Annotated in this window: 112 protein-coding genes and 2 pseudogenes (2 of these 114 cut by a window edge); 47 read left to right on the top strand and 67 right to left on the bottom strand. The window is 64.2% G+C overall.

The genetic code is table 11. From position 1 onward, the window contains the following. Positions 1-316: the 3' portion of a siderophore-interacting protein gene (locus FJ956_RS02170; RefSeq protein ID WP_246672049.1), read on the top strand. Its footprint begins 833 nt before the window's first position; 316 of the gene's 1149 nt are visible here — the last part of the coding sequence; its start codon lies off the left edge, out of view; its stop codon occupies positions 314-316. Here the strand turns inward: FJ956_RS02170 and FJ956_RS02165 are convergent. The 3 genes from FJ956_RS02165 to FJ956_RS02155 form a co-directional block, all read right to left on the bottom strand. After that, complete coding sequence (locus tag FJ956_RS02165; RefSeq protein WP_140676479.1) at positions 261-1568, bottom strand: MFS transporter; 1308 nt, start codon at positions 1566-1568, stop codon at positions 261-263. The genes FJ956_RS02170 and FJ956_RS02165 overlap by 56 nt on opposite strands. Then, positions 1568-3679 (bottom strand): TonB-dependent siderophore receptor, encoded by a 2112-nt coding sequence (locus tag FJ956_RS02160; protein ID WP_140676476.1) that lies wholly within the window; start codon positions 3677-3679, stop codon positions 1568-1570. The genes FJ956_RS02165 and FJ956_RS02160 overlap by 1 nt, the downstream gene beginning before the upstream one ends. A 109-nt stretch (positions 3680-3788) precedes the next feature. Beyond that, positions 3789-5324 carry an MFS transporter gene (locus tag FJ956_RS02155; RefSeq protein WP_140676474.1) on the bottom strand — a complete coding sequence of 512 codons (1536 nt, stop codon included), beginning with the start codon at positions 5322-5324 and terminating at the stop codon, positions 3789-3791. Positions 5325-5469: 145 nt separating this feature from the next. Between FJ956_RS02155 and FJ956_RS02150 the strand changes: the two genes are divergently transcribed. Further along, a complete protein-coding gene (locus FJ956_RS02150; RefSeq protein WP_140676471.1) occupies positions 5470-6375 on the top strand; it encodes a LysR family transcriptional regulator in 906 nt (301 codons plus the stop codon). On the opposite strand, the pseudogene FJ956_RS02145 reads toward FJ956_RS02150, so the two are convergent. The 7 genes and pseudogenes from FJ956_RS02145 to FJ956_RS02115 all read right to left on the bottom strand — a co-directional run. Further along, positions 6376-6807, bottom strand: a pseudogene (locus FJ956_RS02145) (SDR family oxidoreductase); the annotation flags it as partial. It abuts the gene before it with no gap. A gap of 35 nt (positions 6808-6842) precedes the next feature. After that, positions 6843-7231: pseudogene (locus FJ956_RS02140) on the bottom strand (AbrB family transcriptional regulator); the annotation flags it as partial. 81 nt (positions 7232-7312) lie between these two features. Next, positions 7313-7699, bottom strand: coding sequence for a type II toxin-antitoxin system VapC family toxin (locus FJ956_RS02135; protein ID WP_140676465.1), 387 nt, complete (start codon positions 7697-7699; stop codon positions 7313-7315). Next, a complete protein-coding gene (locus FJ956_RS02130; RefSeq protein WP_140676462.1) occupies positions 7696-7941 on the bottom strand; it encodes a type II toxin-antitoxin system prevent-host-death family antitoxin in 246 nt (81 codons plus the stop codon). The genes FJ956_RS02135 and FJ956_RS02130 overlap by 4 nt, the downstream gene beginning before the upstream one ends. A gap of 99 nt (positions 7942-8040) precedes the next feature. After that, positions 8041-8352, bottom strand: a complete 312-nt coding sequence (locus tag FJ956_RS02125; RefSeq protein ID WP_140676459.1) for a putative quinol monooxygenase — start codon at positions 8350-8352, stop codon at positions 8041-8043. 52 nt (positions 8353-8404) lie between these two features. Then, a complete protein-coding gene (locus FJ956_RS02120; protein ID WP_181170179.1) occupies positions 8405-9178 on the bottom strand; it encodes an SDR family oxidoreductase in 774 nt (257 codons plus the stop codon). 81 nt (positions 9179-9259) lie between these two features. Further along, positions 9260-9694, bottom strand: a complete 435-nt coding sequence (locus tag FJ956_RS02115) for a DsrE family protein (RefSeq protein WP_140676453.1) — start codon at positions 9692-9694, stop codon at positions 9260-9262. Between the two features lie 96 nt (positions 9695-9790). Here FJ956_RS02115 and FJ956_RS02110 point away from each other — a divergent pair, with 96 nt between their 5' ends. Then, positions 9791-10888, top strand: a complete 1098-nt coding sequence (locus FJ956_RS02110) for a hypothetical protein (protein WP_140676449.1) — start codon at positions 9791-9793, stop codon at positions 10886-10888. Between the two features lie 241 nt (positions 10889-11129). Here FJ956_RS02110 and FJ956_RS02105 read toward each other — a convergent pair whose 3' ends face one another. Together FJ956_RS02105 and FJ956_RS02100 are read right to left on the bottom strand one after the other, a co-directional pair. Then, positions 11130-12077 carry a cation diffusion facilitator family transporter gene (locus tag FJ956_RS02105; protein WP_140676446.1) on the bottom strand — a complete coding sequence of 316 codons (948 nt, stop codon included), beginning with the start codon at positions 12075-12077 and terminating at the stop codon, positions 11130-11132. Between the two features lie 5 nt (positions 12078-12082). Continuing rightward, positions 12083-14272, bottom strand: a complete 2190-nt coding sequence (locus tag FJ956_RS02100; RefSeq protein ID WP_140676443.1) for an anthranilate synthase — start codon at positions 14270-14272, stop codon at positions 12083-12085. A 474-nt stretch (positions 14273-14746) separates the two neighbouring features. Here FJ956_RS02100 and FJ956_RS02095 point away from each other — a divergent pair, with 474 nt between their 5' ends. Then, positions 14747-15580 (top strand): SDR family oxidoreductase, encoded by an 834-nt coding sequence (locus FJ956_RS02095; RefSeq protein ID WP_140676440.1) that lies wholly within the window; start codon positions 14747-14749, stop codon positions 15578-15580. 12 nt (positions 15581-15592) lie between these two features. Here FJ956_RS02095 and FJ956_RS02090 read toward each other — a convergent pair whose 3' ends face one another. Together FJ956_RS02090 and FJ956_RS02085 are read right to left on the bottom strand one after the other, a co-directional pair. Beyond that, positions 15593-16474 (bottom strand): SMP-30/gluconolactonase/LRE family protein, encoded by an 882-nt coding sequence (locus FJ956_RS02090; protein ID WP_140676437.1) that lies wholly within the window; start codon positions 16472-16474, stop codon positions 15593-15595. After that, on the bottom strand, positions 16471-17103 hold the full coding sequence (locus FJ956_RS02085; protein WP_181170178.1) for a GntR family transcriptional regulator: 633 nt from the start codon (positions 17101-17103) through the stop codon (positions 16471-16473). Before FJ956_RS02085 ends, FJ956_RS02090 begins: the two co-directional genes overlap by 4 nt. 168 nt (positions 17104-17271) lie before the next feature. Here FJ956_RS02085 and FJ956_RS02080 point away from each other — a divergent pair, with 168 nt between their 5' ends. The 7 genes from FJ956_RS02080 (at position 17272) to FJ956_RS02050 (ending at position 23385) form a co-directional block, all read left to right on the top strand. Beyond that, positions 17272-18468: a UxaA family hydrolase gene (locus FJ956_RS02080; RefSeq protein WP_140676431.1), complete on the top strand. Its 1197-nt coding sequence runs from the start codon at positions 17272-17274 to the stop codon at positions 18466-18468. Positions 18469-18506: 38 nt separating this feature from the next. Beyond that, positions 18507-19268, top strand: coding sequence for an ABC transporter permease (locus FJ956_RS02075; protein WP_140676428.1), 762 nt, complete (start codon positions 18507-18509; stop codon positions 19266-19268). Further along, positions 19265-20017 carry an ABC transporter permease gene (locus FJ956_RS02070; protein WP_140676425.1) on the top strand — a complete coding sequence of 251 codons (753 nt, stop codon included), beginning with the start codon at positions 19265-19267 and terminating at the stop codon, positions 20015-20017. Before FJ956_RS02075 ends, FJ956_RS02070 begins: the two co-directional genes overlap by 4 nt. After that, a complete protein-coding gene (locus FJ956_RS02065) occupies positions 20014-20814 on the top strand; it encodes an ABC transporter ATP-binding protein (protein WP_140676422.1) in 801 nt (266 codons plus the stop codon). Before FJ956_RS02070 ends, FJ956_RS02065 begins: the two co-directional genes overlap by 4 nt. Positions 20815-20836: 22 nt before the next feature. Further along, complete coding sequence (locus FJ956_RS02060) at positions 20837-22069, top strand: PhnD/SsuA/transferrin family substrate-binding protein (RefSeq protein WP_140676419.1); 1233 nt, start codon at positions 20837-20839, stop codon at positions 22067-22069. Between the two features lie 138 nt (positions 22070-22207). Next, on the top strand, positions 22208-23107 hold the full coding sequence (locus tag FJ956_RS02055; protein WP_140676416.1) for an NAD(P)-dependent oxidoreductase: 900 nt from the start codon (positions 22208-22210) through the stop codon (positions 23105-23107). Then, positions 23104-23385 carry a UxaA family hydrolase gene (locus FJ956_RS02050; protein WP_140676412.1) on the top strand — a complete coding sequence of 94 codons (282 nt, stop codon included), beginning with the start codon at positions 23104-23106 and terminating at the stop codon, positions 23383-23385. The genes FJ956_RS02055 and FJ956_RS02050 overlap by 4 nt, the downstream gene beginning before the upstream one ends. Before the next feature lie 36 nt (positions 23386-23421). On the opposite strand, the gene FJ956_RS02045 is transcribed toward FJ956_RS02050, so the two are convergent. From FJ956_RS02045 to FJ956_RS02030, 4 genes are all read right to left on the bottom strand, one after another. After that, on the bottom strand, positions 23422-24477 hold the full coding sequence (locus tag FJ956_RS02045; protein ID WP_140676409.1) for a succinylglutamate desuccinylase/aspartoacylase family protein: 1056 nt from the start codon (positions 24475-24477) through the stop codon (positions 23422-23424). 158 nt (positions 24478-24635) lie between these two features. Next, entirely contained in the window at positions 24636-25808 is a 1173-nt protein-coding gene (locus tag FJ956_RS02040; protein ID WP_140676406.1) for an MFS transporter, read from the bottom strand. Positions 25809-25920: 112 nt separating this feature from the next. Continuing rightward, positions 25921-27297, bottom strand: coding sequence for an FAD-containing oxidoreductase (locus FJ956_RS02035; RefSeq protein ID WP_140676403.1), 1377 nt, complete (start codon positions 27295-27297; stop codon positions 25921-25923). Next, complete coding sequence (locus tag FJ956_RS02030) at positions 27294-27755, bottom strand: DUF4126 domain-containing protein (RefSeq protein WP_140676400.1); 462 nt, start codon at positions 27753-27755, stop codon at positions 27294-27296. Before FJ956_RS02030 ends, FJ956_RS02035 begins: the two co-directional genes overlap by 4 nt. Positions 27756-27889: 134 nt before the next feature. Here FJ956_RS02030 and FJ956_RS02025 point away from each other — a divergent pair, with 134 nt between their 5' ends. Continuing rightward, the gene (locus FJ956_RS02025) at positions 27890-28447 is read left to right on the top strand and encodes a sugar O-acetyltransferase (RefSeq protein ID WP_140676398.1); all 558 of its coding nucleotides are present in this window, start codon (positions 27890-27892) and stop codon (positions 28445-28447) included. On the opposite strand, the gene FJ956_RS02020 is transcribed toward FJ956_RS02025, so the two are convergent. Next, a complete protein-coding gene (locus FJ956_RS02020) occupies positions 28434-29420 on the bottom strand; it encodes a helix-turn-helix domain-containing protein (RefSeq protein WP_140676395.1) in 987 nt (328 codons plus the stop codon). The genes FJ956_RS02025 and FJ956_RS02020 overlap by 14 nt on opposite strands. Positions 29421-29545: 125 nt before the next feature. Here FJ956_RS02020 and FJ956_RS02015 point away from each other — a divergent pair, with 125 nt between their 5' ends. Continuing rightward, the gene (locus FJ956_RS02015; protein WP_140676392.1) at positions 29546-30187 is read left to right on the top strand and encodes a cysteine hydrolase family protein; all 642 of its coding nucleotides are present in this window, start codon (positions 29546-29548) and stop codon (positions 30185-30187) included. Between the two features lie 371 nt (positions 30188-30558). Continuing rightward, entirely contained in the window at positions 30559-31872 is a 1314-nt protein-coding gene (locus FJ956_RS02010; protein ID WP_140676389.1) for a hypothetical protein, read from the top strand. Between the two features lie 66 nt (positions 31873-31938). Here the strand turns inward: FJ956_RS02010 and FJ956_RS02005 are convergent, their stop codons facing one another. From FJ956_RS02005 to FJ956_RS01965, 9 genes are all read right to left on the bottom strand, one after another. Beyond that, entirely contained in the window at positions 31939-33618 is a 1680-nt protein-coding gene (locus FJ956_RS02005) for a formate--tetrahydrofolate ligase (RefSeq protein ID WP_140676386.1), read from the bottom strand. 318 nt (positions 33619-33936) lie between these two features. Further along, a complete protein-coding gene (locus FJ956_RS02000) occupies positions 33937-35061 on the bottom strand; it encodes a DUF2333 family protein (protein WP_140676383.1) in 1125 nt (374 codons plus the stop codon). A 102-nt stretch (positions 35062-35163) separates the two neighbouring features. After that, a complete protein-coding gene (locus FJ956_RS01995; RefSeq protein WP_140676380.1) occupies positions 35164-36462 on the bottom strand; it encodes a DUF6638 family protein in 1299 nt (432 codons plus the stop codon). Between the two features lie 225 nt (positions 36463-36687). After that, the gene (locus FJ956_RS01990; protein ID WP_140676377.1) at positions 36688-38598 is read right to left on the bottom strand and encodes an ATP-binding protein; all 1911 of its coding nucleotides are present in this window, start codon (positions 38596-38598) and stop codon (positions 36688-36690) included. 2 nt (positions 38599-38600) lie between these two features. Next, positions 38601-39386 (bottom strand): Fic family protein, encoded by a 786-nt coding sequence (locus FJ956_RS01985; protein WP_140676373.1) that lies wholly within the window; start codon positions 39384-39386, stop codon positions 38601-38603. A 46-nt stretch (positions 39387-39432) separates the two neighbouring features. After that, a complete protein-coding gene (locus FJ956_RS01980) occupies positions 39433-40578 on the bottom strand; it encodes a hypothetical protein (RefSeq protein ID WP_140676370.1) in 1146 nt (381 codons plus the stop codon). A gap of 34 nt (positions 40579-40612) precedes the next feature. Beyond that, entirely contained in the window at positions 40613-41701 is a 1089-nt protein-coding gene (locus FJ956_RS01975) for a hypothetical protein (protein WP_140676367.1), read from the bottom strand. 308 nt (positions 41702-42009) lie between these two features. Further along, positions 42010-42621: a thymidine kinase gene (locus FJ956_RS01970; protein ID WP_140676364.1), complete on the bottom strand. Its 612-nt coding sequence runs from the start codon at positions 42619-42621 to the stop codon at positions 42010-42012. Positions 42622-42683: 62 nt separating this feature from the next. Continuing rightward, the gene (locus FJ956_RS01965) at positions 42684-42917 is read right to left on the bottom strand and encodes a hypothetical protein (RefSeq protein ID WP_140676361.1); all 234 of its coding nucleotides are present in this window, start codon (positions 42915-42917) and stop codon (positions 42684-42686) included. Between FJ956_RS01965 and FJ956_RS01960 the strand changes: the two genes are divergently transcribed. From FJ956_RS01960 to FJ956_RS01940, 5 genes are all read left to right on the top strand, one after another. Beyond that, positions 42907-43842, top strand: coding sequence for a choline ABC transporter substrate-binding protein (locus FJ956_RS01960; protein WP_140676357.1), 936 nt, complete (start codon positions 42907-42909; stop codon positions 43840-43842). The genes FJ956_RS01965 and FJ956_RS01960 overlap by 11 nt on opposite strands. A 194-nt stretch (positions 43843-44036) precedes the next feature. Next, on the top strand, positions 44037-44891 hold the full coding sequence (choW, locus tag FJ956_RS01955; protein WP_140676354.1) for a choline ABC transporter permease subunit: 855 nt from the start codon (positions 44037-44039) through the stop codon (positions 44889-44891). Further along, positions 44888-46069: a choline ABC transporter ATP-binding protein gene (gene choV / locus FJ956_RS01950; protein WP_140676350.1), complete on the top strand. Its 1182-nt coding sequence runs from the start codon at positions 44888-44890 to the stop codon at positions 46067-46069. Before choW ends, choV begins: the two co-directional genes overlap by 4 nt. 114 nt (positions 46070-46183) lie before the next feature. Next, complete coding sequence (locus FJ956_RS01945) at positions 46184-48217, top strand: autotransporter outer membrane beta-barrel domain-containing protein (RefSeq protein WP_140676347.1); 2034 nt, start codon at positions 46184-46186, stop codon at positions 48215-48217. Between the two features lie 179 nt (positions 48218-48396). After that, positions 48397-49434, top strand: coding sequence for an MBL fold metallo-hydrolase (locus FJ956_RS01940; protein ID WP_140676344.1), 1038 nt, complete (start codon positions 48397-48399; stop codon positions 49432-49434). Positions 49435-49568: 134 nt separating this feature from the next. Here FJ956_RS01940 and FJ956_RS01935 read toward each other — a convergent pair whose 3' ends face one another. Beyond that, a complete protein-coding gene (locus tag FJ956_RS01935; RefSeq protein WP_246672048.1) occupies positions 49569-51638 on the bottom strand; it encodes a transcriptional regulator in 2070 nt (689 codons plus the stop codon). 169 nt (positions 51639-51807) lie between these two features. On the opposite strand from FJ956_RS01935, the gene FJ956_RS01930 reads away from it, so the two are divergent. Next, complete coding sequence (locus FJ956_RS01930; protein ID WP_140676341.1) at positions 51808-52893, top strand: pyridoxal-phosphate dependent enzyme; 1086 nt, start codon at positions 51808-51810, stop codon at positions 52891-52893. Positions 52894-52976: 83 nt separating this feature from the next. Further along, positions 52977-54455 carry an aspartate aminotransferase family protein gene (locus FJ956_RS01925; protein ID WP_140676338.1) on the top strand — a complete coding sequence of 493 codons (1479 nt, stop codon included), beginning with the start codon at positions 52977-52979 and terminating at the stop codon, positions 54453-54455. A 20-nt stretch (positions 54456-54475) separates the two neighbouring features. On the opposite strand, the gene FJ956_RS01920 is transcribed toward FJ956_RS01925, so the two are convergent. From FJ956_RS01920 to FJ956_RS01910, 3 genes are all read right to left on the bottom strand, one after another. Further along, the gene (locus tag FJ956_RS01920; protein ID WP_140676335.1) at positions 54476-54850 is read right to left on the bottom strand and encodes a YciI family protein; all 375 of its coding nucleotides are present in this window, start codon (positions 54848-54850) and stop codon (positions 54476-54478) included. A gap of 95 nt (positions 54851-54945) precedes the next feature. Next, on the bottom strand, positions 54946-56355 hold the full coding sequence (locus tag FJ956_RS01915) for an ATP-binding protein (RefSeq protein WP_140676333.1): 1410 nt from the start codon (positions 56353-56355) through the stop codon (positions 54946-54948). Beyond that, positions 56352-57068 carry a response regulator transcription factor gene (locus tag FJ956_RS01910; RefSeq protein WP_140676330.1) on the bottom strand — a complete coding sequence of 239 codons (717 nt, stop codon included), beginning with the start codon at positions 57066-57068 and terminating at the stop codon, positions 56352-56354. The genes FJ956_RS01915 and FJ956_RS01910 overlap by 4 nt, the downstream gene beginning before the upstream one ends. Before the next feature lie 237 nt (positions 57069-57305). Here FJ956_RS01910 and FJ956_RS01905 point away from each other — a divergent pair, with 237 nt between their 5' ends. The 4 genes from FJ956_RS01905 (at position 57306) to clpS (ending at position 58849) form a co-directional block, all read left to right on the top strand. Next, entirely contained in the window at positions 57306-57608 is a 303-nt protein-coding gene (locus tag FJ956_RS01905) for a hypothetical protein (RefSeq protein WP_140676327.1), read from the top strand. Positions 57609-57645: 37 nt separating this feature from the next. Continuing rightward, positions 57646-57921 carry a hypothetical protein gene (locus FJ956_RS30965; RefSeq protein ID WP_140676324.1) on the top strand — a complete coding sequence of 92 codons (276 nt, stop codon included), beginning with the start codon at positions 57646-57648 and terminating at the stop codon, positions 57919-57921. A gap of 149 nt (positions 57922-58070) precedes the next feature. Then, complete coding sequence (locus FJ956_RS01895) at positions 58071-58415, top strand: hypothetical protein (protein WP_140676322.1); 345 nt, start codon at positions 58071-58073, stop codon at positions 58413-58415. Positions 58416-58543: 128 nt separating this feature from the next. Next, positions 58544-58849 (top strand): ATP-dependent Clp protease adapter ClpS, encoded by a 306-nt coding sequence (gene clpS, locus FJ956_RS01890; RefSeq protein WP_140676319.1) that lies wholly within the window; start codon positions 58544-58546, stop codon positions 58847-58849. 178 nt (positions 58850-59027) lie between these two features. On the opposite strand, the gene FJ956_RS01885 is transcribed toward clpS, so the two are convergent. The 4 genes from FJ956_RS01885 to FJ956_RS01870 are packed head-to-tail and all read right to left on the bottom strand — an operon-like array spanning position 59028 to position 65859. Next, positions 59028-61115, bottom strand: coding sequence for a hypothetical protein (locus FJ956_RS01885; RefSeq protein ID WP_140676316.1), 2088 nt, complete (start codon positions 61113-61115; stop codon positions 59028-59030). A 3-nt stretch (positions 61116-61118) separates the two neighbouring features. Further along, positions 61119-63941 carry a DUF4159 domain-containing protein gene (locus FJ956_RS01880; protein ID WP_140676313.1) on the bottom strand — a complete coding sequence of 941 codons (2823 nt, stop codon included), beginning with the start codon at positions 63939-63941 and terminating at the stop codon, positions 61119-61121. After that, positions 63938-64855, bottom strand: a complete 918-nt coding sequence (locus FJ956_RS01875; RefSeq protein WP_140676310.1) for a DUF58 domain-containing protein — start codon at positions 64853-64855, stop codon at positions 63938-63940. Before FJ956_RS01875 ends, FJ956_RS01880 begins: the two co-directional genes overlap by 4 nt. Beyond that, positions 64855-65859, bottom strand: coding sequence for a MoxR family ATPase (locus tag FJ956_RS01870; RefSeq protein ID WP_140676307.1), 1005 nt, complete (start codon positions 65857-65859; stop codon positions 64855-64857). Before FJ956_RS01870 ends, FJ956_RS01875 begins: the two co-directional genes overlap by 1 nt. A gap of 154 nt (positions 65860-66013) precedes the next feature. On the opposite strand from FJ956_RS01870, the gene FJ956_RS01865 reads away from it, so the two are divergent. The 3 genes from FJ956_RS01865 to FJ956_RS01855 are packed head-to-tail and all read left to right on the top strand — an operon-like array spanning position 66014 to position 68570. Continuing rightward, entirely contained in the window at positions 66014-66673 is a 660-nt protein-coding gene (locus tag FJ956_RS01865) for a DUF1285 domain-containing protein (protein ID WP_140676620.1), read from the top strand. Continuing rightward, positions 66673-67305, top strand: coding sequence for a CoA pyrophosphatase (locus tag FJ956_RS01860; protein WP_140676304.1), 633 nt, complete (start codon positions 66673-66675; stop codon positions 67303-67305). The genes FJ956_RS01865 and FJ956_RS01860 overlap by 1 nt, the downstream gene beginning before the upstream one ends. Beyond that, complete coding sequence (locus FJ956_RS01855; protein WP_140676301.1) at positions 67302-68570, top strand: CCA tRNA nucleotidyltransferase; 1269 nt, start codon at positions 67302-67304, stop codon at positions 68568-68570. The genes FJ956_RS01860 and FJ956_RS01855 overlap by 4 nt, the downstream gene beginning before the upstream one ends. 14 nt (positions 68571-68584) lie before the next feature. Here the strand turns inward: FJ956_RS01855 and FJ956_RS01850 are convergent, their stop codons facing one another. The 5 genes from FJ956_RS01850 to hemF form a co-directional block, all read right to left on the bottom strand. After that, positions 68585-69562 carry a S8 family serine peptidase gene (locus FJ956_RS01850; RefSeq protein WP_140676298.1) on the bottom strand — a complete coding sequence of 326 codons (978 nt, stop codon included), beginning with the start codon at positions 69560-69562 and terminating at the stop codon, positions 68585-68587. Positions 69563-69642: 80 nt separating this feature from the next. Next, complete coding sequence (locus FJ956_RS01845) at positions 69643-70221, bottom strand: hypothetical protein (protein WP_140676295.1); 579 nt, start codon at positions 70219-70221, stop codon at positions 69643-69645. Between the two features lie 289 nt (positions 70222-70510). After that, positions 70511-70696 carry a DUF1059 domain-containing protein gene (locus FJ956_RS01840; RefSeq protein WP_008877709.1) on the bottom strand — a complete coding sequence of 62 codons (186 nt, stop codon included), beginning with the start codon at positions 70694-70696 and terminating at the stop codon, positions 70511-70513. Between the two features lie 244 nt (positions 70697-70940). Next, complete coding sequence (locus FJ956_RS01835; protein ID WP_140645747.1) at positions 70941-71201, bottom strand: DUF1344 domain-containing protein; 261 nt, start codon at positions 71199-71201, stop codon at positions 70941-70943. A gap of 258 nt (positions 71202-71459) precedes the next feature. Beyond that, complete coding sequence (gene hemF / locus FJ956_RS01830; RefSeq protein ID WP_140676292.1) at positions 71460-72374, bottom strand: oxygen-dependent coproporphyrinogen oxidase; 915 nt, start codon at positions 72372-72374, stop codon at positions 71460-71462. A 120-nt stretch (positions 72375-72494) separates the two neighbouring features. On the opposite strand from hemF, the gene FJ956_RS01825 reads away from it, so the two are divergent. After that, a complete protein-coding gene (locus tag FJ956_RS01825) occupies positions 72495-72752 on the top strand; it encodes a hypothetical protein (RefSeq protein ID WP_140645749.1) in 258 nt (85 codons plus the stop codon). A 93-nt stretch (positions 72753-72845) separates the two neighbouring features. Here the strand turns inward: FJ956_RS01825 and FJ956_RS01820 are convergent, their stop codons facing one another. The 4 genes from FJ956_RS01820 to FJ956_RS01805 all read right to left on the bottom strand — a co-directional run bounded on the left by FJ956_RS01820 (position 72846) and on the right by FJ956_RS01805 (position 76045). Next, a complete protein-coding gene (locus tag FJ956_RS01820; protein ID WP_140676289.1) occupies positions 72846-74009 on the bottom strand; it encodes a glycosyltransferase family 4 protein in 1164 nt (387 codons plus the stop codon). Then, a complete protein-coding gene (locus FJ956_RS01815) occupies positions 74006-74854 on the bottom strand; it encodes a PIG-L family deacetylase (RefSeq protein ID WP_181170176.1) in 849 nt (282 codons plus the stop codon). Before FJ956_RS01815 ends, FJ956_RS01820 begins: the two co-directional genes overlap by 4 nt. Positions 74855-74991: 137 nt before the next feature. Beyond that, complete coding sequence (gene soxR / locus FJ956_RS01810) at positions 74992-75438, bottom strand: redox-sensitive transcriptional activator SoxR (protein WP_140676285.1); 447 nt, start codon at positions 75436-75438, stop codon at positions 74992-74994. A gap of 148 nt (positions 75439-75586) precedes the next feature. Continuing rightward, positions 75587-76045, bottom strand: coding sequence for a tRNA (cytidine(34)-2'-O)-methyltransferase (locus FJ956_RS01805; protein WP_140676282.1), 459 nt, complete (start codon positions 76043-76045; stop codon positions 75587-75589). Between the two features lie 446 nt (positions 76046-76491). Between FJ956_RS01805 and FJ956_RS01800 the strand changes: the two genes are divergently transcribed. The 5 genes from FJ956_RS01800 to FJ956_RS01780 are packed head-to-tail and all read left to right on the top strand — an operon-like array spanning position 76492 to position 82950. Then, entirely contained in the window at positions 76492-76908 is a 417-nt protein-coding gene (locus FJ956_RS01800; RefSeq protein ID WP_140676279.1) for a hypothetical protein, read from the top strand. A 27-nt stretch (positions 76909-76935) separates the two neighbouring features. Then, entirely contained in the window at positions 76936-78816 is a 1881-nt protein-coding gene (locus FJ956_RS01795; protein ID WP_140676275.1) for an ABC transporter ATP-binding protein, read from the top strand. Between the two features lie 40 nt (positions 78817-78856). Continuing rightward, positions 78857-80749: an ABC transporter ATP-binding protein gene (locus tag FJ956_RS01790; RefSeq protein ID WP_140676272.1), complete on the top strand. Its 1893-nt coding sequence runs from the start codon at positions 78857-78859 to the stop codon at positions 80747-80749. Next, on the top strand, positions 80746-82629 hold the full coding sequence (locus FJ956_RS01785) for an ABC transporter ATP-binding protein (protein WP_140676269.1): 1884 nt from the start codon (positions 80746-80748) through the stop codon (positions 82627-82629). Before FJ956_RS01790 ends, FJ956_RS01785 begins: the two co-directional genes overlap by 4 nt. Before the next feature lie 9 nt (positions 82630-82638). Next, positions 82639-82950, top strand: coding sequence for a DUF6665 family protein (locus FJ956_RS01780; protein ID WP_140676266.1), 312 nt, complete (start codon positions 82639-82641; stop codon positions 82948-82950). 61 nt (positions 82951-83011) lie between these two features. Here FJ956_RS01780 and FJ956_RS01775 read toward each other — a convergent pair whose 3' ends face one another. Next, positions 83012-83356 carry a cupin domain-containing protein gene (locus FJ956_RS01775; RefSeq protein ID WP_140676617.1) on the bottom strand — a complete coding sequence of 115 codons (345 nt, stop codon included), beginning with the start codon at positions 83354-83356 and terminating at the stop codon, positions 83012-83014. A 312-nt stretch (positions 83357-83668) separates the two neighbouring features. Between FJ956_RS01775 and petA the strand changes: the two genes are divergently transcribed. The 4 genes from petA to FJ956_RS01755 all read left to right on the top strand — a co-directional run bounded on the left by petA (position 83669) and on the right by FJ956_RS01755 (position 87081). Beyond that, positions 83669-84229: a ubiquinol-cytochrome c reductase iron-sulfur subunit gene (gene petA, locus FJ956_RS01770; RefSeq protein WP_140676262.1), complete on the top strand. Its 561-nt coding sequence runs from the start codon at positions 83669-83671 to the stop codon at positions 84227-84229. 16 nt (positions 84230-84245) lie between these two features. Beyond that, positions 84246-85547 (top strand): cytochrome b N-terminal domain-containing protein, encoded by a 1302-nt coding sequence (locus tag FJ956_RS01765; RefSeq protein WP_140676259.1) that lies wholly within the window; start codon positions 84246-84248, stop codon positions 85545-85547. A 21-nt stretch (positions 85548-85568) separates the two neighbouring features. Continuing rightward, on the top strand, positions 85569-86438 hold the full coding sequence (locus FJ956_RS01760; RefSeq protein ID WP_140676256.1) for a cytochrome c1: 870 nt from the start codon (positions 85569-85571) through the stop codon (positions 86436-86438). Between the two features lie 97 nt (positions 86439-86535). Further along, positions 86536-87081, top strand: a complete 546-nt coding sequence (locus FJ956_RS01755; RefSeq protein WP_140676253.1) for an adenine phosphoribosyltransferase — start codon at positions 86536-86538, stop codon at positions 87079-87081. A gap of 162 nt (positions 87082-87243) precedes the next feature. Here FJ956_RS01755 and FJ956_RS01745 read toward each other — a convergent pair whose 3' ends face one another. The 3 genes from FJ956_RS01745 to corA form a co-directional block, all read right to left on the bottom strand. Further along, positions 87244-87714, bottom strand: coding sequence for a MaoC family dehydratase (locus FJ956_RS01745; RefSeq protein ID WP_140676247.1), 471 nt, complete (start codon positions 87712-87714; stop codon positions 87244-87246). Continuing rightward, a complete protein-coding gene (locus FJ956_RS01740) occupies positions 87711-88181 on the bottom strand; it encodes a MaoC family dehydratase (protein WP_140676244.1) in 471 nt (156 codons plus the stop codon). Before FJ956_RS01740 ends, FJ956_RS01745 begins: the two co-directional genes overlap by 4 nt. A 114-nt stretch (positions 88182-88295) precedes the next feature. Beyond that, the gene (gene corA / locus FJ956_RS01735; RefSeq protein WP_140676241.1) at positions 88296-89270 is read right to left on the bottom strand and encodes a magnesium/cobalt transporter CorA; all 975 of its coding nucleotides are present in this window, start codon (positions 89268-89270) and stop codon (positions 88296-88298) included. Between the two features lie 315 nt (positions 89271-89585). On the opposite strand from corA, the gene FJ956_RS01730 reads away from it, so the two are divergent. Beyond that, on the top strand, positions 89586-90503 hold the full coding sequence (locus FJ956_RS01730; RefSeq protein WP_140676238.1) for a three-Cys-motif partner protein TcmP: 918 nt from the start codon (positions 89586-89588) through the stop codon (positions 90501-90503). On the opposite strand, the gene FJ956_RS01725 is transcribed toward FJ956_RS01730, so the two are convergent. The 4 genes from FJ956_RS01725 to FJ956_RS01710 form a co-directional block, all read right to left on the bottom strand. Then, positions 90458-91210, bottom strand: a complete 753-nt coding sequence (locus tag FJ956_RS01725) for a DUF5131 family protein (protein ID WP_140676235.1) — start codon at positions 91208-91210, stop codon at positions 90458-90460. The genes FJ956_RS01730 and FJ956_RS01725 overlap by 46 nt on opposite strands. 126 nt (positions 91211-91336) lie before the next feature. Then, complete coding sequence (gene ychF, locus FJ956_RS01720; protein ID WP_140676232.1) at positions 91337-92440, bottom strand: redox-regulated ATPase YchF; 1104 nt, start codon at positions 92438-92440, stop codon at positions 91337-91339. Positions 92441-92533: 93 nt separating this feature from the next. Next, positions 92534-93256 (bottom strand): aminoacyl-tRNA hydrolase, encoded by a 723-nt coding sequence (gene pth, locus FJ956_RS01715; protein WP_140676229.1) that lies wholly within the window; start codon positions 93254-93256, stop codon positions 92534-92536. Positions 93257-93366: 110 nt separating this feature from the next. Beyond that, a complete protein-coding gene (locus FJ956_RS01710; protein WP_140676226.1) occupies positions 93367-94011 on the bottom strand; it encodes a 50S ribosomal protein L25/general stress protein Ctc in 645 nt (214 codons plus the stop codon). A gap of 347 nt (positions 94012-94358) precedes the next feature. Between FJ956_RS01710 and FJ956_RS01705 the strand changes: the two genes are divergently transcribed. After that, positions 94359-94994, top strand: coding sequence for a glutathione S-transferase family protein (locus tag FJ956_RS01705; protein WP_140676223.1), 636 nt, complete (start codon positions 94359-94361; stop codon positions 94992-94994). A 23-nt stretch (positions 94995-95017) separates the two neighbouring features. On the opposite strand, the gene FJ956_RS01700 is transcribed toward FJ956_RS01705, so the two are convergent. Continuing rightward, a complete protein-coding gene (locus FJ956_RS01700; protein ID WP_210241583.1) occupies positions 95018-95512 on the bottom strand; it encodes a cupin domain-containing protein in 495 nt (164 codons plus the stop codon). Between the two features lie 97 nt (positions 95513-95609). Between FJ956_RS01700 and FJ956_RS01695 the strand changes: the two genes are divergently transcribed. Then, positions 95610-96200 carry a TetR/AcrR family transcriptional regulator gene (locus tag FJ956_RS01695; RefSeq protein WP_181170175.1) on the top strand — a complete coding sequence of 197 codons (591 nt, stop codon included), beginning with the start codon at positions 95610-95612 and terminating at the stop codon, positions 96198-96200. 219 nt (positions 96201-96419) lie between these two features. Here FJ956_RS01695 and FJ956_RS01690 read toward each other — a convergent pair whose 3' ends face one another. Together FJ956_RS01690 and FJ956_RS31090 are read right to left on the bottom strand one after the other, a co-directional pair. Continuing rightward, positions 96420-97304, bottom strand: a complete 885-nt coding sequence (locus FJ956_RS01690) for a hypothetical protein (RefSeq protein ID WP_246672047.1) — start codon at positions 97302-97304, stop codon at positions 96420-96422. A gap of 207 nt (positions 97305-97511) precedes the next feature. Beyond that, complete coding sequence (locus FJ956_RS31090) at positions 97512-97811, bottom strand: hypothetical protein (protein ID WP_348641051.1); 300 nt, start codon at positions 97809-97811, stop codon at positions 97512-97514. A 126-nt stretch (positions 97812-97937) separates the two neighbouring features. Between FJ956_RS31090 and FJ956_RS01685 the strand changes: the two genes are divergently transcribed. Further along, positions 97938-98831 (top strand): glycosyltransferase, encoded by an 894-nt coding sequence (locus tag FJ956_RS01685; RefSeq protein ID WP_348642437.1) that lies wholly within the window; start codon positions 97938-97940, stop codon positions 98829-98831. 150 nt (positions 98832-98981) lie between these two features. Here FJ956_RS01685 and FJ956_RS01680 read toward each other — a convergent pair whose 3' ends face one another. Then, entirely contained in the window at positions 98982-100211 is a 1230-nt protein-coding gene (locus tag FJ956_RS01680) for an MFS transporter (protein ID WP_181170173.1), read from the bottom strand. Between the two features lie 164 nt (positions 100212-100375). Here FJ956_RS01680 and FJ956_RS01675 point away from each other — a divergent pair, with 164 nt between their 5' ends. Next, positions 100376-101245, top strand: coding sequence for a helix-turn-helix transcriptional regulator (locus FJ956_RS01675; RefSeq protein WP_140676211.1), 870 nt, complete (start codon positions 100376-100378; stop codon positions 101243-101245). Positions 101246-101364: 119 nt separating this feature from the next. Beyond that, positions 101365-101934 carry a dihydrofolate reductase family protein gene (locus tag FJ956_RS01670; RefSeq protein ID WP_140676208.1) on the top strand — a complete coding sequence of 190 codons (570 nt, stop codon included), beginning with the start codon at positions 101365-101367 and terminating at the stop codon, positions 101932-101934. Here FJ956_RS01670 and FJ956_RS01665 read toward each other — a convergent pair. The 8 genes from FJ956_RS01665 to FJ956_RS01630 form a co-directional block, all read right to left on the bottom strand. Continuing rightward, entirely contained in the window at positions 101931-102866 is a 936-nt protein-coding gene (locus FJ956_RS01665) for a ribose-phosphate pyrophosphokinase (RefSeq protein ID WP_126081663.1), read from the bottom strand. The genes FJ956_RS01670 and FJ956_RS01665 overlap by 4 nt on opposite strands. 189 nt (positions 102867-103055) lie before the next feature. Continuing rightward, complete coding sequence (locus FJ956_RS01660; RefSeq protein ID WP_140676205.1) at positions 103056-103667, bottom strand: hypothetical protein; 612 nt, start codon at positions 103665-103667, stop codon at positions 103056-103058. A gap of 55 nt (positions 103668-103722) precedes the next feature. Then, positions 103723-104874: a Xaa-Pro peptidase family protein gene (locus tag FJ956_RS01655; RefSeq protein WP_140676201.1), complete on the bottom strand. Its 1152-nt coding sequence runs from the start codon at positions 104872-104874 to the stop codon at positions 103723-103725. Beyond that, positions 104874-105662, bottom strand: a complete 789-nt coding sequence (pgeF, locus tag FJ956_RS01650) for a peptidoglycan editing factor PgeF (RefSeq protein WP_140676197.1) — start codon at positions 105660-105662, stop codon at positions 104874-104876. Before pgeF ends, FJ956_RS01655 begins: the two co-directional genes overlap by 1 nt. Positions 105663-105750: 88 nt before the next feature. After that, positions 105751-106818 (bottom strand): class I SAM-dependent methyltransferase, encoded by a 1068-nt coding sequence (locus tag FJ956_RS01645; RefSeq protein ID WP_140676194.1) that lies wholly within the window; start codon positions 106816-106818, stop codon positions 105751-105753. Then, positions 106815-107669, bottom strand: coding sequence for a prolipoprotein diacylglyceryl transferase (lgt, locus tag FJ956_RS01640; RefSeq protein WP_140676191.1), 855 nt, complete (start codon positions 107667-107669; stop codon positions 106815-106817). Before lgt ends, FJ956_RS01645 begins: the two co-directional genes overlap by 4 nt. Before the next feature lie 90 nt (positions 107670-107759). Continuing rightward, positions 107760-108062 (bottom strand): type II toxin-antitoxin system RelE/ParE family toxin, encoded by a 303-nt coding sequence (locus tag FJ956_RS01635; RefSeq protein WP_140676188.1) that lies wholly within the window; start codon positions 108060-108062, stop codon positions 107760-107762. Further along, positions 108059-108319, bottom strand: a complete 261-nt coding sequence (locus FJ956_RS01630) for a type II toxin-antitoxin system ParD family antitoxin (RefSeq protein ID WP_140781944.1) — start codon at positions 108317-108319, stop codon at positions 108059-108061. Before FJ956_RS01630 ends, FJ956_RS01635 begins: the two co-directional genes overlap by 4 nt. Positions 108320-108455: 136 nt before the next feature. On the opposite strand from FJ956_RS01630, the gene FJ956_RS01625 reads away from it, so the two are divergent. From FJ956_RS01625 to FJ956_RS01615, 3 genes are all read left to right on the top strand, one after another. After that, positions 108456-108758 (top strand): accessory factor UbiK family protein, encoded by a 303-nt coding sequence (locus tag FJ956_RS01625; RefSeq protein ID WP_140676153.1) that lies wholly within the window; start codon positions 108456-108458, stop codon positions 108756-108758. A 313-nt stretch (positions 108759-109071) separates the two neighbouring features. Beyond that, positions 109072-109572, top strand: coding sequence for a YbjN domain-containing protein (locus tag FJ956_RS01620; RefSeq protein ID WP_040989643.1), 501 nt, complete (start codon positions 109072-109074; stop codon positions 109570-109572). Between the two features lie 18 nt (positions 109573-109590). Then, positions 109591-109950: a tRNA-binding protein gene (locus tag FJ956_RS01615; protein ID WP_127251739.1), complete on the top strand. Its 360-nt coding sequence runs from the start codon at positions 109591-109593 to the stop codon at positions 109948-109950. On the opposite strand, the gene FJ956_RS01610 is transcribed toward FJ956_RS01615, so the two are convergent. Further along, positions 109942-111006: a glycosyltransferase family 1 protein gene (locus tag FJ956_RS01610; RefSeq protein ID WP_140676181.1), complete on the bottom strand. Its 1065-nt coding sequence runs from the start codon at positions 111004-111006 to the stop codon at positions 109942-109944. The genes FJ956_RS01615 and FJ956_RS01610 overlap by 9 nt on opposite strands. Before the next feature lie 293 nt (positions 111007-111299). Continuing rightward, positions 111300-111615, bottom strand: partial view of an ATP-binding protein gene (locus FJ956_RS01605; protein WP_140676150.1) — the 3' end only. It continues 1100 nt past the right edge of the window; the window shows 316 of its 1416 coding nt (coding positions 1101-1416); its start codon lies off the right edge, out of view — the gene reads right to left on this strand; it ends in the stop codon at positions 111300-111302.

Genomic DNA, 111615 nt, shown 5'->3' with positions numbered 1-111615 from the left:
CGCTCGCGCCGAAGCCATCATCGAGGTCGATGGTCCGCGAGACCGGATGGCGCTGGCGGCGGGCAACAACATCGCCGTCCGCTGGCTTTACCGGCATGGCCGCGAAGCGGGCGACGCCGGGCTGCTGGCCGCGGCGCTGCGCGAGCGCGGTCCCGCGGCCGACGATCTCTATGTCTGGGCCGGGTGTGAGTTCGCCGACTTCCGCAAAATCCGCAGCATCGTGCGCAAGGGGTGGGGCCTGCCGCGCGACCGGCACCTAGTCACCGCCTATTGGCGCCGCGCCGCGCAAGGCGAGGACGGGGCCGGCGAGGAATAGCGCCGTCTTCAGTCGTGGCCACTGACCATGGCGATCGCCGGCGCCGCCAGCAGCGCGACCACGCCGGCGCCGCCAGCAGCGCGACCACGCCGGCGCCGCCGAACAGCGCGCCATAGCCGAGATGTTGCGCCACATAGCCGGCCAGGACGCCGCCCGCCATGCTGACCAACGCGTCCATGCATTGGAAAAGCGTGAAATCGACGCCCGCCTGCCTCGGATCCGACCAGCGCATGAACTGCGCATAAAGCGCTACGAAGCCGAGCGCCATGATGCCCGAGGAACTCAACATTGCGACGGCCATCAGCGGACCTGTCGGGAAAAATCCCGACAGCGCGAAGGCCGCGAGGATGAACAGCGATCCGGCCTGCAGGACGAGCGCCAGGACAAGCACGCTGCGCGTGCCCAGCCATCGCACGAGAGCACCGCCGGCAAGCGCGGCCGCGACGCCGAGGATCATGCTGCCGGCGCCGTTGACCAGCCCTATGGTGGCAAGGCTGAGCCCGGCATCGACGAGAAACGGGCCGAGCATGGTCAGCGCGGCCTTCTGCGCAAGCACATAGATCGCCGACGCCGCCAGGCCGCGGCGTATCTGCGGGCGCCGCAACGCCGCGGCGAGCGCAGGAACGTGTTCGCGCACTTCCTCGCGCGATTGGCTGGCGATGCCGAGCAGGAAGGGAAGGCCGAGCAACACCAGCAGCGAGGCCATGGCCGAGACCGCCGCGCGCCAGCCATGGATTTCGACCAGATAAAGGAAAAGGCCGGCGCCGATGGCCGAGCCGAGATAAGCACCGCCGACCTGGGCGGCATTGCCCCAGCCGAGATTCTCGCTGGCAAGGTTCTGCACCGCAAAACCGTCGCAGGCGATGTCGACGGTAGATGCCGCAAAGGCAACGACTGTCAGGCAGGCAATCACGGGCCAGAAGGCGACGGGGCCGAGCTGGGCAACCGCCAGCAATCCGGCGATGGAAACCAGGCCGCCGACAAGGACGATCGCGCCCGTGCGGTTCCTACCCGCCGGCGGAAGCCGGTAGCGTTCCACCGCCGGCGACCACAGAAACTTCAGCGCCCATGGCAGGGCGATCAGGGTGAGCAGGCCGATGCGGTCGAGCGGCAGGCCCTGGTCGCGCATCACGGCCGGCAGCCCCGTCCAGGTGATGCCGCCGATCACGCTCTGCGCCACATAGAGGCTGCCGATCGCCGCGACGACGGCGGCCGGCGACGAGGCGGCCCGGTTTGGGACGGAGACCGACATCAGAAGCGATAGCGCAGGCTGCCGAACAGCGAGCGGCCCTGGTCGCGGTAGCAATAGCCGGCCGAGCAGATCATCTGCTGGTTGTCGAACAGGTTCTTGGCGTTGATCTGCAGCTTGACCCCTTCGAGCTTCGGATTGCGGTAGCCGAAGTCGTAGGACAGCGAAGCGTCGACGAAGGCGCGCGCGTCGTTCTTGAAAGTGTTGGTGTCGTCGCCGTAGCTCGCGCCGGCGAAGCGTACGCCGGCGCCGAGCCCAAGCCCTTCCAGCGTGCCGTTCTCGAACTGATAATGGCCCCAGAGCGACAGGATGTGGTTCGGCGTCGCCGACAATTCCTTGCCGTCGGTGCCCTCGGCGCCGCGTTCGATCTTCATGCGCAGATATGTGTAGGAGGCGATGACGCTGAAACCATTGTCCAAGGAGGCATTGGCCTCCAGCTCGACGCCGCGCGAGTTCAGGTCGAGCTGGCGCTGCTTGTTGATGCCGGTCGAGGCGTCGAAGACGACGCCGTCCTTCTGGTCGATGTCGAACAGCGCGGCGCTGATCGTCGCGCTATGGTCGGGGATCTCGTATTTGACGCCGATCTCCTTCTGCGTGGCAACGGTCGGGCGGGCGACGCGGCCGACAGAACTCGAGACGTCGTCATAGACGAAGCCGATGTTGGGGGAGAACGAGGTCGAATAGTTGATGTAGGGAATGATGCCCCATTCGGTCCGGTAGGAGAGGCCGACGCGGCCGGAGAAGGCGCTGTCCGTCTGCTTCGACTGGCTGAAATCGGCCGCCGTCGAGGTGGTGTCGACCGAGTCGTAACGACCGCTGGTGAACAGGGTGAAATCGTTCCACTCCATCTGGTCGTGCAGGTAGACGCCGAGCTGGTTCATCTCCTGCCCGCCGGAATGCGGGACGGGGGCGGCCTCGATGTCGTCGACCGAGACATAGGAAAGCCCGCTGCCGGCGTCATAGTCCGACCAGGCATAGTCGATGCCGGCAATCGCGGTGTGCCTGACCGGGCCGGTGTCGAATTCGAGCTGGGCCATGTTGTCGACGACGAAGTTCTTCATCGCCTCGGTGTAGTGGCCCCAATAGCGCTGCAGCGGCTGGTCGGCGCCGACGGAATAGTGGCCGCTGTATTCGATGTCTGAATCGACGGCGTTGTAGCGCAGGTTCTGGCGCACCGTCAGCCAGTCGTTGAAGCGATGCTCGAACTCGTAGCCGATGCGCCCCTGGTCCTGGGTGAAGTCGTTCCAGGCCGCGTCGCCCTCATAGACATTCGACAGCACGCCATAGGCCGAATTGTAGAAGGCCGCGGTGCCGCCGGTGACGGACTTGGAATATTCGCCGAGGATGGTCAGTTTGGTGTCCTCGTCCGGCTTGAAGGTAACGGCCGGCGCCAGATAGAGCTTGTCGTCGGGATAGTCGGGCAGGCCGGTCTCGCTCAAGCGGCCGAGGCTGGTGAAGCGGTAGAGGATGCTGCCGTCGTCGTTGACCGGGCCGGAGGCGTCGAGTGCCGCCTGGAAGCGGTTGTGTTCGCCGGCCAGCAACTCGATCTCGTGGAACGGCTCGTCCTTGGGCCGCTTGGTGACGACATTGACGATGCCACCTGGACCACTGACGCCGTAAAGCGAGGAGGCCGGGCCCTTCAGGATGGTGACGCCCTCGATGCCGTAGGGCTCGGTCTTGAACCAGGCGGAGGGGCCGTTGTACTGGCGCAGCCCGTCGCGGAACATGCCGTTGTAGAAGGCCTGGAAGCCGCGCAGGAAGAAGGCGTCGTAGCGCGTATCGAAACCGAAGTTGTTGGGGTTGGCGCTGGCCGTGTAGCCCAGCGCGTCGTTGAGCGTGCGCGGCTTCTGGTCCTCGATCTGTTTTTGCGTGACGACCGAGATCGCCTGCGGGATTTTTGCGATCGGGGTGTCGGTCTTGGTGCCGATGCGATCCTTCTTGGCGACATAGCCGTCCTGTTTCAGGATCTCATTGCTCTCGGCTGTCACCTCGATCCGATCGAGAACGGTGGCGTCGCCGCCATCCTGGGCAATTGCCGGCCAGGCATGGCCGAGGATGGCGCCGCCCGCCAGCAATGATAATCCCCGGCGCCACGTCCTTGACCGCTTCGGCATTAACCTGTCTCCAATTCTCATATTTGATTGCGCTTTCGCGCTCTCAAATATGAGTATAAGAGTCAAGTATTTTTTGACACCTCGCCGAACTTGATGGCGTCACGTGGCGTCAGCCTTCCTGGCAGGCCGGGATGGGAGCGACGTCTTGTTCCGGCGCTGATCCGCGACGCAGGCCGAGAAAGACGACGATGGCGGTCAGCACGGTGATGGTCGCGAGCACGACGAGCAGCCGGTCGAAGGCCGTCTCGTAGGCCTGAACCAGGGCACTGGCGTCGGCCAAGTGCAGATGTTGCACCGTTCCCACGACGTTGCCGGTTGCCAGAAGTTGCGCCGCCGCGGTCGCTTCGGCAGGCAAGGCCAGCCCTTGAGCGCCGAGCCGCGCGGCTGTGAAACCGGACAAGGTCGCCATGACGATCGCCAACGCCACGCCCTCGCAGGCGACGCGGGTGGTGTTGAAGATGCCGACCGCCATGCCGGCGCGCTCCTTCGGCACGACGCTGACGGCAAGTCCGTCCATCAGCCCCCAGGGCAAGGCGATGCCGATGCCGATCAGGATCAGCGGGGCCACCAGCGCGCTGTCCGCCGCGGGCACCCCGCTCAGCCAGAGGAGGCCGGCCGCGGCGACGAGCAGGCCAACACCGCAGATCGTCGCCGGAGCGATCCAGCGCGCCGCCTGGCCGGCCAGCAGCGGCAAGATCAGCAGCGGCCCGGAGAGGCAGATCATCAATTGCCCCGCCTTGATCTCGCTCATCCCCTCGACGCCGATGAAGCGGATCGGCAGGAGCACGAGGAGGACGACGAAGCCGTAGGCGGGTGCCGCGGCCAGGAACTGGACGCCGACGAAACGCGGGAAGCGAAACAGCGTCAGGTCCAGCATCGGCCGGCGCACACGCCGCTCGACAATGACGAAGGCGGCAAAGCCGATGGCAGCCACGCCGAGAAGCGCGACAACGAAGGGATTGGCCCAGCCGCTTTGCGGCGCCTGCAGCACGCCATAGGTCAGCGCGGCAAGCGCGACGGTGAAGGTGCCGGCTCCCGCCCAGTCGAGCCCGGTCGCGTCAGGGTCGCGCGATTCGGCGACCGTACGCAGGCCAAGCGCGGCGGCAGCAATCGCAAGCGCCGCCACGAGAAGAAAGATCGCGCGCCAGCCGAACGTATCGATGAGCAGGCCGGAGGCGACCGGGCCGAAGGCGAGCCCGATGCCGAAGCTGGTGCCGAGGAAACTGAAGGCGCGCAGACGCAATTGCCCATCGAATTCCTGGGCAAGCGCGGAGGCGCCGCCGGCGAAGGCGGCAGCGCCGCCAATGCCTTGGAGGGCTCTGAACATGTCGAACCAGACTATGCCTGGCGCCAGCATGCAGCCCATCGCGGCAAGCACATAGGTGGCGAGGCCGACGAGGAAGATCCGCTTGCGGCCATGGTTGTCGGCCAGCGCTCCGGCCGCCATCAGGCCGGCGCCAAAGGTCAGCATGAAGGCATTCGTCACCCAATTGAGCTCGATCGGACTGCCGCCGAGATCGACGGCAATGCGGGACAGCGCCACGGCGGGGCCAGTGAAGCTCAACGGCATCGTCATGGCGGCAAGGCAAACCGACAGCAGCACGAGCCATCTGCCGGCCGGGCCGGTTCTGGTCATCAAAGTCATGGATTTTCCTATCTGAGGCGGGGTTGCCGGCGTGCCCCTGACTGGCGGCGCCGATCGTAACGACAAGATAGGGCGGTGACATTTCCGGCAAAATAGTATTAGGTCTCCAGTCATTCCGGAATAAAACGCTCGAATAGGTTATACTGTGGATCGTCTCAACGGCCTTCTGGCTTTCGCGCGCACCGCCGAGTTCGGCAGTTTCGTCGCCGCCGGACGGGCGCTCGGCATCTCCGCCTCCGCCGTCGGCAAGAGCGTCGCCCGGCTCGAGCAGGAGCTCGGCGTGCGGCTGCTGCAGCGCAGCACACGGCGCATCGGCCTGACCGAGGAGGGCAAGCTGTTCAACGAGCGGGTTCGCCGCATCCTCGACGACATGGAAGACGCGGAGGCGATGCTGTCGCGCACACGCGAGACGCCGCATGGCCGGCTACGCATCTCGACGCCGATCGTCACCTATCATCTGCTGTTGCCGGTGCTGTCGGAGTTCATGGCCCGCTATCCGGAGATCGAGGTCGACATCGATTTCAACGATCGCATCGTCGACGTCATCGACGAGGGCATCGACGTCGCGATACGCAGCGGCGAGTTGCCCGACTCACGATTGGTGTCGAGGCCGGTCGCGCCCTTTCGCATGCTTCTGTATGCGGCCGCTTCCTATCTCGACTGCCATGGCACGCCCGGCACGCCCGCCGATCTCGCGGCGCATTTCGGCATACATTTCCGCTTTCTCAACAGCGGCAGGCTGCTCGACTGGCCGTTCATTACCGGGAGCGCAGCGCCGCAGATCCGTTCGATGCTGACCTGCAACAACATGGAGGCGTTGAAGGGCGCGACGCTTGCCGGTCTCGGCATCGCCTGCATGCCCGATTTCCTGGCGCGGGAGGCCCTGAATGACGGCAGGCTGCGCACCGTGCTTGAAGACCATGTCGACGGCCGCGGCCAGTTCCGCATGCTGTGGCCGTCCAATCGCCACCTCTCGCCGAAGGTCCGCGTCTTCGTCGATTTCCTCCCCGAGCGGCTTGCGGTCGGGCGGGACGAGAGCCTGCGGCGATGATCAGTAGGTCGTGCGTCCGCCGGAGAGGTCGAAAGTCGCGCCGGTGGTGAAGGAGTTCTCGTCCGACAGCATGAAGACGATCATGGCTGCCGCCTCCTCGACCTCGACGAAACGGCCGCGCGGCACTTTGCCGAGCATGTAGGCGACCTGCGCCTCGGTGAGCTGTTCGAGAATGCGGGTGCGGGCGGGCGAAGGCGTCAGCGCGTTGACGGCGATGTCGTGGTCGGCAAGCTCCTTGCCAAGCGACTTGGTCAGCGCCAGCACACCGGCCTTGGCGGCCGAATAGGCGGCGGCATTGGGATTGCCTTCCTTGCCAGCCACCGACGAGATGTTGACGATGCGGCCATAATTGCGCGCGATCATGCCGGGCACCAGGCGCTTGCAGCAATAGAAGACGCCGTTGAGATCGATATCGACGATCTGGCGCCAGGCGGCGGGGTCGTAGTCCACCACCGTCGCCGCCGGTCCGGCAGGATGCGCCAGCGACTGATCAGCCAGCCGAGCAGGCTGGAGGCGGCGACTGTCGCGACCACCACGGCGAGGAAAAGCGGCCATTCGGCATAGAACACCGGAAAGATGTCGGCGGAGATCGAGTTGGCGACCAGGCAGCCCACGATCGCCTGGGCCGCGCCGAACAGCGGGCGCGGCACGCGCACAGTGGCGCCGTTGGTGCCGGCCAGGATCGCGGCAAGCATCGGCCGATCAGCAGGGCCGCTGGCAGGGCGGCGACCTCCAGCGCGCCGGCGAAGAACGAGGAAGACACTAGCAGCGCCAGCCACAGCTGCGGCGGGCGCAGGCGCACCATGCGCTCGATCGGCTCCTGGTCCGGGGGCGGTCGCTCTGGCTGAGAGTCCATGTTCGGTTCTTAGGCGGAGCGCGGGCGAATGCGAACCCTCGCGTCATCCCGAGGACCGGCTCCAGGACGGAGACGGTCCAGTCAAAGTCTTCTGATAGGACCAGGGTAGCGGACGACCATATCGTCCACCGTGAGCAAAGTAATGCCTTCTACGGTTGCCTGAGCAACAAGCATCCGATCGAACGGGTCCTTGTGGATCGCCGGAAGGCCGTCGATGGCGACGGCGTGCTCGCTTGTGATAGGCAGTTCGCTATAGCTGTTGTCCAGAAGGGCTCGCCTGAGCAGGCGCGGATCGACGGTGAAGTCGTCCCTGCCGAGCCCTCGCTTGATTGCCACTTCCCAAAGGCTGGCAGGGCTGAACAGCAACTCGTTCGACGGATCCTCAATCTCAGCCAGAGCCGCAAGCGGTAGCCGGTCCGGCTCGCCGGCGGCCCATAGCAGTAGGTGGGTGTCGAGTAGTAGCTTCACGGTCTAACACCGAACAACTGTTCGATCTCGTCGCCACCCATGCGGTCGAAGTCATCGGGGACGGAAAACTGACCTGCCATGAAACCGACTCGCCGCACCTGTGCGGTGTCCGGTTGATCGATTGGCACGACTTTGACCAAAGGCTTGCCTGCCTTGGCGATGATGAATGGCTCACCTTTGGCGGCTTGGTCGACAAGGCGGGAAAGATTGGTCTTCGCATTGTGGATGTTTACCGTCTGCATCGCAAAGCTCCGATCGAACTTAGTTCAATAGACTTAGTTCATCTCTTGGCGTGTTGCAAGGATGATGCTGCGGATAGGACAGAGCCTCGCCTCCTAGTGTCACCCGGCCTTTTCCGGTGCCGGAAGTCCGAAGCCGCCGACGGGGCGGGTCTCGATCTGGAATTCGAAGCCGGCGATGAAGGGACGCGCCTTGGCGATCGCGGCCTGGACTTCCGGCAGTTGCAGCGAGGCCTTGTGGCTCGCCTGATCCGTCCACACTTCGGTGACCCAGATCGCGTCGGCGTCGACCGGATCGATGGCGATGATGTAGCTCAGGCAACCGGGGAGGGCGCCGGTGCTTTCGCGCAGCACGTCCATGACCGCATCGCGCTGGCCGCGCGCCGCCCGCATCTTGCCGATCAGTCCGAACATGCCTTTGCTCTCCCTCCAGGTTGCACGCTGCATCGAGTATGCAGTCGACCGCTCACGGCATCAACTGGCCACCATTGACCTCGATCACCTGGCCGATGATGTAGCCGCTCAACAGGCCGGACGACAGGAACAGATAGGCGCCGACGCAATCCTCAGGCGTTCCGGCGCGGCCCTGCGGTATGGTGGCGACCATGGCCTTGATCTGCTCGGCGCTCGAATAACGTTCGTGGAAGGGCGTCAGGATCGTGCCCGGCGCCACGGCGTTGACGCGGATGCCGAAGCCGATCAACTCCTTGGCCATGCCGCGCGTCACGTTGGAAACGAAGGCCTTGGACGACCCGTAGAGGCCGGCGCCGCCGCCGGCACCGTTGCGGGCGGCAATCGAGGTTGTGTTGATGATGAAGCCGCCTTGACGCTTCAGCCACGGTATCGCCTTGCGCGAGGCGGTCAGGACAGAGCGCGCATTGAGATCCATAACCGCGTCGTACTGCGCCTCGTCCTGGTCGGCATAGGCGACGCGGCCGAGCATGCCGCCGGCATTGTTGACCAGGCCGTCGAGCCGGCCAAAATGGTTTGCGCTCTCCTCGACGACACGTTCGACATCGGCAGGTATCGAAAAATCGCCCTGGACCAGAAACACCTCGCCGCCATCGTCGCGGATGGATCCGGCCACGGTTTCGGCGGGCGCGCGGCTCGCGTTGTAATGCAGCGCGACGCGGCATTTCTGCGCCGCGTAAGCACGGGCAAGCGCCGCACCGATCCCGGTCGAAGCGCCGGTGACCAGCACCGCCTTGCCGGCGAGATCGGGGATGGCAAGTGTCGTCATGTCGGCTGGCCTCCGGGTTGTCATCCTTCGTAGGCCATTGCCGGCCTGGCCTTCAAGTGTTGGCGTTCAGTGTGGGCGCATTCAGGGCCTGAGATAGACATAGCCCTGGTGCTGCAGCTCGGCGAGCTTCACGACGCCGCCCTTCTCGGCAAGCTCGAAGCCCGCCAGCAGGTCGGTCAGCGTGATGTCCATGCCGTGCAAGGTGTTGCCGCAGGCTTGCGGGACGAGTCCCTGCTGGACAAGGCCGGCGAAGCGGCTGGAAACAGCGCCGGAAGCGCCCTTGGACTTGAAGGCGGCCAGAGCCGGACCATGCACCACAAGCACGATATCGACATTGCCGCCGGTGCCTTCATAATGGTTCTTGATGTTGCCGAGGACGAAGTTGACCTTGTCGGCGTCGCTGAGGTGATAGGCGACTTTCAGCCGCCCCTCAGGTGTTGCCGCATTTGCCCGGCTCAGGCCGAAAAGGCCCGCGGCGCCCGCAAGACCGGCGCGAAAGATGTCACGGCGCAGCATCGTATCCTCCGTTCGCCCGCCCCTGGCGATTTTGCATGGCCCAGGCGGCACTCCTAGACTAGCATATCCAAGTCCTGTCGGTGGGAGGAGGATCACATGACATCGAGGACCGTGGTGGCGAGGACCATGGCGGCGGTGCTTTGCGCCGCCCTTGCTGCTTTTGCCGGTGCCGCGCGTGCCGAACAGCCGCCCAAACTTCTCGAGCTCAGCCCAACCGGCGCCGACGCATGCTTCGGCCGCGTCTACGACGCCGCCCATCTCAAGGCGCATCCGCATCAGAAAGTGGCGCGCATCTTCTTCCTCTACGGCCATGACCCGGTCAGCCGGCCGAACGAAGAACCCCCCGCCAACCAAGATACTTCCTATAACGGCTTCCTCACCACCACGGTGCGTGGCGCCAAGAAGCCGGAATGGGCAAGCAGCTGGTGCAACAAGGAAGATCCGAGCGACAAGGCGAGCGGCATCCGCTGCGGCATGGATTGCGACCGCACGCTGGCTTCGCTGAAAGTCGACGACAAGGGAAAGCTGCTTCTATCCGGCCTGTCGCAAGACGTCTATCTCGACCCGGATTCGGAAGAACAGCTCGGCAAGGCGGAATACAACAAGCAGGCGCTGGGCAGCGGGGACGATAATTTCAAGCTGGATCCGATGCCGGCCGACAGCTGCAAGGCGGAGTTCGCGCGCATCGATCCGATCGACCCGGCTCTTGGCGACCCGCTGCGCGTGCGGCTCAAGTCCGATCAGCCCTTCTGCTTCGGGCGCGACTACGACGATGCGCATCTGAAGTCGCATCCCAACCAACTGACGCAATCGATCCGTGTTTTCCGCGGACCTGTCGAGCTCGCCTCCTTTGCCGGCGGCGGCGATGCCGCGAACTGGCCCGACGGCGCCGATATCGCCGTTTCGGTGACGACGAGGCAGAAAGGGAAAAAGGTCACGCAGACCTATTCCTGCCAGGGCGAGGCCGACCAGTGGCGTTGCTCGGCCAGCTCGAAGATGAGCGACTTTTCCTGCGACATCTCGCAGAAGGAAATCTTCCTAAAGCGCGGCGCCAATGGCACGATGATGGTCGCCAACCCCAACAATGCGGTGGCAATTGTCGATCTTTGTTCGAAGGCGGCGAACGGCAAGACCAGGTCCGACGACAAGGTCTATCGGCTGGAGCCGATGCCGCAGTCGGCCTGCACGCCGTAACCAGCGCTTCGTCATTCTATGGCGGAGCAAGGAGCGAAGCGACGCGGCGCAGACCATAGAATCCATGCCGTGACTTGGAAGCGCTGCCACGGTGCAGAATTCTGCTCCGTTGCACGCCTTGGCGAAGGTAACGGCATGGATTCCAGGGTCTTCGCCACGGAGCTTCGCTCCTGCTCCGCTCTAGAATAACGAAATTGAGAGGCTCCGGCCAATCTCCAAAGTCTGCCGTGCTATAGCACCGTCAAGCGAAAGGCACCGCGGCGGTGCCTTTCGGCAGCTTCGCCTCGTCGTCCGGCTCGACATGGATGGTGACGCGCACCGAGGGGATCTCGGCCTTCAGCGCATCCTCGATGCGGTCGCAGATGACATGGCTGGCGCCGACGGTCATCTCGGCGTCGACCACGAGATGGAACTCGATGAAGGTGGCGCGCCCGGCAATGCGCGTCTTCAGATCATGCACCTCGAGCGCGCCCTTCGAATTGGCCGATATGATGCTGCGGATCTGCATGTGCTCGTGGTTGTCGACGGCGCGGTCCATCAGCCCGCTCATCGAGGAGCCGATGACATGCCAGCCCTGCCACAGGATGTTGAGCGCGACGATGACGGCCAGCGCCGGGTCGAGGATCTGCCAGCCGGTGAGCACGGCACCGACGAGACCGCCGAACACGCCGACGGATGTCACCACATCGGTCATGATGTGCTGGCCGTCGGCGACGAGAGCCGGCGACTTCGCGTTCCGGCCGGTGCGGATCAGCGTCCAGGCCCAGGCTGCATTGATCACCGTCGCCACGCCGTTGACCGCAAGGCCTTCCCATGGCTGTTCGAGCGGGGCCGGATGCTGCCAGGACCGCCAGACCTCGTTGAGGATCAGCAGCGCCGCGACGACGATCAGCACGCCTTCCAGCACCGCTGAAAGATACTCGGCCTTGTGGTGGCCGAAAGGATGGTCCTGATCGGCGGGCTTGTAGCTGACCTGGATCGCCCAGAAGGCGGCGGCCGAGGCAATCACGTTGACAATCGATTCCAGCGCGTCGGAATAGAGCGCGACGGAGCCGGTGATGTACCAGGCGGCAAGCTTGAGAACGAGCACGACGCAGGCGACGACGATCGACCAGAAGGCAAGCCTGGCGACCTTCTCCCGGGTCGCGGCTTTCGCCGCGGCCGCTGTCGTGTCCAGCGTTTGCCCCATCTTTTCTAAGCGGCCTTTTCCTTGGCCTTGCGCGGCAGATGCGCGACAATGTTTTCGATGATGCGCATGCCGGCATTGTGACCGAGCGTCATGATCGATTCCGGATGGAACTGCACCGCCGCGATCGGCTCCTTGCGGTGCTCGAAAGCCATGATGATGCCGTCCTCGGTCTCGGCGGTGACCACGAAACCGTCGGGCAGGCGCACCGGGTCGGCGAAGATCGAGTGGTAGCGGCCGACGGTCACTTCCTTTGGCAGGCCTGAGAAGATGATGCCGGGCTTCGAAACGCGGATGCGCGACGGCTTGCCATGCATGGGGATGTGCAACTGCCTGAGCTCGCCGCCATAGGCCTCGGCCAATGCCTGCAGGCCGAGGCAGACGCCGAAGATCGGCAGGTCGCGGCTGCGCGCTCGTCTGATGGTGGCGGCGCAGTCGAAATCCTTCGGCGTGCCCGGTCCGGGCGACAGCACGACGAGATCGGGCTTGAGCCGCTCGAAGACCTCTTCCGGCACCGGCGACCGCACCGTGGAAACATTGGCGCCGGTCTGCCGGAAGTAGTTGGCCAAGGTGTGGACGAAACTGTCCTCATGGTCGACCAGCAGGATGTTGACGCCGTCGCCGACGCGCGCGGTGGTGCGTTCGGTGCCGGCGGCATTGCCTAATTTGGCGTCGCGGATGGCGGAGAGCATGGCGGATGCCTTCAGTTCGGTTTCGGCTTCTTCTTCCTCGGGGACGCTGTCGAAGAGCAGCGTGGCGCCGGCACGCACCTCGGCGATGCCGTCCTTGATGCGGATGGTGCGCAAGGTCAGTCCAGTATTCATGTCGCCGTTGAAGTTGACCATGCCGATCGCCCCGCCATACCAGGCGCGCGGGCTCTTCTCGTTCTGCTCGATGAAGCGCATGGCCCACAGTTTCGGCGCGCCGGTGACGGTGACCGCCCAGGCATGCGAGAGAAACGCGTCGAAAGCGTCCATGCCTTCGCGCAGCCGGCCCTCGATGTGGTCGACGGTGTGGATCAGGCGCGAATACATCTCGATCTGGCGGCGGCCGATGACGCGCACCGAGCCCGGCTCGCAGACGCGCGACTTGTCGTTGCGGTCGACGTCCGAGCACATGGTGAGCTCGGACTCATCCTTCTTCGAGTTGAGCAGCTTCAGGATCTGCTCGCTGTCGGAAATGGCGTCGTCGCCGCGCTTGATTGTGCCCGAGATCGGGCAGGTCTCGACGCGGCGGCCGTTGACGCGCACGAACATCTCCGGCGAGGCGCCGATCAGATATTCGTTTTCACCGAGATTGATGAAGAAGGAATAGGGCGACGGGTTGATCGACTTCAGCTTGCGCGAGATGTCGGAAGGCTGGGTCTCGCAGCGCTCGTAGAACATCTGTCCAGGCACGACCTCGAACAGGTCGCCGCGCTTGAAGCTCTCCATGGCGCGCCGCACCAGGTTGGCGTATTCGCCCGGCTCGTGGTCGCCGCGCGGCGGGATGCGGTCTGCGGTCTTGAACGGCTCGGTATGGGCGTCGCGCGGCAGGCCCTCGGTCGAAAAACCCTCGCCCGAATAGTCGTAGCGGTCGGTCCATGCCTTGGTCGAATAATGGTCGACGACCAGGATCTCGTCAGGCAGGAACAGCACGAGATCGCGCTGGCCTTCTCTGCGCTCGAGCTTGTAGTCGACAGGATCGAACTGGAAGGCCAGGTCGTAGCCGAAGGCGCCGTAAAGGCCGAGATTGGCGTCTTCGGCGGTCTTGAACAGCGCGGTGATGGCGCGCAGCACCGTAAACACCGACGGAACGCGGCTGCGCTCCTCCTCGGTGAAGACGCGGCCGGGTTTCGCCACATCGAGACGAATGAGCGTCGTCGAGGTCTCGGAGATCGTCACTTCGCTCAAGCTGGCAAGCGTCTTGCCGATCGCGGGCAACAGCGCTTCGCCGCGCTTGTTCAGCGCTTCGATGCGCATTGTGCGCCCTCGCGCCGAGATCACCAGCGGCGGATCGATGATGGCCGTATCCCACCGCGTGTAGCGGCCCGGATATTCGTAGTTGGAGGAAAACACCGCGCCGCGGCGAGAATTCAGGCCGTCGACATAGGCATCGATCGCGCCTTCATAGGGCCTGTCGTGGCGCTCGCGGGTGATCGTCACGCCGCCCGCGGTGACGAAACGCTCCGCCCCGTTGCCCAGAACTTTAGTCGTCATTGCCGTCTCCATCAGCGTTTTGGGCAACGGACCCGGGAATGGCTTTAAAAAACAAATGGCCGCCCGGACATTCCGTTGCGGCCACCCTCTACTTTCACGCGCGCACGCACGAACAGGCCGCTGTCAGCGAGCCCACCACCAAATGGTCTTGTTCGAACGCATGTTCATGGCGACTCCCATAGCGGCGAATGACCGGATCGGCAAGCGGAATCAGGGAACTCTCCCGACGAGTTGGATCGCCTGGTGCCTTCGGTCGCGGCGGGAGAGCGGGGGCAGGTTTCGATATCCGCGCGGCTCGCCGAGACAGGTGCAGCCATTCAGCGCGGTGGGACCGGTGATGGATATCGCATAGGCTCAACAGGTATAAATTTGATCAAAAGTACGAAAAGTTTAGATGCTCCATCCTTGACATTTCGCCTGGTCCTGTGGCGTGTCGGTGACAGGTATGATCAAATCGCTTGAGGACGAACCGGAATGCCGCAGGACGAAATCGACACTCAAAATGCGCTGCTCCTAGCCCGCCGCTTCTCGATGGCCGGGCGGCGCGCGCTCGTCACCGGCGGCAGCGTCAGCATCGGCCGCGAGATCGTCAGGGTTTTCGCGGAGGCCGGCGCCGATGTCGCAATTCATTCGGCCGGCGCCGCCGATATCGCGTTCGGCCAGCCCGACGCGGCCGAAGAGGCAGTGCGCGAGGTTCGCGAAAGAGGCCGGCGCGGGGTCGCGATCGAGGCCGATTTCGCCGAGCCCGGCGAGGCGACGCGATGCGTCGAGGAGGCGATCGGGGCGCTCGGCGGCGTCGACGTGCTCGTCGTCTGCGCCTCCATCCAGTACCGGACGCCTTTTCTCGAACTGCCTGCCGACCAGGTCGAGCGCCAGATCCAGATCAATTTCAGGGCGACGATCGAACTGTTGCAGGCAGCACTGCCCGGCATGAAGGACAATGGTTGGGGCCGGGTGCTGACGATCGGCAGCATCAACCAGACCCGCCCCGAATCCGATCTTGCCGTCTATGCCGCGCTGAAGAGCGCGCAGCACAATCTGTCATTCAACCTCGCCAAGGACTACGCGCCGCACGGCGTGACGATCAACAACCTGTCGCCGGGCCTCGTCATCACCGAGCGCAACCGCTGGCGGCGCCAGGATGCGGCGAAGTGGGCGGACATCCAGAAGAATTCGGCGCCGATGCGGCGGGCGGGCGAGGCGAGCGAGATGGCCGGGGCGGCGCTGCTTTTATGCTCCGATGCCGGCAGTTTCATCACCGGCATCGACCTCCAGGCGACGGGCGGGCGCCACCTCGGCTGGCAATAAAACGATTGGGCTCTAGCCGGCGAACATCGGCTCCGGCAGGCCCGCCACGCCGACATCGAGCGCCAAAAGCGCCCCGGCCAGCGGCTGCTCGGCCCGTTCCATGGCGTTCAGCGTCTGGGTCGCGGTGGTCACATAGAGTGTCCTCAGGTCCTCGCCGCCGAAAGCGCAGGAGGTCGGCTGGCTGACCGGCAGGCGCACCAGCCTGTCCAGCGTGCCATCGGGCGCGAAGCGGGCCAGAGCGCCGCCCTGGTAGCGCGCATTCCACAGGAAGCCTTCGGCGTCGACAGTTGCCCCGTCTGGCCGGCCCGGCGCCGCCTGGGCGCTGGCGAATAGTGACCACTCGCCGATACGTCCGCCGACCGGATCGAAATCCGCACGCTGGATGTCGCCTTTCCTTGTGTCGGTGAAGTAGAGCGTGCGCCCGTCCGGGCTGAAGGCGAGGGCGTTTGGCACCGCGACCCGCTCACGAAGCAGGGTCGGATGCCCCGCCGCATCGACCCGGTAGAGCGCGCCCGATGGATGCAATCCGTAGTCCCACATGCTGCCGCAGATGATGCCGCCGGCAGGGTCGCATTTCATGTCGTTCAGCCGGTGCTGCGGCGGCCCGTATTCGACCGTTGCCAGTCGGCTCAACTGACCATTCTCGGGATCGAAGGCATGAAGGCCGTGTCTGAGCGCGACGACCACGCCGCCCGAGGCCCGCGGCACGACGGAGCCGATTACGTCCGGCATCGGCCATGAGGTCACGCTCCCGCTCCGCGGCTGCAGCCGGTGCAGGCAAGGGCGGCGCAGGTCGACCCAGAACAACGCGCCGGTTTGCGGATGCCTGGTCGGCGATTCGCCCAGAATGTCGCTCGTCTTCGCGGCGACGTCGAACGTGGTGGCGACAGTCACTGCAGGCCGATGTCCGGCTTGGGATCGACGGCGATCCTGTCCAGGAGGTCTTGCTTGGCCTTCTCGATATGCGCCCCCATCAGAACCGCGGCCGAACCGGCGTCCTGCCGCTCGATGGCACGGATGATGTGGCGGTGATCGTTGATGACGCCGTGGAAGCGCCCTTCGTCGTAGCCGTAGCGCTGCCAGATCGCCGCAACAAGCAGCCAATTGCGGTCCACCATCGACAGCGCGCCGGGATTGCCGGCGGCCTCGTTGATGACACCGTGGAAGATGTTGTTGGCGTGCGGCACGGCGAGGAAGTCCTCGCTTGCCACCCGTGCCTCCAGCAATTCCTCGGCCGCCTTCAGGTCGCGCAGATGCTCGGCGGTGCGGCGCTCGCTGGCGCGCCGCGCAAGCATGGTCTCGATGGCGCTGCGAATGTCGAAAAGGTCCACCACGAAGGACATGTGCACCGTCCTGACGCGGGCGCCGCGATTGGGCTCCAGCACGACCAGGCCGGTGCCGCTCAGCGCGCGCAGGGCTTCGCGCACCGGCATGTGGCTCACGCCGTAGCGGCTCGCCAGTTCGTCGATCCTCAGCCGCGAACCGAACGGAATGGCTCCGGAGATGATGTCGTCACGAAGCAACTTTTGAACGTCGGGTATTCGCGCCATATGTCCCCGTTACCCAGATTTGAGCAAATATTGCTCGCATGACCGCCATGAGAAGTCAATTTTGCCCTTGCCAATGGAACATTTGATCAAATATGAGATTTACCAAGAGATCGCCCTGCAGCGACAGTTCGGAAACGCCAGATGCCTCCACTTGCCTCCGGAAAAGAGGAAATCGACGAACTGCCGTCCTTCTGCGGCTTCAGGCGGGCCGACGGAAGCGCCGGAATCCGCAATCACCTGCTCATTCTATGCATCAATGGGCTTGCGCTGCGGGTGAGCGAGCGGATCGCGGCCAGCCTAGAAGGCGCGCTGCTGGCGGCGACGAGCAGCGGCAGGGGCCATGTCGAACCCGATCTCGGATTGCACGTTGATCAACTCGTCGGCCTTGGCCGCAATCCCAATGCGGGCGCGGTGCTGGTTGTCGGGGTCGACGCCGCGACGACCGCGATGGTTTCTGCCCGCATCTCTGCCGGTGGCAAACCGGTCGCCAGCGTCTCCTTCGCCGAACAGGAGGAAGACATGCTTTCGGTCCTGGAGCAGGGTCTCAGGCGAGGCGTCGCGCTGCTGCGCGAAGCCTCTCGCGCCCGCCGCGAAACCTTGCCGGGAACAAAGCTGATCGTCGGGGTCGAATGCGGTCATTCCGATGCGACGTCGGGGCTGATCAGCAACCCGGTGGTCGGCGCCGCTGTGGACTTTCTCGTGTCGCGTGGCGCGACCGTCATCGCCGGCGAGACCGTCGAGTGGCTGGGCGCCGAGCATATCCTGGCCGGCCGCGCCCGCGATCCGTCGATCGCGCAAAGAATCCTGCAGGCGGTGGAGCGCAGGGAGAGCCTTGCCAGCGCGTCGGGCCGCAGCCTCACGGGCAACAATCCCGGCGAGGAAAATATTCGTGGCGGGCTGAGCACGATCGAGGAGAAGTCGCTCGGGGCCGTGGCGAAGACAGGCAACTGCCCGATCGGCGGGGTGCTCTCCGTCGCCGAGCCACCACCCGCCACCGGGTTTTACCTGATGGACGGCCCATCCTTCTCGCCGGAATCGATGACCGGCTTCACCGCGGCCGGCGCTCAGCTCATGCTGTTCACCACCGGGCCCGGCAACAGCACGGCGAGCGCGCTCGCGCCGACGATCAAGATCACGGCTCGACGCGAGACCGCGCGCCGGCTGCCCGAGCAGATCGATTTCGACGCCAGCCCGGTCGCGGAAGGAGCCGAGACGATAGAAGAGGCCGCGCGCCGGCTGCTTGCGACGATCTTCGAGGTCGCCGGCGGCACGCTCACCTTCGGCGAAATATTGGGGGAGGGGCTGGAAGTTCCGACCCGGATACGAGGTTCGCTTTGAGCGCGGTCTCCTCAACGGGCGCGAGGACGGCCGGCTCCATGCGACTTGGGGGAGTGCTCGTTTATCTGCGCACGATGGCGCTGTTCGTGCTTGCCTGGTATGTCGGATCGCTGCTCGTGCCGTCGAAACTGCTGCTGCCGTCGCCGCTGGCGGTCGCCGCAGCACTTCGCGACACCGGGCTCAACGGTGAGCTGTTCGGCAATGCGCTGATCAGCCTGGTAAGGCTTTTAGCCAGCCTGCTCGCCGCTGCCGCGATTGCCGTGCCGCTCGGCCTGCTGATGGGCCGCAGCCGCTTGTGGAACGATCTGCTCGAACTGCCGGTCGAGATGCTGCGGCCGATCGCCGGCATCGCATGGATACCGCTCGCGCTCTATCTGTTCGGGATCGGCCATCGCCTGCCGCTGTTCATCATGTTCTATACGGCGTTCTTCCCGCTGCTGGTCGGCACCGCCGCGGGCGCCGCCGCGGTCGACAAGCGCCTCATCGCCGCGGCACGCACGATGGGCCTCTCTGGGCCGTCGATCATGCGGCGCGTCATCGTGCCGGCGGCGCTGCCGGCGATCCTGGTCTCGGCGCGGCTTGCGGTGGCGGCATCTTGGACCGCCGTAGTCGCCGCCGAGCTGGTCGGCGCGCCGAACGGGCTGGGCTACGCGATCGAATACTATCGCAGCATGTTGTCGACACCGACGGTGATGGCCTTCATCGTCACCATCGGCGTGCTCGGCTTCCTGACCGACAAGGGCCTGCGCCAGCTTTCGAAGGTTCTGACCCCGTGGGCGCAGACGGGAGCGGCGCGATGAAACACATGGCGCTTCGCCTCGCCGTTCCTCTTTTGCTGCTTGCCGGCTGGCAGCTTCTCGCCTCGGGCTCGGCCCAGGCGCCGCGCCCCACCACCGTCGCCGAAGCCGCGATCGCCATGCTGCGGGACGGCGACCTGCTCGCCGGCCTTGCCACCAGCCTCGGGCGTGTCTTCGCGGGCTTTGCCATCGCGGCGTGCGTGGCAATTCCCCTCGGCATAGCCATGGGCAGCATGCCGACGGTCGAACGCAATCTCGATCCGCTGGTGGAGACGTTCCGCCCGATCGCCGCGCTCGCCATCCTGCCGCTGGTCATCCTCTGGCTAGGGTCGGGTTCGGGCGCCGCCATCGCCATCGTCGCCTATGCCGCCTTCTTCCCGATCCTGATCAACACCATCTCGGGCGTGAAGCGCATCGAGCCCAGCTTGATGCGCGCTGCGCTGACCATGGGGCTCACGCCGCTCACCCGCATGCGCGTGGTGCTGCTGCCAGCGGCCTTGCCGTCGATCCTCGTCGGCATGCGCATTGGCCTCGGCATCGCCTGGACGGCGATCATCGCCGCCGAGCTTGCGGTCGGCGCCAAGTCCGGCAGCAGCGGCGGCATCGGCCAGATGATGTTCGTCTTCTACGCCTACTCGATCGATCTGAACGGCATGGTCGTCTGCATGATCGCGGTCGGCATCGTCGCCTTCGCCCTCGACCGCGCCCTGCGCTGGGCGCTCGCCATCACCGTACCGTGGAGCCGTATATGAGCGCGCCGAAGATCCGGCTCGATTGCGTCAGCAAGTCCTTTGGCGGCTCGGTCGTCGCCGTCGAGAAGCTGTCGCTGGACATCAGGGACGGCGAGTTCCTCGCCATTGTCGGACCCTCGGGTTGCGGCAAGACGACGGTGCTCAACATGCTCGCCGGTCTTGAGCCCCTGACGTCCGGCACCATGACGCTCAATGGCAAGCCGATCGAAGGGCCTGGCGCCGAGCGCGGCGTGATGTTCCAGGACTACGCGCTGTTTCCCTGGCGCACGGTGCGCGGCAATGTCGAGTTCGGACTGGTCTACGGGCCGGCCGGGCAGGGGCTCTCGCCGGCCGAGCGAACCGAGCGCGTCGAGCGCACAATCGAGATGGTCGGGCTCAAGGGTTCGCATGAGAAATATCCGCACCAGCTTTCGGGCGGCATGCGCCAGCGTGTGGCGCTGGCGCGGCTGATGGCGAGCGAACCCGAGATCCTCTTGATGGACGAGCCGCTGGCGGCGCTCGACGCGCAGACCCGCGTCATCCTGCAAGACGAATTGCTGCGGATCTGGGGACAGGACCGCCCGGCGACGGAACGGCGCACGGTCGTCTTCATCACCCACGCCATCGACGAGGCCGTGTTCCTGGCCGATCGGGTGGCGGTGTTGAGCAGCCATCCCGGCCGGCTGAAGCAGATCATCGACATCGACCTGCCGAGGCCGCGCGGCGACGCGACCCGCCGCTCCGGCGATTTCGCCAGGCTCTGCCAGTCGATCTGGGAGCTGATCCGCGAAGAAGCATACCGCGCAACGATGAACTGACACGACAGGACGGAGGAATGTCATGACAAGATTTACGCAGAGCATCTTCACCCGCCGCATGTTCCTTGCGGGCGCCGCCGCGGGCGCCCTGGCCATGCCCGCGATCGTGCGGGCGCAGGACCGCAAGACGGCGAAAATCTCGATCGGCCGCCAGCCTTACGCCGCCGGCAATTCGCCGCTGACACAGCGCATGATCAACGAGAAGATGCTGGAGAAGGCGGCGGCCGAATTCGGCTATGATCTCGCGGTCGACTGGCGCGACTATCCTTCGGCCCTGCCCATGGTCGAGGCCTTCGTCTCGGGCGATCTCGACATCGGCATGTGGGGCAACACGCCGATCGTTCGCCTGCTGTCGCAGGCGCAGCCGATCAACATCCTGACCGTGGGCGAAGGCCACATGCGCATGGTGCTTGCGACCCGCAAGGGCTCGCCGATCAGGAACATCGAGGACCTGAAGGGCAAGACGGTCGGCGCGCTGGTCGGCGGCGACCCCTACAACGCGCTCTCGCAGATGCTGCTGCAGGAATTGGGCGACGCCGATCCGCGCGCCTTCAACATCAACATCGTCAACACGCCGACCCAGGCGGTGGCCGCATCCCTGCCGGAAGGCATGGACGCGTCGGTCGTGATCTATCCGGCCTTCCTCAAGGCCAATGCCGAGACCGGGCTGACGGGTATCATGAATTCCTTCGGCTACACCGAGGCCGGCTATAGCGGGCCGGCGGGCGAGGGCGAAGGGCACCTGCTGCCGGGTGTCAAGAAGTCGAAGTTCTATCCCGACGGCTACTATCTCCACCGCTCCTTCTGGATCTGCAGCGACCGCATCGTCGGCGACGACGCGCCGATCGGCCAGGCCTTCCTGGTGGCCGCGCAGCGGGCGCTGGCGGAATTGCAGAAAGTCGATCCCAAGGACATTTCGCAATCGGTCAACAAATATTGGGGGCTCGATCCAGCGCTTGGCGCCAAGGTCATCGGCGACGAGGTGCTTTTCCAGCGCGGCTGGATCTGGCCGACGGAAGGCGATGCGGCCGCGGTCAGCCAGATTTCGCAGTTCATGGTCGCCGGCAAGATGATCCCCGAGGCGCTGAGCTGGGATCAGGTCAAGGCGGCCTTCGGCAAGGCGGCTCCGCTGCTGCAGAAGGCCTATGAGGCGACAGGCAAGGTACCGGACGAAAGCGGCTTCACCGACAAGGGCGCCAAGGACCTGCGCGGCCTGCCGGCCTGGCAGCTCGACCAGTGGAAAGCGCCTGCCTGAGGCGCGTTCGCTAGATCAGAATGACGTTTCGTTGAAAGGTCATCCTGATCTAACTCCTTGTTGGAGCATGATCTTTTCCGAAAACCGGTTCCCACTTTTCGGGATCATGCTCTGGAAACTCCGTGAAAGGAAGCATTGATGACCGAAGTAGGTTTTGTCGGGCTTGGAACGATGGGCGCTCCGATGGCCCGCAACGTGCTCAAGGCGGGATTTGGCCTCACCGTCTTCGATCTCAATCCCGCGTCGGTGGCGAAGCTCATGGGCGCTGGGGCCCACGCGGCGGCTTCGCCGCGCGAGGTGGCGGAGCGATCGGAGGTCGTCATCACCATGCTGCCGGACGCGCCCGACGTCGAGGCGGCCGTGCTCGGTGAGGACGGCATCGGTCATGGGCTGAAATCCGGCAACCTCTATATCGACATGAGCACCATCGACCCGCAGACCACGCAAAAGATCGGTGCGTGGCTTGCCCAGCGCGGCGTCGATATGATCGACAGCCCGGTGGGCAAGACCGTCGAGCATGCCATTGCCGGCACGTCGACATTGATGATCGGCGGCGATGCGGCGGTGCTGGAACGCGCTCGTCCCATCCTGTCGGCGATGGGCGCGGACCTCATCCATTGCGGCGCGCTCGGCATGGGGCAGGCCATGAAGCTCACCAACAATCTCCTGGCGAGCGTATTGATCACCGCGAGCTCGGAGGCGCTGGTCGCCGGCGCCAAGGCAGGGCTGACGCTCGACACGATGATCAGTGTGCTCAAGACGACGATGGCCTGGAATCAGCAACTCGCGGTCGCCATGCACAATCGCGCGCTCAAGGGCGACTTCGAGCCCGGCTTCATGGTCAAGCTCGCTCACAAGGACTGCCGCTTGGCGCTGGCGATGAACGAGGCGCTCGGCCTGGACGCGCCGGTCGGCGCCGCCACGCTCGCGGTGCTTGCCGAGACGATGGATGCCGGCATGGCCGGCAAGGATGTCGGAGCGGTGCTGAAGCTCAGGGAAGACGCGGCCGGCGTCCAGCTGCGGCTGGCAAGCGCATGACCCAGTCGGGCGCTATCGTGCTGCATGCCGACGACGACGTCGCGGTGCTGGTCGGGCCGGTCGAGGCAGGGGCGAGCGTTGCGACGCGCGGGGCGCGCGAAGGGCTCGTGCTTACGGCCGGCGTAGCGCTCGAGGCCGGCCACAAGCTGGCGCTGCGCGATCTGCCGGCCGGCGCCAAGGTGCGCAAATATGGCGAAGTCATCGGCCGACTGACGGCGCCTGTCGCCGCAGGCGACCATGTCCATGTGCACAATCTGGAGAGCCTGCGCGGCCTCTGATCCGTGGCGTCAGCGCGAACGCTTCGTTGGGGAGCTTCAGTCTTCCAGTGTGCCGGAGCGCGCGTCGCTGCTCCTGCTGTCGCCGGCGAGCTTCAGAAGATCCTCGCCGGTGCGGATGATGCGGCGCGCGCGGCGGGTCAGGATGAAGCCTGATTGCGGGGCAAACACTTCCGTGCGGCCGCCGGCCTCGCCGGGCGCATGCACGATCGTCGCCAGCCTGTCGCCTTTCTGGACGCGATCGCCGGGCTTGACGTCGTAGAGGATCGCGCCGGCCCTGGGCGAAGGCATCATGTCGATGTTTTCCAGCGGTACGACCGGTCCGGAAAATTTCTCGAATTTCGGCACGGATGAGTCCTGGACGACGCCGCGCGCCGCCAGCAGGCGGTAGAGTCCCGCGGCATCGGCCGCGGCGAGGGCGGCATCGACATCGAGCATGCCGCGATATTCGACCGTGGTCACGGCGCGGCGGTCGAAGCGCGCGACGCTCGCCGGCACGTTCTGATAGGGCATGATCGAGGCGCCTTCGAAGGTGCCGGTGTTGTCCTCGCTCCACAGCAGGACGGCTTCGGCGCCCATGGCGGCCGCGCAGTCGGCCATATGCGGCCACAGGCTGGTGTGGATGTAGAGATAGGCGAGGCCTTCGTCGTCGCAGTGGAGGTCGAGGACGATGTCGTTGCCGAGCGAGAGCTGGACGAGCCGGTTCTTCAGCCGGCGATCGGCGCCGCCGAGGCTGACATCCGGCAACAGCCTGGCGTCGGGCGCCGCAAGCAGCGGGAAGGAGCGGTTGAAGTTGGTGCGGGTGCCGAGATTGAAGCGGCCCTGGTGCTCGCCGAAATGATATTGCGCGCGGCCGATCGGATTGGCCCAGGGCACGATGGTGATCGAACCCTTGATGCGGCCCTCTGCCTCCGCCTTGGTCAGCATCGGCATCAGCGCGTCGATGGCGACGACGCCCGGCAATTCGCCGGCATGGAGAGCGGCCTGCAGATAGGCGGAAGGGGCCGCCTTGTCCTTGCCCTCGAAGCGCAGGACCGGAAATTCGTAAACGACGCCTTCGCTGTCGCCGGCAATGCGTTCGATCGTCTTCTGCATGGGATACCTCCGCGTGAAGCGGTTTCACCCATGCATTTTGCGATCGGGCTGTCGAGTGGTCCAGCCGTGCCGTGCTGTCGGGGCAGGGTGGCTACGGCGAAGACGCCGAGCCTTGCTACGGCGAAGACGCCGAGCTGCTACGGCGAAGACGCCGAGCTTTATTCAGCCGGTTGTGGCTGCGGGACCGTGCGGCGGTCAAGCGCCTGCGACAGCACGGCCACCACGACGGCCAGAAGCGCGAGCGCCGCGCCCACCAGCGGCAGGTTGGCGTAGGAGACGCCCCAGGAGATGGCGAGGCCGCCGATCCAGGCGCCGCCGGCATTGCCGACATTGAAGGCGCCCTGATTGAGCGTGGCGGCAAGGTTCGGCCCTTCGGCGGCCGCTTCGACGACGCGTATCTGCAAAGGCGGCACGACGATGAAGATCAGCATGCCCCACAGGAAGACGATGGCGACAGCCACGCTCGCGATGGCGCCGAGCTCGGTGAAGACGACGAAGAGCAGGGCCATGGCGAGCAACGTGGCGATCACCGTCGGCATCAGCTTCCAGTCCGCCAGCCTGCCGCCGATGATGTTGCCGATGGTCATGCCGGCGCCGAACAAGAGCAGCACCCAGGTGACGGTCGCCGTCGACAGGCCGGAGACGTCGGTGAGATAGGGTTTGATGTAGGTGAAGACGGCGAACAGGCTGGCGGAGGCGAGCGAGGCGATCAGCATCGCCAGCCACACCTGCAGCTTGCCGAGCACGCGCAGCTCGCCTACCAGGCCGCCGCCGCTGGGCTCCGCGACGTCCGAAGGCACCAGCCAGGCGATGGCCGCGACCGAGATGAGGCCGATGCCGACGACGGCGAGGAAGGTGGCGCGCCAGCCGAAGGCTTCGCCCAACGCCGTGCCGGCGGGAACGCCGAGGATGTTGGAGAGCGTCAGGCCGGCGAACATCAGCGCGATCGCGCTCGCCCGCTTGTTGCGCGGCACGAGGCTCGCCGCGACGACGGAGCCGATGCCGAAGAAGGCGCCATGGCCGAAAGCGGTGAAGACGCGCGCCGCCATCAAGAGCCAGTAGTTCGTCGCGATGGCGCAGAAGAGGTTGCCGATGACAAAGAGGGCGGCGAGACCGACAAGCACAGGCTTGCGCGGCAGGCGCGCGGTCGCCATGGCGACGATCGGCGCGCCGAAGACGACGCCCAGCGCGTAGCCGGTCACCAGAAGGCCAGCCGACGGGATCGAGACGCCGAGATCGGCAGCCACCTCCGGCAGCAGGCCCATGATGACGAATTCCGTGGTGCCGATGCAGAAGGATGCAATGGCGAGCGCTAGGATCGGCAGCGGCATGGGGTATCCGGACTGAATCGGTTCAAATCAGACTGACGTTGCATGCGCCCGGCGCACAAGCGCCATTGTTGCAATGCAGCAATGCAGAAACGGGAGAACGCCGCTGCCAGGCTTAGACCAGCGGCTTAAGCTCCTGGGCGATCGTGGGGAGCAACTCCGAGACATTGGGGTGGATGTGCATCGCCCGCGCGAGCGTCGAGATCGGCGCCTTGGCGTACATCAGATCGAGCACGCAGTGGATCGCCTCGTCACCGCCCGGGCCGAGCACCGAGCAGCCGAGGATTTCGCCGGTGTCGGCATCGGCGAGGATCTTCATGAAGCCTTGCGTCTCGCCTTTTTCGACCGCGCGGCCGACACGCGTCATCGGCCGCTGGCCGACCAGCGCGCGGCGGCCGGATTTCTTCACCGCGGCTTCCGTCATGCCGCAGCGCCCAAGCGGCGGATCGATATAGAGCGCATAGGCTTCGATGCGGTCGCTGACCTTGCGCGGATCGTTGTCGAGCAGGTTGGCGGCGACGATCTCGAAATCGTTGTAGGAGGTGTGGGTGAAGGCGCCCTTGCCGTTGCAGTCGCCCATCGCCCAGATGCCGGGCACATTGGTGCGCAACTGATCGTCGACGACGACGAAGCCGCGCTGATCGACCGCGACGCCGGCCTTGTCGAGGCCGAGATCGTCGGTGTTCGGAACGCGCCCGAGCGCCAGCAGCACATGCGAGCCGATGGCCGGCGGCTTGCCCGCGGAGAAGGTGACGGCGATCTCCTTGCCCTGCTTGGCGAAGCTGATGTCGCCGGCACCGACATGAACGGCGATGCCTTCGTTCTCGAGGATCGACAGGATGGCGGCCGAGGTGTCCTCGTCCTCGCGGCCGGTAAGCCGCGGCGCCTTCTCGATCACCGTGACTTCGGAGCCGAAGCGGCGGAACATCTGCGCGAATTCGAGCGAGATGTAGCTGCCGCCGACGACGATCAGATGGCTGGGCAGCACATCGAGATCCATCATCGAGGCATTGGTGAGATAGGGCACGTCGTTGACACCGGGCAGGTTCGGCACCGAGGCGCGACCACCGGTGTTGAGGAAGATTTTTGGCGCGGTCAGAAGTTGGTCGCCGACGCGCACGGTCTCTGCGGATTCGAAACGCGCGTGGCCGCGATAGAGCGTGCAGCCCTTCATGCCGGCGATCCATTTTTCGAGATTGCCGCGGGCGTCGTTGGTGACCTTGTCCTTGCGCGCCTTGATGCGTTTGTAATCCACGCCGACGGGGCCCGAGAGCGCGACGCCGTAGTCGGCCGCGCGGCGGGCGAGATGCGCGGCATAGGCACTCGCAACCATCGTCTTGGTCGGCATGCAGCCGGTGTTGACGCAGGTGCCGCCGATGAACTTGCGCTCGACCAGCGCGACCTTCATGCCGGCGGCCTCGAGCCGGCCGACAAGCGGCGGGCCGGCCTGGCCGGCGCCGATGACGATGGCGTCGAAGCTCTTTGCGCTCATGCGACCGCCGCCACGATGAGCAGCCCGCCGATGATCGCGACCGTGTCCTCGATGAAGGCGGCGGGTGGATCCTTGCCGAAGGCGGCGGCCAGCCGGCCGCGCGCTTCTGCGCCGCCCAGCGTGCCGATCACCGCGCCGATCGCGCCGGCGACCAGGCCGCCGATGGTGGCGCCGGCCGTGGCGCCGATCACCGCGCCGGAGAAGGCGCCGGTCACGATGCGGGCGCCAAATTGCTGCGGCACTTTCCGGCTCGGCGTCGACGGCAGCTGATCGGTGACCAGCTCAACGATTGCCAGGATGGTGAAGATGCCGACGGCGATCCAGTGGCCCATGAAGCTCGCCCAGGTGCCTGCGACCGGCAGCCAGCCGAGATAGGAACCCCAGGCGACGGCGGCGGGCGCGGTCATGGCGCGCAGGCCGGCAATGACGCCTATCAGCAGTGCAAGAATGTAAAGCATGATCGACCCCCTCAAACTGAGACCGTCGCATGGTCTCGCAACGGCAGGCTAGCATAAGTCAAGCGTTTGGCTACGGGGCTTTTGTCTGACAATCGATTATGCTTTGGCAGCGGACGAAACCTGGAGGTGCCACCATGACGACAAGCGAACGCATGAAGATGGCGGCGGGCGAATGGTACACCTGCATCGACGATGAGCTGGAGGCATTGCGCGTTGCCGCGCGCGATGCGGTGCTCGAGCACAACGGCCTTCCGCCCCGGCAGCGCGGCAATATCGCTCCGGCCTTGCGGGCGCTGCTCGGCGGCGTGGGCGAGGGGGCTCGCATCGAGGCGCCGTTCCATTGCGCCTATGGCTTCAACCTGTTCCTCGGCGATGGCGTCTTCCTCAATGCCGGCTGCACCATCCTGGATACCGCGCCGGTGCGCATCGGCAAGGGGACGCTGCTCGGCCCCAATGTGCAGATCTACTGCGCCGAGCATCATCGCGAGGCCTCCGGCCGGCTGGCCGGGCTGGAGATCGCCAGGCCCGTGACGATCGGCGACAATGCCTGGATCGGCGGCAGCGCGGTGATCCTCGCCGGCGTCAGCATAGGCGAGGGGGCCATCGTCGGCGCGGGCGCGGTGGTGACCCGCGACGTGCCGGCGAACACTACCGTCGTCGGCAACCCGGCGCGGGTCGTCACGCGCCGATGAGCGCACCGGCGTTTTGAGCGGTTCTTGAGAATTCACGCCGGTACCGCACCGGCGAGGTCCTGAGCCGCGCGGCGAAATGCTGGCGCAGCGAGGTGGCGCTGCCGAAGCCGGCTTCGAAGGCCACCATGTCCATCGACTTGTCCGTCTGCTCAAGCAGCCTTTGCGCCAGTGCCACGCGCTGGTCGGCAAGCCAGTCGCCGAAACTGGTGCCGACCGACTTCTGGAAGCGGCGCGTGAAGGTGCGGCGGGTGAGGCCGGCCTCATCGGCGACGCTGTCGAGACTGTGCGTTTCGCCGAGCGTTGCCCGCACCTGGTCGAGAGCGCGCGCGAACCGGTCCGCGTTCGGCGTCGGCGCAAGCGGGCGCTCGATGAACTGCGCCTGTCCGCCTTGCCGGTGCGGCGAGAGCACGACATGGCGGGCAAGCCGAAGGGCGGCCTCCGCGCCGTAGCGGGCGCGCACGATGTGCAGGCAGCAGTCGAGTCCGGCGGCGACGCCGGCCGAGGTTATGATGTCGCCGTCGTCGACATAGAGCACGTCGGCGTCGATCGCGATGTCAGGATGAAGCGCCTGCAACTGGTCCGTATAGGCCCAGTGGGTGGTTGCCTTGCGCCCGGCAAGCAATCCGGTGCCGGCAATGGCGAAGGTGCCGAGGCACAAGCCGACGATCAGCGCGCCGTGCCGATGCGCGCGTCGCAGCGCATCCTTGAACGGCGCGGCCAGCGGAGCCTCGAGATCCTTCCAGCTCGGGATGATGACGATGTCGGCCTCATCGAGCACGGAAAGCCCGTGCGGCACCAGGATGCTCAGCCCGGCATCGGTATGAATGGGCCCCTCCTCCATCGCGCAGACGCGGAAGTCGAAGCGCGGCAGGCCAAGCTTGGTGCGGTCCGCGCCGAACACCAGGCACGGCACGGAGAGATGGAACGGGCTGATGCCGTCGAAGGCGACGGCGGCAACGATCGGGTTCTTCATGGCAAGCATCGCTCCGTTGAAAGCCGAATGTCCCAATTCTTTCGAATGATGTCAATCGGGCCACTTTCTGAAACCGAACCAGCCGACTAGTTTTGGCCCATCAACACGATCGAAAGGAAACCGCCATGTCAGCTCCCGCCACCCAGCCACGCCGCGCGCTTGTCGTCGTCGATGTCCAGAACGACTATAATGGCGGCAATCTCGCCATCCAGCATCCGCCATTCACCGAGACCGTCGCCAATGTTGCGCGCGCCATGGATGCCGCGGCGGCGGCCGGCATCAAGATCGTCGTCGTCAGACAGATGGCGCCCGAGACCTCGCCGATCTTCGCCAAGGGCAGCCATGGCGGCGAGCTGCATCCCGAGATCGCCAGGCGCAGCCGCGACCACTATGTCGAAAAGACGCTGCCTTCGGCCTTCACCGGCACGGATCTCGAAGCCTGGCTGCGCGCCAACGCCATCGATACGATCGTGGTCATCGGTTACATGACCCACAATTGCGATCTGTCGACTATCATCCACGCTGTTCATATGGGCTTTGCCGTCGAGTTCCTTTCGGATGCCAGCGGCTCGGTGCCCTATGCCAACAGCGCCGGTTATGCATCGGCCGAGGACATCCACCGGGTGGTGAGCGTCGTCTTGCAGTCGCGCTTCGCCGCGGTGCTGAAGACCGCCGAGTGGATCGATTGCCTGAAGACCGGCGCCCTGCCTGAGCGCGACACGATCTATGCATCGAACCAGCGTGCCTTGCAGCGGAACGCCGCCTAGCTCTGACTGGCTAGAGGCGCCGCCGGGATGCGGCGCCAAATATCGAGGTAGAGCGTGAGCCATTTCACGGACGTCGCTCCGGTATTTTCGGAAAGTCACCGCGCATGTGAGTAAGCGCGGTTGGCTTTTTGGGGGCTGGATTGAAGGCGCGCGTTGCACGAACCTTGGTCGTCCTGGCCCTCGCTGTCGGCGCGGCGCTGCTGCCGTGGCCCGCTCTTGCGCAAGTCCCGCCGCACGCGCCAGGCACGATCTGCGTCACCCAATTCTTCTGGTGCTGGGCACAACCGCCCGGGCCGCCCGGCTATCCCTGCGGATGCCCGTCGCAATATGGCTTCGTGCCCGGTTATCTGGGCTAGTCGTAGGGGCGCGCGATGACGACATTCCGCGATCCTCTTGTCTCCGGACTGCTTGCCGATGCCAAGCTGGTTGCCGGCTACGGCCGCTACGGCGTGTTCAAGGACAGCGCCCTGTTCGCCGCGATCGGCGACGCGGAAAAACTCAATGACGCGAGCGCAAGCCAGCCCGAGGTCGTCAAGCTTCAGACGGTGCTCAACGACTGCTCCAACACCGTGCCGTTTTCCACGCTGGCCGCGCTCCGCACCGGCTGGTCGCCGGGCGACATGTCGCGGCGGACCGCGCTGGCAACCTATTTTCTGATCGCGCTCTCGGTGACAATGATGATCGTCATCGGCAAGCTGACCTATGTCTACAACAGGGGCGTGTCGATCAACGTGGAACTGCAGGAGATCGACAACAACGATTTCAGCGCCCGGTTCGGGCAGTCGATCCGGCAGGTCTGGGCGACCAAGAAGCAATTGAGCTCGGCCGCCGCCCAGCAGGCGTCGGCGACCGACCTGACGCTTCTGAAGGACGCCTATTACAATTCCGTCGACAGCCTGCATTCGCTCGACCAGCGTTTTTCCTCACTGCTGGTGCGAGCGCAGGGGTTCATGACACAGGAAGCGCCATTTCCGCTCTGGGGCATGCAATGGGCCTATTGCAAGCTTTCGGCTTCGCCAGCCAAGGCGGGAGCGCCAATCAATTTCTCGAACCCCAGGCAGATGGCCATAGACCAGTTCTGCGGTCAGCAAATCGCGCTGGCGCAGCAGCAGAGCGGGGCCGAGAACAGCCAGCCGCTCAAGCAGTCGGACTTCGATTGCAAGAACAACGGCAACATTCAAGGCGGCACCCAAGTCGTCAGCGCCACCGGCGCGGCCGGCCAGGTGGAAGACGTGAACGCGGATTTCGACGCGGCGACACGCGACCTGCAATGCGAAGGCGTCATCACCATCACGCCGAATTCGATTTCGACGCTGACGCTGCAGGCCAAGACGCTCAGCGAGGTCCTCAGCCCCTATGCGCTGTGGATCCTGCCCGCGCTCTACGGCGCGCTTGGCGGCATTATGTTCCACATGCGCATGATCCTGAACCCGCTCTTGCCCAATCCGTCGCTGTCGCGCCTCATTCATCGCATCGCGCTAGGCGGGCTTGCCGGCATGATCCTCGCCTGGTTCATGGCTCCGGGAACCAAGCTCGGCGGCGAGGTGACCGGCATAGGCTTCAGCCTGTTCACCTTCGCTTTCCTGTTCGGCTTCAGCCTCGATATCTTCTTCGCCATCCTCGACCAGTTCGTCTCGATGTCGGTCGCGGGCATCAAGAAGTTCGGCTCGCCCACGGTGGCATGAAAGCCGGCGAAGAAAAAAGGGCGCCGCGATGAGGCGGCGCCCTTGGTCGTTCAATTCGAACGATATTTAGAACAGGCCCTCGATCTGGCCGGCCTCGTTCAAGAAGATCTTTTCCGAGGACGGCACCTTGGGCAGGCCGGGCATGGTCATGACCTCGCCGCAGATGATGACGACGAAGCCGGCGCCGGCCGACAGCCTGACCTCACGCACCGGCACGGTGTGGCCGGTCGGCGCGCCGCGCAGGTTCGGGTCCGTCGAGAAGGAATATTGGGTCTTGGCCATGCAGACCGGCAGGTGGCCGTAGCCGGCTTGCTCCCAGGCGTGCAGCTGGTCGCGCACCGACTTGTCGGCGATCGCTTCCGAGCCGCGATAGATGCGCTGGACGATGGTGTTGATCTTCTCGAACAGCGGCATGGCATCGGGGTAAAGCGGCGCGAACTGCGAGGCACCGGATTCGGCGAGCGCCACCACCTTGTTGGCAAGGTCCTCGATGCCGGCCGAACCGTTGGCCCAGTGCTTGCACAGGATCGCCTCTTCGCCCATCGAGGCGACATAGTCCTTCATCGCCTGGATCTCGGCGTCGGTGTCGGAATAGAAGTGATTGATGGCAACAACCGCCGGCACGCCGAACTGACGGATGTTCTCGATGTGGCGGCCGAGATTGGCGCAGCCTTTCTTGACCGCCTCGATGTTTTCCTTCCCGAGGTCTTCCTTCTTGACGCCGCCATTCATCTTCATGGCGCGCACGGTCGCGACGATGACCGCCGCGGACGGCTTCAGCCCGGCCTTGCGGCACTTGATGTCGAAGAATTTTTCGGCACCGAGGTCGGCGCCGAAACCGGCTTCGGTGACGACATAGTCGGCAAGCTTCAGCGCCGTGGTGGTGGCGACGACCGAGTTGCAGCCATGCGCGATGTTGGCGAACGGGCCGCCATGCACGAAGGCCGGGTTGTTCTCTAGCGTCTGCACCAGGTTGGGCTGCATGGCGTCCTTCAACAGCACCGCCATGGCGCCGTCGGCCTTGAGGTCGCGGGCATAGACCGGCGTCTTGTCGCGACGGTAGGCGACGATGATGTCGCCGAGGCGCTTTTCCAGGTCCTTGAGGTCGGTGGCCAGGCACAGGATCGCCATGACTTCGGAAGCCACGGTGATATCGAAGCCGGCCTCGCGCGGATAACCGTTGGCGACGCCGCCGAGCGAGCAGATGATCTCGCGCAGCGCCCGGTCGTTCATGTCCATGACGCGGCGCCAGGCGACGCGGCGGGTGTCGATGCCGAGCTCGTTGCCCCAGTAGATGTGGTTGTCGATCAGCGCCGAGAGCAGGTTGTGCGCGGTGGTGATGGCGTGGAAGTCGCCGGTGAAATGGAGGTTCATGTCCTCCATCGGCACGACCTGTGCGTAGCCGCCGCCGGCGGCGCCACCCTTGACGCCGAAATTCGGGCCGAGCGAGGCTTCGCGGATGCAGATGATCGCCTTCTTGCCGATGCGGTTCAGGCCGTCGCCGAGGCCGACGGTGGTGGTGGTCTTGCCTTCGCCGGCCGGCGTCGGGTTGATGGCGGTGACCAGGATCAGCTTGCCGTCCTTGTTGCCCTTGACCGACTTAATGAACTCGGCCGAGATTTTTGCCTTGTCATGGCCATAGGGCAGAAGGTGTTCGGTCGGAATGCCGATCTTCTGGCCGATCTCCTGGATCTGTTTTTTCTTGGCGGCGCGCGCGATCTCGATGTCGGACTTCACTTCGGCCATGACGGCTTTCCTCTGGATTGGGCGGTGGAAGGGACGGTTTTGATCAGTTGTGCATGTTCGAGACGCCGCACGGGCGCAGGGGTGTTTTCTAACCCTGTCGCTGCCGCGGCGTCAACTTTCATGCAACTATGTTTCCTGCAAAGAAAGAATATTGCTGTTCCCGGTGCGACCCCGCTCGGGTCTTCGGGCCCCGGTCGTTGCGGCGTATAGAAGCCAGAGCGAAGACCGTTCCGCCGTCTCAAAACAGCCGCTGAATACGCGAAAAGCGACAGAAGCGACGGCGCAAATCCACCATCCCTGTCTTGGCCGAAAAGGCTGCTACTGCGTCAGCACGTTGCTGATCTCGACCATATTGGAGCGCACCCGCAGGATGTAGAAGCCCATCGTCGTCAGATGCGTCGGCAGGAGCCAGCCATCCTCGCGGCCGTTGGCGATGATGAAGGGTTGGATGCGCAGCGCCGAGACGAATTGCTGGTCCATCGTGTCCCACAGGCTCTGCAGGTGCTTTTCCTTGATCACATCCTCGAAGTCGGCCTGGGCGCCCTTCATCAGGCCGTAATAGGCGTAGAGCTGGCCATAGGCGAACCAGAAGCGGTCGTCGGCGCGGGTATCGAACCAGCCATTGTTGTGGTTTTCCGCGCGCTCCTTGAGAATGGCCGAGGTCGAGCCGATGTCCGAAGCGATGCGGTCGATATATTGCTTCAGATTGTCGGCGCGGGCGTCGAAGGTCGCCTGGCAGGTGGCGAGACGGGCGTTGAAGGAGCGCAGCTTGCGCACCGCGTCGCGATAATAGCTCGGCGTCGGCGTCTTGGGCCCGAACGGGTTGAGACCGAAATACCAGGTGTACTCGTCGAACTGCAGATTGCCGCGCGCATCTTGCAGATCGGCGTCGATCTGCGATGTGGTGCGCACGCGGCCGAGATTGTCGGCAAGTTCGGTCGCGGTGCGCCGCACCGCCTGGTTGATGCCGCGCTGGAAGGACGCCTTGTTGTCCATCCACGGCGTGTTGTCCCAATCGATGCCGAACAGGCCGAGCTTGTAGAGGATCATCGAGGAGATCCAGGCATTCTGGTTGACATTGAAGTCCGTCAGATCGGCGGCAACCTGGGCGATGGCGGAGTTGCCGCAGGTCTTGGCCGTATCGGTGCCGCTGCCGGCCGAAACCTGCTCGCCGGCCGACACGTTCCGCTTCTCGAACGTGTAGGTGTCGGGATAGTTCGGGTTGAAATTGTTCCACCACTGCGTGGCGTAGAAGAAATTGGCGTAAAGGCCGATCAATACCAGAATGGCAAGGCCGACCACCGCCTTCAGAATCCAGCCGCGCTGGCCGTACCAGCGGCCGACCCACATGAAGGGCCACAGGATGAGTCCGATGACGAAGCCGATGCCGCGGCCGATCCACTGGAAAATCTGGGTGAAGAAGTTCACGATCGGGTCGAGCATGGCTGTGGCACCCCTTAGCATGATGTCAAAAAGTTGCAGACCTTTTGGATAACATCATGCGTCAAAACAATAAGTTAGAACGAAATGACGGTTCATTTCGTTCTAGTCAGTCAGGCCGTAAAGGCGTGCGCGGAACGCCGCCTTGTCCTTCAAATATGTGGTTTTCAGAACGTCCACAACATGGCTTCTCCAGGCGTCGCTGAAGCCGTCATAATCCTTGTAGAAGCCGGGCTTGTTGAAGACGTAGCGCGAAACGAAGTCCTGCGGAACGAAATCCGAGATCAGCTGGTTGGTCAGCCAGGCATCGGGGTGGTCGGGCTTGGCGCGCACGACCAGGAAGCGCTGGTACGGCGGCACATCCTCGATCTTGAGGTGGCCGAGCTGGGCGATCTCGCGCTTGGCGGCGTTGAGGAAAGGAAAGTTCCCGTCCTGGGCGATCAGGTCGGCATGACCGTGGATCCAGGTCTGCAGCCAGACCTTGTCGACATCGGTCAGATTGCGGTTGGGCTCGGCGTCGCGGATCAGCGCGCGCACGACCATCTCTGCGCGATGCTCGAGATAGCCGGAAGCCTCGATCCAGGAGGCGCGCGGCAGGTCGAGGCGGCCGGTGGCGGCCAGGAAGCCGAACACCTTGTCGGCGTCGTTGATCGACAGATAGCTCACCTGCCAGGGTCGCGAGCGGCGGAAGCCGGGGGCGGCCGGATCGCTGATCACCGTCGTCATATCGGGGTCGACGAAGACGTAGAGCCCGCCGAAATGGCTGGTCCAGTAGGCGTTGTGGCGGAAGATGACCTGGTCCGGCACCAGCGCGTTCTCGCGGATGTCGCCGCAGATCTTGGCAAGGTCGACCATGCGCTCAAGCATGGCGTTGTCGCGCCAGGCGTCGGGCTCCTGCCTCAGCCGGTCGACCAGCTTGCCGAGTTCGGCCGCCTTGCCCAGCACGTCCTCGGCCGACAGCACCTTGAACTCGACCTGGTTGATCGACAGCAGATCCTCGATGTCGTTGACTTTCGGGACCGAGTCCTCGATCTCGCCGTAGATCACGTCCTTGATGGTCAGCGCGTCGATGGCGCGCTGGTTCTTCGACATGAACTCGAACATCAGCTGCGAGGTGTTGGAAAAGGCGGTATGCACCACCGGCAGGTCGATCTGCGACGGCGTCAGGATGATGAAGCGGCGGTTGACCTCGTTGGGGTCGAGATAGTCGTAGTCGCCGCACTCCTCAGCGATCTCGGGCGAGAAGCCGGTGCGGTCGATCTGGAAGCTCTTAAGCTTGGTCAGCTCGAGCCCGAACGCAGCAAGCGCCTTGTTGTAGCGCTGGATGAGATGCGGCTCGTCGATGGTGAGCAGCCTGCCGTAGATCAGCTCGTTGTCGCGCAGAAGGTCGGGTTTCTTCTTCACCTGTCCTTCTCCCCGTTCACGGAGAGAAGGTGCCCGAAGGGCGGATGAGGGGCGGCGCAGCCTTCCCTTCTCCCCTTGTGGGAGAAGGTGGATCGGCGCGATAGCGCCGAGACGGATGAGGGGTGTTCCAGCGGAGTGAGACGCTGGCGTTCCCTGGAGCACCCCTCATCCGTCGCCTTCGGCGACACCTTCTCCCACAAGGGGAGAAGGAGGCGTCGGCGCAGCTCACGCATTCCACAAACCCTTCTTCTTCAATTCCTCCATCGCGCGCGCGGCGCGCTCGCGCAGCCTTGCGTCTCGCAGGAGCTTCTCCACCGCGGCATCGTCGGACTTGTCGGAATAGCGGAACTCGGAATCGGCGTAGCGGTTGATCTCCTGCATGACCATGTCCATCGAGAACGGTCCGCGCAGTTCCTCGATCATCGCCTTCTTGTCATCGTAGCTCTTGTGCATGAAGGCTTCCGGTTTCTCGAACCAGTCGTCCGGCAGCTCGATGTCCATGGCGCGCATCTTTATCGCGTCGGTGACGTTCTTGATGGCGCGACCGGTGAAGCGCGGCTCGGCGTCCTTGATCATGTGCAGGTAGGTGCCGACATCGGCCATGGTCTTGGGCGCGCCGTTCTCGTTCATGTAGCGCTCATAGACCTTCATCAGCCCATCTTCCTGTGGCTTCTCATGCTCTTCATAGGCTTCGGTCACGGCGCGCTGGATCTCTTGCGCGGCATAGAGCTCGTGCTCGCCGAGCGGGATCTTGTGGTTCTTGCCGGCAAGCAGCACGAAGATGTCGATATAGTCGTCGCGGGTCTGCGGGCCGTCGACCAGCCATCGCGCGCCGGCGCGCTGGCGCAGCGCATCGTCGACATTCTCGGGGTAGTTGGAAAACATGCCGAAGGAGCAATTACCGCGCACCACCGTCGAGGCACCGGCGAAGGCGTCCATCAGGACGCCGGTGATCTCCTGCTGGCCGGCCGAAGCACGGTCGTCGGAACGGCGCGCCGCCACCTGATCGATGTCATCGATGGTGCCGAAGCCGATGACGCGCGGATTGAGCACGTTGTTGATGAACTGGCGGCAGTTCTGGCCCGACTTGCCCTGGTAGGACGAAATCTGGTCGACGCCGAAATTCTCGTAAGCAAAAGGATAGCCTGCGACCTGACAGTAGCCATTGACGAGGCCGGCGATCATCTGGATCAGCGTCGTCTTGCCGGTGCCCGGCGCGCCGTCGCCGATGAAGGTGAACAGAAAGCCGCCGAGCTCGACGAAGGGGTTCAGCTCGCGCTCGAAGTCGTAGGCCATCAGCATCCTGGCCAGCCTGACCGACTGGAATTTGGCGATGTGGTTGCCGACGACCTCTTCCGGTTTCTTGAAGGTCATCACCAGCGGCTTGGAGCGCTTGCCGGGCGCGACGTCGAAACCATCGAGGGTGAAATCGTCGACATCGATACGGATATGGGCGTTCTCGAACGGGCCGATGCCGTCGAAACGACCTTTTCGCGCAAGCAACCCGTCGATGGCGACGCGGGCGAAGGCACGAGCGCGCGTCGTCAGGTCGGCGTCATCCTTCGAGCCGGCGATCGCCTTGTCGAGACCAGCGACGATCGACTTCACCGCATCCTGCGGCGTGTCGAACAGGAAGTCGGGCTCGGGAATGTCGTTCGGCGCCTCGCCGTCGCCGTCGATCAGCTGGAACAAATAAGACGCGAAACTGAAGGCGGAGACGTAAGCCGACGCCGACAGAAGCTTCTTGAAGGTGGCCGCCTCGTCGCCTTCCAGCGGCGCGCGCGCGTTCCTCGCCTGCAGGCTTTCGAGGTCGGAGCCTTCGGCGAAGACATCCGATATGGCGAGCGCGATCGCCAAGCCGCGCCGGGCGCGATAGAGCAGCGTGTGCTGCGGGATGCTCATCAGCTGATCGTCGGGGTGGATGGCCGCGACCGTCTTCGAGATCTCGACCTCGCGCGTGCGGCGCACCGAGCCGACCGACACGGTCGAGACGAAGCGGCGGTTGGTGCCGGCGAGCGCCGTGCCGGATTCGCGCGAGGGGTCCTCCAGCACGACGATGCGGGTGATGAAGCTCTGCGCGGTCGCGCGGTGCTTTTCGATTGCGGTTTCCGAAATCGTTGTCAGGCCGGTATCCATAGTCAGCTCCTCATCGGAATTGTCGTGCTGGCACCGGCGGAAGAGTTCCGCGCTTGACGCGCGGCATCGAGATAGAGATCCAGCGTCTGGTCCAGCCTTTCGAAAAGCAGCTTGTCGAAGGCGGCATGACCGCCGCCGCGCTGGTCAATTTCAAGCGCGGCGATGTAAGCGGGACGATCTTCGGGGCGGATCGCCACCGGCGGATAGCCGGCGCGCGCCAGCACAAGGTTCATCAACAGCCGCGCCGTACGGCCATTGCCGTCGTTGAAGGGGTGGATGCCGACGAGCCGTCGATGGGCCTCGAAGGCGGTCTGCGGCGTGCTGCGTGCCGCAGTCAGCCATCGGCAGAACGTTTCCATAAGGGCCGGGACCTCCGCCGGGGTCGGGAAGTTGTGAACGCCGGCATCGGTGTTCACATAGCGAGCGATGTCGGCGTAGCGACCGGCGATCTCCGGCTTGGAATTCGCGACGACCAGATGATGCAGGTTGCGGACGTCCGCCTCGGTTATCGGAGCGTCGCGTTGTGCGGCGATTTCCAGCACCCAGTTCAGAGCCCGCGCGTGATCGATCGCCTCGAGGTGGTCCTTGAGGGGCTTGCCGCTGATCGTGATGCCTTTCTCAAGCACCAAGGCGGTCTCACCCGCGGTCAGCGTGTTGCCCTCGATTGCGTTCGACGTGTAGGTGATGTCGATCCGCTGGGTGTGCTCCAGGCTATCCAGGGCACCGAGGCGAACCCTCTTCCTTAAAACGTCAAGCTCTCTTTTCTTAGCGGATACCGCTGGTTTCATTTTTCGCACCTCGCTTGCGCGCCGCGCCTTTGGCCGCGCAAGCATCTCAAACGTCGCTGATGACCTGTCCGTTGGACAGGATGTGGACCTTGTAGCCGGAAAAGATCTTTTGCGCTTCGCCCGCGGCGTAGAGCGCCTGGTAGGCCTCGTGCGGGATCAGCGCGTGGTTCTCGTAGCTCGACACGCCCTGGCGCGCCGCTTCGAGGTCGTCGGTGTTGATGAAGAATTCCTGCGTCGTCTTCTCGCTGGAGAACAGGCCCTTGCGGCCGGGTTTCTCGCTCTTCGAAAAGACCTCCTGGATCGTCCAGGTGAGCAGCCAGGCGTTCTCCGGCTTGCGCACCTTGGCCAGCACCTCGGCCACCGTCGAATTGTTGTCGGTGATGCCGGCCGAGTAGAAGGGTCCCAGCACCACGCGCCTCAGCTGCTTGGGATGCAGCGGCTCGAAATCCTTGTCGAGATTGACCGCGATCGTCGCCGGCGAGAGTGTGTAAGCGGAATTCTTTTCGGTGAAGTCGTCGAAGCGATGGGCAAGCTCCGGGTTGAGCAGGCCGTCGACGGGGAGCGGGATATCGACCCGCTCGTTGAGCTTGCCGTTCACGTCGACCAGCTGGCGCACCATGTTTTCGGAGGAATCCTCCACCGTCACCATATAGACCAGCGGCAGGTTGGCGCTGCCGTCGAACGCGGCCCAGTGGACGAGATAATAGGGCCGCATGGTCTTCGGATTGACCGAGACCTTTGCCGTCTGCGCCAGGGTGAACGGGCCGAAGGTCGCCTCGCTCTTGACGTCCTCCAGATAGAGCCGCTCGGCCATCGACTTCTGCAGCGCCTCGGGAAACTCCTTGTGACGCAGGATGAAGTCGGCCATCTCCTCGCGCAGCTCGCCTGCCAGCGGGATGTTGGCCAAGCGCGCATCGGCCTGCTGGCGGTCGTTTTCCAGCTCGAGCAGGCTCTGGAAGACGGGGTAGCCGCTTTCGGCGCGCGAGATGCGGAACGTGTCCATGAAGCCGAGCCGGTTGCGCCAGCAGGCAAAAGACTTGTCCAGCCGCGCGATATACTCCGCGACGATCCTGGCGACGATGCCGTGCCGGTAAAGCGGCGAACGGTCGTCGCGCATGAACACTTCCAGCCCGCTCAGCGCCGCCGTGATGGCGGAGAAATAGCGTGCCGCGGCGTCGTTCTCAGGTGTCATGTGGCTGCCGTGGAAACGAAATCAGCGGCGCCGCCTATTGCTGCACATAGTTGGCGGCGTTGTGCTTCTTCATCACATCGTCGAAGCGGCGGGCGAAAGCGTCGTCGGCAAGCTTCTTGCGGCGCTGGATGTCGGCGCTGGCGACCATGTTCTTCTCGTGCATCTCCAGGAGGTCGCCGATGTGCTTCTGCGAGGCGGCACCAATGCCGGCCATCGTCTCCTCGGCGGTGTTGTCGACCTGGCTGCCCAGTGTGTTGATCTTGTGGGCGACGTCCTGCTGGGCGGCGGTCTTCAGCGAATCCTCCAGCGCCTTGTACAGCACGATGCGCTGCTCGGTGTCGATGGTCAGCTTGTTGATCAGGGTCGACTGCGCGGCGATCTGGTTGTTGAGCGAATCGACGAAGGTCTGGAACATTGAGGTGTAGCGCTCCAGCGTCTGGCTTTCGGCCAGCAGCTCCTGCTCCTTGGCCTGCTTTTCATTGTATTCGGTCGCCATCTTCGAGCGCTCGCCCTCAAGCTCGGTGCGCTCCTTCTGGGTCGTGGAGGCGGCGATCTTGTTTTCGATGTCGAGCAGCTGCGGGTTCAATTCCTCGATGCGCTTCTGCACCGCCTCGAGGTTGGACATGGTCGTCTTGCGGCGTTCGATCACCTGCGACAGGCTGGTTTCGGAGGTCTTGTAGCGCTGGTCGAGAACCTGCTTCTGCGCCTTCAGGATGCCGACGATGGTGTCCGACTTCGCCAGCAACTCCTGCAGATTGCCGGCCAGCGACATGTTGCGGACGCGGTCGGTGCGCATGCGCTGCTTGCGCTGCGCCGAAAAGACGCCGACGAAGTTTTCCCAGCCGGTGTAGTTCTTCATGCTTTCGAATTCGGCGCCGAAGACGTTGGTGGCATCCTCCAGCCCGATGATCAGGTCGGCGATGTTGCCTTCCATGACCTTCTGCTGCTTGAGCACGTCCTCGATGCGGGCGTTCTCGATGTCGAAATTGGCGTCGCCGATCTTCTTGTCGGCCTGGGCGAGCGTGTCGAGCACGGTGCCGGATTGCTCGATCTTGCTGCGCATGTCCTGCACGACCTGCTTGGTCTTGGCAATTTCGGCATCGAAATTCTGCAATGTCGCCATTGGGGCCTCCCGCTTCGGCATCCGTTTCCATGTCGTGGCGGCGAATATATGTGGGGCTTCAAGGGATTGAAAGAAGGAAGACAAGGAGAAGCGTCAAAACAAAAGAATTGGTTGGATCCTTGAAAGGCAAGGCAAGCATACGCATGGCGCCTAGTAACGCACCATCATCGAACAGCTTTAGCCGATATGCCTTAAGGTCTTGTTTTTGCGAACGGCCATGAAACAGCGCCGGCAAATATCTTTCGCCGGCGCTGGTCGGGGCTTGAAGCGGTTTTCGGATGACATCCGGCTCTAGGCAGGCTTCCGGCTCAGCGGCTGACAAAGCCGATAAAGTCGTCGGGCGCGGCGCGGCCCATCTCCTCTTCCCAATGTCGGCGGCAGAGCGAGACATAGACGTCCTTGCCGATCGCCACCTGCTCGCCCTGCTTCGCCACCTTGCCGTCGGGCCCCAGGCGCACCACCATCGTCGCCTTGCGGCCGCAACGGCAGATGGTGCGCACCTCGCGCAGGTCGTCGGCGATGGCGAGCAGAGCGCGCGAGCCCGGGAACAGTTTGCCCTGGAAGTCGGTGCGCAGGCCGTAGCACATGACCGGGATGTTCAGCCGATCGGCGATGCGTGCCAACTGCCAGACCTGCTCCTCTTCCAGGAACTGCGCCTCGTCGACGAAAATGCAGTGCACCGCGGCGTGTACGTGGTGCTCGGCAACCCTGGCAAAGAGGTTATCACCGTCACGGAACATCTCGGCCTCGGTTTCGAGGCCGATGCGCGACGAGATCAACCCTGTGTCGCCCTTGCGGTAATGGCCGGCGACGAACAGCATCGTCGACATGCCGCGCTCGCGATAATTGTAGGAAGCCTGCAAAAGCATGGTCGTCTTGCCGGCGTTCATCGTCGCGTAGTGGAAGTAAAGCTTGGCCATGTCGCTCTTTTAGGTGTGTCGGGATTCAGGAGAGGTCGGCCCGACCTGAATCTCGACACACCCTAAGCCGACTTGCCGCGGCTCGGGGAGAGGGCGCCGGCTCCGTCCACCAGAAACTCGATGTCGTTCAAAAAGCTGTCATGTCGCTTAATGGCCAGCGCGCGCCGTTCGTCGCGACGTTGAACCGCTTGAAACAACATCAAAATGGTGTTTGGCTGACGAAACAAGGCGGGCGCAAGAACCGTGACTTCGCTTTGCCTCGAAAATCCAATGGGAGATAAGTTCATGTCGCGCATTAAATCTTTCGTCGCAGGCCTCGGCCTTGCGGCGCTTCTGTCGACGACCGCCGCCTATGCCGGCGATCCGGCGAGTTGCAAGGCCGTGCGGCTGTCGGATGTCGGCTGGACCGACATTCAGGCCACCACGGGCCTGGCTTCGGTGCTGCTGACTGCGCTCGGATACGAACCGCAGGTGATCCAGCTTTCGGTGCCGGTGACCTATGCGTCGTTGAAGAACAAGGATCTCGACGTCTTCCTCGGCAATTGGATGCCGTCGATGACCAACGACATCAAGGATTATACTGCCGACGGCTCGGTCGAGACCGTCAGCCAGAACCTCGCTGGCGCCGGCTACGGCATCGTCGTGCCGACCTATGTCGCGGATGCCGGCGTCAAGACGCTGACCGATCTCGGCAAGTTCAAGGACAAGTTCAACGGCAAGATCTACGGCATCGAGGCCGGCAATGACGGCAACCGCATCATCCTCGACATGATCAAGAACCCGAAGGACAACCTCGAAGGCTTCGAACTGGTCGAATCCTCGGAAGCCGGCATGCTGACGCAGGCCGAGCAGTCGATGAAGAACAATGAATGGATCGCCTTCCTCGGCTGGACGCCGCATCCGGTGATGGGCGCCATGAAGATCACCTATCTCGGCGGCATGGGCGACAGCGGCTTCGGCGCTGCCACCGTCTCGACCAATGTCCGCAAGGGCTACATGACCGAGTGCCCGAATGCCGGCAAGTTCATCGCCAACCTGAAGTTCAATCTCGACATGGAAGGCGAGATGATGGACGCCATCCTCAAGGGCGGCGACCCGCAGACGGTCGCCACCGACTGGCTGAAGAAGCATCCGGATGCGGTGACGCCGTGGCTTGCCGGCGTGACCACCTTTGATGGCGGCGATGCGGCGGCTGCCGTCAAGACCGCGCTCGGAAGCTGAGCCGGCTTTGAGCCCGCAATGATCCGAAGGAGGGCAGCCGGTTGAAAAGGCTGCCCTTTTTCTTAAAGCGCGGCGCGCCTTAAGCCTCTGTTTTGACGCATGTCATTTCCCAGAACCGCTGCACACTTTTGGGCGACATGCGTTAAGCTGCGAAGATGATCGTACGGAAAGTGCGGCGAAGCCGAGAGGGGAAGATGGATCCGATTTCGAAATTCCTGACAGACTACAAAATTCCCATCGGGCCGTGGGGCAAGGCCTTCTTCGGCTTCCTGACCGACAATTTCGACACCGTCTTCCGGGCGTTTTCAAACGGGCTGAATTTCATCCTCGACGGGGCGGTGGATCTGCTGCTGATGGTGCCGCCCGTGCTTCTGGCGCTGGTCATCGCGATCATCGCCTGGCTGCTGCAGCGTTCGCGGCCGCTCGCCATCGGCGTATTCCTCGGCCTGATCTTCATCATCAACCAGAATCTGTGGAAGCAGACGGTGCAGACACTGGTGCTGGTGGTTGCGGCCGCGGCGATGGCCATGGCGATCGGCGTGCCGCTTGGTATCTGGGCCGCGCACAAGCCGAAGGTCTACCGCGTCATGCTGCCGGTGCTCGACCTGATGCAGACGCTGCCGACCTTCGTCTACCTGATCCCGGTGCTCACGCTGTTCGGCCTCGGCAACGCGCCCGGCCTCATCGTCACCATCATCTTCGTCATCCCGACAGCCGTGCGCCTCACGCATCTCGGCGTGGTTTCAGTGCCCAAGGCGATCGTCGAGGCGGGCGAGGCGTTCGGCGCCACCAAGCGACAGCTTCTGTGGAAGGTGGAGCTGCCGTCGGCGCTGCCGACGATCATGGCGGGCCTGACGCAATCGATCATGCTGTCGCTGTCGATGGTGGTGTTCGCCGCCCTGATCGGCGCCGGCGGCCTCGGCACTGAAATCAACCGCGCGCTCGGCTCGCGCCGCATCGATCTCGGGCTCGAGGCGGGCCTCGCCATCGTCGTGCTCGCCATCGTGCTCGACCGCATGACCCGCATCGGCGTTGGAGGCAAGAAATGACCGTCGCGGTTGATTTCAAGAATGTGGACATCGTCTTCGGCGCCGATCAGGCAGGTTCGCTGGCGATGATCGACAAGGGCGCTACGCGCGCCGAGATCCTGGAAAAGACCGGTAACGTGCTGGGTTGTGCCGGCGCCAGCCTTACCGTGCATGAAGGCGAGATATCGGTGCTGATGGGCCTGTCCGGCTCCGGCAAGTCGACGCTGCTGCGGGCCGTCAACCGGCTCAATGTGGTGTCGCGAGGCCAGGTGCTGGTCAAGGACGGCGACCGCACGGTCGATGTGGTCACCTGCGACGAGGCGACCTTGCGGCGGTTGCGCCAGAAGCAGGTGGCCATGGTGTTCCAGCAGTTCGGCCTGCTGCCATGGCGCACGGTCGAGGAAAATGTCGGCTTCGGCCTCGAGCTTGCCGGCGTGCCGGAGGCGGAACGCAAGGCGCGCGTGCAGAAGCAGCTGCAGCTGGTCCATCTCGACCAATGGTCGAAGAAATACGCCCATGAGCTTTCGGGCGGGATGCAGCAGCGCGTCGGTCTCGCCCGGGCTTTCGCCACGGAGGCGCCGATCCTGTTGATGGACGAGCCGTTCTCGGCGCTGGACCCGCTGATCCGCACCAAGCTGCAGGATGAGTTGCTGCAACTGCAGGCCGAGCTGAAGAAGACCATCATCTTCGTCAGCCACGACCTCGAGGAGGCACTGAAGATCGGCAGCCACATCACGATCATGGAGGGCGGCCGCATCGTCCAGACCGGCGCGCCGGAAGACATCGTGCTTAGGCCCGCCAACGACTATGTCCGCGACTTCATCGCCAATGTGAACCCGTTGTCGGTGCTGACGGCGTGGAACGTGATGCGCGATCGCCGTGATCTCGAACAGGGCGAGAACGGCTGGGTGTGGCTCGACCGGCGCAAGACGACGCGCTTCAAGATCGACGACCACGGCCTGGTGGCCGCGGCCGAACGCGACGGCAAACCGGCGGTGTGGGTGTCCTGCGCCGATGTCGAGGGTCAGCCGGAGGAGGGGGCCCAGGTGTTCTGGGCCAATCCCGGCACGCCGCTGAAGACGGTGATGCTCGCCATGCACCGCTCGCAGACGGCGCCGGTGGCGCTGTTCGACGAAGGCTCGCGCTTCGTCGGCGCTATAGGCATCCGCGACGTGCTGAGCGCGGTGCTGCGGCGATAGGCTTCTTCGAAAGCGCCCGGGGTCTCCGGTCCGGGCGCGCTGCCCACGACTTGTTTTTCGCTTCCTTCGGGCGCAGAATCCATTCTGTTGTATGCCCATGCGCCGAGGGGGGTGATGCCGACGTCGCGCACAGGGGTTCCAGGCGCGATAGCGCTGTCGATATTCGCCGGGGTCTCGCTCGCAAGCGGCGCGGCGTTTCCTCAAAGTTTTGTCATCGGCAATGGCGTCGTCGCCAGCCAGCAGACGATGACCGCTGCCGGCGATACCGGCGTCGTGCAGGCAAACGGGGCGATCGAGACATTCGGCGCCGGCATCGATGCCGTGCGGATGCTCAACGCGAACCAGCGGCTCACCAATGACGGGTTGATAGCAACATTGGGCGGCGGCGCCGCCACTGTGCATTCGCAAGGCAGCAGCGCGACCATCCTCAACAACGGAGCCATCCTGGCGATAGGCGATGCCTCCATCGGCATCTTGTCGGAGGGCGGCAATGCGCACATCGTGAACACCGGCTCGATCGAAGCGCTTGGCGTCGCCACATACGGCATCATCAGCGACGCCCCGGGCGGGCGCGTGGACAACCGTGGCTTTATCGGCGTTTCAGGCACGGCCACCGCAGGCATCATCGGCGATGGGCCGGACCTGGAGATAGACAACAGCGGCTCGATCGAGGCCTATGGCACCGCCGCCGCAGGGATCATCTGGCAGAGCAACGGTCTACAACTGCAAAATTCCGGGTCGATCGTTGCGTCGGGGCTGGCTTCCGTCGGCATCGGCGCCAGCGGCAATGGCATCGCAATCGCCAACAGCGGCACGGTCAATGCCTTCGGGACAGCCTCGACAGGCATAGGCACCCTGTTCGGCAATGCCACGATCGGCAATTCCGGTTCGGTCATTGTCGAGGGAGTAGGTGCCGTGGGCATCGCCGCCCAGGGCAGCAACTCTGTCGTCACCAATTCCGGCCGAGTCTTCAGCGACCAGAGCGTGGCGATCTATTTCGGCGCGCCCGACGCGCTGCTGAATCTCTTGGGTGGGACGGCCATTCAGGGGCCGATCGTCTTTTCCGGCGGCGGCAACACCGTCGCCTTCGGCCCCGGACTGAATGCCGTCATGAGCTTTTCAGGAAGCGGCCTGCCGCAAACCATGCTGACCGGCGGCAGGCCGTTCGTGACGAGCGGCGACAGCGTGGCGGTGGTGGACATCACCGGGTTTGCCAGCAGCGGGCCGTTGGTCGAGGACCTTGTCGACGGCATAGCCGGTGTTGCCGAGGCGCGCATGTCCGCTTCAAGCGACGATTTGCCTGCGCCGCATAAAGGTCCAGACGCCTGGATCTCGACATTCGGCGGGCTACGCTCCCAGGGCGGTTCCGGCGCATCGGCCGGGTTCAGCGAGGCGCTTGGCGGGATGGTCGCCGGCGCCGAAAGGCGCTCGGGCGACGGGTTCCTCGGTGGCTTGTTCATCGGAGGCGCCGCCGGATCGACCGAGGTCGACGACGACGCGCAGGAGATCGTCCATCGCGGCGTGTTCGCGGGCGGCTATCTCGGCTATGACGGGGGCGTCAATTTTGCCGAAGCGGCATTCGTCGCCGGCGTGCTCCAGGAGCGCAGCCGCCGCCGTGTCGCGAACAACCTGGTGCTCGACGGCATCGAGACGGCGCGGGCGGATTTCAACGGCGTCTTCCTCAGCCCGTCGATTATGCTCGGCACGCGGCTGCCGGTTTCGTCCGGTACGCTGATACCCAGCGTGCGGCTGCGTTACGCCGGGCTGTTCTTCGACGATTACGCCGAGACCGGTTCGGATGGCGATCTCGCGGTCGCGGGGCGCAACGTCAAAGTCTTCGAGGCGCGTGGTCAGCTCGCGCTGGCTTTGGCGCCCGTCAGCATGCCAAGCCAGACCTGGCAAACCACGCTTCGAGCGGGGATCGACGCGATCGCGCAAAGCAGCGAGGACGTTTCGGCGACATTGCTCGGCCAGGACATCTCTTTTGCCGCCGGCGGCAAAAAATTTGTGTTGCGCGGCTTTGCCGGCGCGGACGTCGCCGCGGAGGTGGGCGCCGGCATGACGCTCAATGCCGGCTTCGAGGCGGGTTACGGGACCGACAATGCCTTCACCGTCCGGGGCCTGGCCCGTCTCAGCAAGGCTTTTTGAGGGAGCCGCTCGACCAGCCGGCACCACATTTGAAGATTGGCATTCCGTGGCCACAGGGAAGGCCGTCTACCGGCGTATATATTTTTCGAAATCCATTCTGATTCCAGAGGTCCCTGCGGTAGAATATTGCTGTGACCGCTCGGGTGACGCCCGGCGGCGAAAATGTAGCGGGCAGCAAAATGATCTTCCGTCAGCTCTTCGATTCCGTCTCGGGCACCTACTCCTATCTGCTTGCCAGCCGGCGCGGCGGCGAGGCGCTGATCATCGATCCTGTGCTGGAGAAGGTCGAACGCTATCTGCAGCTGGTCAATGAGCTGGACCTGAGGCTGGTCAAGGCGGTCGACACGCATCTTCATGCCGACCACATCACCGGCCTCGGCGCGCTGCGCGACAAGACGCATTGCGTGACCGTGATGGGCGAGCAGACCAAGGCCGACGTGGTGTCGATGCGGCTTGCCGACGGCGACAAGCTCGGCATCGAGGGACTGGCGCTCGACGTCATCTACACGCCCGGCCACACCGACGATTCCTACAGCTTCATCCTGCCGGACCGGGTCTTCACCGGCGACACGCTGCTTATCCGCGGCACCGGCCGCACCGACTTCCAGAACGGCGATCCGCGCCAGCAATATGAATCGATCTTCGGCCGCCTGCTCAAGCTGCCCGACGAGACGATGATCTTCCCGGCGCATGACTACAAGGGCGAGACCGTGTCGACGATCGGCGAGGAAAAGGCCTTCAACCCGCGCCTGCAGGTCAAGTCGGTCGACGAGTATGTGAACATCATGAACAATCTCAATCTGTCCAACCCGAAAATGATGGATGTGGCCGTGCCGGCCAACATGCGGGTCGGGCTGCACCAGGACGATATCGCCAGCCGCGGCTGGGCGGTGAGCGCGGAGCAGGCGCTGGCGCTGGTCGGGCGGCCCGACGTGGCGCTGGTCGACCTGCGCGAGCAAACCGAGCGCGAGCGGCACGGCGTCATTCCCGGCGCGATCCATCTGCCCTATGCGCGGCTGCAGGAAAACATCGCCGCCGGCGGCATGCTGCATGAGCTGGCGAAGTCTACAGCCAAGCAGATCCTGTTCTATTGCGCTTTCGGCGAGCGCTCGGCGATGGCGGTGCAGGCAGCGCAGGATGTCGGTATTGCCAGTGCCCGCCACATCCAGGGCGGCATCGACGCCTGGCGGAAGGCCAGCGGCCCGCTGAAGCACTGAACCGCGTCGCTCAAGCGCGTCGTGCGGAGCAGGGTTGGAAGGATGAGATCGGTAGCGATCCTTCGCTGCTGTCCCGCCGGCATTGCGAGTCTCCGCATGGCCGCAACGCTTCCGGGCTCAGTACCGACAAGGATTCAGTTCAGCCCGATGAGCTTGGCGCCGTTGCGAAACAGGGCTTCTCCATCCCGGTCGAAACGGAATGTCGCGATGAAGTCGTCGGCGCGATAGTTCGGCAAGGTGTTGCGGATAGCGGCGGCGTAATTCCGCGCCTCGTCCTGCCGGCCGGCCAGCGCCAGGCAATGGGCGGCGATCGCCAGGATGATGACATGGGCGTTTGGCCTCGCGGCCGCCTTCAGCGCCCATTCCGCGGCCTCGTTGTATTCGCCGAGCCGCGCATGCGCCATGGCGCGGGCGCCCATCATGCCGAACAGCAGCGGATCGAAGGGGCTGAGATGACGCGAATGATCGGACGAACCGATCGCCGATTGCGGGTCGCCCGACTGTGAATGGACGAAGGACAGCGCATAGTGGCCGAGCGCGAAATTGGGGCTGAGGTCGACGGCGCTCGCCAGCTCCAGCAGCGCGCCATCCTGCTCGCCGCGCAGCCACAGCGCCCGCCCCATGGCCCAATGGGCGGCAGGGTTGCGGTCGTCGACCAAAAGGCTCCGGCCGGCGCTTTCGAAGGCAAGCGCGGTCTCGCGGTCGCGCTCGCCCCAGCGCTGGAAGGCATTCTGCCAATGGGTGAAGGACATGCCGGCATAGGCGCGCGCGAAAGTGGGATCGAGCTTCAACGCCTCGCCGAAGAAATGCTGCGCCAGCTCGTTTTCCTGGCGGGTGAAGCGATACATGTGCCAGAGACCGCGATGATAGGCCTCCCAGGCATTGAGCGAGTTTGGCGCTTTCAGCAATGCGCGGTTGCGCTCCACCGTCGCGATCTCGGCGGCGATCGAGGAGACGATGCTGTTGCCGATATCCTCGATGACGATGAAGATGTCGTCGGGTTTGTGCTCGAAGGTTTCCGCCCAAACGATCCTCGCCGTGCGGACCTCGACAAGCTCGACCGAGACGATGAACCTGCCCGGCCGACTGAGCACCAAGCCCGTCGTGACATAGTCGACATTCAGCCTGCGTCCGGCATCTTCCGGCGCGATATTCTTCTCGGCGAGCGCGAAGACCGAGCCGCGGGCGATGACGAAGAAATCGCGAAGCTTGGCAAGCCGCGTGATGATGTCATGCGTGAGGCCGTCGGCGAGGCCGCCGCGGAAGCCGCCAGCGCCGGCGCTCTCGGCAAACGGCATCACCGCGAGCGACGCCCGGCGTGTCGCAACAGGCTCGGATTCGATCGCGGCGACGGGCGGTTCCAGGACCGGGAAAGCCGGCCCGGATCGGGCGCATGGCGTTGCGCCGGCGTTCCGGGCTCTTATCTCCTGCCAGGCCTCGCGCAGCGGCGTGAAATCCAGCTCCTCCGAGTGGAACAGCTCCGCCGCCGTCGCAAGATGCTCCTCGCCGGCGCCGATCTGTCCGCGCCGGGCCAGATTTTCCAACAGCGCCACATGCGCACGGCCATCGAAGGGCGCGAGTTCCAGCCATTTGTCGATATAGGCGCCGGCCTCGTCGGCTCCGGGCGGGACAAGACCGATGACGTGCTCCAGGACGGCGACATGGCATGCGCTGAAACGGCGACGCTGCGCCGTCAGCCAACTGCCGAAATGCGGGCTGCGATCGAGCTCAAGACCGTCGAGAAAGTCGCCGGCGAAATGTTGCGAAAGCGCCTCTAACCGCATGAGATCGAGCGTCTCGACACCTTCGGCCACCGCCGCGGCGGCATCCAGCGCGTCCACATGGACATCGTCGAGGCGAAGCGACACCGTATCGCCATGGGTTTCGACCCGGCGCCGATCCGGGTCGTCAAGCGCGGCGCGCAGCTTGCTCAGGCACCAGCGCAGCTCGCCGCGCGGATCGTTGGGCACGTCCCAGAAAAGTTCGCAAAGGCGGCTGCGGCTGACAGGGTGGGGCGCGAGCGCCAGATAGGCAAGCAGCGCGCGCAGCTTGCGCGACGAGGGCAAGGTAACGGGCACTCCGTCGCGGGCAATCGTCAGTTGCCCGAGCAGCCTTACGGACAGGCCGACGGGGCCGTTCAGGCTCGATCGGGTGGATTCCACGTATGTTTCCACGCTTTCTCCAACGCTGGCCAGTTGGTCCATATTCTATCACCAAAGACGACAGGAGGCAGCCGGCAGCCCATTCCGTGCAGGAACGCCGCCGTTGCCGCTTTTGCGGCAGATCAAGCAACCTATCGCGGCCAGGTGTCGAAACCGCGCCGCCAAGGCTGCCGGTCTGTAACCGGCACGTGAGGACATCGAGGAGAAAGCCATGTTGCATCAATTGAAAATCAGAACCACGTCCGGGCGCGGCCGGCTGTTCGACAGCATTCTCGATACGGTTGGCGACACGCCGGTCATTCGCGTCAACAATCTCGGGCCGGGTCACGCGACGATCTATGTGAAGGCCGAGTTCTTCAATCCGGCGGCCTCGGTCAAGGACCGGCTGGCGCTCAACATCATCGAGGAAGGCGAGCGCAGCGGTAAGCTCAAGCCCGGCCAGACGGTGGTGGAGGCGACGAGCGGCAACACCGGCATCGGCCTTGCCATGGTCTGTGCGCAGAAAGGTTATCCGCTGGTGGTGACGATGGCCGACAGCTTCTCCATCGAGCGCCGCAAGCTGATGCGCATGCTTGGCGCCAAGGTGGTGCTGACGCCGCGCGCCCAGAAGGGTTTCGGCATGTACAAGAAGGCGGTCGAGCTCGCCGAAGCCAATGGCTGGTTCCTGGCGCGCCAGTTCGAGACCGAGGCCAATGCCGCCATCCATGAGGCGACGACGGCGCGCGAGATCATCAATGATTTCGCCGGATCGCGCCTCGACTATCTGGTCACCGGCTATGGCACCGGCGGCACGGTTGCCGGCGTCGGACGCGTGCTGCGCCGAGAGCGGCCGGAGGTCAGAATAGTGCTGGCCGAACCGGCGAACGCGCAGCTGATCGGCAGCGGCACGCGCCAAGAGCGCGGTGCCGGCGGCGCGCCGGCCGCCAGCCACCCGGCCTTCGAGCCGCATCCGATCCAGGGCTGGACGCCGGACTTCATCCCCAACGTGCTGCAAGAGGCGATCGACCAGCGCTACTATGACGAGGTGGTGCCGATCCCCGGTCCCGAAGGCATCAAATGGGCGAAGGCGCTGGCGCAGCAGGAAGGCATCTTCACCGGCATTTCGGGCGGCGCCACCTTCGCCGTGGCGCGGCAGATCGCCGGCAAGGCGCCGGCCGGCTCGGTGATCCTGTGCATGCTGCCCGACACCGGCGAGCGCTACATGTCGACGCCGCTCTTCGACGGCATCGAGGCCGACATGGACGCTGAGGAGACGGCGCTGTCGCGCTCGACGCCAAGCTGCCAGTTCGAAGCCTGACGACACCGACCGCGACGCCGCCCCCGCATGGCGGCGTCGTTCTTTTTACGCGCGGGTCGACGCGCGCCGGCGGGAGAGGCGAGATGGATACATTTCAGGAAGCGACCAACGCGGAGGAAACGCTCGATCCGCCGGACTGGACCGATGTGGGAGCGCTCTCGCACCGGATCCTCGACGATGCCATCGCCTATCTCAAGGATGTCCGCGACCGGCCGGTCTGGCGCGAGATGCCGGCCGAGGTGCGGGCATTCTTCGGCGCATCCTTGCCGCGCTCGCCGGCGCCGGCGGCTGACGTCTATGACGATGTCGCCCGCAATTTGATGCCTTACCCGATGGGCAACGTCCATCCGCGTTTCTGGTCCTGGTACATGGGATCCAGCAACTTCACCGGCGCGCTCGGCGATTTCCTGGCGGCAATCCAGGGCTCCAATCTCGGCGGCGGCAACCATGCCGCGGCGCTGATGGACAGCCAGGTCGTCAACTGGGTGAAGGAGATGGTCGGCTTCCCGGCCTCGGCCAGCGGCACGCTGGTCAGCGGCGGCTCAATGGCCAACATCATCGGCCTGACCGTGGCGCGCAACGCCAAGGCGGGTGTCGACGTGCGCGAACGTGGCGTCGGCGCTATCCCCAGGCCGCTGCGCTACTATGCCTCGGACCAGGTGCATTCCTGCCACCGCAAGGCCATGGAGCTGCTGGGCCTCGGCAATCGGGCGTTGCGGCGAATCCCGACCGACGCCGGGTCGCGCATCGATATCGCCGCGCTCAAGGCGGCAATCGCGGAGGACCGCGCGGCGGGATTCAAGCCGGCCTGCGTGATCGGCACCGCCGGCACCGTAAACACAGGCGCCGTCGACGACCTTCAGGCGCTGGCAAGCGCGGCGGCCGAAGAGGACCTCTGGTTCCATGTCGACGGCTGCATCGGCGCGCTGATCGCGATCGCGCCCGAGAGCCGATCGCTCGTCGCCGGCATCGCACAGGCGGATTCGATCGCGCTCGATCCGCACAAATGGCTGCATGCGCCGTTCGAGGCCGGCTGCGCGCTGGTGCGGGACGCATCCGCGCACCGGAATACATTTGCCGTCACGCCGGAATATCTGGAATCGACGCCGCGCGGCCTCGCGTCCGGAGAGTGGCTGCACGATTACGGCTTGCAGACATCGCGGGGCTTCCGGGCGCTCAAAATCTGGATGGCGCTGAAGGAGCACGGCGTCGAGAAGTTCGGCCGGCTGATCGACCAGAACATCGAACAGGCCCGCTACCTGACCCGGCTGATCGAAGCGGAGCCAACACTTGAGCTGATGGCGCCGACCACCATCAACATCGTCAGCTTCCGCCACCGGCTGGCGGGCGCGTCCGAAGAGCGGCTCAAGGCTTTCAACACCGAGATCATGCTGAGACTCCAGGAGGAGGGCATCGCGGCCCTGTCCGACACGACCGTGCACGGCCGGCATTGCCTAAGGGTGGCAATTGCCAATCACCGCACGCGCCGCGACGATCTCGACCTGGTGGTCAGCGAGATGCTCCGGCAAGGGCGGGAAATCGAGGCCGCGACACCAGCCTGAAGCACGCTCGGGAGCCTGTCTCAGCTTACCGTCAGCGGCGCGCCGGGCAGATAAAGCATGATCGGCCGGATCTCGTAGACGGCGGACGGGTTGACGCGCTTCAAGTCGCGCGCGGCGGCGATCGCTTCGTCCTGGTTCGCGCAGTCGAGGACATAGAGGCCGAGCAACTGCTCCTTGGTCTCGGCGAAGGGACCGTCGATCACCATGCCTTCACCCGGACCGCGCAGCGTCACAGCCTCGCCCGTTGCGCCCAGCCTCGCCGCCGGCCCGAGCTTGCCCTCGCGGGTCAGCCTGTCGTTGACCTCGAGCAGGTCCTTCATCAGCGCCGCATCCTCGTTGGGCGACCAGGACTGCACAGTATCTTCGACGTGATAGGCAAGGACGGCGTAGAACATAGGTGGATTTCCCTCGTAACCAGGCGGGCCGCACTATCACAAGGATGGTTCGACTGATCCAGAGGCGCCGATGGCAGACAGCACCAGCTCCTGACTCAAGCTGCCACCGGCAGCCGCAGCTCCGTCAGCAGGCCTCCTCCGGGGTAGTTGGAAAGATCGACCTCGCCGCCGGCGCCGCGCGCGATGTTGCGGGCGATGGTGAGGCCGAGGCCGAGGCCGCCGGTGGTGCGGTTGCGCGATTCCTCCAGCCGCACGAAGGAGCCGAACACCGCGTCCAGCTTCGCCTGCGGGATGCCCGGGCCTTCGTCGCGGATCGAGAGCGTGATCGTGTCGCCGGACCGCCGCACGCCGAGATGCGCCTTCTTGCCGTAGGTCACCGCGTTCTGGATGAGATTGGTGATGCAGCGCCGCAGCGCCACCGGCCGCGCGATGCAGATCAGGCCGCGCGACGGGACCACGTCTTCGTCGAAGGATGCGCCGTCGAAGGAGTCCGCGACCGATTCCACCAGCGACCAGAAATCGATCCGCTCGGCCTTTTCCTCGGTCACCTCGAATTTGGCGAAGTCGATGACCGAGCTCGCGATGCTTTCGATGTCGGCAAGGTCGTGCGCCAGCGCCTCGCGCGCGGGCGACCTGCGCAGCAGTTCGAGGCGCAGGCGCATCCGGGTCAGCGGCGTGCGCAGATCATGCGCCAGCGCCGCCGCGAGGTGCTCGCGGTCCTCGACATAATCGCGCAGCCGCATCTGCATGGCGTTGATCGCCTTTGCCGCGGCGCGGATCTCGCGGCTGCCGCTTTCGGCGATCGGCGGGCTTTTCAGGTCGTTGCCAATGCGGGTCACCGCCGTTTCCATCATCCGGTAGGGCGCGGTCAGCCGGCGCAGCGACCATATCGACATGACCACGATCAAACCGGCGATCAGCGAATAGAGCGGCAGGCTGTCGAGGCTGAGAATCGGTCCCGCCGGCGTGATCGGTTCGGTGAAATTCAGCCACTGCCCGTCGGAAAAGCGCAGCGAGGCGGTCAGCTTGTCGCTTTGCGCGAAATCCGCGGCCAGGACCAGCAGGTCGCGCTCGACCTGGCCAACATCCTTGTTCACCGCCCGTCCGTCCGGGACATCGGCCTCCTGGGTGGCCGGATCGCGCCGCACGCGCGCATCGGTGATGCCGAACTTCGACAGGCGGCCGACCAGGATATCCTCCAACTCGGCAAGCTGGTCGTCGCCGGCGATCGACGAGGTGACGGCGGGCGTGTCCGAAACCGTCAGCGCATAGGTCGAGTTGAACAGGCCGGACGCGGTCGCCTTGCGCTCTTCGGGCGTGGCGTCATGCATCAGCTGCACCAGCGAATAGGCGCGGTCGTTCAACCGGTAGAGATCGACGACGCTGTTGGCGGCGGCTCGGTCGCGCGCGACGATGTAGAGCGTCGCCACCTGGCTGAGCATGAGGCCGGCAATGACGATGAGCAGCACCCAGACTGGCAGGGTCTGCGGCAGGAAGCGTCTCATTCGGACGTCGTCTCGGGCAGGAACTGATAGCCGCCGCTGCGCACGGTCAGGATCAGTTTCGGCGTCTTCGGATCGTCTTCCATCTTGCGGCGCAGGCGGCTCACCAGAATGTCGACGCTGCGGTCGAAGCTGTAGCCGGTGTCGCCGCCGGAGAGCTCGATCAACTGCTCGCGGGTAAGCACGCGCTGCGCGCTCTTGACGAAGGTCTGCAGCAGGTTGAACTCCGCCATCGTCAGTTCCACCCGGACGTCGTCGGGCGCCGTCAGGCGACGCCTCGCGCAATCCATGGTCCAGCCGGCAAAGCGGTAAATCTGCCTGGCGGTGGGCCTACGCGGCTCGGCACTGCCGTTGCGGCGCAGCACGGCGCGGATACGGGCCAAAAGCTCGCGCGGGTCGAAGGGCTTGGGCACGTAGTCGTCGGCGCCCATTTCAAGGCCCACAACGCGGTCGGTCGTTTCGGTGACCGCGGTCAGCATGATGATCGGCGTGGTGTAGTTGGCGCGGATCTCGCGGCAAAGCTCAAGCCCGCTTTTGCCGGGCAGCATCACGTCGAGAATGATCAGGTCCACCGGCGTGCGGCGCAGGACCGCTTCCATTTCGATGCCGTCGGCAGCCACCGTCGTATGCAGCCCGCGCTTCTGGAAAAACTCCTGCAGCAGGTCGCGTATGCCCTTGTCGTCGTCGACGATCAGTATGTGCGCATCGGATTTCACTCGAGACCTATCATTCTGTTTGCCGGATATCCCTTCGCTAAACACCCACACGATAGAATTCGGGCCACATCTTGGCCAGTGGCCGCGATCGTCCGCCGGCCGGATTCCCCAGAAACAATCCAGAAACAAAATTCTACAGTCGGGAAAAACTGGTGAAAAATTTCAAGGGCATAACCGGTGCCGTGGCGGCCAGGTCATCGGCTGCGACGCGAGTTTCCGGAGTAACGGACAAGACCAATGCAGAGGTTCTGGATCAGCGTGACGGGTGCTTTGCTCAGCATATCGCTCGTCACAGCAGCGGCCGGTGCCTCCACCGCTAAGGTCGCGCCGCTCACCCGGACCGAGCGTTGCACCAATCTGAGCCGTCAGGTTGACGAAGCCCTCGAAACCCATGCCGCGGCAACGCAGGTCACCGCGGCGAAAGCACTGCAAAGAAAGGGAAACCGGTTCTGTGCCAACAAGAAACAGGCACAGGGAATCCGGATGCTCGCAAATGCTTTGAAGCTGCTTGGAGTGGCACCGATCGATCCCGTTCAGTGACACTCATCCAGACCTGCAAGAAAAAGGAAATGAAGCCATGAAGAAGTCCATCCTCTCCGCCCTCGGCCTCGGTGTTGCTCTCGCCTTCGCGATGCCGGCGCTCGGCAATGCCGCCGCAACGACGACGGCTGCCCCGGCTGCTTCGACCGCGACCACCACGGCTGCTCCTGCGGATAGCACGGCTGCGAAGCCGATGAAGAAAGTCGCTGCCAAGAAGGCCTGCAAAGTGACCAAGACGCACAAGTGCCCGGTCAAGAAGAAGGCGTCGGCTGCGAAGCCCGCTGCTGCGAAGCCGGCTGCCAAGAAGCCCTGATCCAGCGCTCGGCGCCACTAGATGAAGCCGCTCCAGTCGATTTCGGCAGGAGCGGCTTGCTTGCGGCGGGAAGCCCGAAACCGGCAGGTTTCCATCGCATCAGTCTATCCTTAACCTGATTGCAATGCCGGTGCTGTAGGACAATCCGCATGAAGAAGCGGTTTTCGTCCCTGATGCGCTCGCTGACGCTCGGCGGCCTGATCGCCACCGCGGCGGCACGATCGTTGATCATCTTTACCGCAAGCCCCGTGCCGGATCCCGCCAGCGGCAGGACCGAACCCGAGCTTTTCGCTCCACTGATCTCCTCGAGCTTCGACTACATCACGCCGGCACAGTCCTGGATGCTGCTCGTGCTGACCGGCATAACGCTGATCGGCTTGGCCGGCTGGATATTCTTTGCCTTCATGGAGCGCGGCTCGGGCATGGATGGCGACGTCGGTTCAGGCAGATCGGGCACCCCGATGCGTCGTCCGGTCGGACGCCAGGGCCGTTGACCCTCCGGCGGCGCTTCCCCACATAAGGTCGAACGTCCAATCCGTCGCTATCCACGCGGAGGGTTGGACGGGTGTTTTTCAGCGTGACAAAATGAGAGCGAGAACTCAGTTCCTCGCCGCCGGATCCGATGCCAGAAACCGTCATCAAGCCCCGCGTCAAGCCGCAGCCGAAGACCGAGCGGCCGAAGCTCTACAAGGTCATCCTCGTCAATGACGATTTCACGCCGCGCGAGTTCGTGGTGACGGTGCTCAAGGGCGAATTCAAGCTGAGCGAAGACCAGGCGCACCGCGTCATGATCACCGCGCATACGCGCGGTGTCTGCGTCGTCGCGGTGTTCACCAAGGATATCGCCGAGACCAAGGCGACGCGGGCGACCGACGCCGGCAAGGCCAAGGGCTATCCGCTGCTGTTCACCGTCGAGCCTGAAGAGTAGGGGCGGCGCGCTTTCCTTCTCCCCTTGCGGGAGAAGGTGGATCGGCGCGCAGCGCCGAGACGGATGAGGGGTGTTCCAGCTTGGCGCCAACTACCCCTCACCCGGATTGCCAGCCGATTTGTGAAGGACAAATCGGGGCGATCCGACCTCTCCCACAACAAGGGGAGATGTAAGAAGCTCACCGTCCTTCGCGATACCACATCGAGCCGATGGCGAGCAGCAGCAGGCCGAGGCCGAGAAAGCCGCCGAACAGCGGCACGCGCGACACGGCCTTGAGCGAGCTGTCGTCGGTGGTGCGCAGGCCGATCCAGTCGTCGCCCGAAGCGGCCGCGGAAGAGCGGACAGGGATGATCGACGGCAGCGTCACGCCGCCGGCGAGATTGCCGAGCGTCGACGGCGGCGCCAGCCGCCGCACGCTGCCGCCGGTTGCCTCGGCAGGCGCTTTCAGCCTGTCCTCGGTCGAGATCACGTCGGAAAATTCCGGCGCGTTGATCGGGCCGACATGGGCAAGCGCGGTGAGGTCGCCATTGCCGATCTGGTAAAGGCCGATCTCGCCGGTCTGCAGGCTGCCGGTGAAGATGCCGGGCTCGGCTTTCTCGAGCTTGACCGTCACCGCCTTGCCGGACGGCGTGATGACCTGGGCGGGACCGGGATCGTCGCTCATCGTCTGGCGGCGGATTTCAAGCATCATGCCGCGGCCGTCGGCGGTCAGCCGTTCCTCTTCCAGTTCCGGCTCCTTCATCAGCCAATGGGCGATGCGACGATAAAGCTGGACATGCGGCCCGCCGCCCTCGAAGCCGCGCGCCCACAGCCAGCCCTGGTCGGAGAGCAGCATGCCGACACGGCCTTCGCCCTTGCGGTCGAGCAGGAGCAGGGGCCGATCGTCGGCGCCCTTCATCACCACTTCGCCTTGCGGATTCTTGACACCGATGGTGCGGAACCAGCGGCTCCAATGCGGCGGCTCGCTCGCCGAGCCGTCGAGCCCGCGCGTCACCGGATGGCGCTGGCCGAGATCGGTCAGGCGCGGATAGAAGGCCTTGTCCACCACCTCGCCGGTCGGCATGGCCGGCAGCGCGGCGTTGAGCGGCGTGCGGGCGATGGAGTTTTCGCCGGCATATTCGGGGCCGGCGGCAATCAGCAGCGCGCCGCCTTTTTCGACATATTCGGAGATGTAATCGTAATAGAGGATCGGCAGCACGTCGCGGTGCTGATAGCGGTCGAAGATGATCAGGTCGAAATCCTTGATCTTCTCGACGAACAGCTCGCGCGTCGGGAAAGCGATCAGCGACAGCTCGTTGATCGGCGTGCCGTCCTGCTTTTCCGGCGGGCGCAGAATGGTGAAGTGGACGAGATCGACCGATGCGTCCGACTTCAAAAGGTTGCGCCATGTGCGCTCGCCGGCATGCGGCTCGCCGGAAACCAAGAGCACGCGCAGGTTCTCGCGGATACCGTCGACCAAGGCGATCGCCCGGTTGTTGGCGTCGGTCAGCTCGCCGGGCTCCCGGTCGATGCCGAGCTGGACGATGTTCCGGCCGGCATTGGGTATGGTGACAGAGAGCTTCATCGGCTGGCCGACGGTCGCGTGCTCGACCGAGACCTGCTCGCCATTCACCGAGACACGCACGTCCACCGGAGCGCCGTCGCCTTCCGTCGAGATGACGCGGTAGGTCATGTCGAGCGGCTTGCCGACGAGGCCGAAGCGCGGCGCGTTCTCGAAGCGGATGCGGCGGTCCTTCTCGTGCTCGTTGCCGGTGATCAGCGCATGCAGCGGCGCGTTGAACTCCGGCGCGCCGGCCGGCGCATCATGCACCTCGCCATCGGTGATCATGATCGTGCCACCGATGCGCGACGGCGGCACGTCGCGGAAAGTGCCCTCCAGCGCGCTGAACAGCCTGGTTTCGGTGCGCTCGTCGGCGGCTTCGGACTTACCGGCCTCGACGACACGGACATCGAACTGCTTGAAGCGGGCAAGGCGCTGCTGCAACCCGGCCAGCGCCTCGTCGGTCTGCTTGGCGCGGTCGCCGATGTCCTGGCTCTGGCTGCGATCGACGATGAGAGCGACGACGCTCTTCAGCGCCTCGCGTTCCTCGGCGAGGAACACCGGGTTGAGCAGCGCCGCGGCAAGCGCGAGCAGCGCGACGAAGCGAAGCGCCGAGCCGCGTTGGCGGAACCACAGGCCGACCAGCGCCAGCAGCAGCAACGGCACGAAGAGCAGGCCAAAAAGCGGCCAGGAAACCAGCGGCTCGAAGGAGATCGACCAGTTCATGACCTACTGCCCCAGCCGTTCGAGCAGCACCGGCACATGCACCTGGTCGGATTTGTAGTTGCCGGTCAGCATGTACATCATGATGTTGACGCCGGCGCGCAGCGCATAGACGCGCTGCATCGGATCCGGGGGCACGGTCGGCAGCATCGGGTCGCCGTTCTCGTCGATGGCCCAGGCGCCGGCGAAATCATTGGCGGTGATCATGATCGGCGAGACGCCGTCGCCGGTGCGCACGGGACGGTTCTCGGTGTTGCTGGCGTCGAGCGAGGCCTCGACCCAGAGCGGGCTGCCGTTGAAGCGGCCGGGAAACTCCGGAAGGATGAAGAAGGATTTGGTCAGCACGTGGTCCGACGGCACCGGCTCCAGCGGCGGCACGTTGAGATTGCCGAGGATGTCGCGCAGCCGCTCGGTCGCCGGGCTTGCCGAGCCGGCGCCGATGCCATTTGAAAACTGGTCGCGCGTATCGAACAGAACCGTGCCGCCCTGCTGCATATAGGCGTCGATGCGGGCGATCGCCGCCTGGCTGGGCATGGGCGCCGACGCGTCGATCGGCCAATAGATCAGCGGAAAGAAGGACAGCTCGTCCTTGGCGATGTCGACGCCGGCAGGCGGACCGGGCTCAAGCGCGGTCTTCTCGATGAGGAAGCGCGTGAGGCCTTCGAGGCCGGCGCGGCTGATCGAATCGACGCCGGGCTCGCCGGTGATCACATAGGCGATACGGGTTTTCGAGATGTCCTCGATCGCCTGGGCGTCGCCTGGTTTCGAATCGTCGGCGCGGGCAAGGTCGGCGTGGCCGAAGAGCCCGCCCAGCACGACCAGAACCGCCGCGGCCGCTGCCACGGCCGAGCGGCGGCGGGGCCGGCGCGTCAGCAGGCCGCCCATCCAGAACACGGCCAACGTGTCGAGCACCATCAACAGGAGCGCGATGGCGACCAACGGCCCTTTGAGATTCTCCGATTCGTCGAACGCATAGGGGACGGTTGTCACCGGCAGCGAAACCTGCGGGCGCGCCAGCGGCGCGAATGTGCTCGAAGCGTTGAGCAAATTATGCGCGAACACGCCGGTCTCCGAGCCGTAAAGGCCCGGCGGGTTTTCCAGCGTCACCGGCAGCGGACCGGCGCCGGGCACCAGCGGCCGGGCATCCGGCGAGGGCGGCGTCAGCATGCCGTCGGCGCCGATCATGCGGTAGGGCGCGAGCGACGCGGCGGCGGCTTCGGCATTGGCGATCGCGGCGCCCTGGTTGCGCGACAATTGCACGACGCGCCGCAGCATCTCGACGAAGCTGCCCGAGATCGGCAGGTTCGACCAGGTCGCCTCAGGCGTGACATGGAAGAGCACCAGGGTGCCCTTGTCCTTCTTCATGCCCGTCACCAATGGCGTGCCGTCGGCAAGCGTGGCCCAGGTGCGCTCGACGATGTCGGGCGTCGGCTCGGCCAGAACCTGCCGGCTCACCGTCACCTCGGAGGGCGGTGAAAGATCGGCGAAGGGGCCGTTCTTGGGGAATTCGGTGACGGCCTGCGGCGTCGTCCACGACAGCGCGCCGCCCAGCGCACGCTCGCCGCTGCGCAGCCGGACCGGCAGGAGATCGTCGTCATTGCCGGCCGCGGCGAGGCGCGGGCCGGCAAAGCGCACCAGCGTGCCGCCCTTGTCGACCCAGTCGACCAGCCGCTGCTTGACCTGCGCCGGGATGGTGCCGACATCGGCCATGATGATCATCGCCGGCTTCTGGTCGAGAAGCTGGGGAATGGCGTCGGCAAGATCGGCGCTCGACGGCTCGACCAGATCGGCAAAGGGCTGCAGGGCGCGGCGAATGTAGTAGAGCGGCGACAGAAGCGGCTGCGCCTGGTCGGCCTCGTTCTGTGACAGCAGGCCGACGCGCCGCCGTTTCGAACTCTCGTCGAGCACGCGCACGGCGCCGGCCTGGTGCTCGCCGTCGAGCGCGATCGAGGCGAAATCGTTGCGCAGTTCGAACGGGACCGCCATCGTGGCCGTGGTCGCGGCCTCGCCAGGCGCGAAGGTCAGCGTCGCATCGGCGATGCGGCGGCCCTTGTCGTCGAAAGCGCCCGCGGTGACCTGCGCCGGGGCCGGATCGCCCGGCGCGCGGATGGCGGTCAAAGCGAAGCCGTCGACCTGGTTGTCGGCGCCAATCAGGCCGGTCAGCGAAGGCCGGTCGGAAATGGCCCAAACCAGCCGCGTCGCGTTCTTTTCGAGCAGCGCCTTGAAAGCGGCCTCGTCGCCTTTGGCGGCAAGGCCATCCGCGAGCACGGCAACGCTGGCGCCGGGCAGGCGCTCCAAAGCGGCGGCGACGCGGGCGTAGACGGCGGGCCTGTCGGTGGGGATCGGCCGCGGTTTGGCGGCGCGCAGATGGTCGAGCGCGGCCGAGGCATCGAAGGGGCCGATCTCGGCATTGGGCTTCTCGGCGGTGAAGGCGATGACGACCGGCACGCCGTTCGAGCCGGCATCGGCGATCAGCCGTTCGGCGGTGGCCACGCGCTTGCTCCAGTCGGCCGCACTTGCCCAGCCATTGTCGATGACAAGCGCCAGGGCAGCACCTTCCGCCGGCAGTTTCTCGCGCGGATTGAAGACCGGCTCGGCCAGCGCCATCACGACGAGCGCCGCCATCAGCAACCGAAGCAGCGTCAGCCACCACGGGCTTTGCTGCGGGGTTTCCTCGCGCCTCAGGACCCGGGCGAGGATTCTCAGCGGCGGAAAAACTTCCGTTTGCGGCCTGGGCGGGGTGAGCCGCAGCAGCCACCAGATCACCGGCAGCGCCAGAAGTCCCCACAGCACCATGGGCGCCCCGAAGGAAAGCGGCAGCCAGCTCATGCGACCGCCTTTCCGAGATTATGGGTCCCGTCGGCGGTCAGCGCCATGTGGATGCGCACCAGCGCCTCGGAGGCGAGGCGGTCGGTGTGGTTGACGGTGTAGCTCCAGCCGAGGCGCTTGCACCAGGCGGCCAATTCCTCGCGGCGGGCCCGGTAAAGCAGGCGGTATTCCTCGGCCAGCATCTCGGCGCGGCCGGCGGTCAGCTTGTCGCCGGTCTCGGGATCGGTGAACTCGGTGCGGCCGGCATAGGGGAAGGTTTCCTCGGCCGGGTCGGCCACCTCGATCAGATGCGCGCGCACGCCGTGGCGCGCCAGCACGTCGAGCCAAGCCATGGTTTCCTCGACCGGATCTAGGAAATCGCTGACGAGGACGATGTCGCAGAAACGGCGGATGGCCGACAGATCGGGCTTGGCGGGAAGCGCGGCGGCATGGCTCAGCTGGGCGGTGATGCGCTCGGCGCCGTTGCGGGCGGTGAACGGGTCGGTCAGGCCCGGCCAGGCGATGCGCTCGCCGCTGCGCGACAAAAGCTCGGCCAAGGCGAGCGCCAGCACCAGCGCGCGCGATTCCTTGGAAACGCCGGCGCCGGCAGATTTGTAGAGCATGGAAGGCGATGGGTCGGCCCAGAGCCAGACGGTGTGCGCGGCTTCCCACTCGCGGTCGCGCACATAGGTGTGGTCGTCCCTGGCGGAGCGGCGCCAGTCGATGCGCGAGGAATCGCCTTCGACATAGGGCCGGAACTGCCAGAAGTTCTCGCCGATGCCGCGCTTGCGGCGGCCGTGCCAGCCGGCGATCACCGTGTTGACGATACGGCGCGCCTCGACCAGCAGGTCCGGCACCAATGAAGCCCGCAACCGGCCGCGGGCGAGCGCATCGCGCGTCGCAACCGGTGCCTGGACCTCGCCTATTCGACCCATCAGATGCCTTTTGCCAGCTTCGCCACCACGTCGCGCACGGAAGTGCCTTCGGCGCGGGCGGCGAAAGTCAGCGCCATGCGATGCTGCAGCACCGGTTCGGCCAAGGCGCGGACGTCGTCGACCGAAGGTGCCAACCTGCCATCATATAGGGCGCGCGCGCGGGCGCACAGGGTCAGCGCCTGGCTAGCGCGAGGGCCCGGCCCCCAGGCGACGTGCTTGTCCGTCTCGGCATTGCCCTGGCCGGGCCGGGCCGAGCGCACCAGCTTGAGGATCGCCTCGACGACGCTTTCCGGCACCGGCATGCGGCGGATCAGCGTCTGGATTTCCCTCAGTCTGGCCGGCTGCAGCACATTGTCGGCCTTGGCTTCGTCGACGCCGGTCGTTTCGAGCAGGATGCGGCGTTCCGCCTCGATCTCCGGATAGAGGATGTCGACCTGCATCAGGAAGCGGTCGAGCTGGGCTTCCGGCAGCGGGTAGGTGCCTTCCTGTTCCAGCGGGTTCTGCGTCGCAAGCACGTGGAAGGGCGCGGGCAGGTCGTGGCGGGCGCCGGCGATGGTGACGTGATATTCCTGCATCGCCTGCAGCAGCGCCGATTGCGTGCGCGGCGAGGCGCGGTTGATCTCGTCGGCCATCAGCAATTGCGTGAAGATCGGTCCGGAAATGAAGCGGAAGGAGCGCTTGCCGAACTCGTCCTGCTCCATCACCTCGGAACCGAGGATGTCCGACGGCATCAGGTCGGGCGTGAACTGGACGCGGCGCGAATCGAGGCCGAGCACGATGCCCAGCGTTTCGACCAGCTTGGTCTTGGCAAGGCCCGGCACGCCGACCAGCAGCGCATGGCCGCCCGCCAGCAGCGCCACCAGCGCGCGCTCGACGACCGCCTCCTGGCCGAAGATCACCCGCCCGACCGCGTCGCGGACCCTGGAGATGTCGGCCAGCGCCTTTTCGGCTTCCTCGATCATCGCTTTTTCGGTGATCGGGCTTTCCTTGATCATCACGCTCATGCCGTTCGATCCTTGTGGTTGGAAATACCGGCCTGCACTCTCAATGGCGCAGAATGCCGCGATTCGGCTTCACCTGGCGCCTGTATTCGAACTTAAATCACAGACTTGGGCGGACAAGGCTGACAATCGGGACAACAGTGACTATTTCGTGACCATGGCCGAACGCAGCGAACATCGTGAACAAACACCGGGCGAACGGAGCCTGGGCGAGCAGAGCCTGACCGGAGCCACCGAGGCGCGCGGCCTGGAAGCGCTGATCTCGCGCGCGGCGCGGGCCGGCAAAGGGCCGGCGCCGGTCGAGCGCTGGAATCCGGACTTCTGCGGCGATCTCGACATGGAGATCAAGGCCGACGGGACCTGGTTCTATCTCGGCACGCCGATCGGTCGCATGCCGCTGGTGCAGCTTTTTTCCAGCGTGCTGCGCAAGGATGCCGACGGAAAAACCTATCTTGTGACGCCGGTCGAACGGGTTGGGATCCGCGTCGTCGACGCCCCCTTCATCGCCGTCGAAATGAACGTATCCGGGAGCGGGGACGAGCAGGTTGTCACCTTCCGCACCAATGTCGGCGACGTCGTCGCCGCCGGCCCCGGCCATCCGCTGCGCTTCGTCGACGAGGACGAAACCGGCGGGCTGAAACCCTATGTTCTGGTGCGCGGACGGCTGGAGGCGCTGGTGGCGCGGCCGGTGATGTATGAACTGGTCGAGCATGGCGAGGAGATCGACATCGACGGCAGGGCGATGTTCGCCGTCCGCTCGGGCGGCGAGGTCTATCCGATCATGCCGGCCGAGAAACTGAAACGGCTGAGCGCGTGATGGACCAGGTGACGCCGGCGCCGTTTTCGATCGCTGACTTTCGTGCCCGCGTCGCGGCGCAGGCGGCGATCGTCCCTGGCGACGATTTCGGCGACCATCGCTTCAATCCCGGCCATCCCAGGCTCAAGCATGTCAAGCCGCTGCGCGACGCGGCGGTGCTGATACCTGTGGTCGACCGCGCCGAGGGCGCCATGGTGCTGCTCACCAAGCGCGCCGAGAAGCTGCGCAGCCATTCCGGCCAGGTGGCTTTCCCAGGCGGCACGATCGATCCGACCGATCCCGGCCCCGAGGCCACGGCGCTGCGCGAGACCTTCGAGGAGATCGGCCTCGAGCGGGATTTCATCGAGATCATCGGCCGCATGCCCGACTATATCTCCGGTAGCGGCTACCGCATCGTGCCGGTGCTTGCCATCGTGCGGCCGGGTTTTTCGCTGACGCTCAATGCCGACGAGGTCGATGCGGCCTTCGAGGTGCCTCTGAGCTTCCTGATGGACCCCGCCAACCACGCGCGCGACAGCCGTTTCTGGAACGACCTCGAATGGTTCTTCTACGATATGCCCTATGGCGGCCAGCGCATCTGGGGCGTCACCGCCGGCATCGTCCGCACGCTCTATGAAAGGCTCTATGCGTGAGCGCTGAGGTGTCTCTCTCGGGCAGGGCCGATTGGCTGGCCGACAAGCATCTGCAGAAGCTTCTTGCGGCGCTGAAGCAGGGCGGCGAGGAAGCGCGTATCGCCGGCGGCGCGGTGCGCAACACGCTGATCGGCCAACCGGTCGCCGACGTCGACATCGCCGCGACCACGGTGCCCGAGGAAACGGTCCGGCGCGCCGAGGCGGCCGGCTTCAGGACGGTCCCGACAGGCATCGAGCATGGCACGATCACGGTGATCGCCGGCGGCAAGCCCTATGAGGTGACGACGCTGCGCGCCGATATCGATACCGACGGGCGGCGGGCAAAAGTGGTTTTCGGACGTGACTGGAAAGCCGACGCCGAGCGGCGCGACTTCACCATCAACGCGCTCTACGCCGAAGCGGACGGCACGGTCGTCGATCTCGTCGGCGGCATCGCCGACATCGAAGCGCGGCGGCTGCGTTTCATCGGCGACGCGGAAGCGCGCATCCGCGAGGATTATCTGCGCATCCTGCGCTTTTTTCGTTTCTTTGCCTGGTATGGCGACGGACGGCCGGACGCGGAAGGGCTGAAGGCCTGCGCCAGGCTGAAGGACGGGCTTGCGCGGCTTTCGGCCGAACGCGTCTGGTCCGAGCTGAAGAAGCTGTTGTCGGCTCCCGATCCATCGCGCGCGCTGTTGTGGATGCGCCAGGCCGGCGTGCTCACCGCCGTGCTGCCGGAAAGCGAGAAATGGGGCATCGACGCCATCCATGGCCTGGTCAAGGCTGGAAAGGATCTCGGCTGGGTCGCCGATCCGGTGCTGAGGCTGGAGGCGATCGTCCCGCCCGATGCCGTGCGTATGAAGACGCTTGGCGAGCGGCTGCGGTTGTCGAACGAAGAGGCCGGTCGGCTACGGCATTGGGCGCTGACCGTTGCGCCGGACGCCAAGGCGACCGAGACGGAATTCGCCAAGAAACTCTATTACGGCGATCGCGACGGCTATCTCGACCGCATTCGGCTGGCGCTTGCCGCCGCGCGGACGCGTGCCGTCGAGGACAATCAGGCGATGATGGAAGCCGGCGGCTTTTCACGCCTGCTCAATTTCACGCTGAAATGGGAAAAGCCGGTGTTCCCGATCAAAGGCGCCGACCTGACAGGGCTTGGCGCGTCGCCGGGGCCCAAGCTCGGCGCCACGCTGAAGAACCTCGAGAAGGAATGGATGGAGTCAGGCTTCACCCTGGAACGCGGCGCGCTGATGGAACGCGCCGCGCAGGCGCTGGAGCTTTAGACGGCCGGCGTGCCTCAACGTATCGCCACGGGAGCCAGGGCGCGCGAGAGACTTGCCTCGCCCTTGCCGTAGATGGACGGGTCGTAATTGACCAGCGTGTCGGTACGGGCCGTGTTGAGCAGGTCGTTGGTGATCTGTACCGGCGTCGCCTTGGTGAACTTGCTGCCGATGATCGCGGCATAGCCCGAGACGATCGGCGCGGCGAACGAGGTTCCGTAGAGACCGGTTTTGTCTCCTTCGACGCCGACCACCAGGAAGTGGCTCTGCACAGCCTGGTTGGAGCCGGCATAGTCGGAATACCAGGCGAGCTGGGCCTTGTTGGCTGTGGTGCCGTTGGTCGACAGCGCGCCGACGAAGATCGCCGTCGGTTTGCCGATCAGGGCAAGGTCGAGATAGTCCTGCTGCCCGCCCGTGACCCCACCGACAGCGACCGCGTCGTTGCCGGCCGCCTTCGAGACGATGGCAGAGCCTTTGGTCGCATAGGAGATGATCGACGCCTCCTCCGGGGCCCAGCCGATCTGGTTCACGCCGTAACCCGCGGTTGTGTACATGCCGTAGCTGAGGTTGAGCACGTTGCGGCCGGCGGCCAGCGGGACGGCCGTGCCCGTCGAGAAATCCTTGGAGCGGATGGTCGCGGCGGGAGCGATCATGCTTGCCTCCTCGCGCGTCCATTCACCATGCCGCTGGGTCTGCACGCCGAGGCCGAAATTGCCGGAAAAGCGCGACGAGCTTCTGAAATCGTCGACGATGGTGATGGTAACGCCCTTGCCCTTGTAGCCGGCTGCCCAGGCGGCGCCGACATCGAGGCTCATCCAGCTCTGGACGGCCTGCGTCGACCGCGCGGGGATCGTTGCGCTCACGCAGATGGAGCCGCCGCCATGGCAGAGCGCAGCCATTTCGTCCGGGCTGAGAGCTTCCTGCGCCGATGCCATCGGTGCCGAAAGGATGGCGAGGGCAGCGGCGAGGCCGAACTTCAAGGACTTAACCGACATGTTCATTCTCCAGTCAGACAGAACCAGGACGGACGATCGTGAGTTTCGGGACAAGATGATTTCATTCGCAGCCCCTCCGATCAGAAAGTGAGACGGTAGTTCAGCCAGAGATGCATGCTCTCCGGCTTCGCGCTGACCAGATATTTCAGCGTTTCCTCGGGCGCCGTCTCGCCCGCCGCCAGCCGGCAGTTGACGCTGTAGGTTCCGAACTCGCCGTAGTCGGCCTCGCAGGGCTTTTCGGTCAGGTTGCCGCCGATGACCGAGGTGACCGACAGGGACAGGGTGCTGTTCAGATTGGGATGGGTCTGAGTGAGAAAACCAAGCTTGAGGCTGGGCTCGATGCTGTATTTCTCGCCTTGTTCCCCAGTGCCAAATCCCCAGAGAAAGCCGGTATCGGGCGTGATCTGAGTGAGGAAGTCGACATGCATGTCGACCCAGCTCGCGTGATACCAACGGCTGAAGGAGACCCAGCTTCCGCTCTGCAGCTCATAGCCGCCGTTGCCGAGGCCCCTGGCGCGGTCATTGAGCGGAGAACCCTGATGGATATCGACGAGCGAGGTGGTCCCTTCCTGCGCGGTTGCAGCGGACGACAAGAGGAAGGCGCATGACAGGAGCACCGCCGTGCAGAGACCGCCTCGGATTTTGGACCGCTCGCGCATGCGCGAAGCACCTCGCCCCACCTTTCCGGACAGCGCCTTGATGGCGAAGGCTTCTCGGGCAGCCGCCTCTGGCCGGATCATGCGCGGGAGAATCGCACGCAGACTGTTACCGCCAGGTTATCTAAGCCGTTACGAATATAAGAATTCGCTGGAATTACGCATAAACAGTGCCTTGCCCGGCGATCGGAGGATCGCCGGCGAAAAGGGCGGGATGCGCCGGAAGCAACGATCCGCCATCATGCCTGTCGGCCGGTGACGTTTGGAAGCCTGCGATCTGGCCCGATCCCGATCAGGCGGCGTCGCGAACCTTCTGGATGCGCGAGCGGATCGCCTCGATCATGGTCTCGCGAATGACGGTCTCGCCATGCGTCTCGCGCATATGCTCGACGGCGCGTCGCATGACCTCCGCTTCCTCGTCGGCGCGCGTGTGCCAGTCACAGCCGGGAACCAGCGATCCGCATTGGAATTCCTTCATGACTCTTCCTTTCCTAGCGCGGGGTGGTTCGACCTTGGCGGCCGGCCGCCCTTGATTTTTTGTCTTGGCAGTCCGGGAGGGAAACGGCGGCGCGCCTCTTCCGGTTGCTCTGCCGGACTACCATAACACGTGTCGGACGGTTCGGTTGCATCGAAAGTCCCCAATCCCGGAATGGAAGGAAAGGCGGAGCGCTATGCCCCGCCTTTCCCTGCTGCCTGAGAACTGGACCTTCAGAGCAAGGTCGTTACTTCATGATCTTGACGGCCTCGGCGATTTTGTTCTTGCCGCTCATGTCCCAGGACACGCGGACTTTCTCGCCGGCCTGAACGCCCGGATCCTTGAAGGCCTTGGACAGCTTGAATGTCGACCCATCGTCCAGAACTAGGCTCATGGCCGTTCCATCAAAGCTCTTGACGGTGCCGGTGGTGTGCTTGACCGCCGCGAACGCGGCGCCACCGGAGGCGAGAAAGGCGGCGGCTGCTGCCGTCACGATAAGCTTGCGCATGGCATGTTCTCCTGGAAAACAAGGGCACCCGTTTGGTCAGGCACCCTCCTGGTCAGGGCCGTCAAGTCGCGTCGGGTCACGGCCGGCGGAGACAGGTGATCTCCGCTTCGACCGCCGGCGCTTCCCGACCCGACGATCCTAAATAGCTCAATTTTTTCAAAAGGATATTAGACGAAAAAGAAACCTGGCCGGCCACATTGCGCACCAAGATTCGGCGAATGGGACGACAATGCGGCCATGGCCGAGCTCACAGGATCGTTACGGCCATTTTACCTCGGGCGGCAGGCTGGACAGGATCGAGGCGACATTGCCGCCGGTCTTCAGGCCGAAGATGGTGCCGCGATCGTGAAGTAAGTTGAATTCGACGTAGCGGCCGCGCCGGATCAGCTGTTCGTCGCGCTCGCCGTCGGTCCAGTCCTGGTCGAAGTTGCCCCGCACCAGATGGGCATAGACGACGAGGAAGGAGCGTCCGACATCCTGGACGAAATTGAGATCGGCGTTCCAGCCGCCCCTGTCCTCGTCCGAATGCAGCCAGTCGAAGAAGATGCCGCCGATGCCACGCGCCTCGTTGCGGTGCGGCAGGAAGAAATACTCGTCGCACCAGGCCTTGAATTTGGGATAGTCGGCGACGGCGGCGTTCTTCTCGCAGGCGAACTGCATGGCGCGATGGAAGGCAATCGTGTCGGGATCGTCCTGGGTTCGGCGACGGTCGAGCACCGGCGTCAGATCGGCGCCGCCACCGAACCACTGGCGCGTGGTGACGACCATGCGCGTGTTCATGTGCACGGCCGGCACGTTGGGGTTCCAGGGATGCGCGATCAAAGAAATGCCGCTCGCCCAGAAGCGCGGGTCGTCCTCGGCGCCTGGAATCTGTTTCCTGAATTCGGGCGAGAATTCGCCATGGACGGTCGAGGTGTGAACGCCCACCTTCTCGAAGACGCGACCGCGCATCATCGACATGGTGCCGCCGCCGCCACGGCCTTCGTCGCGCTCCCAGGGGGTCTTCTCGAAATGGCCGGGCGACCATGATGCTTGCGGGCCGGTGAGCTCCTGCTCGATCTGCTCGAAGGTGGCGCAGATGCGCTCGCGCAAGGCCTCGAACCAGAGGCGGGCCTTCATCTTCTTCTGCTCAATGTCGGCCGGCAGGCCCACCGGAAGATCAGGTCTTTCCAATTCGGTCTCCAGTCACAGGCTCACTTGCCTGACAAATGACTCGTTTTTTCTGCGCGCGATCCCTAATCTCTTGAGGACAAGGGTCAAGTCCTGTCTGATCCAGGTGCAAGGAGTTCCTTCGTGCGCACCCCGGCAAGACCGCCGCTGGATGGCTTGAAGAAGAGGCTGGAGCGCTCACGGGCTGAGCGCGAAAACCAGCCGCGCGACGGTTTCCTGCGCGAAACCTTCGTGCTGCCGCGCCCGGATGCGCGCCTCAAGGCCAAGGAGTGGTTCGAGCGTTTTCCGAAACAGGCCTACTGGACCGAGATCGAAAGCTGGTTCGAACGTCCAGGCGACGTGATCGAGTTCACCATGAGGCGGCTGCCGGCGGCGGATTGAACGCGCCACGATCGTGGCGGGTCAGGCCTCGGTGGTCACGGGGACGGCCGGATCAATGCCTTATAGGCGGCCAGCATGGCGTCGGCCGAGCGTTCAGTGTCGATGATCGACCGCCGCGCGGCCGCGCGCATCCGCCCCAGAGCCGCCTCGTCGCCGACCAGCGCCGCGATGCGCGGTGTCAGCGCTTCCGGTGGTCGCCACCGGGCAACCCATTGCCAGCGCCTCGAGCATCACCAGCGGCGTGCCTTCGATGCGCGACGACATCACGAGGATGTCGCAGGCGGCATAGAACTGCGGCATCGCCGCGCGGTCGAGGCCGGGCAAATGATGCAGGCGGTTCGCGATGCCGGCGGCACCGGCCGCATCGCGAAACGCGGCCGTCATCTTGCCGTCGCCCAGCACGAGGAGCCGGACCGTGGAATGAGCGGCGAGGATAGGCGCCGCCACGGCCAGGAAGGCGAGAGGACGTTTTTCCTCGCTCATCCGCCCGACGAAGCCGATGACGAAGGTGCCATCCCCGATGCCGAAGCGTTCGCGGGCCGCGCTTCGGTCGGCTCCTTGCGGATTGAAGACGCCTTCGTAATCGATGCCGTTCGGGACGACAGTCACTGTCCCGGGACGGGCGCCGCCACGGGTGAGCGAGCGCCCGATTCCTTCGTTCACCGCGATGAAACGGTCAATGTGAAGCCTGGCGCGGAGCGCCGAGGCCAAATGCGCCTTTGGCGCGTCATTGTGCAGAATGTCGTAGCTCAGTATCGCCGGAAAGCGCGCCTTGATCCGCTTCAGATTCTTGTAGAGGAAGCGTGACCCGCTCGACAGGATCGCCTTGGAATCGCGCGAGGCCATAAGGGCGGCGACGAATTCGAACCAGTGCCGCCGGTCGAGCAAATCGGGCAAATGGTAGATTTCCGCCGTGATCGCCGCGAATGCCGGCGCCAGCGCCTGGTCGCCGGTCTCGGTGGTGACGATGCTGAGGCGCCATTCGGCCTTGAGGTTGTCGAGGATATCGGCCAGCAGCACCTCGGCGCCGCCGATCGGCAGCCAGGGTACAAGGACGAGCAGGTGCGGACGCAGGTCGCCAAGATCTCGCAGCGAGCCCGCCAAGGCGGAAAACGGCTCTCGAGATTCGGGGTCAGGCCCCAGCCGCCGAAGGCGGGCGATGAGCCGGCGCCATTTGTCGATCTGGCGTAACCAGTTCCTGGCGAGCGCCGTCCAAGCGGGGGGCGGGGCTGGCAAGGGCGAGCCGGCGCCGGTCATGCTTGCTCTGCGCTCCAGAGCGCCTCATGCGCCGGGGCCGGAATGCGCTGCGCCGGTGTGAACGGCTTTATCGAGGCCGGCAGTTCGACGAACTGGCTCCGATACAGCGCGGCGAGCGCCAATTTGTCGGCCGGCGCACCGATGGGCCAGAGCGAGCGCCGCGGCTTCAGCCGCGCGGCAAGCTGCTCGAATCTCGCAAGCCCGGCCGTCCTTGCCTGCCAGGCCGAGGCATAGTGCAGATCCTCGTAGAAGGCGATGCGCCAGCGCGCCCGCAGGGCGTTGTAGTGCCGCAACACAATCTTGAGGACCACCATATGGTCGACATGCCCGCCGATGGCCATCGGGCAGAAGAGCCAGGGGCGTCTGTCTTTGGGCTGTTCCGTTGCCGCCGCGAAGATCGCCGCTACGACGGCGCCGTCAAGCTGCCGCGCGTCGTCGTCCGCCTTGGCGGTGTCGAAGGGATCGTGGCCGCGCAGCGACGCCTCGTCGAGCCCGCCGAAACACAGCCGCAGGCCAACCTGGGTGGCAAAGGCAAGGTCTTCGCGCTGGCGCAGGCTGGAGATCGCGGCAATGCGCTCGTCGCCAAGCGCTGCGACCGTTCGCGGCTGGGCCACATAGCCGGACTTCGAGAACAGGGTGAGCAGAGCGCCTTTGCGCCGTTGGAGCACGAAAGCCCCGAGGGAAAAGCAGATGTCGTCGCAATGGGGAGCGAGGTAGAGGTCATGCGCGGAAGCCTCGGTGAGGCCTGCCGGCACCGGGCGTCGGCGCGAGGCGAAATCCTGCGCGGCGAGGCTCAGGCCGTGCAAGGTCTTCGGACCGAAGGACGCGATGGCGTTCCAATTCATGCCGCTGCGATCCACCGGGTTGTGGAAAAAGATTGAGGTCGAGGGCGCTCTCCTGCGGGCCAAAGGCCCTGTCTTGCAACGTCCATTTTTGGGATGATCTCGACGGCGCCTTTGAGAAACAAGCATTTAAGCTCCGGTCAGCGCTCGACCAACAGCCGCCTCGCTCCCGACCCTTGGGCGCTCAGCCGGTCTTCCTTGTTTCTCAGCGGACATTTGTCGATCGACATGCAGCCGCAGCCGATGCAATCGGTCAGGCCATCGCGCAATTTCTTCAATTGGCTGATCTTCTGGTCGAGTTCGTCGCGCCAGGCCGTTGAAAGCACGTTCCAGTCCTCGCGCGTCGGCGTGCGCTCTTCGGGCAGGGACTGGAACGCTTGGGTGATCCCGGCGAGCGAGATGCCGACTTCCTGGGCGACGCGGATGATCGCCACGCGCCGCAGCACGTCGCGGCTGTAGCGCCGCTGGTTGCCCGAAGTGCGATGGCTGCGGATCAGGCCGCGCGCCTCGTAGAAATGCAGCGCCGATACCGCAACGCCGCTGCGAACGGCCACCTGGCCGACCGTCAATTCCCTTACCGGAGCCATCTCGAACTTTTCGCTTGACCTCAAGTTAAGTTGAGCTTGTAGCCAAGAAACGTCGATAGGGCAATTGCAGGAGAAGGCGATGTGCGCCTGGGTGAGAATGACGCCGCGAGTAGAGCCTGCGCCCGGCAATGAAGAAGGGCTCGAGGTTCTAGCCGAGCTGACGCAGCGCTTCGCCCGCGACCATGGCGACGGACAGCGCGACATTGATGCTGCGCGCGCCGGGCCGCATCGGGATGGTCAGTCGCGCGTCGGCCGCCTGGTGGACCTGATCCGGCACGCCGGCGGATTCGCGGCCGAACAGAAGGATGTCGCCGGCAGCGAAAGCAAAGTCGGTGTAGGCGGCCGTGGCCTTGGTGGTGAGCAGCACCAGGCGGCGCGCGTTGGCCTTTCGCCACTCCTCGAAGGCGTGCCAGTCGGCATGGCGGGAAAGCGCCGCCATTTCGAGGTAGTCCATGCCGGCCCGTTTCAGCGCCCGGTCGGAGAGCGGGAAGCCGGCCGGCTCGATGATATCGACACCGATGTCGAGGCAGGCGGCGAAGCGCAGGATTGTCCCGGTGTTGCCGGCGATGTCCGGCTGGTAGAGCGCGATGCGGAGACGATCGTTCATTTCCGCATCCTGCTAATAAGTGGCAGATCGGCCACAGGCGCCTCCGGCTTTCGGCGATTTCTGGACTGGCGGGTGGCCATTTTCTGCGAAGTCGAGTATATGCCCACCATCGTCAACCCGAACCGAATGGAGGGGAACACATGATGACCATGCACATCCAGCTCCGCTCCGGGGCTCACGTATGCCCGCAGGCGGTTTCGGTACGACGATTCTTCTGACACTTTAAGTCCTCATCGCACCGATTCCCGCCGAACCCAGTTTTTGGCCTTCGAGGGAATCTTGCGATGTTTTTCAAACTGCCAAAGCGGCGCCAAGCGCCATCTGAACGTGTCGAGACAGACATTTGCCGTCTGGTTCCGACCGATTCGATCCGCGCCTTCGGCCGAATGCCGGTGGTCGAGGCCGCGTCACCCTTTTTAACGCATTTGCATATGGAGGACGGACCAATGTTCGATCCCTACAAGATACCGGGGTCAAGAAGCCTGCATGAGCGCAAGGCGGCGACCTGGGCGCTGCTGATCGGCGAGACCTATTCGTCGGCGGTGCATGCCGAGGAACGGCGCAGGCCGCATCGTGGCATGCTGCCGGATGTCGATTTCTCGCGCGCGGTGCCCGACCACAGCCGGCCCACGCTGGTGCGCCGGATCATCCGTTTGATCCGGCCGGGCGACAGGAGCCGGGCAGGTTCCGGCCTTTCGTCCGGAAGTTCGGGGTCGTCAGGGACGTCAAACGAGCCTGTCGGCGAAATGCCGGCGACACCCTATATTGCGCGGGATAGGACCGGCGACGCGGATGATTCCGTATCGCCGGCCCGTCGCGCCGCGCGGCCGCAAAGCCTTGCCCATCAATCCCGCGCCGCGTGAGCGCGCATAGCATCGCGAGTGCCTGGAATGTTCCGCTGGTTTGAAAACAGGCTCGATCCGTTTCCCGCCGCGGAGCCGGTCGAGCCGCCGAAGACGCTGGTCGCGTTCTGCGTGCACCACACGCGCGGCGTCTGGCCCTACATCGTCGTGGATGCAGTGCTGGTGGCGGCGATCGCCATCACCGAAGTGTGGATGTTCGGTTTCATGGGCCGCATCGTCGACTGGCTGTCGGCGCAGAATCGGGAAACCTTCCTGCAGACCGAGAGCTGGAAACTGGCCGGCATGGCTTTCATCGTGCTGTTTGCGCTGCCCGGCACGGTCTGGGTGCGTTCGTTGTTCAATCAGCAGACGATGATGGGCAACTACCCGATGCGCATCCGCTGGCAGGTGCATCGCTACCTGCTGAAACAGTCGATGGCTTTCTACCAGGACGAGTTCGCCGGCCGCATCGCCACCAAGCTGATGCAGACCGCACTCGCCGTGCGCGACTGCGTCATGAAGGTTATAGACGTCCTCAACTACGTCATCGTCTACTTTCTCGGCATGCTGTTCATCGTCGGCTCGGCGGACTTGCGGCTGGCCGCACCCTTGGGCGTATGGCTGATCGGCTATATCGCGCTGCTGCGGTATTTTATTCCCCGGCTCGGCAAGGTCGGTGAGGAACAGGCCAATGCGCGTTCGACCATGACCGGCCGCGTCGTCGACAGCTATGCCAACATCCAGACGGTGAAGCTGTTTTCCCACGCGCGCCGCGAGGCGACCTTCGCTCGGGAAGGCATGGCGGGCTTCCTCGATACCGTGTACCGCTCGATGCGCCTGGTGACGGTGCTCTACGGCCTGCTCTACATCTTGAATTCGCTGCTTTTGCTTACCGTCACGGCGATCTCGCTTTGGCTGTGGCTGGGCGAAGCGGTGACGATCGGCGCGGTCGCCGTGGTCATCGGCCTAGTGCTGCGGATGTGGGGCATGTCGCAGTGGATCATGTGGGAGATGTCGGGCCTGTTCGAGAATATCGGCACGGTGCAGGACGGCATCCAGTCGATCTCGCTGCCGCGCCTGGTCGAGGACCGCCCGGGCGCCAAGGACATCAGTGTCAGCCAGGGCGAGATCCGCTTTGACGACATCCGCTTCCACTACGGCAAGCAGAAGGGCGTCATCGAGAACCTGTCGCTGACGGTAAAGCCCGGCGAGAAGGTCGGCATCGTCGGCCGCTCCGGCGCCGGCAAGTCGACGCTGGTCAATCTGCTGCTGCGCTTCTACGACCTGGAAGGCGGCAGGATCCTCGTCGACGGCCAGGAGATCGCGGCGGTGACGCAGGATTCGTTGCGCGCGCAGATCGGCATGGTAACGCAGGACACCTCGCTGCTGCACCGCTCGGTGAAGGAGAACATCCTCTACGGCCGGCCCGACGCGACCGACGAGATGCTCATCGAGGCGGCGCGCCGGGCTGAGGCACTCGATTTCATCGGCGGGCTTTCGGACCACAACGGCCGCAAGGGATTCGACGCCCATGTCGGCGACCGCGGCGTCAAACTGTCCGGCGGCCAGCGGCAGCGCGTCGCGATCGCCCGCGTCATGCTGAAGGACGCGCCGATCCTGATCCTCGACGAGGCGACCTCGGCGCTCGATTCGGAAGCCGAGGCGGCGATCCAGGAGAACCTCTACAAGCTGATGCAGGGCAAGACCGTCATTGCCATCGCGCACCGTCTGTCGACCATCGCGGCGATGGACCGCCTCGTCGTCATGGACAAGGGCCGCATTATAGAGGAAGGCTCGCATGAGGAACTCGTCGCCAAGGGCGGGCTCTATGCGCAGCTCTGGCAGCGCCAGTCCGGTGGCTTCCTGCTCGATGACGCGCCAACCGAGGTTGATGCCAAGGCGCCGCAATCCGAGATGGCAGCGGAGTAACGCGATCGCGATTGCAGTTTCCGGCGTCCATGAGAGAAAAATGCTCGACCGCATCTTCACCTGGTTCGAAAGCCGTTATTCGCCGGTGGCGCTGGCCGAAGACAGGCAGCCGCCAATGGGGCTTTGGCGGTTCTACTGGTATTTCATAAGGCAGTTTCGCGCCGCCTACTGGCTGCGCATGATGATCGTTGCCGTCGCGGCGATCGTGGACGCGATGCTGCCGATTTTCGTAGGCCTGATCGTGGGCGCGCTCACCAACGCAAAGCCAGGCGATTTCTTCGCGGTGCATGGGCCGCTGCTCGTCATGATGGCTTTCGTCGTGCTGCTGCGTCCGCTGTCGATGGTTATCGACGCGCTCATCCGCAACCACGCTATCGCGCCGAACCTCATCGACCTCATCCGCTGGCAGAGCCACTGGCATGTGGTGCGCCAGGACTGGTCTTTCTTCCAGAACGACTTTGCCGGCCGGATCGGAACCAAGGTTATGCAAAGCGGCGATTCGGTGGAGATGAGCGTCAACCTCACGGTCGATGCCGTCTGGTATGCGCTGGTCTTCGTCGCGGTCGCCATCGTGGTGCTGGCGCGGCTCGATCCGCTCCTCTTGGCGGTGGTGGCGGTATGGCTGGTGTTCTACTGCCTGATCTTCTGGCTTGCGATGCCGAGGATCACGCGGCGATCTTCCGAGCTGTCGGAGCGGTGGTCGCAGGTGAGCGGCCGCATGGTCGACAGCTACACCAACATCCTGACGCTCAAGACATTCTCGACCGGCGAGCACGAAGACAGATATGTCTCGCAAGCCGTGGTCGAGCATGCCGATACATTTTACCGTCTGATGCGCGTTTTCACGCTGATGTGGTCGTCCCTGTTCGTCCTCAATGCGACGCTGCTCATCGCCATAAGCTGGCTGGCGCTAGCCGGCTGGAACGCCGGCGCCATGACCACGGCAGCCGTGGCGACGGCGATACCGTTCGCACTGCAGATCGCCAACATCTCCGGCAGGATCCTCGATGTCGGCGCCAATGTCTTCCGGCAGATCGGCGTCGCCAGCAATTCGATGACGACGATCGCGCGCCCCATCACCATGCAGGACAATCCGGGCGCGCCCGCCCTTGTCGTCAAGGCCGGCGGCATCGAGTTCGACCGGGTGAACTTCAACTATTGGCGCAAGGACGGCAAAGGCGGCGTCATCGACAATCTGTCGCTGACGATCGCGCCGGGCGAGCGGGTCGGCCTGATCGGCCGTTCGGGAGCCGGCAAGTCGACGCTGGTCAATCTCGTGCTGCGGCTGTTCGACGTGCAGGACGGCAAGGTGCTGATCGACGGGCAGGACATCCGCAACGTCTCGCAGGAGAGCGTTCGCGCAGCGATCGGTTTCGTCAACCAGGACACCTCGCTCTTGCATCGATCGGTTCGCGAGAACCTCAAATATGGACGCCAGTCGGCCAGCGACGAGACGATGTTCAGCGCGGCCAAGGCCGCCCAGATCGACGATGTGATCGCGGCGCTGACCGATCCGCATGGGCAGAGCGGCTATGAGGCGCTTGTCGGCGAGCGCGGCGTGAAGCTCTCCGGCGGCCAGCGGCAACGCATCGCCATCGCTCGTGTGATGCTTAAGGACGCGCCGATCCTCATTCTCGACGAGGCCACGTCCGCGCTCGATTCGGAGGTGGAAGCCGCCATTCAGGAGAACCTCTACAAGCTCATGCAGGGCAAGACCGTCATTGCCATCGCCCATCGCCTGTCGACCATCGCGGCGATGGACAGGCTGGTGGTGATGGACAAAGGGCGCATCGTCGAGGACGGCTCGCATGAGACCTTGATTGCCAAGGGTGGGCTCTATGCCCAGCTCTGGCGGCGCCAGTCGGGCGGGTTCCTGCTCGAGGACAAGCAGGCCGCCGGCGATCTGGCGACGAAAGGTGAAGCCGCGGAATGATGAAGGGCGTCTATCGCTGGTTCGAGCGCTGGGTCTATCCGTTCCGCGAGCCGGCGAATCTTCGCCCCCCCGCCAGCGTCGGCGGCTTCCTTTGGCACTATGTCGGGCAGGCCAAGCTCGCCTTCTTCGCCATGCTGATCATCGGCGGCATCGCGCCGCTGGTCGAGGCCGGCCTGTTCTATTTCGTCGGAAGGCTGGTCGATATCCTCGACCAACTGCCCGGCGAGCGCAGTTGGCAAGCGCTTTGGGCCGCGGCCGGTCCCGAGCTCCTGTTCATGGGCGCCGTGGTGTTGGTCGTCCGCACGCTGGTGGTCGGCCTGTCGGCGCTGGTCGACGAGCAGACGATCACGCCCGGATTCTACAATCTGGTGCGCTGGCAGGCGCACCGGCATGTCTCGCGCCAGTCCTACGCCTTCTTCCAGAACGATTTCGCCGGCCGCATCGCGACAAAAGTCTGGCAGGCGGGGCAGGCGACGGGCGACCTGATGGAAAGCTTCATCGAGGTGGTCTGGTTCATGATCGTCTATACGGTGACGACACTCGCGCTGGTCGCCGGTCTCGATCTGCGGCTGGCGGTGCTGGTGGTGATCTGGATCGCCGCCTTCGGCTGGCTGGCGAAACTCTATCTGCCGGCGATCCGCAAGCATGCCGAGGCGACGGCCGAGGCCGGTTCGATGATCACCGGCCGCATCGTCGATTCCTATTCGAACGTGCAGACGTTGAAGCTGTTTTCGGCCGACGGCGACGATCGCTATATCCGCGGCGGCTTCGGCATCTATCTCGACGCGCTGCGGCCGTTCACGCGCCGGCTGACCGGCGTGCGCATGGCGCTGACCATGCTCTCCGGCATCATGATCACGGCGATCGCCGCCTTCGCCATCTATCTGTGGGTCGAAGGCTCGATCACGGTCGGCGCCGTCGCCTTCACGCTGTCGCTGGTGCTCAGGCTCAACATGCTGCTCGGCCGCCTCATGATGCAACTCAACGGCATTTTGAGGAATCTCGGCGTGCTGGAGAATTCCAAGGCGCTGATCTCGCAGCCGCTCGGCCTGACCGACGCGCCGGACGCCAAGGAAATGGTCGTCGCCGGCGGCCGCATCGACGTCAGGAACGTCACCTTCCACTACGGCAAGGGGGCCGGCGTGCTCGACGGCATCGATCTCGTCGTGCGTCCGGGCGAGAAGGTCGGGCTGGTCGGCCCGTCAGGTGCCGGCAAGACGACCTTGGCCAACCTGATCCTGCGCCTCTACGACCTGGAGGGCGGCCAGATCCTGATCGACGGCCAGGACATTGCGCATGTGACGCAGAACTCGCTGCGCGGCAATATCGGCGTGGTCAGCCAAGATACCGCGCTTTTCCACCGGTCGCTGCGCGACAACATCAAGCTCGGCATGCCGGATGCCACCGACGCGCAGGTGATCGCCGCGGCCCGGAAAGCCGAGGCGCATGACTTCATCCTGGGTCTGCGCGACAACCGCGAGCGCTCCGGCTACGAGGCCTATGTCGGCGAGCGCGGCGTGAAGCTGTCCGGCGGGCAGCGGCAGCGCGTCGCCATCGCGCGCGTCTTCCTCAAGGATGCGCCGATCCTCATCCTCGACGAGGCGACCTCGGCGCTCGATTCCGACATCGAGGCGGCGATCCAGGAGAATCTGACCAGGCTGATGGAGGAAAAGACCGTGATCGCCATCGCGCACCGGCTGTCGACGATCGCGGCGCTCGACCGGCTGGTGGTGCTGGACGGCGGCCGCATCGTCGAACAGGGCACGCATGACGAGCTGGTGGCGCTCGACGGGCTCTATGCGCGGCTCTGGAAGCGACAGTCCGGCGGCTTCCTGTTCAACGAGGAAAGCGCGCTGGAAGAGACGCGGCCGGCGGAGTAGAACGGCATCATGTCGGTACGCATGCCCACCAATTTTGGACGGTCAAGCGCGCAGGAAAGCGCGCTCGACCTGCTCGGCCACGAAATCCTCGCCGAAAAAGCCGCCGCGCTCGGCCGCGCCGGCCGGCGTGTCGAGGAAAGCCTTGCCGAATTGCGCGAGAGCGGCGAGGGCGAGCATCGCAACCGGCTGCTCAAGGAAGCGGCGGCGGCAGTCCACGCCTATTTCATCCAACGCGAGCTTTGCGGTCTGCGCAAGCACGATGCCGTGATCCGCGAATACGACATCCCGAGGGCCGTGCTGGTCAGGCTGGGCGCCAGTTAGGCGCTCTTTAGTTTGACCATAATCTTCCCGAAAACCGGTTCCCACTTTTCGGGATCATGGTCTACTCCAGCCACTCCGTGATGAAGTGACCGTTCTCGTGGATGTCGGTGCTTTCGAGCGGACCGGGGCCGAGATTGGTGAATTTGTGCGGCGTGTCGGGCGGCACGATCAGGATCTGGCCGGCCGTGGCCCTGATTTCCTGGTCGCCGATCGTGAACAGGCCGGTGCCGGAGCGGATGACGAAGATTTCCGCATAGGGATGCTTGTGCAGGCGCGGGCCGCCGCCGACCGTCGGCTGATAGTTGAAGATCAGGCAGGAATTGGCGCCGAACTGGCCGCATTGCAGCTCGCCCATCCAGCGGTCGGGGGCGTCGGCCCAGCTGTAGCGTTCAATGACATGCGCCATGGCCGGACAATAGACCGGGCCAGGAGCCGATGTCGAGGCGAACACCGGCCCGATTCCACCCCGGATTTCCTGCTGTTTCACCCCGTCCGGCGGCCATGCGGGGATGCGCCGGCCACGGCCGTCGCGCATCCCCGCGACAATCTGCCCTTGTGCCTTCACCCGACTGGACAAAAACGGGCCGCACGCATAAACCGAAAATCCAAATGCCGGAGGAATTCGCTAGCCTGTTCGCCATGCGCTGTCGGGCAGGTGCGATTGAGCGGGGACAAGGCTCGGCCTCCGGTTAGGAAGAGGCGAAAGGATCAGGCACCCGTGAGCGCAACCGACATCCACGATCCCAACCGTCGCGATTTTCTCTACGTAGCCACCGGCATGGCCGCCGTGGTCGGCGCAGGGGCCGTCGCCTGGCCGTTCATCGACCAGATGCAGCCGGATGCCTCGACGCTGGCGCTGGCTTCCGTCGAGGTCGATGTCGCCTCCCTGCAGCCCGGCAGCTCGCTGATCGTCAAGTGGCGCGGCAAGCCGGTGGTGGTGCGCAACCGCACCGAAAAGGAAATGAAGGACGGCGAAGCCGTCAACCTCGGCGATCTCAAGGACCCGATCGCCCGCAACGCCAACCTGCCGTCCGACGCGCCGGCGACCGACGCCAACCGCACCACGCCCGGCAAGGAAGCCTGGATGGTGATGGTCCAGGTCTGCACGCATCTGGGCTGTATCCCGCTCGGCCAGGAAGGCGATTTCGGCGGCTGGTTCTGCCCGTGCCATGGTTCGCAATACGACACCGCCGGCCGCATCCGCAAAGGCCCGGCGCCGGAGAACATGGCGATCCCGGTATTCAAGTTCATTTCCGATACCAAGATCCTTATCGGTTGAGGCAGGGGACATTTCGATGAGCGAGGGACACTCGACCTATACGCCCAAGACCGGTATCGAGCGCTGGTTCGACGCCCGCATGCCGCTACCGCGGCTGATCTATGACAGCTTCGTCGCCTATCCGGTGCCGCGCAACCTCAACTACATGTGGACGTTCGGCGGCATCCTGTCGATCATGCTGGTCGCGCAGATCCTGACCGGCATTGTGCTGGCGATGCATTACACGTCCGACACCACGCTCGCCTTCGATTCGGTCGAGAAGATCATGCGCGACGTGAATTCGGGCTGGCTGTTGCGCTATCTCCATTCCAACGGCGCCTCGTTCTTCTTCGTCGCCGTCTACATCCACATCTTCCGCGGCTTGTTCTACGGCTCCTACAAGGCGCCGCGCGAGCTCCTGTGGATCCTCGGCTGCATCATCTACCTTTTGATGATGGCCACGGGCTTCATGGGCTACGTGCTGCCCTGGGGCCAGATGAGCTTCTGGGGCGCCACCGTCATCACCGGCTTCTTCAGCGCCATTCCGCTGGTCGGCAACTGGATCCAGGAACTGCTGCTCGGCGGCTTCGCCGTCGACAATCCGACGCTGAACCGCTTCTTTGCGCTGCATTACCTCTTGCCGTTCATGATCGCCGGCGTCGTCGTCCTGCACATCTGGGCGCTGCACGTCGTGGGCCAGTCGAACCCGACCGGCATCGAGGTCAAGTCGAAGACCGACACCGTCGCCTTCACGCCCTACGCGACCATCAAGGATGCGTTCGGCATGATCGTGTTCCTGCTCGTCTTCGCCTATTTCGTCTTCTATCTGCCGAATTATCTCGGCCACCCGGACAACTACACGGTCGCCAATCCGCTGAAGACGCCGGCCCATATCGTTCCGGAATGGTACTTCCTGCCGTTCTACGCGATCCTGCGCGCCATCACCTTCAACGTCGGCCCGATCAACTCCAAGCTCGGCGGCGTGCTGTGCATGTTCGGCGCCATCGCCATGCTGTTCCTGGTGCCGTGGCTCGACACCTCCAAGGTGCGCTCGGCGGTCTACCGTCCGTGGTACAAGCTGTTCTTCTGGCTGTTCGTCGCCGACGCCATCCTGCTCGGATGGCTGGGCTCGCAGCCGGCGGAAGGCAGCTATGTGTTCATGGCCCAGATGGCGACGCTGTTCTACTTCGCCTTCTTCCTGGTCATCATGCCGGTGCTCGGCCTGATCGAGACACCGCGCAGGCTGCCGAACTCGATCACCGAGGCGGTGCTGGAAAAGAACAAGGGCGGCAGCGGACATCCGGCAGGCGCGACCGCCGCGCCGGAAACCAAAGGCTGAGGATCTGAGGGGATTTTGGGTATGAAGAAGATTCTCACCTCGCTGGCGCTGCTCGGCCTGGTGGCTGCGGGTACTTGGATGTCAAGTGCTGGGGCCATCGCCGCGGAAGAACAGAACCCAGCGGCGCCGACGCATTTCCCGATCAACGAACCGAAGGAAATGAGCTGGAGCTTTGCCGGTCCGTTCGGCACCTATGACAAGGCGCAGCTGCAGCGCGGCCTCAAGGTCTACAAGGAAGTCTGCTCGGCCTGCCACTCGATGAACCTGGTGGCCTTCCGCACGCTGGAAGGGCTCGGCTATTCGGAAGCGCAGATCAAGACGCTGGCCGCCGAATACACCATCCATGACGGCCCGAACGACGCCGGCGACATGTTCGACCGTCCCGGCAAGCCCTCGGACCACTTCCCGGCGCCGTTCCCGAACGAGCAGGCCGCGGCCTCCGCCAATGGCGGCGCCGCCCCGCCGGACATGTCGCTGCTCGCCAAGGCGCGCGGCGTCGAGCGCGGCTTCCCGCGCTTCATCTTCGATATCTTCACCCAGTACGCGCAGGGCGGCCCGGATTACATTCACTCGCTGCTCACCGGCTACGATCAGACGCCGCCGGCCGGCATGGTGATCCCGGAAGGCACGCACTACAATCCGTACTTCCTGTCCGGCGTGTCGCTGAAGATGCCGAAGCCGCTCTCGGACGGTCAGGTGACCTATGACGACGGCTCGCCGCAGACGGTCGACCAGTATGCCCGCGACGTCTCGGCCTTCCTGATGTTTGCCGCCGAGCCGCATCTGGAGGACCGCAAGAAGACCGGTTTCCGCGTCATGATCTTCCTGCTGCTCTTCGGCGCATTGGTCTACATGACCAAGCGCAGGGTGTGGGCCGACGTGGCGCACTGAGGCGGCCGGCTTCCAGAAAAATGCAAGGGCGCCGAAAGGTGCCCTTTTCTTTTCGGCCGCTTGCCGGCAAAACTGTGCGGCAACGGATCAACCGCTTATGAAATCCTCCCTCGAAGACACGCTGCTTGCGGCCATCCGCACCATTCCGGATTACCCCAGGCCCGGCATCCTGTTTCGCGACATCACCACGCTGCTGGGTGACGCCCGCGCCTTCCGGCGCGCCATCGACGAGCTGGTCCATCCCTATGCCGGGCTGAAGATCGACAAGATCGCCGGCATCGAGGCGCGCGGCTTCATCCTGGGCGGCGCGGTGGCGCACCAGCTTTCGGCGGGCTTCGTGCCGATCCGCAAGAAAGGCAAGCTGCCTTATGAGACGGTGCGCGTGGCCTACAGCCTCGAATACGGGCTGGACGAGATGGAGATGCACAAGGACGGCGTCTCGCCGGGCGAGAAGGTGATCGTCATCGACGACCTGATCGCCACCGGCGGCACGGCGGAAGCGGCGGTCAAGCTGCTGCGTCAGATCGGCGCCGACATCGTCGCGGCCTGCTTCGTCATCGACCTGCCCGATCTCGGCGGACGCCAGAAGCTGGAAGCGCTCGGCGTGCCGGTGAGGACGCTGATCGGGTTCGAGGGGCATTGAAGCGCTTTCCCTTCTCCCCCTGTGGGAGAAGGTGGATCGGCGCGCAGCGCCGAGACGGATGAGGGGTGTTCCAGCGGAGTGAGACGTTGGTGTTCCCTGGAGCACCCCTCATCCGTCGCCTTCGGCGACACCTTCTCCCACAAGGGGAGAAGGGGAAGAGGCTCACGCCACCTTCACCAGCACGGCGCTGTCGAATTCGATGACCTTGTCGCCGGTCGAATCGAAGCCTTCGGAGCGCAGCGTGAGAAGGTTCCAGCCCGGACGCCCGGCAAGCGGACGGTGCGCCAAGGCGGTGCGCGTGAAGGTCACCGTCTCGCCGGCATAGACCGGCTTCAGCCATTTCAAATTGCGGAAGCCGGGCGAGGGGCCGAATTCGGGCTGCGGGCCGGGGCCGGTCCAGCGCACGCCCTCGGTCTCCATGCGCTTTTCGAGATTGTATTTCATCCAGGTGGCGGCAGTGTGCCAGCCCGAGGCGCAGAGCCCGCCGAGCACGCTCTTCTTCGCCGCCTCCTCGTCGACATGAAAGACCTGCGGATCGTATTTCCTGGCGAACGCCTTGATCTCGTCCGCCTCGAATTTGTGCGAGCCGAGCGTGACGGTCTGGCCGATCAGGAAGAATTCGTCCAAAGTCATGATAGGCCTCGTGCGGCATCGCGCGCGAGGAACATACCGGTGTTCTCCAGCTCGAAGACGCTTTCGCCGTGCTGGTTGACGAGTTCGCTGCGCATGGTGATCAAGCCGAGCTGCGGCCTCGATTTGGACTGGCGCTTGGAAAGTATGGTGACCGTGCCGCGCAGGGTATCGCCGGCCAGCACCGGCTTCTTCCATTTCACATGCTCGATGCCGGGCGACCCTTGAGAGGTCGAATCGAGCAGGAAGGCATCGCACAGCATGCACATGAATATCGCGCAGGTGTGCCAGCCCGAAGCCGAAAGCCCGCCAAGGATGCTCGCCTTGCCGGCTTCCTCGTCGAGATGCATCGGCTGCGGGTCGAACTCCGAGGCGAATTCGATGATTTCGGCGGCACTTACGTTCCTGCTGCCGATGTCGAGCGAGGCGCCCTCGGCGAAATCCTCATAGGCCCAGGTCTTTCCGGTCATGGTCGGCAATCCGGTTGACGAACGCGATCCCCAAGGATCGGAAAACCCGGATGCCGGCCCAAGTCAATTTGGTCAAGTGAATTCTGGTAAGCCAGCCGTCGCCGGCCGACGCCGTCAGAGCCAGCCGCGGCGGCGGAAATACCAGAAGGGCAGGATCGCCGAGACCACCATCAGCGCGATGGCGAAGGGGTAGCCGAACTCCCATTTGAGCTCGGGGATGATGTCGAAGTTCATGCCGTAGATCGAGGCGACCAGCGTCGGCGGCAGGAAGATCACGGCGGCGACCGAGAAGATCTTTATGATGGCGTTCTGCTCGATCGAGATCATGCCGAGCGTGGCATCGAGCAGGAAGGAGATCTTCTGCGACAGGAAAGTCGCATGGTCGGCGAGCGAGAGCACGTCGCGCGACAGCGTCTTGATGCGGGCGCGCACATCCTTGCTCATCTTGGTCTGGTCAGCGACATGGGCGAGAAAGCCGGCAAGGCGCTGCAGCGAGATCAGGCTGTCGCGGACGGAGGAAGCGATGTCCTCCTTGCGGCCGATGCCTTTGAGGAGCTCCTGGAAATCGCGATTGCGCTTCGAGGCCTTGGTCGAGCGCGCCTCGAAAATGTCGCGCGAGATCGTTTCCACCTCGCGGCCGGCGCGCTCGAGGATGTCGGCCAGGCGATCGACGATCGCCTCGAGGAGGCCGATCAGGATGGTGTCGCCGCTGGTGCAGCCGGTCGCCACCTTCTCGGCGCGCTGCGGGAAAGTCTTGAAGGCCTTGGGCTCGTGATAGCGGATGGTGATCAGCCTCTTGCCGGCGAGCGCGAAGGTCACCGGCGACATCAAGGGATCGTCGGCCTCGGTCTGCGCCGGCAGCACGGCGGTCATGAAGTAGCCGCCGTCCTCGATATAGAGGCGGCTCGAAATCTCGATCTCTTCCATCTCCTCGCGGGTCGGGATGGCAATGCCCAGCCAGCTCTCGATGCGCGCCTCTTCCTCCTTGGTCGGGTTGAAAAGATCAGCCCAGACGACCCTGTCGCCATCCGCCGCAAGGTCCTGGGTGAGACGCAGGCGATCATTTTCCACGACGAAGGTTTTTATCATCGCCGGGTCTCCCTTGCTGGATTTCTTCGTCGCTGAGGGCTCTTCCAGACGCCCTTAGCCCCCACACCAAAGGCAGTCAAGCAGGGCGAGAAGTGTCTTCAGCCGACGAAAATTGTGGCACGGCGAGATGGATGACGTAGGCTATGACAAGGAAACAACCTGCAGAATACGCGGTGATTTAAATGGATGCTCCCCTCCGGATATTCCAATCGTCTCAACCTCTTCAGTGTAGCTCATCTCGCCCATGGAAAATTGTAAGCTAGACGAGATTATAATTGTCGGTTTTAATACGCGTTGTGGTTTTGGGGGAAAAGAATGCCAACACATGTCTTCGGCGGGCCTGATACGCCGAGAAAACTTCGATGCCTGCAGGAGTACTTGAGAGCATTTGCTATCGCGCTCCGCAATCAGGATTTCGCATGCATCTATATCGATGCATTCGCCGGTTCCGGCACACGCACAGAGGTCCGCCCTGGGTTGCCTCTGTTCGGGTCCGATCTTGCTGAGCCAGAAGAGATTACAACCGCAGGGTCTGCTCGGATCGCGATTGAGATTGACCCGCCTATGCACTCCATCGTTCTGATTGAGCAGGATGCATCGAGATTCTCTGATCTTGAAACTTTGGCCAGTGCATATCCCGATCGCAAGATCATCCTGCGAAACGGTGATGCTAATGAGCTTGTGCAACGACTATGCAAGAACATTCACTGGCGCCCGCCCGGGACCATTGGCCGGGGGATACGTGGGGTCATCTTTCTTGACCCATATGGCATGGAGGTATCATGGAAAACCGTGGAGGCAATCGCTGCGACTAAGGCATTGGATTGTTGGTACTTCTTTCCACTGTCTGGGCTCTATAGGAACGCTCCACACGATCCAGCGAAGCTTGATCCTAGCAAACAGGCGAGTTTGGACCGCGTATTGGGTGCAACAGACTGGCGGACCCGCTGGTACAATCACGAAGCCGCTCCAACAGACATTTTTGAAACACAGGGGCAGGCCGTGCGGCGGGCTGACGTAAATGCAATCGAGGCTTATGTGAAAGAGCGGTTGGAAACCGCTTTCAAAGGCGCTGTCCTAAAGCCAGTTCGACTCCACCATAAGAATGGGGCGCCACTCGCTTCTCTTTTCTTCGCTGTGTCGAACACTAGCTCAGCCGCAGTTAAGTTGGCGACAGATATGGCATCTCATATTCTTAGTTCAGGGAGATCGTCCCAAAGGCGTTCACGGTAGGTGCGGCCCGTGGCTTTTTTATTCTTCCCTCCCCACTGCTTAAAAAAGAACACAGCATCGGCATCTGTACACTGATCAAATATCTCGTCGATCCACTTCTTATCCATTGGGCGCGCGTTAGGTCCGCTTTCTCCGCCAACTATTGCCCAATGAATCCCGGTTAGGTTCGCCCCGGCCACCGATCCTATCAACGGCTCGTATGAGACAAATCTTAGAGCTGCTGGGACGGCACGGAGTTCATCCAATCTGTGGAGCACCCGACTGTCCTCGACGCTCGTTCCCAACCAAACATTCGGAAGCACCCTGAAGCCGTCCGTTGACAAAATTTCCGCCATTCGATCGGGCCGCTTGGTGAGAATTTGGTAGGTGTGGTGTGGAGTGGCGCTCATAACCTCCCAAACGCTGCGTATGAAGTCCACTGGGACATCGGCATGGAACAGGTCGGACATCGAATTCACGAAAACGCGGCGAGGCTTCTTCCACGAACTAGGAATTTCGAGCGCCGCTACATCAAGCCTTATATTGCCGGTCCACTTTGCCCGGCCGCCGCTTTTTCGAGTTAGCCCTGCGTACTTCTCGACACCCATCGCTTCGAGCCGGGCGGCCATACGCATTGCGTAGCAGTTGGTGCAGCCCGCCGTAAGGATTGTGCATCCCGCGACTGGATTCCACGTTGCGTCAGTCCATTCAATTGATGTTTCGGCCATTTTCGCGGTTCTCTTCGACGGCTTCAAGACCGTATTAAGATCGCAAACACCCTAACAAGTTTACTTTAGGAATTTTTTCATAGCAAGACTCAGTCTGCTGCCGTCCCTATCTGGCTATCGCTGAGATCAGGTGTTGAACTTGAACAGCATGATGTCGCCGTCCTGGACGACATATTCCTTGCCTTCGTCGCGCGCCTTGCCGGCTTCCTTGGCGGCCGCCTCGCCGCCCAGCGTGACGAAGTCGTTGTAGGAGATCGTCTGGGCGCGGATGAAGCCGCGCTCGAAGTCGGTGTGGATGACGCCGGCCGCCTGCGGCGCCTTATCGCCTTTGTGGATCGTCCAGGCGCGCGTTTCCTTCGGCCCGACGGTGAAATAGGTGATCAGGTGCAGAAGGTCGTAGCCGGCGCGGATCACCTTGTTGAGGCCCGGCTCGTCGAGGCCGATCGAGGCAAGGAACTCCATTTCTTCTTCATCTGAAAGCTGGGCGACTTCAGCCTCGATCGCCGCCGAGATCACCACCGTGCCGGCGCCCTGCGCGGCCGCCATCTTCTCCACCGCCCCAGTGTGCTCGTTGCCGGTGGCGGCGTCGGCCTCGGCGACGTTGCAGACATAGAGAACGGGATGCGAGGTGAGCAAGTTCAGTCCCTGCAGGATGCGCAGGTCCTCCGCCGCGATGCCATTGAGCAGGACGCGCGTCGGCTTGCCGGCCTGCAGCAACTCGAGCGCGGCCTCCATCATGGGCAGGACGGCCATCGCTTCCTTGTCCTTGCCGGCGGCGCGCTTGCGGATCTGGGCGATGCGGCGCTCGAGGCTTTCGAGGTCCGCCAGCATCAGCTCGGTCTCGACCGTTTCTGCGTCGGCGACAGGGTCGATGCGGCCTTCGACATGGGTGATGTCGTCATCCTCGAAGCAGCGCAGCACATGCACGATCGCGTCGACCTCGCGGATGTTGGCGAGGAACTGGTTGCCCAGCCCTTCGCCCTTGGAGGCGCCACGCACCAGGCCGGCGATATCGACGAAGGAGATGCGGGTCGGGATGATCTCCTTCGACTTGCCGATCGTCGCGATCTTCTGCAGGCGCGGGTCGGGCACCGCCACCTCGCCGGTGTTCGGCTCGATGGTGCAGAAAGGATAGTTGGCGGCCTGCGCGGCGGCCGTCCTGGTCAACGCGTTGAACAGCGTCGACTTGCCGACGTTGGGCAAGCCAACGATGCCACATTTGAAACCCATGTTCGTCCAGTCCTGTCGGAATTCGATTTTGGTGAGGGCTATGGGCGATAGGGGTGACGAACGTCAAGCCCCATGCCTTTATCGTGGCAGGGCCTAGTCCTTGCCAAAGAGCTTCTTCAGCATGGCGGCCATCGGGCCGCTTTCGGGAAGTTTTGCCGGCGGCTGCTGCGGGCGCGCCTGGCGGACATGGCTTTGCTGCTTCGGCGGCTTGGGCGGCGGGCGGTCGTCATCGCCGGTCGGCACGAGCTTGTCGCGGAGCGCCAGCGTGACGCGGTTCATGAACGAGCTGTCGTCGCCCTTGGCCAGCAGACCGGCGTCGTCGGCGATTGCGTCCAGCAGGACGGCGAGCCACTCACGGTCGGCCTTGGCGAAATCGCCGAGCACATGGCCGTGCACCATCTCCTTGACGCCGGGATGGCCGACGCCGATGCGCACCCGGCGATAGGCGTTGCCGACATGCTGGTCGAGCGAACGGATGCCGTTGTGGCCGCCGGAGCCGCCGCCGACCTTGACCCGGAGCTTGCCGGCGGCAAGGTCGATCTCGTCGTAGAAGACGGTGAGGGCGGCCGGTTCGAGCTTATAGAAGCGCATCGCTTCGCCGACCGACTGTCCGGAGAGGTTCATGAAGGTCTGCGGCTTGATCAGCAGGATCTTCTCGCCGCCGAGCGTGCCTTCGCAGATCAGGCCCTGGAATTTTCGCGACCAGGGGGGAAAGGAATGGCGGCGGGCAATCGCGTCCGCCGCCATGAAGCCGACATTGTGCCGGTTGTTTTCGTATTTCGCGCCCGGATTGCCGAGGCCTGCAAAGACAAGCATCGCCGCCTCCGGACTAGAGCATGATGCCGAAAAGTGTGAAGCGGTTTTCGGAAAACATCATACTCTATTTCTTCGATTTAGAGCCGGATGAAATCATCCGGCTCGGAGAATTACTTCTCTTCGGCCGCCGGGGCCGCCGTCTCTTCCACAGCCGCCTCGGCGGTCGCTTCCGTCTCCGGCTTCATCGCCGATGAGCCGGCAACGGTCGCGATGGTGAAGTCGCGATCGGAGATGACCGGCTTGACGCCGGCCGGCAGCTTGACCGACGAGATGTGGATCGAATCGCCGATGTCGGTGCCGGTGAGATCGACGGTGATGAATTCCGGGATCGCGTTGGCCGGGCAGTGGAACTCGACTTCGTGACGAACGATGTTGAGTACGCCGCCGCGCTTGATGCCTGGCGACTTGTCCTCATTGATGAAGTGGACAGGCACGTCGACATTGACCTCGGTGTCCTTGCCGATGCGCAGGAAGTCGACATGGACAGGAAAGTCCTTGACCGGGTCGAGCTGGAAATCCTTCGGCAGGACCTGGATCTTCTTGCCGTCGACATCGATCGTGGCGATCGTGGTCAGGAACCCGCCGCCATGGATCTTGTAGAAGAGGTCCTTGTAGTTCAGCGCAATCGCCAGGGGAGGCTGCTTGTCGCCGTAAATCACTGCAGGCACTTTACCGTTGCGACGAACTGCACGGGCGGACCCCTTACCGACCTGTTCGCGCGCTTCGGCTTTCAGCTCATAAGCATCGTGGCTCATGGCACTTCCTTTCGCGTGTTATGGAGCGCTTGCGGCAAGCACGATGCCAACCGTAAACGTCGAAAGCCGTCGCGGCCTTGCACAACCAGTCCGATGCGTTTGGCGATCCAAATGCGTCTGGGGATCATGCGAGGCCTGGCCGGCCTTCCTCCGCGTTGCCTCCAAGGGTGTCTACGCGGGTGGCGGCTCTATAGCGGAAGGCGGCGAGAGGCGCAAGCGGTTGCGCTGGAAGGCTTGGCGGATGGTTCCAGCACCGAAAGCATAAACCGGAAATCCCATTTGCGACAAATGTAGGAGCGGGCCGTTCTCAGCCGTCCTGCGGCATGCACATCCCAAGGGGACCATCCATGAAACTCCTGTTCAGCCGCAATCCCAATCCTCGCCTCGCGGTCGCGACGGCGCGCTATCTCAAGGCCAAGATCGCGTTCGAGTTCGCATCGCCCCTGGCGTCGGGGCAGGCCGAACGCTATCGCGCGCTCAACCCCAATCTGACATTGCCCATACTGGTGGGATCGGGATGGAGCCTTTGGGAGGCCGACGCCATCGCCTGCCGGCTCTCCCGCGACGTCGGCTCGGATTTCTGGCGCAGCGGCGACGACCAGCCGGACATGATCCGCTGGATCAGCTGGGGCAAGGAACGGTTCGCTTTCGCTTGCGACATGGTGCATTTCGAGCGCGGGACCAAGCAGCGCTATGGGCTCGGTCCTATCGACCAGGCGCTGGTCGAGGAGGGACTGAGGCAGTTCCATGGAGCCGCGGCAGTCCTCGAGCCCGAGCTTTCGACGAGGGATTGGCTGGTCGGCAATTCAATCTCCTACGCCGACTTCCGCATGGCGACGTTTCTGCCTTTCAACGACGTTGCCGGATTGCCGCTCGCCGATTACCCTGCGATCCGGCGCTGGTACGGCCGGCTGGAGGCGATCGAGGCCTGGCGCGACCCTTTCAACGGACTGGAAGCGCCGCAGCTGCCGCCGGTCGACTGAATGGTATGCGTCGCGGCGATGGCTTATCCCAGGCGCAAGCCGTGCCGCTCGGCCAGTGCCGGAATGCTGGAGAGGTCGATGTCGAGTTCATAGCGGGCGACGATCTCACCGATTGCGGCCTCGTCCAAGGGCTGTGCAGCCAGCAGCGGCGCCAATTCGCGAAAATAACCTTCAAATCCGGCCGGGGATATCAGCTCGAGCAGGCGCGCCTCGTCGTCACCGGCGTTCCAGAACGCATGCGGCACGCCACGCGGCTTCATAACCAGGTCTCCCGGTCCGGCTACCAGGATCTCCTCACCAAGCTGCAATCCGATGCGCCCTTGGAGGATGTAGGAATATTCGTCCTCGTTGCGGTGGGTGTGCAATGGAGCGCCGAGCGCACGTGCAGGTAAGCGATGTTCGACGAGGCTGAACGCCCGGTTGGTCGTATTGCCGTCGATCATGTAGCGGGCACTAAGAGCAAAGAGATATACGAGTTGGCCGTCGTCGGGACCTAGCACGTTGCGGGCGGTTTCCATGACGCGTTTCCTTTTTCGGCTTACACATTGTAAGTTGATAATGTATGACCGCATGGGGGCCGTCAAGTTTCATCTAACGCGATGTAAGGCGAAATTTGTGACCACGCGAAAATATGAGCAGAAGAAGCGTGCGGAGCGGGCAGCGAAGACGCGGCAATCGATTTTGGATGCGACCGTCGAGCTCCACCGCACTGTCGGGCCGGCAGCGACGCAAATCAGTGAAATCGCCAGCCGCGCCGGCGTGCAGCGCGTGACGGTCTACGACCACTTTCCCGACGAGCAGTCGCTGCTTGCCGCATGCTCATCCCACTGGCGGGAGCTTCATCCAGCGCCGGATCCGGCTGCCTGGCTCTCGATCGAAAATCCGTCCAGGCGAATCCGTCGGGTTCTGTCGGATCTTTACGGCTGGTATCGCGAGACGGAACCGATGACCGCCAACGTGATGCGTGACGCAGAATTGCGACCAGCTCTCAAGCAAATCATACAGAAAGGTCTGGGCCGGTACCTTGATGCCGTTCGCCAGGTCCTGATAGAAGCGGCACGGACCGATAGTGAGCGGCGAATGCGCGTGGATGCCGCCGTGCAAGCTGCCATCAATTTCCATACCTGGTGCGCGCTCGGTATCCTGGGCGACAGTGAGGCCGCAGAACTTGCCGCTGGCCTGATCGAGTTGGCGGGGGCTCCCTGAGGGTTTCCCAGCATTGGCCGAAATTGCCGGTGCCGTCCAAGGACGGTTCCCGTTGCGATCCGCTTGTCGACAGCCGTGCCTCGCCGCCAGCCGCCGCCCGCATGCGCTGAACCAATCAACGCTTACCCCTAAAGTGTGCAGCGGTTTTGCGATAACGACATGCATGAAAACAAAAAGGCTTAAAGCGCGTCGCCTGAATCCGCTTCGGCGCGACGCCCTTTAGGGCTGTCGTCCCCGACCGGGTTTACCGAGGAGGCGCGCGAATTTGCGCCCCACTCTCGGTCGCAGTTGGGCTCGCCAATCGGGGATGTCGCCCAGGTATATGCTATCTGCAGCCTTGGCCTTTCGCGCGAGCCAGGTGACATCGACGATCGTGCTGCCGATTGCGAGCAATCGGTTCGTCAGCATCTGCTCGTTGAGGATCGCCCTTGCCTTGCTCTCGAAAAGAGGCAGCGTTTCGTCCGTGAGATCGAACCGGGAATGCCATCCAGGCCCTTGCCCGGTCCCGGCTCCGGTAAGCCATCCAATCAAAAACTGCCTATGCGAGCGGGAGATCGGCGCGTCTTCCCGAAACGGCGCAAGCGGATCTCCGCTGAAAATCGGCGCGCCATCGGTCACGCCGACCATCGATCCAAGCGCCTGCAAATGCCTGGGCCGCATCAGGATGAACGAGCTGCGGAGCCAAGCCTGCGAGGGAATTCCAAACATCGACACGGGCTCATTGAAGAAATCGATATGGCCGAGCACCGCATTCAAGCCCGACAGATGCCGCACGACGTCCTGGTCGATCAGCTTGAGATGGTCCGGCGTGTATTGGGCGAATGCAGACGTAGCGAGATGGACTAGGTCATAGTCATTCACCCGTTTGCCGATGTGGGCAATGCCGCTGTCCCAGGCGGAGAATTCCCAGCTGGAGTTGGAGCCCCCGATCAATTCGACTTCGCGATCAAGGTGAACGCTCCGACCTTCCGGCAGGCAATTGTCGATCACAAGCGTATGATGCGCCACGTCGGGCATTTGCGCGGCGAACATCGCCTGCAAATCCTGCAGCGCGGTGGGATATCTGGCGGTGCCATGGCGCGCCAGAAGGGTCAGGATTCGCAATGGGGAAGTGTCTCGACCGTTGCTCGACGTCAAATGCTTCTTTCCCCTTCTGACGCGAGCTGATGCTCTCACCTTTGCAATCGCCAAGGTCCATCTTGGGCGCACCTGGCATCCACCCATCAGCATAATGTCCAGATCGGGCGTCCAATGGTAGTGTCCCGCTTAAATTGGGGGCCAGAGAATGATTGCGATGTTGAGACGGCCACTTCATGCCGGCGGCTTGGCCATCACGTCGATCCGATGAGGTATGTTTCGCTTGGAACGTTTCCAATCTGGCGGCCGGTCCATGGCGGTCAGTTGAGGGCGAATGCCATCCACAGGGTCTTGCGGGATGGTGGATGGGAAACACGCCATGTCCTCGTTACCCCCAACCGCGGCGCCAGGCGGGAAATGGAGGCCGGCGATCTTTTCATCGAGATGCCGCGCAGCTTTCGCAAGAAGATGGTCCGGCGCAAATGGCGTTCCGATGTCGCCGCCGCCGAATTCATGGCGCGCAGCAGATTCCATCGCCGTGAAATCGCAAGATTTCTCGATGACTTCAGGCCGGATGTCATCGCCCTGGAGCAGTGCTGGCTTTGGCCGGCCTTGCGCGAGTATGTTGAAACGTGCTCGCCCGAGGCGCGCTTTTCAATCGTGTACGGTTCGCACAACGTCGAACAGGAAATGCTGGCGCAAGAGGCCATGATCGCCGGCGCGGAAACGGACCTCTGGAGTGCGCAACGCGCGGCCGACATCGAGCCCGATCTTGCCGCAAAGGCAGACCTGATCGTCGCCGTCAGCGAGCAGGATGCAGCCTATTTCCGCAAGCTCAATCCAAGCGTGGCGGTCGCCGCCAACGGCATTTGGCCGCGGGAAATGCCTATCGGCCTCGATCGTTGGGCGTCGCGGTTCGCCGGCCTGCGCACGGCGCTGTTCGTCGGCTCGGGCCACCCGCCCAACGCCCGCGGTTTTCGCCAGATGACGGGTCCGGACCTTGGTTTCCTCTCAGCCTCGGAGCGGATCGTGGTGGTCGGCGGCGTTGCCGACCAGATCGGCAACGATCCCGGATTCCCGTGGTACCATGGCGCCGACAATGCACGGATCGAGCTGCTCGGCGTGCAGGACGGCGCGACCCTCAGCGCGCTGATCGAGCTTGCCGACGTCGTGATGCTTCCGATCCTTGAGGGCGGCGGCACGAATATCAAGACCGCGGAAGCGCTGTACAACCGCAAGCCCGTCGTGGCGACGACTTTCGCGCTGCGCGGCTACGAGCAATTCAAGCATTGGCGGAATGTCCGGCTGGCCGACAGGCCGGATGACTTCCGGGATCTGCTGGCGCAGGCGCTCAGAAGCGAACCGGAAGAGTTGAAATCGGCGGATATCGCGCAGCTCGATACGCTGCTTTGGACTTCGACGCTTCGGCGGCTTCCCGAGGAGTTCGCAGCGCTGCCGAGGCGGCAGCGCCAGGTGACGGCGAACCCCGTCAATGGCCGAGGCCGCCATCTTCGCGGCCTTTTGCAACGCCTGGGTTTGATCGGAAAGAGCTGATCTCGTGCGCAAGGTCGCCGAGAAAAGAACCTGCGTTTTTGGCAATGCAAGCGCTGCGCCATGAGATGCGGCCGGATCCGGACCTTCAAGGTCTCAAATCCGGCCCGCGATTGTCGGCTGAACGGCGGCTTGGCGGCCGATCTCGCCGGCTCAGGCCTTCCGCGCTTCCTTCATGTCGGGCAGGAACACAGTCAGCAGGCCGAGGAAGGGCAGGTACGAGCAGATCTGGTAGACGAAGTCGATGCCCTTCATGTCGGCCACGACGCCGAGCACAGCGGCGGCGATGCCGCCCATGCCGAAGGCGAAGCCGAAGAAAATGCCGGCGATCATGCCGACGCGCCCCGGGACCAGCTCCTGCGCGAAGACGACGATGTTGGAGAAGGCCGACGACAGGATCAGGCCGATCAGCACGGTGAGCACCATCGTCCATTCCAGATTGGCGTAGGGCAGCGCCAGCGTGAAGGGCAGCACGCCAACGATCGAGAACCAGATCATCGCCTTCTGTCCATAGCGGTCGCCGAACGGACCGCCGAGCAGGATGCCCAGCGCCGAGGCGCCGAGGAACAGGAACAGCATCACTTGGCTCGTTTGCACCGAAACGCCGAACTTATGCATGGCGTAGAAGGTGTAGTAGCTGGAGAGCGAGGCGATATAGGCGTTCTTGGTCAGCACCAGCAGCGTCAGCACGGCCAGCGCCCACATGACCTTCTTGCGCGCGAAGGGCGAGACATGGGCGGTCTGCTGGCGGGTGGCCAGCGAGGCGCGCAGCCGGCTGTACCAGCCGCCGACCTGCCACAAGACGACGATGCCGATCAGCGAGCCGACGGCGAACCAGGAAATGCTGGTCTGCCCGAACGGCACGACGATGAAGGCGGCGAGCAGCGGGCCCATGGCCTGGCCAAAATTGCCGCCCACCTGGAACAGCGATTGCGCAAGGCCGAAGCGGCCGCCAGATGCAAAGCGGGCGATGCGCGAGGATTCCGGATGGAAGATCGCCGAGCCGATGCCGATCAGCGAGGCACCGATCAGGAGCAGCCAGTAATGGCCGGCATGGGCGAGCACCACCAGGCCGACCAGCGACGAGGCCATGCCCCAGGGCAAGGAGTAGGGCATCGGCTTCTTGTCGGTGATCATGCCGATCACCGGCTGCAGCAGCGAGGCCGTCACCTGGAAGGTGAAGGTCAGAAGGCCGATCTGCCAGAAATCGAGACCGTAATTGTCCTTGAGCAGCGGATAGATCGCCGAAAGCAGCGACTGCATGATGTCGTTGACGCAGTGGCAGAAGCTCACCGCAAGAATGACGGTGAAGGCCGTCGCTTGCGCCGAGATGTTGCTTGCCGGCGCCGGTGCAGCGACGGAGGTGGCGGTCGTATCAGTCAAGGCAATGCTCCGTAGTCTTGTTGGAGCATGATCTTTTCCGAAAATCGGTTCCCACTTTTCGGGATCATGCTCTAGGCGGCGAACCGCAGGCGGCCTTATAGGCCTGTTGCCAAGCGACTTCTTTCGTGGTTTGGTCCAATAGTTTCGCAAGTGGGCCACATCCGATGCCGAATAGCCGGGAGATATTCAGAGGCGACGCCGCCGAGCTCGGCCGGCTGCACGAAAGCCGCTGGCAATGGCTGGAACAGGCCGTCGGGCCGGCGGTCGCGCTGCCGACGGAATATCCGGACGGCTATCGCGTGCCGCAGCACCGCCACAGCCGCAGCCAGCTGCTGCACGCGCTGGTCGGCGTGGTGCTGGTGACGACCAGGCGCGGGCGCTGGATGGTGCCGCCCGACCACGCGATGTGGATACCGGCCGGCATCGAGCATTCCGTAGAAATGCTGGGCGACGTCTCGATGCGCTCGGTCTATGTGATGCCGGACGCCATTGCCGGCCTGCCGGACAGCTTGCGCGTCGTCGGCATCACCGAGCTGATGCACAGCCTGATCGTCGAATCGGAGAAGCTGCCGCAGGGCGGCGAGCTCGAAGGGCGCGCCGCGCTCGTCATGGGACTGCTGCTGCACGAGATCCCGAACCTGCCGGAACGGCCGCTCGGCTTGCCTTTCCCATCCGATCCGAAGCTCGCGGCGCTTTGCCGGCGCTTCGTGGCGGCCCCTTCGCCGCATGCGACGATCGACGAATGGGCGGATGCCGCGGGCATGAGCCGGCGGTCGTTCACCCGCGCCTTCCATCGCCAGACCGGGCTGTCGCTGTCGACCTGGCGCCAGCAGGCCTGCCTTTTCGCGGCGCTACCGAGGCTTGCCGATGGCGAGCCGATCACCAGGGTGGCGCTCGATCTCGGCTATGACAGCGTGCCGGCCTTCATCACCATGTTCAAGCGCATGCTCGGTGCTTCGCCGCGCGGCTATATGCGCGGCGCGCGCGATGCCGGTGAAAACCCGCGCCGCACAAGCGGTCCGATCGCCGCGTGAAATAGCGCCGGCGGCAATAAGCTGATGCGTCGGCCCCCGGTCCAAGGCTCGAATACTGATTGCAAATTGCAATCGGTCATGTTCCTTTGCGCGAGCGCGGAAAACCGGAGGAACCCCTGATGGCAACTATCGTCTATGCCATGCTGACATCGCTAGATGGCTACATCGCCGGGCCGAGCGGAGACATCGACCTGCCGGTCCCTGAAGAAGAATTGCATCGGCATTTCAACGGCGAGATGCGACGGACATCGATCGCGCTTTGCGGGCGCAGAATGTATGAAACCATGCGTTTCTGGGACAGCCCGGAGCGCGAGATCGCCGCTGAAGACGTCGAGCGGGATTTTGCCCGCGCCTGGCGAGAGACGCCGAAGGTCGTGTTTTCGACCACGCTTCAGGAGGTTGGGCCGAATGCCCGTCTGGCGAAAGGTGACGCGGAGGCGGTGGTGAGGGCGCTCAAGGCGGACACGGATGGCGAGATTTCCGTCTCCGGCGCCGAGCTTGCCGGGTACCTTGCGCGTGCCGGCCTGATCGACCAGTACCGGCTTTACGTGCATCCGGTCGTGCTGGGCGGCGGCAAGCCGTATTTCCGGTCCGGCCTGTCGCTGGCGTTGAAGCCGCTCGGCACGGAGCGCCTTGCGCAAGGGGTGACGCTGCTGCGCTATGCGCCCGCGGCGACCAGTTCTGATTAATCGAACAGGCTCGACACCGATTCTTCCGTGGCCGTGCGCGAGATCGCTTCGCCCATCAGGTCGGCGATCGAAATGACACGGATGTTGGGCGCGTCGAGCACTCCCTGCGTCGGCTGGATGGAATCGGTGATGACCAGCTCCTGCAGCTTCGATCCGGCGATGCGGGCAACGGCGCCGCCGGAGAGCACGCCATGGGTGATGTAGGCGGTGACGGAGGTCGCGCCATTGGCGAGCAGCGCGTCGGCCGCGTTGCAAAGCGTGCCGCCGGAATCGACGATGTCGTCGATCAGCAGGCAGTCCTTGCCGGCGACGGCGCCGATGATGTTCATGACTTCCGATTCGCCAGGGCGCTCGCGGCGTTTGTCGACGATGGCGAGCTGCGCGTCGAAACGCTTGGCCAGCGCGCGCGCCCGCACCACGCCGCCGATGTCGGGCGACACGACGACGACGTTGCCGAGCTGCTTGTACTTGGCTTTCACGTCGCGGGCCATCACCGGCACCGAGAACAGATTGTCGGTCGGGATGTCGAAGAAGCCCTGGATCTGGCCGGCATGGAGATCGAGCGTCAGCACGCGGTCGGCGCCGGCGCGGGTGATCATGTTGGCGACCAGCTTGGCCGAGATCGGCGTGCGGCCGGAGGCACGGCGGTCCTGCCGCGCATAGCCGAAATAGGGGATGACCGCCGTGATGCGTCGTGCCGAGGAGCGCATGAAGGCGTCCATCATGATGAGCAGTTCCATCAGATGGTCATTGGTCGGATAAGAGGTCGACTGCAGGATGAAGACATCCTCGCCGCGCACGTTTTCCTGGATCTCGACGAAGATTTCCTGGTCGGCGAAGCGCCTGACGCTGGCCTTCCCCAGCGGTACGTTGAGATAGCGAGCGACCGCTTCGGCCAGCACCCGGTTGGAATTGCCCGCGAAAAGCTTCATGCACCGTTCCTGGTGAAGGATGGAGAGGCCGGAGAGACTCTCATGAGCCTTTTATGCGGGCTTTTAGCGGGCCGGGCCGGTATTGCAAGCCTCGTTGTGGGGAATCCTTCCGGCGACCGCAACAAACACGGAAAACATCGCAAGCCGGCAACAGTCTGGCCGGCAACAGTTTGGCCGGCAACAGTTCGGTCAACCGGCGCTGCCGCTGAGCCAGGCGGCGAACTGGTCGATCGTCTGGTCGGCAATGGCCTGCATGGTCGCGGGCGCCACCGTGGGCCAGCCTTCGCCGCTGCCGGACGCAGGCGCCTTCTGCTGGCCATTGATGCGGTGCAGGCGATTGCCGGAGGGGTCGTAAATATCCCAGACATAGATGACGGTCGTGTCCTTGCCCTCGGACATCGTCGAAAAATAGCCTTTCAGCACATGCGTGGCCGTCTGGTCCGTGCTGCCGACAAGCGTCAGGCCGCGCTGCCGGGCACGGGTCTGCAGCTCCGCCGTCAGGGGCGCCGCAGCCTCCACGGACGCGCCGACGATCGGCGCCACCTGCAGCCGCGTCCTGGCGAGGACGGCGGTCTGGGTGGACGTTGCGGGCGTCACGGATGTCGCCGTGGTCGAAGGAGCCGGTGCGGTCGTGGTCGGAGACGTGGCCGTTGTCGATGAGCCCTGCGGGGCAGGCAAAGACTGGGCCGAGCTCGCCGGCGGGGTGATGGCCGAAGGTTCCAGTACGTCCTTGGCGTTGGTGCAGGCGCCAAGCGCCAGCGCCGCAAGCAATGACACGGTCGTCACCCGCGATCGTCTCATTTGCCTGAAAACTCCCTACTGGCGAACGCCCCCGCGTGAACCAACCATTATGGATTCACTGCACGATCAAGTCGAGATCATGGCGCGACAGCGGCTTCGGCGCCGATTCCGTGGTCAGGTAGGTGCGGCCAAGCGTCATTGCGGTCTCGGTCTCGGAGTCCATGATGATCATATGCGCGAACAGCGTCATATTGGGTGCGATCGGTTCGGTGTTGCCCTGGTAGAACATCGGCATGTCCATCCAGGACGGCGTGAAGCGGGCGCCGACCGAATAGCCGCAGGCGTTCAGCCGGTGCTTGGTCAGATTGTGCGCTTCGAGCGTGCGGGCATGCGCGTCGAAGACATCGCCGAAGGTGTTGCCTGGCGTCATCGCCTTTTCGACCGCGAGCAGGGCGGCGCGGGAAGCGTCGAACAATTCCTGGTGACGCTTCGACACCTTGCCGGTCAGAACGGTGCGCATCATGGGGGCATGATAGTGGTGGAAGACGCCGGCCCATTCGAGCGTCAGCTGGTCGTTCTTGGTGAGCTTGCGGCGGCCGGCCTTGTAGCGGCAGAGCAAGGCATCGGGGCCGGAGCCGATGATGTATTCGTTGGCGGGATAGTCGCCGCCGCCGGCAAAGACCGCGCCCTGCATGGCGGCGAGGATGAGCCCTTCGTCACCGCCCTGCTTGATCAGGGGCAGGGCGGCGTCCAGCGCGTCGTCGGAAAGATTGGCGGCCTTTTCCGCCTTGGCGACCTCGGCCGGGCTCTTGAACAAGCGCAGGCGGCCGACGATGCCGGAAGCATCGGCGATCTGGCCGAAGGTCTGCAATTGCTCGTCGAGGCGGCGGCCATTGTAGGCGGTCAGGCCGTGGGTGTCGTATTCGACGCCGATACGGGCGCCGAGCAGGTCGAGGTCGTTGAGCAGGTTGCGCAGGTCGATCGCCGGGTTGGCGCCCTGACGATCGGTCCACAGAACGATGTTTTCGATGGTCGAGGTGTGGCGCGCCTGCCTGAGATCGGCCGAACGGGTGAGCAGCACCATCGAACCGTCGGCCTTCACCGCCAGGCACTGGAAGAAGCAGAAGCCGAACGTGTCGTAGCCGGTCAGCCAGTACATGCTCTCCTGCGCGAACAACAGCACGGCGTCGAGCTTCTTCTCGGCCATCTCGATCAGCAGCCGGTCGCGCCGCGCGTCGAATTCCGAACGTTCGAAATACAGCGCCATTACTCTTTCTCCAGGACGATTGCCGAAACCTGGCGCCCGTAATCCGCTTCCTTGCGGTGTGTGGTGCGCCGATAGGAATAGAAAAGGTCTTCTTCCGCGTAAGTGCAGCGGCCAAGGCCCTCGGCGGTCACGCCGGCCTTGCGCAGCCGGTCGACCGTATATTGGTTGAGGTCGAACATCGAGTGGCCGGCGGTCCTCGATGGCCTGAAATATCGCTGGGTGCCGACATCGGCCTCGACGAAGCGGGCGACGAATTCCGGCCCGACCTCGTAATTGTCGGGGCTGATGGAAGGACCGAGCACCGCCACGATGCGTTCGCGGCTGGCGCCGAGGCTCTCCATCGCGGCGACGGTGTTCTCGAGCACGCCGGTGAAAGCGCCCTTCCAGCCCGCATGGGCGGCACCGATGACGCGCGCCTCGGCGTCGGCGAACAACACCGGCCCGCAATCGGCGGTCGAGGCGCCGATGGCGATGCCCGGACGGTCGGTGACGATGGCATCGGCTTTCGGGCGAGGGCCCGCGAAGGGCTCCCTGGCGACAACGACATCCGGCGAGTGTATCTGGTGCGCGGTCAACAGATGATCCGCCGGCACGCCCATCCAGTCGGCAACGCGTCGCCGGTTCTCGGCGACCAGTCTCTGATCGTCGCTGGAGCCCGTGCCGATGTTGAGCCCCCGATAGATGCCGTCGGAGACGCCGCCGATGCGGGTGAAATAGCCGTGGCGCATGCCTTGCGCCTTTTCAAGCAGCGGCGAGCGTACTGGATCGGGTCTGGTCTGATTCAGCATGGTTGGGTTTGTCGTCCGTGCAAGGCGGTTTCGTCAAGGCGAAGTTCGGACGACAAGCAGGACCAGGCGGCAGGACGCGCCTGCCGGCTCAAGCCGCTCTCGTCGCCGGCAGGATCTTCATAACCTTGAAAAGCTCGCCCATCGTGTCGGGGCCGGCCAAGCGTTCGACCGCGTCGGAAATGGCTTGACGGGCTTGCTCATCAGCGTTCTCACCGAGCGCGCCGGCGCGCTCGATCAAGCCCATGCCAAGCAGGAATTCTCCCTGTGTCGTCATCTCGACACGAAGCCCATGAGGATGGACCGCTGTCGCAAGGGCGGCGAAATCGACATGCGATGTGAGATCGGCCTCGCCGGGGCCGGCCAGCACGTCTTCATGCCGATGCCGGCGCAAGGCCTGCAAGGTGTCGCCGATGCCAGGCTGCAAATGGCCGTAGTCGATAAAGAGGCCCGCGCCGCCCTGGGCAGCGATGCGCGCCGCGATCGCCGACATCAGTGCTGCACGGGCCGGCGCCACCTCGGCGATCGCGCCTTCGGGCGCGCCGGAGGCATCTTCGGGCAACAGCGTGGGATCGAGCGAGCCGGCGCTGGCAAAGAAGCGCAGCTCGTCATTGTCGTCGAGGCCGACCACGCGCTCGCGCCAGCTTTCGCCGACATGCACGAATTGCCGGATCGGCACGGCATCGAACAATTCGTTGCCGACGATGAACAGCGGCTGCCGCGGCAGCGTGTCGATGGTCTGGTGCCAGTCCAGCTTTGCGTCTTGGCCGGCAAGCGTCTCTCTTTGGATTTCGACAAGGCGCGGGCTGGTCTCGACGAGGGCAAACGAGGCCTTGCCGGTAAGTGCCGGGTCGAGCCGCGACCAGGTGCGCAGCATGTCCTTCATCAAGGTGCCGCGGCCGGGGCCGATCTCGGCGACGGTCGCGGGCAGCGGCCGGCCGGCGTCCTGCCAGGCCTGGTAGAGCCAGACCGCGACGAGCTCGCCGAACATCTGGCTGATCTCGGGTGCGGTGATGAAGTCGCCGCCGGCGCCGAAGGGCTCGCGCGTGGTGTAGTAGCCCGCGTCGGGATCGAACAGGCAGAGCGCCATATATTCGCTGACCGGGATCGGCCCCGTCGCGCCGATCAGGCCCTTGATGCGCTCCTTCAGCCGGGTCATGCCGCCTGCGGTTGCGCCATCGGCTTTGCGGTGACCATGGCCCAGATGCCGGCCAGCACCATCGGCGTGGACAGGATCATGCCCATGGTCAGCCAGTTGGTGCCGAGCAGGTAGCCGAGCTGCTGGTCGGGCTCGCGGAAGAACTCGACGAAGATGCGCGACAGGCCGTAGCCGCAGATGAAGGCACCGCCGACGAAGCGCGGCGTTTTCAGCTTGAGGCGCGAATGGGTGAGGAAACGCAGGACCAAGAACAGCACCAGGCCTTCGAGCAAGGCCTCGTAGAGTTGGCTGGGGTGGCGGGTGAATGGCCCGCCATTGGGGAATTCGATCGCCCATGGCACGTCCGACGGCCGGCCCCAGAGCTCGGAATTGATGAAGTTGGCGACACGCACAAGGCCGAGCCCAACCGGCACGCCGGCCGACACCACATCGAACAGCGTCCAGGTGTGGATGCGGCGCTTGAGCGAAAACAGCGTCATGGCAAGGATGACGCCGAGAAGGCCGCCATGAAACGACATTCCGCCCTGCCAGACGGCGAAGATGTCGAGCGGATGCGCGATGTAGCGTGGCAGGTCGTAGAAGAGCACGTAGCCGGTGCGTCCGCCGAGCACCACGCCGATCGCCGCCCAGACGATGAAGTCGTCGAGGTCCTCGGGTTTCATCGGCAGGCGGCCGTCCGGCCAGAGGCGAGGATTGGTGACGAGGCGCTTGGCATACCACCAGGCGAACAGGATGCCGACGATATAGCCGACGCCGTACCAATGCACCGCCAGCGGCCCGATGTTGACGATGACCGGATCGATGTTGGGGAAGGGCAGGGAGGCCAGCGGCAGCAGGAAATATTCGCTCAAAACGGGGTCCCCGGTGACGGTCACAATGGGCGCGGACCATGCGGCAGGGTTTTGGCGGGGTCAAGGCAGGGTCAATGTCGCAGCCGACCGTCACGTCTCAGGGAACAGGATCCGCTCATAATCCGTCGCGCCGTGAAGGATATGTAGCACTTCGACGGCATCTATATGGAGGCGGAAGAAAATCAGGTAATTGCCGTACACCCGACGGCGGATGCCGGAGGACTGATGGCGTGGGACCAACTGACAACGTTCCGGCATTGTGCATAGTTCAATGCAGGCATTGCGCAATTCGCGAACGAAGGTCATCGCCCGGAATGGGTTGTCGCTGGCGATGTGATCGCCGATAGCCTCAAGGTCACCCTCGGCCTGGTCGGTAAATACCAGCAGTTTCACCTACGCTTCTCGGCCATCGCCTTATATTTGCTCTCCAGGCGATCGAACACGTCCGCGGCAGGCTTCACGCGTCCCGCGTCTGCGTCAGCGATGCCTCGCGCGAGGGCCGCATCGAGCGTGGCGAGGCGTTTCTCCCTTTCTTCGACGAGGCGGACACCTTCGCGCAACACCTCGCTTTTCGAATTGTAGCGACCGGTTTTGACGAGTCGGTTCACGACGTCTTCCAGGCGGTCACCGAGATCTGCACTGATTGCCATGACATGCTCCCTAGGGACTCTTGTCGACATAATAATAGTTATTGAGCGGTGCGCCAACATGAACCGCTCGTCATCAGACACGCTTGCATTCCGCGGCGCGCGCCACTACGTCAAAACGACAAAGCGAGGATCTGCCATGTCGACCGGACCGAACCGCATTCTCGACGAATTCGCAAAAATCATGACCGATGCCGCGGGTGCCGCGCAGGGCGTGCGGCGCGAAGTGGAGACGGCGTTCCGGGCTCAGGCCGAGCGCATGCTGAATTCCATGGATGTGGTGCAGCGTGAAGAGTTCGAGGCCGTGCGCGAGATGGCGGTCAAGGCGAGGGAAGACAACATCCAGCTGGCGACGCGCGTCGAGGCGCTCGAGGCCAAGCTCGCCGAATTGACCGGACAAGCCGCACCTGCGGGTGCTGCAAAGCCGCGCGCAAAAAAATAATCGTTAAACTTTTCCACATAGCGCGATCCGAAAAATCGCTTTGCCGTGAATCGCTTACCGGCATTGCATGAATCTCCGTGACAGCCACCTTTCCACATGCGGATGACTCAGTGCGAAAAATTGGGCTGTTCACGCGACTCCCGATCAATAGACTGAATTTGTTGCATGATTCGAAGCAGGGTCATGCGCCGGGCGGTGGGGTCCGGTTGGGTCTTTGCGTTGGAAAGTCCTGACCGTCCGAGTTCTAGACAAGATTGTTCGTCGTGTGTGCCCCGCGGAGCGTGTGGCGCTCCCCTGAACACAGGAAGCATTCATGGAACTCCTCGAACTCGAATTCTCCCGCGAAATCCACCCGGTGGACGTCATCGAGCAGGTGGCCCACAACAACGACTGGTCCTTCGAGCGCGCCGGCGACGACGAGATTTCGATTTCGGTGGCCGGCAGCTGGACCGACTACCATGTCTCCTTTTCCTGGATGGAGGATTTCGAGGCGCTGCATCTGGCCTGCGCCTTCGACATCAAGGTGCCGGAGACGCGCGCGCTGGAAGTGATGCGGCTGCTTTCGCTGATCAACGAGCAGATGCTGTTCGGGCATTTCGATCTGTGGGAGCAGGAAGGCGCGATCATGTTCCGGCAGTCGCTGCTGCTTGCCGGTGGGGTCGAGCCCTCGAGCCAGCAGGTCGAGGTGCTGCTGTCCTCGGCGCTGGAGGCCTGCGAATGCTATTTCCAGGCCTTCCAGTTCGTCGTCTGGTCGGGTACATCGGCCAAGGACGCGCTATCCAGCGTGCTCTTCGAGACCCACGGAAACGCCTGAGCCAGGCCGATATCGCCGATGAGTTCCAGCAGCGAGCGCAAGCCCGAGATCAGCTTTGCCGATTTCGACCGTGTCGACATTCGTGCCGGCACGATCGTCGAGGCCGAGCCGTTTCCGGAGGCGCGCAAGCCGGCGATCAAGCTGAAGATCGATTTCGGTCCGGCGATCGGGGTGAAGAAGTCGTCGGCGCAGATCACCAAATACTACGCGCCGGAAACGCTGATCGGCCGCCAGGTCTTCGCGGTGGTCAATTTCCCGCCGCGCCAGATCGGCCCGTTCATGTCGGAAGTGCTGACGCTCGGCTTTCCCGACGAAGAAGGCGCGGTCGTGCTCGGCGCCATCGAACGCAAGGTGCCGGACGGCGGGCGTTTATTCTAGGACGAGCCTGGGGCGACCTGGAGCCAGCTGATCCTGATCGGCACGCTTGCGCGGCATTCCCAGCGCTTCGTCGACCACGTCGAGAAACATTTCGGCGCAGGCCTGCCAGCTGTAGCGCATCGCGCGCTGGCGTGCCTCGGCGCGATCGACGTGAAGCGCCTTCATCGCCGCCTCGCCCAGATCGTTCGATACAGCCCCCCCGATGCCATCGCCGACAATGTCGATCGGTCCGGTCACTGGATAGGCGGCGACGGGCGTTCCGCTGGCCAGCGCCTCGATGATGACGTTGCCGAAGGTGTCGGTGCGGCTCGGGAAGACGAAGACGTCGGCCGACGCATAGATCTCGGCCAGCTCGTCGTTCGGGCGGTGGCCGAGGAAATTCGCTTTGGGATAGCGCGCCTTGAGCTTTGCCAGCTCCGGTCCTTCGCCGACGATAACCTTGCTGCCGGGCAAATCGAGATCGAGGAAGGCGGTCAGGTTCTTTTCGATCGCGACGCGGCCGACGCACAGGAAGACCGGGCGGGGAAATCCGGTTTCCTTGCGCTTGTCGGGACGAAAATGGTCGGTGTCGACGCCGCGCGTCCAGGGCCTCAGCTTGTTGAAGCCACGCGCCGCGAGATCGTCCGCCAGCGATTGCGTCGCGACGAGCGTGCCCTGTCCGGAATTGTGGAAGTCGCGCAGCCAATTGTAGGCCCAACTCTCCGGCACCGGCAGGCGGGCGCTGAGATATTCGGGAAAGCGCGTGTGGTAGCTGGTGGTGAAGGGGCGGCCGATCCTTCGGCAATGACGGCGCGCCATGATGCCGAGCGGACCCTCGGTGACGATGTGGATGTGGTCGGCCTTGGCGGCCTCGATCATACGCGCGACATGGCCCGGCGTCGTCAATGCGAGCCGGATGTCGGGATAGGTCGGCATCGGCAAGGTGCGAAAGAGGTTCGGCGTCAGGAAATCGAGCTCGACGTCGAAGGGTTTCAGCGCCTCGGTGAGACGTTCCAGCGTGTGCACCACGCCATTGACCTGAGGCCGCCATGCGTCGGTGACCATCAGGATCCGCATGGCGATCCCGATACGCGTGGCGATCCCGATACGCATGGCGATCCTTTGCCGCGATAATTCCTGGGCGCGCCGGCGCCTTGCCGGAACGGCAACCAGGCAGCAGGCCGCGCCTCGCTCCAGCGCGCCCGGGCAGGGGCCGGATCGAAGCGGGGCGGCAGGGCCGAATCAACAAGGGTCACGCGCTTCATGCGCGCTCTTGACCATGATTTCATGACGGGCGGATGAAGCCTGTCTTTTGATTGAGCATGATCTTGTCCGAAAACCGGCTTCCACTTTTCGGGATCATGCTATGGCTACGCGGGCACCTTGATGACGGCACGCAGGCCGCCGAGCGGGCTGTCCTCGAGGCCGATGTCGCCGCCGTGGCTGCGGGCGATGTCGCGGGCGATCGACAGGCCAAGTCCGGTGCCGCTGGCGTCGAGGTTGCGCGCCTCGTCGAGCCGCAGGAAAGGCTTGAAAACCTCTTCGCGCTTGTCGGGTGCGATGCCGGGGCCGTCGTCGTCGATGGTGACGGTGAGCGAGCCGCGGCCGTGATTGGCGTGGACCTCGACGGTCTTGGCATAGCGGAAGGCATTGCCGATGACGTTCGACAGCAAACGGGCAAAGGCG

The sequence above is a fragment of the Mesorhizobium sp. B2-4-3 genome, assembly GCF_006442815.1.
In the GTDB taxonomy this organism is placed as follows: Bacteria; Pseudomonadota; Alphaproteobacteria; order Rhizobiales; family Rhizobiaceae; genus Mesorhizobium.
Note: the sequence above shows the minus strand (reverse complement) of the source record. Positions and strands in the feature narration are given on the sequence as shown.

Bases quoted from the DNA above. Each gene is read 5' to 3' on its own strand.
- FJ956_RS02165 (WP_140676479.1), bottom strand. From the start codon at position 1,568: ATGTCGGTCTCCGTCCCAAACCGGGCCGCCTCGTCGCCGGCCGCCGTC.
- FJ956_RS02160 (WP_140676476.1), bottom strand. From the start codon at position 3,679: ATGCCGAAGCGGTCAAGGACGTGGCGCCGGGGATTATCATTGCTGGCG.
- FJ956_RS02155 (WP_140676474.1), bottom strand. From the start codon at position 5,324: ATGACTTTGATGACCAGAACCGGCCCGGCCGGCAGATGGCTCGTGCTG.
- FJ956_RS02130 (WP_140676462.1), bottom strand. From the start codon at position 7,941: ATGCAGACGGTAAACATCCACAATGCGAAGACCAATCTTTCCCGCCTT.
- FJ956_RS02125 (WP_140676459.1), bottom strand. From the start codon at position 8,352: ATGTTCGGACTGATCGGCAAGATGCGGGCGGCGCGCGGCCAGCGCGAT.
- FJ956_RS02120 (WP_181170179.1), bottom strand. From the start codon at position 9,178: ATGACGACACTTGCCATCCCCGATCTCGCCGGCAAGGCGGTGCTGGTC.
- FJ956_RS02115 (WP_140676453.1), bottom strand. From the start codon at position 9,694: ATGCTGCGCCGTGACATCTTTCGCGCCGGTCTTGCGGGCGCCGCGGGC.
- FJ956_RS02110 (WP_140676449.1), top strand. From the start codon at position 9,791: ATGACATCGAGGACCGTGGTGGCGAGGACCATGGCGGCGGTGCTTTGC.
- FJ956_RS02105 (WP_140676446.1), bottom strand. From the start codon at position 12,077: ATGGGGCAAACGCTGGACACGACAGCGGCCGCGGCGAAAGCCGCGACC.
- FJ956_RS02100 (WP_140676443.1), bottom strand. From the start codon at position 14,272: ATGACGACTAAAGTTCTGGGCAACGGGGCGGAGCGTTTCGTCACCGCG.
- FJ956_RS02095 (WP_140676440.1), top strand. From the start codon at position 14,747: ATGCCGCAGGACGAAATCGACACTCAAAATGCGCTGCTCCTAGCCCGC.
- FJ956_RS02080 (WP_140676431.1), top strand. From the start codon at position 17,272: ATGCCTCCACTTGCCTCCGGAAAAGAGGAAATCGACGAACTGCCGTCC.
- FJ956_RS02075 (WP_140676428.1), top strand. From the start codon at position 18,507: ATGCGACTTGGGGGAGTGCTCGTTTATCTGCGCACGATGGCGCTGTTC.
- FJ956_RS02070 (WP_140676425.1), top strand. From the start codon at position 19,265: ATGAAACACATGGCGCTTCGCCTCGCCGTTCCTCTTTTGCTGCTTGCC.
- FJ956_RS02065 (WP_140676422.1), top strand. From the start codon at position 20,014: ATGAGCGCGCCGAAGATCCGGCTCGATTGCGTCAGCAAGTCCTTTGGC.
- FJ956_RS02060 (WP_140676419.1), top strand. From the start codon at position 20,837: ATGACAAGATTTACGCAGAGCATCTTCACCCGCCGCATGTTCCTTGCG.
- FJ956_RS02055 (WP_140676416.1), top strand. From the start codon at position 22,208: ATGACCGAAGTAGGTTTTGTCGGGCTTGGAACGATGGGCGCTCCGATG.
- FJ956_RS02050 (WP_140676412.1), top strand. From the start codon at position 23,104: ATGACCCAGTCGGGCGCTATCGTGCTGCATGCCGACGACGACGTCGCG.
- FJ956_RS02045 (WP_140676409.1), bottom strand. From the start codon at position 24,477: ATGCAGAAGACGATCGAACGCATTGCCGGCGACAGCGAAGGCGTCGTT.
- FJ956_RS02040 (WP_140676406.1), bottom strand. From the start codon at position 25,808: ATGCCGCTGCCGATCCTAGCGCTCGCCATTGCATCCTTCTGCATCGGC.
- FJ956_RS02035 (WP_140676403.1), bottom strand. From the start codon at position 27,297: ATGAGCGCAAAGAGCTTCGACGCCATCGTCATCGGCGCCGGCCAGGCC.
- FJ956_RS02030 (WP_140676400.1), bottom strand. From the start codon at position 27,755: ATGCTTTACATTCTTGCACTGCTGATAGGCGTCATTGCCGGCCTGCGC.
- FJ956_RS02025 (WP_140676398.1), top strand. From the start codon at position 27,890: ATGACGACAAGCGAACGCATGAAGATGGCGGCGGGCGAATGGTACACC.
- FJ956_RS02020 (WP_140676395.1), bottom strand. From the start codon at position 29,420: ATGAAGAACCCGATCGTTGCCGCCGTCGCCTTCGACGGCATCAGCCCG.
- FJ956_RS02015 (WP_140676392.1), top strand. From the start codon at position 29,546: ATGTCAGCTCCCGCCACCCAGCCACGCCGCGCGCTTGTCGTCGTCGAT.
- FJ956_RS02010 (WP_140676389.1), top strand. From the start codon at position 30,559: ATGACGACATTCCGCGATCCTCTTGTCTCCGGACTGCTTGCCGATGCC.
- FJ956_RS02005 (WP_140676386.1), bottom strand. From the start codon at position 33,618: ATGGCCGAAGTGAAGTCCGACATCGAGATCGCGCGCGCCGCCAAGAAA.
- FJ956_RS02000 (WP_140676383.1), bottom strand. From the start codon at position 35,061: ATGCTCGACCCGATCGTGAACTTCTTCACCCAGATTTTCCAGTGGATC.
- FJ956_RS01990 (WP_140676377.1), bottom strand. From the start codon at position 38,598: ATGGATACCGGCCTGACAACGATTTCGGAAACCGCAATCGAAAAGCAC.
- FJ956_RS01985 (WP_140676373.1), bottom strand. From the start codon at position 39,386: ATGAAACCAGCGGTATCCGCTAAGAAAAGAGAGCTTGACGTTTTAAGG.
- FJ956_RS01980 (WP_140676370.1), bottom strand. From the start codon at position 40,578: ATGACACCTGAGAACGACGCCGCGGCACGCTATTTCTCCGCCATCACG.
- FJ956_RS01975 (WP_140676367.1), bottom strand. From the start codon at position 41,701: ATGGCGACATTGCAGAATTTCGATGCCGAAATTGCCAAGACCAAGCAG.
- FJ956_RS01970 (WP_140676364.1), bottom strand. From the start codon at position 42,621: ATGGCCAAGCTTTACTTCCACTACGCGACGATGAACGCCGGCAAGACG.
- FJ956_RS01960 (WP_140676357.1), top strand. From the start codon at position 42,907: ATGTCGCGCATTAAATCTTTCGTCGCAGGCCTCGGCCTTGCGGCGCTT.
- FJ956_RS01965 (WP_140676361.1), bottom strand. From the start codon at position 42,917: ATGCGCGACATGAACTTATCTCCCATTGGATTTTCGAGGCAAAGCGAA.
- choW (WP_140676354.1), top strand. From the start codon at position 44,037: ATGGATCCGATTTCGAAATTCCTGACAGACTACAAAATTCCCATCGGG.
- choV (WP_140676350.1), top strand. From the start codon at position 44,888: ATGACCGTCGCGGTTGATTTCAAGAATGTGGACATCGTCTTCGGCGCC.
- FJ956_RS01945 (WP_140676347.1), top strand. From the start codon at position 46,184: ATGCCGACGTCGCGCACAGGGGTTCCAGGCGCGATAGCGCTGTCGATA.
- FJ956_RS01940 (WP_140676344.1), top strand. From the start codon at position 48,397: ATGATCTTCCGTCAGCTCTTCGATTCCGTCTCGGGCACCTACTCCTAT.
- FJ956_RS01935 (WP_246672048.1), bottom strand. From the start codon at position 51,638: ATGGACCAACTGGCCAGCGTTGGAGAAAGCGTGGAAACATACGTGGAA.
- FJ956_RS01930 (WP_140676341.1), top strand. From the start codon at position 51,808: ATGTTGCATCAATTGAAAATCAGAACCACGTCCGGGCGCGGCCGGCTG.
- FJ956_RS01925 (WP_140676338.1), top strand. From the start codon at position 52,977: ATGGATACATTTCAGGAAGCGACCAACGCGGAGGAAACGCTCGATCCG.
- FJ956_RS01920 (WP_140676335.1), bottom strand. From the start codon at position 54,850: ATGTTCTACGCCGTCCTTGCCTATCACGTCGAAGATACTGTGCAGTCC.
- FJ956_RS01915 (WP_140676333.1), bottom strand. From the start codon at position 56,355: ATGAGACGCTTCCTGCCGCAGACCCTGCCAGTCTGGGTGCTGCTCATC.
- FJ956_RS01905 (WP_140676327.1), top strand. From the start codon at position 57,306: ATGCAGAGGTTCTGGATCAGCGTGACGGGTGCTTTGCTCAGCATATCG.
- FJ956_RS30965 (WP_140676324.1), top strand. From the start codon at position 57,646: ATGAAGAAGTCCATCCTCTCCGCCCTCGGCCTCGGTGTTGCTCTCGCC.
- FJ956_RS01895 (WP_140676322.1), top strand. From the start codon at position 58,071: ATGAAGAAGCGGTTTTCGTCCCTGATGCGCTCGCTGACGCTCGGCGGC.
- clpS (WP_140676319.1), top strand. From the start codon at position 58,544: ATGCCAGAAACCGTCATCAAGCCCCGCGTCAAGCCGCAGCCGAAGACC.
- FJ956_RS01885 (WP_140676316.1), bottom strand. From the start codon at position 61,115: ATGAACTGGTCGATCTCCTTCGAGCCGCTGGTTTCCTGGCCGCTTTTT.
- FJ956_RS01880 (WP_140676313.1), bottom strand. From the start codon at position 63,941: ATGAGCTGGCTGCCGCTTTCCTTCGGGGCGCCCATGGTGCTGTGGGGA.
- FJ956_RS01875 (WP_140676310.1), bottom strand. From the start codon at position 64,855: ATGGGTCGAATAGGCGAGGTCCAGGCACCGGTTGCGACGCGCGATGCG.
- FJ956_RS01870 (WP_140676307.1), bottom strand. From the start codon at position 65,859: ATGAGCGTGATGATCAAGGAAAGCCCGATCACCGAAAAAGCGATGATC.
- FJ956_RS01865 (WP_140676620.1), top strand. From the start codon at position 66,014: ATGGCCGAACGCAGCGAACATCGTGAACAAACACCGGGCGAACGGAGC.
- FJ956_RS01860 (WP_140676304.1), top strand. From the start codon at position 66,673: ATGGACCAGGTGACGCCGGCGCCGTTTTCGATCGCTGACTTTCGTGCC.
- FJ956_RS01850 (WP_140676298.1), bottom strand. From the start codon at position 69,562: ATGTCGGTTAAGTCCTTGAAGTTCGGCCTCGCCGCTGCCCTCGCCATC.
- FJ956_RS01845 (WP_140676295.1), bottom strand. From the start codon at position 70,221: ATGCGCGAGCGGTCCAAAATCCGAGGCGGTCTCTGCACGGCGGTGCTC.
- FJ956_RS01840 (WP_008877709.1), bottom strand. From the start codon at position 70,696: ATGAAGGAATTCCAATGCGGATCGCTGGTTCCCGGCTGTGACTGGCAC.
- FJ956_RS01835 (WP_140645747.1), bottom strand. From the start codon at position 71,201: ATGCGCAAGCTTATCGTGACGGCAGCAGCCGCCGCCTTTCTCGCCTCC.
- FJ956_RS01820 (WP_140676289.1), bottom strand. From the start codon at position 74,009: ATGACCGGCGCCGGCTCGCCCTTGCCAGCCCCGCCCCCCGCTTGGACG.
- FJ956_RS01815 (WP_181170176.1), bottom strand. From the start codon at position 74,854: ATGAATTGGAACGCCATCGCGTCCTTCGGTCCGAAGACCTTGCACGGC.
- soxR (WP_140676285.1), bottom strand. From the start codon at position 75,438: ATGGCTCCGGTAAGGGAATTGACGGTCGGCCAGGTGGCCGTTCGCAGC.
- FJ956_RS01805 (WP_140676282.1), bottom strand. From the start codon at position 76,045: ATGAACGATCGTCTCCGCATCGCGCTCTACCAGCCGGACATCGCCGGC.
- FJ956_RS01800 (WP_140676279.1), top strand. From the start codon at position 76,492: ATGTTCGATCCCTACAAGATACCGGGGTCAAGAAGCCTGCATGAGCGC.
- FJ956_RS01795 (WP_140676275.1), top strand. From the start codon at position 76,936: ATGTTCCGCTGGTTTGAAAACAGGCTCGATCCGTTTCCCGCCGCGGAG.
- FJ956_RS01790 (WP_140676272.1), top strand. From the start codon at position 78,857: ATGCTCGACCGCATCTTCACCTGGTTCGAAAGCCGTTATTCGCCGGTG.
- FJ956_RS01785 (WP_140676269.1), top strand. From the start codon at position 80,746: ATGATGAAGGGCGTCTATCGCTGGTTCGAGCGCTGGGTCTATCCGTTC.
- FJ956_RS01780 (WP_140676266.1), top strand. From the start codon at position 82,639: ATGTCGGTACGCATGCCCACCAATTTTGGACGGTCAAGCGCGCAGGAA.
- FJ956_RS01775 (WP_140676617.1), bottom strand. From the start codon at position 83,356: ATGGCGCATGTCATTGAACGCTACAGCTGGGCCGACGCCCCCGACCGC.
- FJ956_RS01765 (WP_140676259.1), top strand. From the start codon at position 84,246: ATGAGCGAGGGACACTCGACCTATACGCCCAAGACCGGTATCGAGCGC.
- FJ956_RS01760 (WP_140676256.1), top strand. From the start codon at position 85,569: ATGAAGAAGATTCTCACCTCGCTGGCGCTGCTCGGCCTGGTGGCTGCG.
- FJ956_RS01755 (WP_140676253.1), top strand. From the start codon at position 86,536: ATGAAATCCTCCCTCGAAGACACGCTGCTTGCGGCCATCCGCACCATT.
- FJ956_RS01745 (WP_140676247.1), bottom strand. From the start codon at position 87,714: ATGACTTTGGACGAATTCTTCCTGATCGGCCAGACCGTCACGCTCGGC.
- FJ956_RS01740 (WP_140676244.1), bottom strand. From the start codon at position 88,181: ATGACCGGAAAGACCTGGGCCTATGAGGATTTCGCCGAGGGCGCCTCG.
- corA (WP_140676241.1), bottom strand. From the start codon at position 89,270: ATGATAAAAACCTTCGTCGTGGAAAATGATCGCCTGCGTCTCACCCAG.
- FJ956_RS01730 (WP_140676238.1), top strand. From the start codon at position 89,586: ATGCCAACACATGTCTTCGGCGGGCCTGATACGCCGAGAAAACTTCGA.
- FJ956_RS01725 (WP_140676235.1), bottom strand. From the start codon at position 91,210: ATGGCCGAAACATCAATTGAATGGACTGACGCAACGTGGAATCCAGTC.
- ychF (WP_140676232.1), bottom strand. From the start codon at position 92,440: ATGGGTTTCAAATGTGGCATCGTTGGCTTGCCCAACGTCGGCAAGTCG.
- pth (WP_140676229.1), bottom strand. From the start codon at position 93,256: ATGCTTGTCTTTGCAGGCCTCGGCAATCCGGGCGCGAAATACGAAAAC.
- FJ956_RS01710 (WP_140676226.1), bottom strand. From the start codon at position 94,011: ATGAGCCACGATGCTTATGAGCTGAAAGCCGAAGCGCGCGAACAGGTC.
- FJ956_RS01705 (WP_140676223.1), top strand. From the start codon at position 94,359: ATGAAACTCCTGTTCAGCCGCAATCCCAATCCTCGCCTCGCGGTCGCG.
- FJ956_RS01700 (WP_210241583.1), bottom strand. From the start codon at position 95,512: ATGGAAACCGCCCGCAACGTGCTAGGTCCCGACGACGGCCAACTCGTA.
- FJ956_RS31090 (WP_348641051.1), bottom strand. From the start codon at position 97,811: ATGGAATCTGCTGCGCGCCATGAATTCGGCGGCGGCGACATCGGAACG.
- FJ956_RS01675 (WP_140676211.1), top strand. From the start codon at position 100,376: ATGCCGAATAGCCGGGAGATATTCAGAGGCGACGCCGCCGAGCTCGGC.
- FJ956_RS01670 (WP_140676208.1), top strand. From the start codon at position 101,365: ATGGCAACTATCGTCTATGCCATGCTGACATCGCTAGATGGCTACATC.
- FJ956_RS01665 (WP_126081663.1), bottom strand. From the start codon at position 102,866: ATGAAGCTTTTCGCGGGCAATTCCAACCGGGTGCTGGCCGAAGCGGTC.
- FJ956_RS01660 (WP_140676205.1), bottom strand. From the start codon at position 103,667: ATGAGACGATCGCGGGTGACGACCGTGTCATTGCTTGCGGCGCTGGCG.
- FJ956_RS01655 (WP_140676201.1), bottom strand. From the start codon at position 104,874: ATGGCGCTGTATTTCGAACGTTCGGAATTCGACGCGCGGCGCGACCGG.
- pgeF (WP_140676197.1), bottom strand. From the start codon at position 105,662: ATGCTGAATCAGACCAGACCCGATCCAGTACGCTCGCCGCTGCTTGAA.
- FJ956_RS01645 (WP_140676194.1), bottom strand. From the start codon at position 106,818: ATGACCCGGCTGAAGGAGCGCATCAAGGGCCTGATCGGCGCGACGGGG.
- FJ956_RS01630 (WP_140781944.1), bottom strand. From the start codon at position 108,319: ATGGCAATCAGTGCAGATCTCGGTGACCGCCTGGAAGACGTCGTGAAC.
- FJ956_RS01625 (WP_140676153.1), top strand. From the start codon at position 108,456: ATGTCGACCGGACCGAACCGCATTCTCGACGAATTCGCAAAAATCATG.
- FJ956_RS01620 (WP_040989643.1), top strand. From the start codon at position 109,072: ATGGAACTCCTCGAACTCGAATTCTCCCGCGAAATCCACCCGGTGGAC.
- FJ956_RS01615 (WP_127251739.1), top strand. From the start codon at position 109,591: ATGAGTTCCAGCAGCGAGCGCAAGCCCGAGATCAGCTTTGCCGATTTC.
- FJ956_RS01610 (WP_140676181.1), bottom strand. From the start codon at position 111,006: ATGCGGATCCTGATGGTCACCGACGCATGGCGGCCTCAGGTCAATGGC.